Origin of the sequence: Bacillus sp. MYb56 (assembly GCF_002976445.1) — a bacterium.
Taxonomy (GTDB): domain Bacteria; phylum Bacillota; class Bacilli; order Bacillales; family Bacillaceae_G; genus Bacillus_A; species Bacillus_A mycoides.
In genome coordinates, this window is record NZ_PCOH01000003.1 from 288,356 (window position 1) to 385,462 (window position 97,107).

At 35.5% G+C, this 97,107-nt stretch carries 107 protein-coding genes, 2 pseudogenes, 4 riboswitches and 3 other annotated features; of the genes and pseudogenes, 31 read left to right on the forward strand and 78 right to left on the reverse strand.

What is annotated here, in order from left to right; all coding sequences use genetic code 11:
- Nucleotides 1–40: 40 nt before the first annotated feature.
- Nucleotides 41–619, reverse strand: coding sequence for an ECF transporter S component (locus CQ058_RS06290; RefSeq protein WP_002011769.1), 579 nt, complete (start codon nt 617–619; stop codon nt 41–43).
- A 163-nt stretch (nt 620–782) separates the two neighbouring features.
- Nucleotides 783–922: riboswitch (FMN riboswitch) on the reverse strand.
- Between the two features lie 248 nt (nt 923–1,170).
- Between CQ058_RS06290 and CQ058_RS06295 the strand changes: the two genes are divergently transcribed.
- A complete protein-coding gene (locus tag CQ058_RS06295) occupies nt 1,171–1,857 on the forward strand; it encodes a hypothetical protein (protein ID WP_002030740.1) in 687 nt (228 codons plus the stop codon).
- A 224-nt stretch (nt 1,858–2,081) separates the two neighbouring features.
- On the opposite strand, the gene CQ058_RS06300 is transcribed toward CQ058_RS06295, so the two are convergent.
- The 14 genes from CQ058_RS06300 to CQ058_RS06365 form a co-directional block, all read right to left on the reverse strand.
- A complete protein-coding gene (locus CQ058_RS06300) occupies nt 2,082–2,696 on the reverse strand; it encodes a peptidoglycan DD-metalloendopeptidase family protein (protein WP_002193209.1) in 615 nt (204 codons plus the stop codon).
- Between the two features lie 100 nt (nt 2,697–2,796).
- Nucleotides 2,797–3,363 (reverse strand): cob(I)yrinic acid a,c-diamide adenosyltransferase, encoded by a 567-nt coding sequence (locus CQ058_RS06305; RefSeq protein WP_002193210.1) that lies wholly within the window; start codon nt 3,361–3,363, stop codon nt 2,797–2,799.
- A 142-nt stretch (nt 3,364–3,505) separates the two neighbouring features.
- Nucleotides 3,506–5,281: a sensor histidine kinase ResE gene (gene resE / locus CQ058_RS06310; protein WP_002011760.1), complete on the reverse strand. Its 1,776-nt coding sequence runs from the start codon at nt 5,279–5,281 to the stop codon at nt 3,506–3,508.
- Entirely contained in the window at nt 5,281–5,997 is a 717-nt protein-coding gene (resD, locus tag CQ058_RS06315; RefSeq protein ID WP_002011758.1) for a DNA-binding response regulator ResD, read from the reverse strand. The genes resE and resD overlap by 1 nt, the downstream gene beginning before the upstream one ends.
- Nucleotides 5,998–6,298: 301 nt before the next feature.
- Nucleotides 6,299–7,456, reverse strand: coding sequence for a cytochrome c biogenesis protein ResC (resC, locus tag CQ058_RS06320; protein ID WP_002030737.1), 1,158 nt, complete (start codon nt 7,454–7,456; stop codon nt 6,299–6,301).
- A gap of 18 nt (nt 7,457–7,474) precedes the next feature.
- Nucleotides 7,475–9,136 carry a cytochrome c biogenesis protein ResB gene (gene resB, locus CQ058_RS06325; protein WP_050551709.1) on the reverse strand — a complete coding sequence of 554 codons (1,662 nt, stop codon included), beginning with the start codon at nt 9,134–9,136 and terminating at the stop codon, nt 7,475–7,477.
- A 79-nt stretch (nt 9,137–9,215) separates the two neighbouring features.
- Complete coding sequence (resA, locus tag CQ058_RS06330; RefSeq protein ID WP_002064495.1) at nt 9,216–9,737, reverse strand: thiol-disulfide oxidoreductase ResA; 522 nt, start codon at nt 9,735–9,737, stop codon at nt 9,216–9,218.
- Nucleotides 9,738–9,831: 94 nt separating this feature from the next.
- Nucleotides 9,832–10,560 carry a 23S rRNA pseudouridine(2605) synthase RluB gene (gene rluB / locus CQ058_RS06335; RefSeq protein ID WP_002030733.1) on the reverse strand — a complete coding sequence of 243 codons (729 nt, stop codon included), beginning with the start codon at nt 10,558–10,560 and terminating at the stop codon, nt 9,832–9,834.
- Nucleotides 10,561–10,848: 288 nt separating this feature from the next.
- Nucleotides 10,849–11,379 carry a spore maturation protein SpmB gene (gene spmB / locus CQ058_RS06340; RefSeq protein ID WP_002086660.1) on the reverse strand — a complete coding sequence of 177 codons (531 nt, stop codon included), beginning with the start codon at nt 11,377–11,379 and terminating at the stop codon, nt 10,849–10,851.
- On the reverse strand, nt 11,376–11,972 hold the full coding sequence (gene spmA, locus CQ058_RS06345; RefSeq protein WP_002086662.1) for a spore maturation protein SpmA: 597 nt from the start codon (nt 11,970–11,972) through the stop codon (nt 11,376–11,378). Before spmA ends, spmB begins: the two co-directional genes overlap by 4 nt.
- Nucleotides 11,965–13,089, reverse strand: a complete 1,125-nt coding sequence (locus CQ058_RS06350; protein ID WP_002086664.1) for a D-alanyl-D-alanine carboxypeptidase family protein — start codon at nt 13,087–13,089, stop codon at nt 11,965–11,967. Before CQ058_RS06350 ends, spmA begins: the two co-directional genes overlap by 8 nt.
- Before the next feature lie 113 nt (nt 13,090–13,202).
- Complete coding sequence (locus CQ058_RS06355) at nt 13,203–14,117, reverse strand: superoxide dismutase (protein ID WP_002030730.1); 915 nt, start codon at nt 14,115–14,117, stop codon at nt 13,203–13,205.
- Between the two features lie 106 nt (nt 14,118–14,223).
- On the reverse strand, nt 14,224–14,715 hold the full coding sequence (locus tag CQ058_RS06360; RefSeq protein ID WP_002086668.1) for a YpuI family protein: 492 nt from the start codon (nt 14,713–14,715) through the stop codon (nt 14,224–14,226).
- A gap of 22 nt (nt 14,716–14,737) precedes the next feature.
- Nucleotides 14,738–15,127 (reverse strand): hypothetical protein, encoded by a 390-nt coding sequence (locus tag CQ058_RS06365; protein ID WP_078184182.1) that lies wholly within the window; start codon nt 15,125–15,127, stop codon nt 14,738–14,740.
- Nucleotides 15,128–15,313: 186 nt separating this feature from the next.
- On the opposite strand from CQ058_RS06365, the gene mprF reads away from it, so the two are divergent.
- The gene (gene mprF, locus CQ058_RS06370) at nt 15,314–17,896 is read left to right on the forward strand and encodes a bifunctional lysylphosphatidylglycerol flippase/synthetase MprF (protein WP_002193214.1); all 2,583 of its coding nucleotides are present in this window, start codon (nt 15,314–15,316) and stop codon (nt 17,894–17,896) included.
- Between the two features lie 4 nt (nt 17,897–17,900).
- Here the strand turns inward: mprF and CQ058_RS06375 are convergent, their stop codons facing one another.
- Nucleotides 17,901–18,695 carry a hypothetical protein gene (locus CQ058_RS06375; protein WP_002193215.1) on the reverse strand — a complete coding sequence of 265 codons (795 nt, stop codon included), beginning with the start codon at nt 18,693–18,695 and terminating at the stop codon, nt 17,901–17,903.
- A 174-nt stretch (nt 18,696–18,869) separates the two neighbouring features.
- Between CQ058_RS06375 and deoD the strand changes: the two genes are divergently transcribed.
- The 4 genes from deoD to CQ058_RS06395 all read left to right on the forward strand — a co-directional run bounded on the left by deoD (nt 18,870) and on the right by CQ058_RS06395 (nt 22,548).
- Complete coding sequence (gene deoD / locus CQ058_RS06380; RefSeq protein WP_000110704.1) at nt 18,870–19,577, forward strand: purine-nucleoside phosphorylase; 708 nt, start codon at nt 18,870–18,872, stop codon at nt 19,575–19,577.
- Between the two features lie 201 nt (nt 19,578–19,778).
- Nucleotides 19,779–21,590: a sensor histidine kinase gene (locus tag CQ058_RS06385; protein WP_002030723.1), complete on the forward strand. Its 1,812-nt coding sequence runs from the start codon at nt 19,779–19,781 to the stop codon at nt 21,588–21,590.
- A 107-nt stretch (nt 21,591–21,697) separates the two neighbouring features.
- Complete coding sequence (locus CQ058_RS06390) at nt 21,698–22,228, forward strand: tyrosine-type recombinase/integrase (protein ID WP_000806230.1); 531 nt, start codon at nt 21,698–21,700, stop codon at nt 22,226–22,228.
- A 125-nt stretch (nt 22,229–22,353) separates the two neighbouring features.
- Nucleotides 22,354–22,548, forward strand: a complete 195-nt coding sequence (locus CQ058_RS06395) for a DUF3924 family protein (RefSeq protein ID WP_002011737.1) — start codon at nt 22,354–22,356, stop codon at nt 22,546–22,548.
- Between the two features lie 200 nt (nt 22,549–22,748).
- On the opposite strand, the gene CQ058_RS32235 is transcribed toward CQ058_RS06395, so the two are convergent.
- Both CQ058_RS32235 and CQ058_RS06400 read right to left on the reverse strand, forming a co-directional pair.
- Nucleotides 22,749–22,874, reverse strand: a complete 126-nt coding sequence (locus CQ058_RS32235; RefSeq protein WP_001117482.1) for a hypothetical protein — start codon at nt 22,872–22,874, stop codon at nt 22,749–22,751.
- A gap of 42 nt (nt 22,875–22,916) precedes the next feature.
- Nucleotides 22,917–23,762: a DUF72 domain-containing protein gene (locus tag CQ058_RS06400; protein ID WP_002086674.1), complete on the reverse strand. Its 846-nt coding sequence runs from the start codon at nt 23,760–23,762 to the stop codon at nt 22,917–22,919.
- A 160-nt stretch (nt 23,763–23,922) separates the two neighbouring features.
- Between CQ058_RS06400 and CQ058_RS06405 the strand changes: the two genes are divergently transcribed.
- From CQ058_RS06405 to CQ058_RS06410, 3 genes and pseudogenes are all read left to right on the forward strand, one after another.
- Nucleotides 23,923–25,188, forward strand: a complete 1,266-nt coding sequence (locus CQ058_RS06405) for an ATP-binding protein (RefSeq protein WP_002193217.1) — start codon at nt 23,923–23,925, stop codon at nt 25,186–25,188.
- Nucleotides 25,188–25,628, forward strand: a pseudogene (locus CQ058_RS31465) (Gly-Xaa-Xaa repeat protein); the annotation flags it as partial. The gene CQ058_RS06405 and the pseudogene CQ058_RS31465, both read left to right, overlap by 1 nt.
- A 219-nt stretch (nt 25,629–25,847) precedes the next feature.
- Nucleotides 25,848–26,276 (forward strand): hypothetical protein, encoded by a 429-nt coding sequence (locus CQ058_RS06410; RefSeq protein ID WP_002168802.1) that lies wholly within the window; start codon nt 25,848–25,850, stop codon nt 26,274–26,276.
- Between the two features lie 178 nt (nt 26,277–26,454).
- Here the strand turns inward: CQ058_RS06410 and CQ058_RS06415 are convergent, their stop codons facing one another.
- Nucleotides 26,455–28,494 (reverse strand): transglycosylase domain-containing protein, encoded by a 2,040-nt coding sequence (locus CQ058_RS06415; RefSeq protein WP_002193218.1) that lies wholly within the window; start codon nt 28,492–28,494, stop codon nt 26,455–26,457.
- 311 nt (nt 28,495–28,805) lie between these two features.
- Between CQ058_RS06415 and CQ058_RS06420 the strand changes: the two genes are divergently transcribed.
- The 3 genes from CQ058_RS06420 (at nt 28,806) to CQ058_RS06430 (ending at nt 31,354) form a co-directional block, all read left to right on the forward strand.
- Nucleotides 28,806–29,426: a DUF47 domain-containing protein gene (locus CQ058_RS06420; RefSeq protein WP_000231445.1), complete on the forward strand. Its 621-nt coding sequence runs from the start codon at nt 28,806–28,808 to the stop codon at nt 29,424–29,426.
- Between the two features lie 11 nt (nt 29,427–29,437).
- A complete protein-coding gene (locus CQ058_RS06425) occupies nt 29,438–30,436 on the forward strand; it encodes an inorganic phosphate transporter (protein ID WP_002030715.1) in 999 nt (332 codons plus the stop codon).
- 117 nt (nt 30,437–30,553) lie between these two features.
- Nucleotides 30,554–31,354 carry a sulfite exporter TauE/SafE family protein gene (locus CQ058_RS06430; RefSeq protein WP_002086690.1) on the forward strand — a complete coding sequence of 267 codons (801 nt, stop codon included), beginning with the start codon at nt 30,554–30,556 and terminating at the stop codon, nt 31,352–31,354.
- 293 nt (nt 31,355–31,647) lie between these two features.
- Here CQ058_RS06430 and CQ058_RS06435 read toward each other — a convergent pair whose 3' ends face one another.
- Nucleotides 31,648–31,875 (reverse strand): hypothetical protein, encoded by a 228-nt coding sequence (locus CQ058_RS06435; RefSeq protein WP_000883004.1) that lies wholly within the window; start codon nt 31,873–31,875, stop codon nt 31,648–31,650.
- A gap of 170 nt (nt 31,876–32,045) precedes the next feature.
- On the opposite strand from CQ058_RS06435, the gene CQ058_RS06440 reads away from it, so the two are divergent.
- Nucleotides 32,046–32,558 carry a Crp/Fnr family transcriptional regulator gene (locus tag CQ058_RS06440; protein ID WP_002149445.1) on the forward strand — a complete coding sequence of 171 codons (513 nt, stop codon included), beginning with the start codon at nt 32,046–32,048 and terminating at the stop codon, nt 32,556–32,558.
- Between the two features lie 29 nt (nt 32,559–32,587).
- Here the strand turns inward: CQ058_RS06440 and hmpA are convergent, their stop codons facing one another.
- The 3 genes from hmpA to CQ058_RS06455 all read right to left on the reverse strand — a co-directional run bounded on the left by hmpA (nt 32,588) and on the right by CQ058_RS06455 (nt 35,718).
- Nucleotides 32,588–33,796 carry an NO-inducible flavohemoprotein gene (gene hmpA, locus CQ058_RS06445; RefSeq protein ID WP_002193219.1) on the reverse strand — a complete coding sequence of 403 codons (1,209 nt, stop codon included), beginning with the start codon at nt 33,794–33,796 and terminating at the stop codon, nt 32,588–32,590.
- Nucleotides 33,797–33,987: 191 nt separating this feature from the next.
- Nucleotides 33,988–34,506 (reverse strand): hypothetical protein, encoded by a 519-nt coding sequence (locus tag CQ058_RS06450; protein ID WP_002193220.1) that lies wholly within the window; start codon nt 34,504–34,506, stop codon nt 33,988–33,990.
- 114 nt (nt 34,507–34,620) lie between these two features.
- The gene (locus CQ058_RS06455) at nt 34,621–35,718 is read right to left on the reverse strand and encodes a site-2 protease family protein (protein ID WP_002193221.1); all 1,098 of its coding nucleotides are present in this window, start codon (nt 35,716–35,718) and stop codon (nt 34,621–34,623) included.
- 152 nt (nt 35,719–35,870) lie between these two features.
- Here CQ058_RS06455 and CQ058_RS06460 point away from each other — a divergent pair, with 152 nt between their 5' ends.
- A complete protein-coding gene (locus CQ058_RS06460; protein WP_000776287.1) occupies nt 35,871–36,068 on the forward strand; it encodes a hypothetical protein in 198 nt (65 codons plus the stop codon).
- A 183-nt stretch (nt 36,069–36,251) separates the two neighbouring features.
- Here the strand turns inward: CQ058_RS06460 and CQ058_RS06470 are convergent, their stop codons facing one another.
- On the reverse strand, nt 36,252–37,103 hold the full coding sequence (locus tag CQ058_RS06470) for a YhfM domain-containing protein (protein WP_002193222.1): 852 nt from the start codon (nt 37,101–37,103) through the stop codon (nt 36,252–36,254).
- A 108-nt stretch (nt 37,104–37,211) separates the two neighbouring features.
- On the opposite strand from CQ058_RS06470, the gene CQ058_RS06475 reads away from it, so the two are divergent.
- Nucleotides 37,212–37,988: a class I SAM-dependent methyltransferase gene (locus CQ058_RS06475; RefSeq protein ID WP_002193223.1), complete on the forward strand. Its 777-nt coding sequence runs from the start codon at nt 37,212–37,214 to the stop codon at nt 37,986–37,988.
- Nucleotides 37,989–38,027: 39 nt separating this feature from the next.
- Here CQ058_RS06475 and CQ058_RS06480 read toward each other — a convergent pair whose 3' ends face one another.
- Complete coding sequence (locus CQ058_RS06480) at nt 38,028–38,237, reverse strand: hypothetical protein (protein WP_000880630.1); 210 nt, start codon at nt 38,235–38,237, stop codon at nt 38,028–38,030.
- A 262-nt stretch (nt 38,238–38,499) separates the two neighbouring features.
- Nucleotides 38,500–38,758, forward strand: a binding site (T-box leader).
- A gap of 60 nt (nt 38,759–38,818) precedes the next feature.
- Between CQ058_RS06480 and brnQ3 the strand changes: the two genes are divergently transcribed.
- Nucleotides 38,819–40,174, forward strand: coding sequence for a branched-chain amino acid transport system II carrier protein BrnQ3 (gene brnQ3, locus CQ058_RS06485; protein ID WP_002193225.1), 1,356 nt, complete (start codon nt 38,819–38,821; stop codon nt 40,172–40,174).
- A 24-nt stretch (nt 40,175–40,198) separates the two neighbouring features.
- Here the strand turns inward: brnQ3 and CQ058_RS06490 are convergent, their stop codons facing one another.
- The 6 genes from CQ058_RS06490 to CQ058_RS06515 form a co-directional block, all read right to left on the reverse strand.
- Nucleotides 40,199–40,555, reverse strand: a complete 357-nt coding sequence (locus CQ058_RS06490; protein WP_002193226.1) for a DUF3992 domain-containing protein — start codon at nt 40,553–40,555, stop codon at nt 40,199–40,201.
- A 10-nt stretch (nt 40,556–40,565) separates the two neighbouring features.
- Nucleotides 40,566–41,198: a response regulator gene (locus tag CQ058_RS06495; protein WP_000598709.1), complete on the reverse strand. Its 633-nt coding sequence runs from the start codon at nt 41,196–41,198 to the stop codon at nt 40,566–40,568.
- Complete coding sequence (locus CQ058_RS06500; protein ID WP_002011673.1) at nt 41,195–42,250, reverse strand: sensor histidine kinase; 1,056 nt, start codon at nt 42,248–42,250, stop codon at nt 41,195–41,197. Before CQ058_RS06500 ends, CQ058_RS06495 begins: the two co-directional genes overlap by 4 nt.
- Complete coding sequence (liaF, locus tag CQ058_RS06505; protein WP_002126337.1) at nt 42,250–42,990, reverse strand: cell wall-active antibiotics response protein LiaF; 741 nt, start codon at nt 42,988–42,990, stop codon at nt 42,250–42,252. Before liaF ends, CQ058_RS06500 begins: the two co-directional genes overlap by 1 nt.
- Before the next feature lie 106 nt (nt 42,991–43,096).
- The gene (locus CQ058_RS06510; RefSeq protein ID WP_002011675.1) at nt 43,097–43,759 is read right to left on the reverse strand and encodes a PspA/IM30 family protein; all 663 of its coding nucleotides are present in this window, start codon (nt 43,757–43,759) and stop codon (nt 43,097–43,099) included.
- A 44-nt stretch (nt 43,760–43,803) separates the two neighbouring features.
- On the reverse strand, nt 43,804–44,160 hold the full coding sequence (locus tag CQ058_RS06515; RefSeq protein ID WP_002011676.1) for a lmo0954 family membrane protein: 357 nt from the start codon (nt 44,158–44,160) through the stop codon (nt 43,804–43,806).
- Nucleotides 44,161–44,470: 310 nt separating this feature from the next.
- Between CQ058_RS06515 and CQ058_RS06520 the strand changes: the two genes are divergently transcribed.
- Nucleotides 44,471–44,893 carry a GNAT family N-acetyltransferase gene (locus CQ058_RS06520; RefSeq protein ID WP_002011677.1) on the forward strand — a complete coding sequence of 141 codons (423 nt, stop codon included), beginning with the start codon at nt 44,471–44,473 and terminating at the stop codon, nt 44,891–44,893.
- Between the two features lie 68 nt (nt 44,894–44,961).
- On the opposite strand, the gene CQ058_RS06525 is transcribed toward CQ058_RS06520, so the two are convergent.
- The 3 genes from CQ058_RS06525 to gltP form a co-directional block, all read right to left on the reverse strand.
- Nucleotides 44,962–46,278: a Na+/H+ antiporter NhaC family protein gene (locus CQ058_RS06525; protein ID WP_002193227.1), complete on the reverse strand. Its 1,317-nt coding sequence runs from the start codon at nt 46,276–46,278 to the stop codon at nt 44,962–44,964.
- A gap of 94 nt (nt 46,279–46,372) precedes the next feature.
- Nucleotides 46,373–46,478, reverse strand: a riboswitch (SAM riboswitch).
- Between the two features lie 120 nt (nt 46,479–46,598).
- Nucleotides 46,599–47,117 carry a ribonuclease FAU-1 family protein gene (locus CQ058_RS06530; protein ID WP_002193228.1) on the reverse strand — a complete coding sequence of 173 codons (519 nt, stop codon included), beginning with the start codon at nt 47,115–47,117 and terminating at the stop codon, nt 46,599–46,601.
- Nucleotides 47,118–47,185: 68 nt separating this feature from the next.
- Nucleotides 47,186–48,460 carry a glutamate/aspartate:proton symporter GltP gene (gltP, locus tag CQ058_RS06535; RefSeq protein ID WP_002011680.1) on the reverse strand — a complete coding sequence of 425 codons (1,275 nt, stop codon included), beginning with the start codon at nt 48,458–48,460 and terminating at the stop codon, nt 47,186–47,188.
- A 492-nt stretch (nt 48,461–48,952) separates the two neighbouring features.
- Here gltP and CQ058_RS06540 point away from each other — a divergent pair, with 492 nt between their 5' ends.
- A complete protein-coding gene (locus CQ058_RS06540) occupies nt 48,953–50,227 on the forward strand; it encodes a murein hydrolase activator EnvC family protein (RefSeq protein ID WP_002011681.1) in 1,275 nt (424 codons plus the stop codon).
- Nucleotides 50,228–50,324: 97 nt separating this feature from the next.
- A complete protein-coding gene (locus tag CQ058_RS31730; RefSeq protein WP_002011683.1) occupies nt 50,325–50,489 on the forward strand; it encodes a hypothetical protein in 165 nt (54 codons plus the stop codon).
- A gap of 32 nt (nt 50,490–50,521) precedes the next feature.
- Here CQ058_RS31730 and CQ058_RS06545 read toward each other — a convergent pair whose 3' ends face one another.
- The 12 genes from CQ058_RS06545 to CQ058_RS06605 form a co-directional block, all read right to left on the reverse strand.
- Complete coding sequence (locus CQ058_RS06545; RefSeq protein WP_002193229.1) at nt 50,522–51,877, reverse strand: sodium-dependent transporter; 1,356 nt, start codon at nt 51,875–51,877, stop codon at nt 50,522–50,524.
- A 111-nt stretch (nt 51,878–51,988) separates the two neighbouring features.
- Nucleotides 51,989–52,235 (reverse strand) — a binding site (T-box leader).
- Between the two features lie 61 nt (nt 52,236–52,296).
- On the reverse strand, nt 52,297–52,914 hold the full coding sequence (locus CQ058_RS06555; protein WP_002140988.1) for an NAD(P)-binding protein: 618 nt from the start codon (nt 52,912–52,914) through the stop codon (nt 52,297–52,299).
- Nucleotides 52,889–53,641 (reverse strand): sirohydrochlorin chelatase, encoded by a 753-nt coding sequence (locus tag CQ058_RS06560; protein WP_105589531.1) that lies wholly within the window; start codon nt 53,639–53,641, stop codon nt 52,889–52,891. The genes CQ058_RS06555 and CQ058_RS06560 overlap by 26 nt, the downstream gene beginning before the upstream one ends.
- Before the next feature lies 1 nt (nt 53,642).
- Complete coding sequence (gene cobA / locus CQ058_RS06565; RefSeq protein ID WP_002030683.1) at nt 53,643–54,419, reverse strand: uroporphyrinogen-III C-methyltransferase; 777 nt, start codon at nt 54,417–54,419, stop codon at nt 53,643–53,645.
- Nucleotides 54,420–54,503: 84 nt separating this feature from the next.
- Nucleotides 54,504–54,704, reverse strand: coding sequence for a DUF3906 family protein (locus tag CQ058_RS06570; protein WP_000366913.1), 201 nt, complete (start codon nt 54,702–54,704; stop codon nt 54,504–54,506).
- Nucleotides 54,705–54,714: 10 nt separating this feature from the next.
- A complete protein-coding gene (locus tag CQ058_RS06575) occupies nt 54,715–56,337 on the reverse strand; it encodes a nitrite/sulfite reductase (RefSeq protein WP_002193231.1) in 1,623 nt (540 codons plus the stop codon).
- 11 nt (nt 56,338–56,348) lie between these two features.
- Nucleotides 56,349–56,942 carry an adenylyl-sulfate kinase gene (cysC, locus tag CQ058_RS06580; RefSeq protein WP_002188928.1) on the reverse strand — a complete coding sequence of 198 codons (594 nt, stop codon included), beginning with the start codon at nt 56,940–56,942 and terminating at the stop codon, nt 56,349–56,351.
- A gap of 12 nt (nt 56,943–56,954) precedes the next feature.
- A complete protein-coding gene (gene sat, locus CQ058_RS06585) occupies nt 56,955–58,091 on the reverse strand; it encodes a sulfate adenylyltransferase (protein ID WP_002126309.1) in 1,137 nt (378 codons plus the stop codon).
- 39 nt (nt 58,092–58,130) lie between these two features.
- Nucleotides 58,131–58,835, reverse strand: a complete 705-nt coding sequence (locus CQ058_RS06590; protein ID WP_002011694.1) for a phosphoadenylyl-sulfate reductase — start codon at nt 58,833–58,835, stop codon at nt 58,131–58,133.
- 87 nt (nt 58,836–58,922) lie between these two features.
- Entirely contained in the window at nt 58,923–59,066 is a 144-nt protein-coding gene (locus tag CQ058_RS06595; protein ID WP_000116159.1) for a YezD family protein, read from the reverse strand.
- A gap of 72 nt (nt 59,067–59,138) precedes the next feature.
- Nucleotides 59,139–59,247: riboswitch (SAM riboswitch) on the reverse strand.
- Between the two features lie 117 nt (nt 59,248–59,364).
- The gene (gene lysA / locus CQ058_RS06600) at nt 59,365–60,681 is read right to left on the reverse strand and encodes a diaminopimelate decarboxylase (protein ID WP_002193232.1); all 1,317 of its coding nucleotides are present in this window, start codon (nt 60,679–60,681) and stop codon (nt 59,365–59,367) included.
- A 180-nt stretch (nt 60,682–60,861) separates the two neighbouring features.
- A riboswitch (Lysine riboswitch) is annotated at nt 60,862–61,043 on the reverse strand.
- Nucleotides 61,044–61,132: 89 nt separating this feature from the next.
- On the reverse strand, nt 61,133–61,528 hold the full coding sequence (locus tag CQ058_RS06605) for a DUF3888 domain-containing protein (protein WP_181150756.1): 396 nt from the start codon (nt 61,526–61,528) through the stop codon (nt 61,133–61,135).
- Between the two features lie 253 nt (nt 61,529–61,781).
- Between CQ058_RS06605 and CQ058_RS06610 the strand changes: the two genes are divergently transcribed.
- Together CQ058_RS06610 and pssA are read left to right on the forward strand one after the other, a co-directional pair.
- Entirely contained in the window at nt 61,782–63,668 is a 1,887-nt protein-coding gene (locus tag CQ058_RS06610; RefSeq protein ID WP_002193235.1) for an LTA synthase family protein, read from the forward strand.
- 182 nt (nt 63,669–63,850) lie between these two features.
- Entirely contained in the window at nt 63,851–64,552 is a 702-nt protein-coding gene (pssA, locus tag CQ058_RS06615) for a CDP-diacylglycerol--serine O-phosphatidyltransferase (RefSeq protein ID WP_002011698.1), read from the forward strand.
- A gap of 35 nt (nt 64,553–64,587) precedes the next feature.
- Here the strand turns inward: pssA and CQ058_RS06620 are convergent, their stop codons facing one another.
- From CQ058_RS06620 to CQ058_RS32700, 21 genes are all read right to left on the reverse strand, one after another.
- The gene (locus CQ058_RS06620) at nt 64,588–65,568 is read right to left on the reverse strand and encodes a 2-hydroxyacid dehydrogenase family protein (protein WP_002011699.1); all 981 of its coding nucleotides are present in this window, start codon (nt 65,566–65,568) and stop codon (nt 64,588–64,590) included.
- 135 nt (nt 65,569–65,703) lie between these two features.
- The gene (locus tag CQ058_RS06625; protein WP_002193236.1) at nt 65,704–65,868 is read right to left on the reverse strand and encodes a YozQ family protein; all 165 of its coding nucleotides are present in this window, start codon (nt 65,866–65,868) and stop codon (nt 65,704–65,706) included.
- 68 nt (nt 65,869–65,936) lie between these two features.
- A complete protein-coding gene (locus CQ058_RS06630; RefSeq protein ID WP_002030669.1) occupies nt 65,937–66,956 on the reverse strand; it encodes a histidinol phosphate phosphatase domain-containing protein in 1,020 nt (339 codons plus the stop codon).
- Between the two features lie 12 nt (nt 66,957–66,968).
- On the reverse strand, nt 66,969–67,292 hold the full coding sequence (gene hisE, locus CQ058_RS06635; protein WP_002011702.1) for a phosphoribosyl-ATP diphosphatase: 324 nt from the start codon (nt 67,290–67,292) through the stop codon (nt 66,969–66,971).
- 10 nt (nt 67,293–67,302) lie between these two features.
- Nucleotides 67,303–67,608 carry a phosphoribosyl-AMP cyclohydrolase gene (gene hisI / locus CQ058_RS06640; RefSeq protein ID WP_002086731.1) on the reverse strand — a complete coding sequence of 102 codons (306 nt, stop codon included), beginning with the start codon at nt 67,606–67,608 and terminating at the stop codon, nt 67,303–67,305.
- Nucleotides 67,605–68,363, reverse strand: a complete 759-nt coding sequence (gene hisF, locus CQ058_RS06645) for an imidazole glycerol phosphate synthase subunit HisF (protein ID WP_002193237.1) — start codon at nt 68,361–68,363, stop codon at nt 67,605–67,607. The genes hisI and hisF overlap by 4 nt, the downstream gene beginning before the upstream one ends.
- Nucleotides 68,357–69,076 carry a 1-(5-phosphoribosyl)-5-[(5-phosphoribosylamino)methylideneamino]imidazole-4-carboxamide isomerase gene (hisA, locus tag CQ058_RS06650; protein WP_002126291.1) on the reverse strand — a complete coding sequence of 240 codons (720 nt, stop codon included), beginning with the start codon at nt 69,074–69,076 and terminating at the stop codon, nt 68,357–68,359. Before hisA ends, hisF begins: the two co-directional genes overlap by 7 nt.
- On the reverse strand, nt 69,049–69,678 hold the full coding sequence (gene hisH, locus CQ058_RS06655; RefSeq protein ID WP_002168816.1) for an imidazole glycerol phosphate synthase subunit HisH: 630 nt from the start codon (nt 69,676–69,678) through the stop codon (nt 69,049–69,051). The genes hisA and hisH overlap by 28 nt, the downstream gene beginning before the upstream one ends.
- Nucleotides 69,679–70,263, reverse strand: a complete 585-nt coding sequence (gene hisB, locus CQ058_RS06660) for an imidazoleglycerol-phosphate dehydratase HisB (RefSeq protein WP_002030662.1) — start codon at nt 70,261–70,263, stop codon at nt 69,679–69,681.
- On the reverse strand, nt 70,263–71,552 hold the full coding sequence (gene hisD, locus CQ058_RS06665; protein WP_002126285.1) for a histidinol dehydrogenase: 1,290 nt from the start codon (nt 71,550–71,552) through the stop codon (nt 70,263–70,265). Before hisD ends, hisB begins: the two co-directional genes overlap by 1 nt.
- An 11-nt stretch (nt 71,553–71,563) precedes the next feature.
- Nucleotides 71,564–72,199 (reverse strand): ATP phosphoribosyltransferase, encoded by a 636-nt coding sequence (hisG, locus tag CQ058_RS06670; RefSeq protein ID WP_033708301.1) that lies wholly within the window; start codon nt 72,197–72,199, stop codon nt 71,564–71,566.
- Entirely contained in the window at nt 72,175–73,437 is a 1,263-nt protein-coding gene (locus tag CQ058_RS06675) for an ATP phosphoribosyltransferase regulatory subunit (RefSeq protein ID WP_002193238.1), read from the reverse strand. Before CQ058_RS06675 ends, hisG begins: the two co-directional genes overlap by 25 nt.
- 309 nt (nt 73,438–73,746) lie before the next feature.
- A complete protein-coding gene (gene leuD, locus CQ058_RS06680) occupies nt 73,747–74,328 on the reverse strand; it encodes a 3-isopropylmalate dehydratase small subunit (RefSeq protein ID WP_002126281.1) in 582 nt (193 codons plus the stop codon).
- Nucleotides 74,306–75,700 (reverse strand): 3-isopropylmalate dehydratase large subunit, encoded by a 1,395-nt coding sequence (gene leuC, locus CQ058_RS06685; protein WP_105589532.1) that lies wholly within the window; start codon nt 75,698–75,700, stop codon nt 74,306–74,308. Before leuC ends, leuD begins: the two co-directional genes overlap by 23 nt.
- Entirely contained in the window at nt 75,700–76,764 is a 1,065-nt protein-coding gene (leuB, locus tag CQ058_RS06690) for a 3-isopropylmalate dehydrogenase (RefSeq protein ID WP_002011718.1), read from the reverse strand. The genes leuC and leuB overlap by 1 nt, the downstream gene beginning before the upstream one ends.
- Before the next feature lie 78 nt (nt 76,765–76,842).
- On the reverse strand, nt 76,843–78,363 hold the full coding sequence (leuA, locus tag CQ058_RS06695; protein WP_002064438.1) for a 2-isopropylmalate synthase: 1,521 nt from the start codon (nt 78,361–78,363) through the stop codon (nt 76,843–76,845).
- A gap of 1 nt (nt 78,364) precedes the next feature.
- Nucleotides 78,365–79,375 (reverse strand): ketol-acid reductoisomerase, encoded by a 1,011-nt coding sequence (gene ilvC, locus CQ058_RS06700; RefSeq protein WP_002126277.1) that lies wholly within the window; start codon nt 79,373–79,375, stop codon nt 78,365–78,367.
- A 27-nt stretch (nt 79,376–79,402) separates the two neighbouring features.
- The gene (gene ilvN / locus CQ058_RS06705; RefSeq protein ID WP_002193239.1) at nt 79,403–79,912 is read right to left on the reverse strand and encodes an acetolactate synthase small subunit; all 510 of its coding nucleotides are present in this window, start codon (nt 79,910–79,912) and stop codon (nt 79,403–79,405) included.
- Entirely contained in the window at nt 79,909–81,609 is a 1,701-nt protein-coding gene (ilvB, locus tag CQ058_RS06710) for an acetolactate synthase large subunit (protein ID WP_002168823.1), read from the reverse strand. Before ilvB ends, ilvN begins: the two co-directional genes overlap by 4 nt.
- A 72-nt stretch (nt 81,610–81,681) precedes the next feature.
- Nucleotides 81,682–81,910, reverse strand: a binding site (T-box leader).
- Between the two features lie 15 nt (nt 81,911–81,925).
- Nucleotides 81,926–82,822: a branched-chain-amino-acid transaminase gene (gene ilvE, locus CQ058_RS06715; protein WP_002011723.1), complete on the reverse strand. Its 897-nt coding sequence runs from the start codon at nt 82,820–82,822 to the stop codon at nt 81,926–81,928.
- Nucleotides 82,823–82,963: 141 nt separating this feature from the next.
- Nucleotides 82,964–83,179: a hypothetical protein gene (locus CQ058_RS32700; RefSeq protein WP_078184166.1), complete on the reverse strand. Its 216-nt coding sequence runs from the start codon at nt 83,177–83,179 to the stop codon at nt 82,964–82,966.
- 59 nt (nt 83,180–83,238) lie between these two features.
- On the opposite strand from CQ058_RS32700, the gene CQ058_RS06725 reads away from it, so the two are divergent.
- Nucleotides 83,239–83,478 carry a DUF3911 family protein gene (locus CQ058_RS06725; RefSeq protein WP_002011724.1) on the forward strand — a complete coding sequence of 80 codons (240 nt, stop codon included), beginning with the start codon at nt 83,239–83,241 and terminating at the stop codon, nt 83,476–83,478.
- Between the two features lie 86 nt (nt 83,479–83,564).
- Nucleotides 83,565–83,804 carry a YkuS family protein gene (locus CQ058_RS06730; protein ID WP_002011725.1) on the forward strand — a complete coding sequence of 80 codons (240 nt, stop codon included), beginning with the start codon at nt 83,565–83,567 and terminating at the stop codon, nt 83,802–83,804.
- A 428-nt stretch (nt 83,805–84,232) separates the two neighbouring features.
- On the opposite strand, the gene CQ058_RS06740 is transcribed toward CQ058_RS06730, so the two are convergent.
- Both CQ058_RS06740 and ytfJ read right to left on the reverse strand, forming a co-directional pair.
- Nucleotides 84,233–84,322, reverse strand: coding sequence for a hypothetical protein (locus CQ058_RS06740; protein WP_000608225.1), 90 nt, complete (start codon nt 84,320–84,322; stop codon nt 84,233–84,235).
- Nucleotides 84,323–84,430: 108 nt separating this feature from the next.
- A complete protein-coding gene (gene ytfJ, locus CQ058_RS06745) occupies nt 84,431–84,838 on the reverse strand; it encodes a GerW family sporulation protein (protein ID WP_002030645.1) in 408 nt (135 codons plus the stop codon).
- 307 nt (nt 84,839–85,145) lie between these two features.
- On the opposite strand from ytfJ, the gene CQ058_RS06750 reads away from it, so the two are divergent.
- Nucleotides 85,146–85,520: a hypothetical protein gene (locus CQ058_RS06750; RefSeq protein WP_002011728.1), complete on the forward strand. Its 375-nt coding sequence runs from the start codon at nt 85,146–85,148 to the stop codon at nt 85,518–85,520.
- A gap of 34 nt (nt 85,521–85,554) precedes the next feature.
- Here the strand turns inward: CQ058_RS06750 and CQ058_RS06755 are convergent, their stop codons facing one another.
- Entirely contained in the window at nt 85,555–86,898 is a 1,344-nt protein-coding gene (locus CQ058_RS06755) for a TrkH family potassium uptake protein (RefSeq protein WP_002140965.1), read from the reverse strand.
- 766 nt (nt 86,899–87,664) lie between these two features.
- Between CQ058_RS06755 and CQ058_RS06760 the strand changes: the two genes are divergently transcribed.
- A complete protein-coding gene (locus CQ058_RS06760) occupies nt 87,665–88,903 on the forward strand; it encodes a dicarboxylate/amino acid:cation symporter (protein WP_033733090.1) in 1,239 nt (412 codons plus the stop codon).
- 22 nt (nt 88,904–88,925) lie between these two features.
- On the opposite strand, the gene CQ058_RS06765 is transcribed toward CQ058_RS06760, so the two are convergent.
- Together CQ058_RS06765 and CQ058_RS06770 are read right to left on the reverse strand one after the other, a co-directional pair.
- Entirely contained in the window at nt 88,926–89,081 is a 156-nt protein-coding gene (locus CQ058_RS06765) for a hypothetical protein (RefSeq protein ID WP_002011733.1), read from the reverse strand.
- A gap of 153 nt (nt 89,082–89,234) precedes the next feature.
- Complete coding sequence (locus CQ058_RS06770; RefSeq protein ID WP_002064429.1) at nt 89,235–89,654, reverse strand: MarR family winged helix-turn-helix transcriptional regulator; 420 nt, start codon at nt 89,652–89,654, stop codon at nt 89,235–89,237.
- A gap of 162 nt (nt 89,655–89,816) precedes the next feature.
- On the opposite strand from CQ058_RS06770, the gene CQ058_RS06775 reads away from it, so the two are divergent.
- Entirely contained in the window at nt 89,817–90,248 is a 432-nt protein-coding gene (locus CQ058_RS06775) for a regulatory YrvL family protein (RefSeq protein ID WP_002193242.1), read from the forward strand.
- Between the two features lie 33 nt (nt 90,249–90,281).
- A complete protein-coding gene (locus CQ058_RS06780; protein WP_078175613.1) occupies nt 90,282–90,869 on the forward strand; it encodes a thioredoxin family protein in 588 nt (195 codons plus the stop codon).
- Nucleotides 90,870–90,900: 31 nt separating this feature from the next.
- Here the strand turns inward: CQ058_RS06780 and uppP are convergent, their stop codons facing one another.
- On the reverse strand, nt 90,901–91,692 hold the full coding sequence (gene uppP / locus CQ058_RS06785; protein ID WP_002011643.1) for a bacitracin resistance undecaprenyl-diphosphatase: 792 nt from the start codon (nt 91,690–91,692) through the stop codon (nt 90,901–90,903).
- 182 nt (nt 91,693–91,874) lie between these two features.
- Here uppP and CQ058_RS06790 point away from each other — a divergent pair, with 182 nt between their 5' ends.
- The 3 genes from CQ058_RS06790 to CQ058_RS31735 all read left to right on the forward strand — a co-directional run bounded on the left by CQ058_RS06790 (nt 91,875) and on the right by CQ058_RS31735 (nt 93,651).
- Nucleotides 91,875–93,233 carry an MATE family efflux transporter gene (locus CQ058_RS06790; RefSeq protein ID WP_002193243.1) on the forward strand — a complete coding sequence of 453 codons (1,359 nt, stop codon included), beginning with the start codon at nt 91,875–91,877 and terminating at the stop codon, nt 93,231–93,233.
- Between the two features lie 76 nt (nt 93,234–93,309).
- Nucleotides 93,310–93,483 (forward strand): hypothetical protein, encoded by a 174-nt coding sequence (locus CQ058_RS06800; protein ID WP_002193244.1) that lies wholly within the window; start codon nt 93,310–93,312, stop codon nt 93,481–93,483.
- An 18-nt stretch (nt 93,484–93,501) separates the two neighbouring features.
- Entirely contained in the window at nt 93,502–93,651 is a 150-nt protein-coding gene (locus CQ058_RS31735) for a hypothetical protein (RefSeq protein WP_000743737.1), read from the forward strand.
- Nucleotides 93,652–93,676: 25 nt separating this feature from the next.
- Here CQ058_RS31735 and CQ058_RS06810 read toward each other — a convergent pair.
- A pseudogene (locus CQ058_RS06810) lies at nt 93,677–94,181 on the reverse strand (biotin transporter BioY).
- 100 nt (nt 94,182–94,281) lie between these two features.
- Between CQ058_RS06810 and CQ058_RS06815 the strand changes: the two are divergent.
- The gene (locus CQ058_RS06815; RefSeq protein ID WP_002193247.1) at nt 94,282–95,190 is read left to right on the forward strand and encodes an aminoglycoside phosphotransferase family protein; all 909 of its coding nucleotides are present in this window, start codon (nt 94,282–94,284) and stop codon (nt 95,188–95,190) included.
- On the opposite strand, the gene CQ058_RS31740 is transcribed toward CQ058_RS06815, so the two are convergent.
- From CQ058_RS31740 to CQ058_RS31745, 4 genes are all read right to left on the reverse strand, one after another.
- On the reverse strand, nt 95,187–95,348 hold the full coding sequence (locus CQ058_RS31740; RefSeq protein WP_002126244.1) for a hypothetical protein: 162 nt from the start codon (nt 95,346–95,348) through the stop codon (nt 95,187–95,189). The genes CQ058_RS06815 and CQ058_RS31740 overlap by 4 nt on opposite strands.
- Nucleotides 95,349–95,444: 96 nt before the next feature.
- Nucleotides 95,445–96,218, reverse strand: coding sequence for a hypothetical protein (locus CQ058_RS06825; RefSeq protein ID WP_002193249.1), 774 nt, complete (start codon nt 96,216–96,218; stop codon nt 95,445–95,447).
- 24 nt (nt 96,219–96,242) lie between these two features.
- A complete protein-coding gene (locus tag CQ058_RS06830) occupies nt 96,243–96,689 on the reverse strand; it encodes a flavodoxin (protein ID WP_002086759.1) in 447 nt (148 codons plus the stop codon).
- Entirely contained in the window at nt 96,682–96,846 is a 165-nt protein-coding gene (locus CQ058_RS31745) for a hypothetical protein (protein WP_002011628.1), read from the reverse strand. Before CQ058_RS31745 ends, CQ058_RS06830 begins: the two co-directional genes overlap by 8 nt.
- Between the last annotated feature and the right edge of the window lie 261 nt (nt 96,847–97,107).

The window sequence follows — 97,107 nt, forward strand, 5'->3', positions numbered from 1 at the left end:
AAAAACCATTAGCAGTTACGCTGCCAATGGTTTAATATTTTTAAGCATTTTTCATTTTTGCAAATACCCATACTTTCAAGCGTGAAAATAATGCTACAAATACAATTGTTACAACAATTCCTTTAATTACATTAAACGGTAATATCGCCGTTACAATAGTTTGTCGCATAATATCACTAGACATAGCTGGTGAATTTAAAAACCAAGTGTACGCTGGTAAAATAATAAAGTAGTTTAACACACTCATAATAACTGTCATAGTAATTGTACCTAGCATTAATCCTGTCGTTAAACTTTTTACTGTGCGATACTTTCGGAATAAGAATGCTGCTGGACCAATAAATAAACATCCCGCTATAAAGTTTGCTACTTCTCCTACTGGTACTCCCGTTAAACTTCCTTGAATTCCGTAATGCAAAATATTTTTTATCGCTTCTACAATTACACCTGCAATTGGACTAAAAATTATCGCCGCAATTAAAGCTGGCACATCACTAAAATCAATTTTTAAAAATGGCGGAAGCCCTGGGAATGGAAAATCCAACATCATTAGTAAATACGCAATACTACTTAGCATCGCTACACTCACCATCTGCACTACACTGTTTTTTTGTTTCATCTTTCTCTCTCCTTTTCCATCGATCTTCTCATGGAAAGTGGAAAGGTTCTGCTATGCCTATTTTTTCATAGAACGAAAAAACCCTTTGTGATTTACACAAAGGGAGAATTTTAAGGCACATCAAACAGACGTTCAAATACTTATCTTTTTTGAACGCTTGAACCTCCATCTTCTCCCATCCAGACTGTACTGTCGGCTTTGGAATCACACCAAATCCTGCCTTAACGGCTCGCGGGCTTAGAACGAAATTATTAAATGTTCATCACCGCCGGTCGGGATTTTCACCCTGCCCCGAAGATAGACCGATATTCTATTTTCCACTTCATTATACAACAACATGATCGTATTGTGAACAAAAAAAGTGTAACTTACTAAAAATAAGTTATTGATTTTATATAATTAAAGAAACGATTACTATATTTTACAATACAACCCATATTTTTTATAATTCGGTATTTCTCTTATGAATCCCCCTAGTCATATGTCGTCAAAAGTGATAAGATGTTGAATTGTTAAGATAAGAACATTTTCTGAGTTATGGAGGAAATGTCATGAAGAAAGATAAAAGACACTCTATTCGAGAAGCAATGAAAAAGAACTTAAGAAAAGAATACTTTTATTTGAAAAAAGAATTACTTTTCTACTGTCCAATTGATCTAGGCACATTCTCAAGAGAGACATACTACGCTACTTTTGACCAAGATGGCATAAGTATTTATCAGTATGATAAAAAAACAGAAAGTAAATTAAAATTGTGTGAGCGTCATCCATGGAAGAGTTGGAATAAGGTAAAAGTTGATCACTATTTAACAACTTCTCAATTTATTTTCCAAGGTGAGCGAAACTGGATTTTATCCCTTTTCCAAAAAGGAAAAGAAGCTCAAAAAATAATTGAAGAACATACATCTTTACAAACGGAAGTTGTTTCCCGTCCGTTTTCCAAGAAACTTCCTGGTTTCCGTTCTGATACACCATTGAATAAATACATCGGTTGCATTTGTTACACTGCACTTATTGCATTTTTATTAAAATGGATGATTCCATTTCAAGCACCACAAATCGCCCTGTATTCTCTTTCAATTGGCTTTATGCTTCTTGGTTTACTTTGTCTTACAATTGGTCTAATCGAACCAACTATCGTACTATTTCGGACAAAAGAAAAAACAAGAACAAAAGTCTTTTACTTATATAGCTACTTAGCTATTACTGGATTTATATGTGTCTTTATTTTTTGGTAAAAGAAGCCGTCCCAAAAGATCTTTTGGGACGGTTTTTCGTTAGGAATAGGTTGCTCTTACTGTCGTATTTTATTGTTAGTCGATATTTCTTGTCGAAATGTCGATATAATAATAGCTATGTTCGATATATTTCAATTTGCGTCGATATAATTTCATTTACTATCGCAATCTTAAATAAGAAGAAAATAAATTTATTCAAAAGTTATGCTTTTGGGACGTTGCCTTTACTTGACGTATAGTTGTTGGTTCGGATAGATTTTCTCTTGTCGCAATCCATTCCTCACTTTAATTTCCTCAACTGTCATACTAAATTTCCGGGAAATACCAACTAAAGTATCACCTTTTTGTACAATATATAGTGATGATGACACAACTTGATTTTTTTGTTCATTTAAAACAAGCAACGGATTCATCGCATTTCTTTTCTCCATCGTCCATCTCCCTTGATGCACTTCTAAATGTAAATGCGCTCCTCGCGATTCTCCTGTATTCCCTACCTCTCCAATTAGCTCTCCTTTTGAAATGTTATCACCTTGAACTACATATCTCTTATTTAAATGCGCATAAACAGCCTCATATTCTCCATGTTTAATAAATACAACATTTCCATAACTACTTGAAAAATAAGACTTTGTCACCTTACCATTTTGAATAGCTGCAACAGGAGTTCCAATAGGCGCAGCTATATCAATACCATAGTGTTTCCCATGTCTTGTCCCAAAATAATCACTTATCTGCCCATCAACAGGCCATATCCACTGATTCCCTTCAGCGTAAACATGTAATTGAGATAAAAATAATACACTCAATATCACCACGCCACATTTTAACGCTTTCATATACATCCTCCGTTTTCTAATAGCCGTCATACCTTCTCTATTGTGGGATATTACAGAAAAAAGTATACAAAAAAAAGAAAGTGTATTACTCCACTTCCTTCTATTCTTTATTACGAAAAACAAGTGCACTGCGGTTATACTCCACATCTTTCACTTGTAAACGCGCATTTATTACTCTAGCAAGCGCAAATAAATAATCAGATAACCTATTTACATACTTTAGAACAATTTCATTGGTTTCTCCTTCTTTTTGCAATGACACTATACAACGTTCTGCTCTTCTTATAACTGTACGTGCAATGTGTAGTGCAGCCGATATCTCGCTACCGCCTGGTAAAATAAAACGCTCTAAAGGCGGCGCTTCTTCTGTATACGAATCAATTCGTCTCTCTAAATACTCGACCATCTCTATCGTTACTTTATAAGGGATTTTCTTCTCTACTATTGCTAAATCCCCTCCACAATCAAATAGTTCATGTTGAATATTTTCAAGTTCGTTATAAATGTTACGAAAACATTCCTCTTGTAATTTAGACATGGCATATCCGATATGAGAATTCGCCTCATCAATTGTTCCATAAGCTTCTACACGTATATGATCTTTATCCACTCGGCCACCTATGACACTCGTTTCCCCTTTATCACCTGTTTTTGTATAAAGTTTCATTTCATTATGACACCTCTCTTTTTATTTTCATTCTGATTATTAAAGAAAAAAACTCTACCATTCTTTATTTAATTGCACTTACAAAAAAATAAAAAAACAGTAAAGCTTTTATTCATGATCAACTTTTAAAAAACATATATATCTAAATTATACGATTTGGTAAATATACAGAGAATGTAGTTCCTTCTCCAACGACACTTGATACAAAAATCTTCCCGTCATGACCTTGAACAATATTTTTAGCAATCGCAAGCCCGAGTCCTGTTCCAATTTTTTTCCCGCGAGTTCTCGCTTTATCAGCTTTATAGAATCGATCGAACAAGAACGGAATATCTTCTTCTGGAATACCAGCACCTGAATCTTGCACTTCGAAAGTAAGGCCACTATTTTTCGTATTAATTACAAGTGTAACATGTCCACCTGCATTTGTATGACGGATTGCATTATCAATTAAATTCGTCAGTACCTGTTCCATACGGTCTGCATCAAACGGATATTGTTCAATTGGACTTTGGAAATCCACTGTTAATTGGACTTCTTTATCCTTTGCAATCCCCTGGAATTTACGGCCAATTTTTTCGACAAATGGATGAATATCTACTTCCCCTATATGTAACTCTACATGTCCACTTTCCATACGGGCTAAATCTAATAACTCATTTACAAGTTTACCTAAACGAACAGATTCATCATAAATAATTTGAACAAACTCATTAATTTCTTCTTTCGTTTGCACAATATCATCTAAAATTGCTTCACTATATCCTTGAAGCATTACCATCGGTGTACGAAGTTCATGTGATACATTCGCAATAAAGTCTTGACGCATTTTCTCAAGACGACGCTCCTCCGTCATATCTCGCAATACTGCTACAGCTCCACGAATTTTTGTTTGATTGTAAAGCGGTGTCATAAGAACTACGTAGTTACCTTTTTGCAAATTAATTTCAACAACTTGTTGTTGCTCACTTTCTACAACGAGATGGAATAGTTCAACAAGTTCAGAAGGCAGTTTTTTAATTAACTCTACTTCTTTTTCTTCTTGCCAAACTTGTAAGAAGTGTTCTGCCGGTGGGTTGATAACAACGACTTCACCTTCTTGATTTAACGTAACAACACCATCTGCCATACTACTCAAAATGCTAGCTAACTGCTCTTTTTCTTGCTGCAGGGCATTCATATTAAACTTCAACTGTTTTCCCATTTGATTTAAAGCAGTTGCAAGCTCACCAATTTCGTCCTGCGACACCATAGGGGCTTTCGTATCAAATTTCCCGCGCGCTACCTCAAATGCAACCTCACGCATTTTACGAAGTGGTGCCGTAATTCGAGTAGATAAGAAAAATGCAAAGAAAGTCGTTAAAATAATCGCAATCCCGGCTGATAAGAAAATAAAATCAGTCGTTCTCTCCATACCTTGTATTGGAACTTGCAATGATTCATATACAAACACTGCACTTTGATTTTTTGACTGTACTGGCTTCCCGACGATCATAATATCATTTTCAGTATTTTTATTCTTCCTACTATTAGAAGCTTTTCTAATATTATTCTTAATATCCTTTTTATCTGTAAAAACAGCTGCTAATTCTTTATCATTTTTCAAATCATCTATTGTAAGAGTAACTAATCCTTCTTGTTTCGGCGAAGAAGAAATTTCCTTACCGTCTTCTACAATGATAATCCTTGAAAGTGGATCAGAAAATTTGTAAGCAATATCCTCAATCGTTTTTACATCGGCACCTTCTTCAATTAATTCCGTGACACTTGTTGCAACTTTCTGAAGCCTAGCTTCACTCATATCAACATAATACGTTCTAAAAAACTGTGAAAGTAAAATAGCAACAAATCCAAGAACAAACGAAACGAGAAGTAATATGGTCATCCATAACTTCCCTACTACACTTCTCCAAAGCATCAGTCGTTCACAACCTCAAACTTGTAACCTACGCCCCAAACGGTAACAATCATTTTCGCTGCATCTGGTGATTGTTTACTTAACTTTTCACGTAAACGCTTTACATGCGTATCAACTGTACGTAAATCTCCGAAGAACTCATATTGCCATACTTCTTTTAACAATTGCTCACGGTCAAAAACTTTATCCGGGGATTTCGCTAAGAATAATAGTAATTCATATTCTTTCGGTGTTAAGTTTACTTCATTACCATCCGCTGTAACGCGGTGCGCATCATTATCAATTGTTAAATGAGGGAAAACAGTAACATCTTTCGTCGTTGTATCTTGTGTAAAGAATGTCGTTGGTACAGCGCGGCGTAATACCGCTTTCACACGAAGTACTACTTCACGCGGGCTAAACGGCTTTACAATATAATCATCAGTTCCAACTTCAAACCCTTGTACCCTATTTACTTCTTCACCTTTTGCTGTCAGCATAATAATTGGCGTCGCTTTCTTCTCACGAATCCCTTTACACACTTCGATACCATCTTTACCAGGCATCATAATATCCAGTAGGATTAAATCATAATCATTTTGTAACGCCATTTCTAAAGCTGTATCACCATTATCCGCTTCTTCAATTGTGTATTGCTCTCTTTCTAAATACATCTTTAATAAACGACGAATACGATCCTCATCGTCTACAATTAAAATTCTTGATTCATTTTCCATTTCTACCCGCTGCGTACTTTTACCACAACGGTTTACACCTACCCTTCTACAATATAATGTTGCACCTATCCTCGTCTAATTAAGCATTTTTTAACGTTCCACTTCCCATATTATGCTTCACAAGAATAATAAAGTTTGTTCATTTTTTTTCCAAAACTATGTATTTTTTTTGAACAGTATATTTGGTCCTCGACATCATTTTACAGAATCAACCGCTACTTTGTCATGTTTTTCTCAAAAAAGAAGAAAATTTGACAAAAATAAAATAGGAAAGTGACATACACTCTCCTATTTTATTTCTCTATGCATATGAATGTAAACCCGCGATAATTAAGTTTACTACAATAAAGTTAAACATAATGATTGCAAAACCAATCACTGCAAGCCAGGCGGATTTTTCTCCATGCCATCCTTTAGATAAACGTAAATGTAATACCGCAGCATAAAAGAGCCAAGTAATAAGCGCCCAAACTTCTTTTGGATCCCAACCCCAAAAGCGCGTCCAAGCGATTTGAGCCCAGATCATTGCAAAGATTAATGCTCCTAATGTAAACACCGGGAATCCTATCGCAATAGAACGATATCCGATTTCATCTAATAAATCACTATTCGTATTCTTTACTAACGGCTGAAGTGCCGCTGACACTCGCTTACGTAAAACAAGTCTTAATACAATATAAAGTAGCGTTCCGACTAACACTGACCAAATAACAGTATTTAATTTTTTCGCATTTACAATCGCTGGAACTTCAACTGTTGGCTCTAATTTATTTTCTGTCATTAACTTCCCTTCATGCGGTCCAACTAAAGCAGGGAGATTATACTTCATTTCAACTTGTTGTTCATTTTTATCAATCCATTGAAACTTCGCTTCGTATTTCATACTAGAAAATACCGTTGTTATTCCAATAAACCCAACTGTACAAACAAGTGTGAAAACTACTGTCTCTAACCAAAATGTACGCTTACTTCTTGTTGATTGATCTACATTTTTCAGTAAATACATTACGCCTGTAATAAAACTAATTGCTAATATTGCTTGTCCCGCTGCCGCTGTCGTTACATGAATATGTAGCCAATTACTCTTTAAAGATGGGATAAGCGGCGAAATTTCTCTCGGGAACATACTTGCATAAGCGATTAATAAAAGAGCTACCGGTAAAGCAAATAAACCAATAATACTTACACGATATACAAAGTACATAATGATAAAAGCTCCCACAAGCATCATGCCAAAAAATGTACCAAATTCAAAAAAGTTACTAACCGGTGCATGTCCTGATGCGATCCATCTTGTAACAAAATATACTATTTGTGCAATAAATCCTAAAATTGTTATAGTTATACCTATATTTGCCCACTTGTTACCTTTTTCTTTAATTGCTCCTCCAAAAAATAAAGTTGCAATTAAATATAAGATAAACGCCGCGAACAGAAAATTACTACTTATTTGTACCATATCGTTTCCCCACCTTAACTAATTTTTTTCATTCATTTTATCGTGTGGTTGTGGAATCGCTGTTCCTTCTAGTACTCTTTCAATATCTTTCTTTAAGCCGAACCAATTTTTATTCGTATGGCCTGCAACCCACCATTCATCATTAACACGTTGTATCCAAATACGGCGATGGTTCCAATACATACCTTGAATCACACCAACCATAAATATAAATCCTCCAATACCGAGAATCCAAAGCGTCAAATCTTTTCTTACTGTAAGAGCTGTTGCATTTTGCATTTCCACACCTGCAAATGACATTTTATATTTATTATTCCCGTCAGGCTCTATGTTTTGCTGAATACCGACGAAACTAACTTCACCATCTGGTGTTTCCGGGGTAAACATTTTAAAGACGAATGCAGGATTATTCGGTAATTTTGTTTTCGTATTCGGCCTTCCATTCTCATCAAAATAAAAATCAGGAAAATAGCTTAATAGTTCTAGAGAATACCCATTTCCTAAATCATATTTTTCTGTAGGATTCGCTAAATCTACTTTAATCGGTCCCAACTTTTGATTATTTTCTTTGTTTTGCAAATGGAAAGACATGCTTTTAAATTCACTTTCTTTGTAATCCACTTGATAAACAGCAAATTGATCAAATTTCAGTGGCTCATTCACTCGAATTTCAGCTTCTTTTACCTTTTCTAATTTTGGTTTTTGACCCGCTATATTTTCTCCTACCGCTTTATATAATACAGCATTTGTTTGGAAGTTTTTCGCAATCATTTTATCACCAACACGATCAATTGCTTCATCAAAAACTTCTTTATCCTTACTCTTATCATAAACTTCCTTGATAAACTTTTCGTTTTTCAAATAGTATTGACCATCTGTTCCTGGTATTTCTTTCGTTTCACCGTCACGTAACCAAAGTGCTTCATCTACATACATACTCGGTAAAAAACGTAGCATTGCACCGAATAGAAAGATAATAAGACCAATATGGTTTACATATGGACCCCAACGTGAAAAACGTCCCTTTTCCGCTAAAACGTTCCCGTCTTCCACTTTCACATTATAATTACGTTTCTTTAAATTAATTTGAACTCGTTCTAAGTCACCTTCATGCGGCGTACCAGTCCCGTGCACTCTCTGTCTTTTCAAAAAACTTGGGTGTCTTTTCACCCCTTGTTTTTTTAAAGCTTTATAAAGAGGAATGACACGGTCTAAACTACATATAACAAGTGAAATACCAATGGAAGCAATTAAAATCATGTACCACCATGATCCATATAAATTATTAAATCCTAATTGATAGTATAATTGTCCTAAAAATCCATACTCGGTCTTATAATATTCAGCTGGTTCGATTCCTGGAGTTATGTACATTTCTTGGGGAAAGATAGTTCCTATTGCCGATGCAGCTAAAGTTATTACGATTAACCATACACCTACTTTTACAGAAGAGAAAAAACTCCAAATTTTATCGACTATCGTTTTTGTATGTGTGAGAGATCTCCGAGCACTCCCCTCATATCTCATATCCAATAATTTTATATTTTCATTACTTTCAAATGGTTTCCCACATGCTTCACAAAAAATGGTTCCTATCGGATTAACATGTCCACATTCACACTTAATTTCTTTCAAAGCTCTCACCGCCCTTTTATCTATATGTACTATTGTATATTCCATCTTAGAGTTACCGCAATACTCAGAATTTTTAAAGCGAAGGCGCTATACGTAAGCACCTCTTATATAAAGGCTTTCTTAATTATGGAGTGATTTTCTTTAAGTACTCTTCCAATTGTTCCTTCGTTTGCTCACCTATAATTTGCTCTACTACTTTTCCTTCTTTATCAATTAAAAAGGTTGTTGGTAATGGTCCCACTCCATATGTACCTATGATCTTTTGCCCTTTATCAATTGCAACTGGGAATTTCAAATCATATTGTTTCACAAAGTTCTTCACTGCGATATCCGTTTCATCTGCATCTAAGGCAATAATTTCAACGCCTTTTTCTTTATATTTCGGATATAACTCATTCATATAAGGCATTTCTTTTTCACAAGGTTTACACCAAGTTCCCCAAAAATTTAAAAATACACCTTTTCCCTTTAAATCTTTTAATTCAATATTCTTTCCTTCTAAATCAGTTACAACAAAGTTAGGTGCTTCTTTTCCAATTTGCATTTTCTCTTTATCAGTAAAAAACCCTTGATATAGCGTAAACCCTACCGCACCGCTTAAAATGAGCAAAATGATAACACGAAATAATAAGCGATTTTTTTTCATGTTGTCTCCCCTCTCTTCGACGAGTGATAAATATATGTATTTTTTAATAAATCACCAGCGGAGCATTCCACTGGTGAAAGTTTCACAATATAGATTAGCGAGGCTTTGTAGAAGCCAATGCACGTAATTGTTTCACCTCATGTGGTGTCAATTCTCTTGCATCGCCAGGACGCAAACTACCCACTTCTAAAAAGGCATACCGTTCACGTTTTAATTTCATTACTTTACAATCTAACGCTTCAAACATGCGGCGTACTTGACGGTTACGTCCTTCATGAATCGTTAATTGTACAATTGCCATCTCTTTACGCTTGTCCCAAGAAATAATTTTCGCTTGTGCTGGTGCTGTTTTCCCATCTTCTAATGCAACACCTCGTTCTAACATGCGAATTTTCTCACCTGTTAATGGCCCTTTAATTTTCGCAACATACGTTTTTTCAACTTTATATCTCGGATGCATTAATACATTTGCAAATTCACCATCATTTGTCATCAATAATACGCCAGACGTATCATAATCTAAGCGTCCGATTGGGAATAAACGTTGTCTAATTTCAGGGAAAAAGTCTGTTACAACATTTCTTCCTTTATCATCTGATACACTTGAAATTACACCAGTTGGTTTATATAGTAAAAAATAAACAGGTTCTTCTTTTTCAAGAGGGATGTTATTTACTTCCACTTTATCTTGAGGAGTTACTTTTGTTCCTAACTCCTTCACTATTTTCCCATTAACTTTCACTTTCCCTTGCTGAATTAATTCCTCAGCCTTTCTTCTCGATGCAATACCTGCTTGCGCAATCACTTTTTGTAATCGTTCCATTTCTTTTTTTCACCTCAAATTTATCTTACCTTACATTAGAAAGACTTGGCAACCGCCTAAGCTTTATGCCATTTACTTCGCCTATCTTTAACAACATAGCCATGATGATAAACGTCTAAAGGCATATCACGTTTTCACCCTTTATTATTGTTTACACTTTTTCATGTTGTCCACGATAAAAGTTCATCATTTTGTCAAAAACACCGCATAAAAAAACCACTATTAAACTACACGTTAATAGTGGTCGTATACGTATTATAAGCTAAATAGCGCAAAAAATGAATAGCATTACCGAAACAATAGGGAAACAAACACAATTGAACAAATAATTCCGATTAAATCTGCAAAAAGTCCTACCTTTAATGCATCTCCCATTTTTCTAATACCGACAGCCCCAAAGTATACTGTTAATATATAAAAAGTCGTATCTGTGCTACCTTGCATCGTTGAAGCTAACCTACCAATAAACGAGTCTGGCCCATATGTAGCGATTAAGTCGGTCGTAATACTTAAACCAGCAGATCCCGAAATCGGACGTATAAGTGCAAGTGGAACGATTTCGGCTGGTACATGTATAAAGTCTAACATCGGCTTCATTACCGATATCATTGCATCTAAAGCACCTGATGCCCGGAAAATAGAAATAGATACAAGCATTCCAACCATAAACGGCAAAATGGAAACCGCAATTTGAATCCCTTCTTTTCCGCCCTCAACGAACGATTCGTACGTTGGAACTTTCTTTATCGTGCCATACAAAAGGATAAAACCAATTACACAAGGAATTACCCATAATGAAATTGTATTTACAATACTCATTTTTTCCGCCCCTTTCTACTCCTTCTCCGGTAAAAATAGCGGTCAATCCAAATCGCTCCAATCATCGATAACACTTGTGCTATAAATGTTACGCCAACGATTTCAGTAGGGTTTGCTGATTCATAAGTCATTCGAATCGAAATGACAGTAGTCGGAATTAATGTAATCGCTGAAGTATTTAATGCTAGAAACGTCACCATAGAACGACTTGCTGAATCCTTTCCACCATTTAACTCTTTCAGTTGTTCCATTGCTTTAATACCTAAAGGTGTTGCTGCATTACCTAACCCAAAAAAGTTCGCCATCATATTTGATAAAATGAATCCCATTGACGGGTGATCCTTCGGTATTTCTGGAAATAATCTTTTTACTATCGGCATAAAAAGTGATACTAACTTCTTTAACAATCCAGCTTCCTCAGCAATTTTCATTAAACCGAGCCAAAATACTAAAACACTAATAAGTCCAATACAAATCGTTACAGCATCTTTTGACCCTTCAAACACTGCTTTGGTCACTTCTTCCATCGTTCCATTTATCATGGCATACACAATCCCTATAACTGCCATCGCTGCCCATACGAGATTAACCATCTATCCCAACACCTATCATGTAAGAGAAGATTTCTTTTACGTTATTCCAATACATTCCTGTTGTAGCTACTAACTTTCGTTTACTGTAAAACAAATTTCGTTCTCCAACTTTCTCGTTCCCTACATAAATTTCTGTCTTCCCAATCTTTACTCCATCCGTAAGTTTTGCACTTTTATCGAGCTCAACTTTCAATAAAACGCTCTTTCTTTCCTCTTCAGTTAAAGGTACAGAAAAACTATTTTTCGTATAAACATGATTGGCATATTTCTTTTCATTTATTTCAGCGAGTGCGCCTTGTCCTAAAACTTTCGCTTGCTTATAGCGTTCAAAGCCTTTATCAAACAAATTCATATGATCATCCCAGTCACTAGAAGCACTCAAAGTTACGACAATTAAATCTAGTCCATCTTTTGAAGCTGTTGTGACAAGCGTCCGTCCTGCTTTCTTCGTAAAACCTGTCTTTCCCCCTGTTGCAAATTCATAATAAGATGTCACAAGCTTATGTTTATTTTTCCACGGATAATCCCAAGAATCTGATTTATACGTTTTTGTTCCAAAAATTTTCTTAAAGGTCTCGTTCCCCATTGCATATTTCGTTAATAATGCCATGTCATAAGCCGACGAATAATGCGATCCATCCCCATCCAAGCCATGCGGGTTTGAGAAATGCGTATCTTTCATTCCGATTTCTTTCGCCTTTTCATTCATTAAATATACAAATCCTTCTATACTCCCTCCCACATTTTCAGCAATTACTTGTGCTGCATCATTACCAGATCTAAGCATTAATCCGTAAACTAAATCTTCTAACTTAACTTTTTGTCCAGGTTTTAAATAAATTGCCGATCCTTCTACTCGTACCGCTTCATTACTAACCGATACTAATTCTTTCATTTTTCCTGATTCAGCAGCTAACAATGCTGTCATAATTTTTGTTATACTAGCAATTTTTTGTGGCTCATGTTCTAATTTCCCATATAGCACACGACCGGATTGTTGTTCCATTAAGACTGCGTTACGAGCACTGACACCACCGTTCATTTTTGCATATGCAGGAATTGGCATAACGCTTGCGTACATTATAATTAGCGTAATTATTATACAAATTCGTCTCATATTTCCCCCCCACGTCCTTTTGGCACTTTTTGTACAAGTGTATGCTTGGCCTTTTAAAATATGAACGAAATCTTCCTTCCACCTCCACTAAAAAAGACGCATGAGATATGCGTCTAATACGGTGTCCATTCAATTTGCTTCGCACTTTCAAATCTCTTTTCTACATCTGGCCAATTTACAACATTCCACCAATTTTTAATATATTCATCTTTTCGATTTTGATATTGTAAATAATACGCATGTTCCCATACATCCAGTACAAGGAGTGGTATCGTATCCCACTGTGTAAACAATTGATGAAGCGTGCTTTGCAAAATTTCTAACCTTCCTGAACGGGGTACCCATACAAGAATTGCCCATCCTGAACCTTCCACTTTAGAAGCTGCTTCCGTGAAATGCTTTTGAAAACGTAAAAAACTTCCGAAATCTTGCTCAATTTGTTGTGAAAAAGCCCCTCTCGGACTTCCACCACCATCTTTTTTCATGTTATTCCAAAATATCGTGTGTAAGTAATGACCTGATCCATGAAAAGCCGCTTCTCTTTCCCAATGCTTAATTAAATCAAATTGATTTGTTTTTCTCGCTTCTTCCATCATCTTCTCTGCTTTATTTAATCCTTCCACGTAACTACGATGGTGTTTATCATGGTGTAACATCATAATTTCTCGTGAAATGTACGGTTCTAGCGCATTATATGGATAAGGTAATGGTGGAAGGGTATGCCCCCCAATCGGAACAGCTCGTTCGCTATCCCCTCTTTCACATAGTTCATATTCCTCTCCTTCTTGCATAAATACTTCCTGTAAATGGTGTTGAATATGTTCTACATCATCACTTATTTCATACATAAACTCGGCATCTGTGTCGTATTCATGCTCTTTCATACGCTCTAATAACGTTTGAATTTTATAAGCAAGCATATGGACATCATACACTTCCATTGCACGGCTATCTAATACTTGAAGAACACTTTCACACCAGCTTTCTACTTCATGAAAGTAATCTGTAAATACACCTTGCTGACTCATGTCACACCTCCTTGATGCTATCCACTTTAACTATATTCAATTAAAATCCCTTATATAACTGGACAAAAGGAAAAGAAGCTAAGTATCCTTAGCTTCTTTTCCTTAATTAATATTTGTGCAACATTTTTGTTTGGTAATCTGTCTCATAATATTCTAGTTCTTCACGCATCAATTGAAATTTCCCTTCTAAATCCTTCATCATTCGTTCTATAGATCCAGGGGGGATTTGCTGAAAAACAATAGAATTTTTCCCTGTATAAGCAGAACGACTATTTTCATACCAATGATCATTCTTTGGCGAAAAAAACTCTGCAATTACTTGATGGTAAATCTTATATAAAACTGTTTCAGCTGCGGTCTTTCGAAATGGTTGGCTATTCAACAAAACAAAACATGCATCAAGTCCTTCTTCACAAAAAACAAGAAGTCTTCTTATTGATGCTAATATCCCTTTATAGTATTGCTCGTTTCCTGTTGGTGTCTCCTCCAATAAAGAAGGTAACGTATGATAATTCACATAATTAGTTATCAAGGAAATTACATCTTCTAAAAATATAGAAACTTGTTCTGTTTGATTTTCAACCATCAAATTAGACATGGCTTCTCTCTCCTTTGCCGTTTTACGCTATTTCTACTCTTTTATTTTTATGTAATTCAGCTAATATTTCTTGTACTTTCACCACTGTTCCCTCATCAAAGTATCGTTGAAAGTCTGTTACTTCATTGAGATACAAGCGCTTCTGCGCGCGTAGCTCTTTATCTTTCACTAAACAAGCGATCGCTACAATATCTCGTAAATATACGTCTTGTTCTTCTACTTTATAAACTGGATTTCCTTCAAAAGGGATAATTTCTTGTAAAATTTCTTCAAAATATCGAACATATAAGACAGAAAAGGTTTTCTCTTGATTATTTAATATATATGTTACTTCAGATCTATTAAAAAAATCTTCTGATGTATTCGGTTTTTCTTTTTCTAACTCATATCCTGCATAACCTATTATAATCATCTACTTCCCCTCTCTTCCTTCTTTCACCTTATCTTAACTCAATTTTCTAATAAACGAAATATTCTTTTAAATATAACCTATATAAAAAATAGCTTCCCTATACAGGAATTTACCTTTTTATTTTTCTTGAAGTTTGTCATAATAATATTATTGTCTCAGTTTTCTTACACAAGGAGAGTTGTATTTATGTCGTTTTCATGGAAACGTTTCTTACAAATCGGGAAAATAATCTTCCCATTTGTTGTCTTAACAATTGTTTTCTTTCAAGCTAAAAAAGAATTAGCAGGCATTTCTTTTTTAGAAGCAATTGAAACAATTAAAAACATTCCAACTGGTGGGGTATTTTTAGCGATTACACTCGGTGCATTTGCAGTTTCAACAATGTTCTTTTATGACTTTGTTATGCTTCGTTACTTAAAAGCAGATATACCTGTACAAAAGATCTTCCGCATCTCATGGATTGCCAACACTTTAAATGGATTTATCGGTTTTGGTGGTCTTGTTGGTGCCGGTGTACGTACAATGCTATATCGTCCGCATATAAAAGATAATGGAAAACTTATTAAAAGTATTGCTTGGATGACAACCGCTTTTATTAACGGATTAGCCATTCTGTCATTCCTCGGCCTTATTGGAATATTAGACACTAGTTTTATTCTGCACGAAAAACCGTGGTTATGGCCTGTTCTTATCTTCTTTGCTCTTTTCGTTCCTATATATATTGGGTTTTCTAAAATTAAAAATAGAAAAACAAAACAGCTAGACGAACAAGAGGAAGAAGAAGAGAAAAATCCAACTGTTTTATATTCATTAGTTTCATTAGTCGAGTGGGTATCTGCCGGTATCGTTATGTACGTCATTTTAATATTGTTTGGAATTGATATCGAATTTCAAAAGTTTTTAGGTGTTTACGTAATTGCTGCTTTAGCTGGTGTCGTAAGTCTTGTTCCTGGTGGCCTTGGTTCATTTGACCTTGTTTTCTTAACTGGACTAGGACAATACGGCGTTGATACAGGCGTATTACTACCTGCTATGTTATTATACCGACTTGTCTATTACATCTTACCATTCTGCCTAGGTCTCATTTTTGCAGCCTTTGAAATGACAGGAGCTGCCATAAAAAAAATTGAAGATAAACCATTTATTGCACCTGCGTTAGAAACAACTGGTGTAATTTGGACTTTACAACGTGATTTTTTAGGGAAATTAGGTTCATGGGCATCCGCCGCTTTAACAGTATTCGCTGGCTTAATGGTTATTCTATCAACAATTTTACCGACTAGTATAAATCGAGCTCACGCCTTACATATTTTAGCTCCAAAGCACCTTATTCAATTTTCTTTTAGCTTATCATTAACATTCGGTATTCTCCTCCTGATTCTTTCGCGAGGCATATATTATGGAACAAAGCGTTCTTACTATATGACGATTGTTTCTTTAATTGGAGCAGCAATCTTTAATACCCTAAAAGGAATTGACATTGAAGAAACCTTTATTTTATTAATCGTACTTGCTGTGTTGTATATGCTTCGTAAAAGATTTATACGCGAGAAAATGGAAGTCTCACTTTCTGATATCGTAAAAGTATTTATCTTCTTATTACTTACGTTATATTTATATAAAAACTTAGGTATTTTATTTGCGGGTGCAAAAGAAGCGTTCCAACCTGATTTTGTCGTTCGAAATATTACACAAGTTAAACGAAGTGCATTAGCAGCAGCCTTTTTCGTTCCTACTTTTTTACTTATCGGCTCACTAATTGCCAATCGTTACCGTAGTGAATTTCCCGGGCAACCAGCTAATGATAAAAGGTTAGAAAACTTCTTAGATGAACATGGCGGGAATGTACTTAGTCATTTAGGTTTTTTAGGGGATAAACAGTTCTTCTTCAGTAGTGACGGAAAAGCACTTCTTCTCTTTTCAATTACTGGAAAACGTCTTGTTGTACTAGGTGATCCAATTGGTGATCCATCCTCCTACCGCACTGTATTGCAAGAATTTTTGACTGAAGCTGATCGATTTGGGTATATTTGCGTATTCTATCAAATTGAAAGCAAATGGATGAGCTTATACCACGATTTTGGCTACAACTTCTTTAAACTTGGTGAAGAGGCTGTCGTTGATTTAAATACGTTTACAATAACAGGAAAGAAACGTGCTGGTATGCGAGCCACTTTCAACCGTTTTGAACGAGAAGGTTATACATTCTCTATTCATGAGCCACCATTCTCAGACGAATTATACGAGGAATTAAAGAAAGTGTCTGATGCTTGGCTCGGCGGAAAAAAAGAGAAAGGATTTTCACTTGGGTACTTCGATCGTGAGTATATTAGTCGTGCCCCTATCGCTACATTATCTGATGCAGAAGGAAAAATCATTGCATTCACAACCTTTATGCCAGTATATCAAAGTGGCATATTATCTGTTGATTTAATGCGTTATTATCCAGATGCCCCTAGCGGAATTATGGATGCAATTTTTATCCACTTATTCCACTGGGCAAAAGAAAATGAATACCATTCCTTTAATATTGGTATGGCACCACTCTCAAATGTCGGTTTATCAACGCAATCGTTCTGGTCTGAACGAGTTGCTGCTGCAATATTTAATAACGTTCGTTACACATATAGCTTCAGCGGTTTACGACATTTTAAAGAAAAATACAAACCTGCATGGAGTGGAAAATATTTAGCATTTCGAAAGAATCATTCTTTACCAATTACAATGCTCTCTGTAACAAAATTAATAGGAAAACGAAAAAACAGCTAAGTACTTAGCTGTTTTTTCGTTTTTGCACTTGTATACTAAACTCCTTTTCATACTTCTTACCATTTATATAGAAATCCCCCCATATTTTATATGTTCCTTCTTCTGGAAATGTAATACGATATTGTAATTGCTCATCCGTATCAACAGGAATGGCATATAAAAAATGTCCCCTCGTTTCATCAACGATATATAGCGCGTTGACTTCGCTTCTCCCTGAATTTAATTTCAGCTTTTCTCCCTTTTTCGCTTGAAACTGAAATGTTAATGTCGTTGCCTCATTCGGATGTAATGCACCAAATAAAAGAGACACTTGATGCTCTCCTATATTTTTTGTAAGTACAGTATCGACAGGTAGTTTCTTTTTATTCTTGTCCTTGTTTTTCTCCTTTTTTTCTTCACCAAAATCTTGCTTAGAAAATGATTCCATGGACTTGTTTTCATCTTCATACAAAAATATCGTGTACTCTTCACCTTTTGCTACATCTGAAGATAGCTTATACGATCCATTTCCAGCAAATATAGGCTTCGTTTGTTGTATGTTTTTCAAATTCCCATCCACTATCACTGCTCGAATTTGATCGTTCACACCACGAACTTCATTATTCATTTTATTTAGCAATTGAAACGAAATATCGACTTTTTCATTTCCTTCTTTATTCTTCAAATCCCATTTCACTTCTTGAACATCTCCGGTCGTTTCTACAGTTTCTTGATATTTTTTTATGTAAAATCCTCCTGCCACAATAAGGATTAGTGCAATAAGCCCAATGACAAGATTTTTCAAAATATCACCTACCATTTTTATTTTCTTTATCCATGCAAAACCTCTTAAATATATATTCTAGATTATGATTTATGAAATCCTCCTCTTTTGCACATATTACAAATAAAAAAGATTTTAATTGAAAGGAGTCGTAGTGTATAATGCAAATGATATTGATTTCTATCAATACATTAATAAGGAGGATTTTTCATGAGTGTACATATTGAAGCAAAACAAGGCGAAATTGCTGAATCTATTCTATTACCTGGTGATCCATTACGTGCAAAATATATTGCTGAAACATTTTTAGAGGATGTTACTTGTTATAATAACGTGCGTGGCATGTTAGGTTTCACTGGAACTTACAAAGGAAAGCGTGTATCTGTTCAAGGTACAGGCATGGGTGTTCCTTCTATTTCTATTTATGTAAACGAATTAATTCAAAGCTACGGAGTGAAAAATTTAATTCGTGTTGGGACATGTGGTGCAATTCAAAAAGATGTTAAGGTACGTGACGTTATTATTGCGATGACGGCTTGTACAGATTCTAATATGAATCGCTTAACATTCCCGGGTTTTGATTTTGCTCCTGCTGCAAACTTTGATCTTTTAAAGAAAGCCTACGATGCTGGAACAGAAAAAGGATTACACGTTCGTGTTGGTAACGTATTAACAGCAGATGTATTTTATCGTGAGAGCATGGACATGGTTAAAAAACTTGCAGATTACGGTGTATTAGCAGTAGAGATGGAGACGACTGCTCTTTACACATTAGCAGCTAAATATGGTGTAAATGCATTATCTGTATTAACAGTAAGCGACCATATCTTCACTGGTGAAGAAACAACATCTGAAGAGCGTCAAACTACATTTAACGAAATGATTGAAATCGCTTTAGATGCAGCAATTCAGCAATAGTACACTAAAGAACTCGTCATACGTCTGGCGAGTTCTTTTTTATGCTAAAATACTTCTATAGTCACTGTACCGTCTCTTTATGTGACTTTCTATAAAAAACTACTTTAGAGAGAGACAGATTTATCCCCTCTACTTTTTTGTAACCTTTGTTATAATTAAGAAATCATTTATATTACAGTATTTTTCATACGAGGTGAAACAGTGAAGAACAGAAGCATCGTCTTTAAACTATTTTTATTAACATCAACTTTATTTACAATCATATTTCTCCTTTTTTTCCTTGGACAATCTCTATTTTTAGAGAAGTTTTATATTAATAAAAAAATAAAAACCGTTCAAACGGCTTTTGAAAAATTCGTAGATAATTATGAAAAAAGCGACAAAAGTTTTGAGGAAATCAGAAAGCTAAAACAAGAATTTCACGATAAAACGAATGCTGAAATGCAATTTTTAGATTCTAACGGCATTATTAAAAGTGAAAACAATTACTACATTGAGGTAATTAACCCTAATAACAATAAAACCTATTCCATCCCACTTAATAATCTTTTAACACCTGAAGAATATAATAAATTCGAAAATTTAGGCTTAAAAAAAGAGGGCATGATTCACGTAGAGGGATTTTTACAAGATAATATAATAACGCCACTAGAACTGACGACTAATTATAATCGATGGCGAAATGAAAATGGCAATTCGGATTTTCAATCAATTAGTGGTAACCCCTCTAAAAATAGACTCACAAATCGATATAAAACTACGTCTCAGATCAGTTTTACCGGTGTGATATCTAAATTACATATCCCTTCCAAATCTGAGGTTCGCCTTGCAAATGATTTTGAAACATTACAAGCTGTTGAATATTTTGCAAGCACTATTAGACAAGGTACTTCTAATTCAAATCAATTAAACACGTATATTTTAGATAGTGGGGAAAATATAAAAAACAGTGTCTTTGTAAAGCCTATTATGGAAAACGGAAAAATTAAGGATTACGCTTTTGTGATAGCATCTTTACAACCTGTTAATGAAGCGATGCTCGTTTTAAAAGATTATTATGTCTATGCCTTAATTATCGTGTTTCTCGTTATTATTTTGTTATCCTTCTACTACTCAAAAATCATTGTTAAACCATTAATTAAGATAAATCGTGTTACAAAAAAAATGGCCAACTTTGATTTTAGCGAGAAGTTACCTGTTACGGCAGACGATGAAATTGGCGGGTTATCAAGTGGTATTAATACACTCTCTGTAAATTTAAAAGATCGAATCGACCGATTAAATGTTGCCAATACAAAATTACAACAAGATATTGAACGCGAACGTCAATTGGAAAAAACGAGAAAAGAATTCATTTCTGGTGTATCTCATGAATTAAAAACACCACTTAGTGTTATTCGTAGCTTCGCTGAAGGTATTCAAGATGGCGTAAGTAAAGATACGACATATTATACAAATGTTATTTTGGAAGAGACAGATAATATGAACAGGCTCATTGTTGAAATGTTAGAATTAGCAAAACTAGAATCAGGTACGTACAAACTAGAAATGTCGACATTCTCGATCGGTGAATTAATTCAACAAGTCTATACAAAATTATTATTTAGCATGGAGGAAAAACATTTACAAGTGGACATCCATGCTGACTCTTCTCTATTTGTTAAAGCAAATCGTAGCCGTATTGAGCAAGTCGTTGTAAACTTACTTAGCAATGCAATTCGATATACTCCAGATGGTGAAAAAATACACGTCTCTGTTATAGAAACGGAAGATACAGTGAAAATCAAAATTGAAAACACAGGTAATCCTATTCCAGAAGAAAGCCTTGAAAAAATTTGGGATCGCTTCTACCGTTTAGACGCTTCTCGTAGCCGTCATACTGGAGGTACTGGCCTTGGGTTATCCATTGTGAAAAACATTTTAGATCTCCATCACGCTGAATACGGCGTGTATAATACCACTAATAGCGTTGTATTTTATTTTAATTTACAAAAAGTAAAAGAAGTCAAATAATTTGTCTTAATTTCACTAGGAGTTCACATGAAATTCACACTCTCCCTTTATAGTAAGAAACAAGTTAATCCTTTCCTTTACACATATAAAAGAGGAGAGTGCGTGAAATGAAACAAGCAGGACAACCTATTCAAAATGAAAAACAATTAGAAACTATCAAAAATATACTTTTACAATCTTCGAAACGTGATGGCTTATTATTCGTATTAGCTGTAAATTCTGGCTTAAAAGTAAGTGAAATCTTACAATTAAAAGTTAGTGATGTAATCGATGAAGACGAAAATGTTCGCCATTCCATTTTATTTTACAATGAAAAAGTAAAGAAACATAAATGGTTTGCTGTAAATGAAGACTTACAGCACGCAATCGAAGACTACATGAAAGAACGTAAAACTTGGAAACGTAATGAACCATTATTAAAGTCTCAAAAAGGAACAAAGTCTATTACGAGACAACATGCATGGTACATTTTAAACAAAGCTGCAAAAGAAGTTGGATTAGAAGGGATTAGCTCACATACACTTCGAAAAACTTGGGGCTATTGTGCATACAAATCAGGTGTTGATATTGCATTTTTACAACACTTCTTTGATCACAGTACTCCATCCAAAACTTTAAAGTATATCGGTATTGCTTAATAACTCTTATACATAAAAAGGTTACCATTTGTAAATTTGGTAACCTTTTTTATGTTTCATATTCTCTTTTCTTGTCTTGTCTCTCCTATACTGTAGTGGTACTCTAATAGTAAGGGGGAGAAATTATGAACACATTAACAATTGAATTACCGAAAGAAACGGCTGAAAAACTTGATTTATTAAAGAAATCTTATGAAAAGAAAACAGGTGCTACAATTTCTGAAAGCACTCTCGTTCAAACACTTATCTCAAAGGAATTTATCCAAGCGATAACTCCTTTTGATTTACAACAAATCATCAATGGAAAAGAACAGCAGTAATTGCTGTTCTTTTTTTATTACTATTTAAAATATAAAGTGAAACTTTAATCAGTAGGGGTTTTGTTCATCCCCCACTGATTATTAGCCTTCACCAATCGGGCGTTTACGGGCAGCAGGGCTCCCACCTAACTTCTTTGCTCCAGCCGAATTTTGAGGTAGGAGTTTTACTGCCGCAAATAGCGGGATAAAAAGTTTTTTACTTATTTTCCGAAAAACCATTGACAATGATAATGATAACCATTATCATTTATTACGAAGCCAACAATTGATGAATCAACCAAACGCTCAGTAACATTGTTACCCCTCTTTTTCATATAGAAAGGCACTGTACATTCCCCCTGTTTGTACAGTGCCTTTCTTGTTTATCATCATTCAAACAAATTTAATTGCTCAGGCTTCGGCTCACCATATGTAATGTTCATCATTTTCATAAGCTGTTTCGCATTATCCGCTGCATCTCCGCCCGAATTATTATTAAACAATACAAATATATCCTTCGTCTTCTTTTTCAATCGCTCTAATCGTTCTACCCATTCCGCCAATTCTTTACTATTATAACGATACAAACAGCGAACCGCTCTCCAATTTTCTCCTTTATCCAGCCAACCATGAACATTTCGGCCATGAAAACGTATTAACGCCATGTCCGAGTTTGTTGCCTCTAATATAAGCGGTACTGATCCTATTCCAGCCTGAGGCTCATCGCAAATTGTATGAATCCAGTTTTCTTTTTCTAAAAACTGTAACGTCTTATCTCTCATTTCTGGATAAAACCATGTTTGATTTCGAAATTCTATTGCACATGGTAAATCTTCCATTTTTTCTTTCGTGTATCGAAGTAAATCTACATTTTTCACTTTACAATCAAACCATGGTGGATATTGAAATAAAATCATTTTTAATTTATTTGCTTCTATTAAAGGAAGAATGGATTGTTTATACACATCAAACATCTCATCGAACGTAGAAAAAGGGATTTCCCCTTTCATATGTCCTGTCATTCCTTGATAGGCTTTTACTATAAAAGAAAAATCTTTCGGCGTTTCCATCGCCCATTTTGTATAATTCCGCGCAGGTTGTATCGCATAAAATGAACTATCTACTTCCACAATGGGAAAATGTTCACTATAAGTTCGCAATTTATTTCTATTTTCATAGGGATTTATATATAAAGAATCATGATCTCCCCACCCTGTCACTCCAATGAAAAGCAAATATATCCCTCCCTTTTTAACTTCACCTTCTATCCATTCTACTCACTTCCCGGACATTTCAGCTAATCAATTTCATTAAGTAGCCCCTTCTTTAAGAGTATCCGTATAAAAATATGATATACTAAATGGAAGAATTTTTAAATTGAGGGGTTATTTATTTATGCTTCCAAACGATGATATTGTATCTCATGAAAAACGAATAGAAGAACTAGAAAATAAAGTGCGGTTATATGAAGAGCTTGTGAATCAATTACCACATCATTTCACATACAAGAATCCACATATTGGTTTACAAATAAAGAAAACGAGAACGACTCATTCCATTCAAAACATACAAAAAGAGAATAAAAAGGCTGATTTTCAACTTACTTGCGATTCATTATTTTTATTTGAACAACTTGAAACATACTTTGTTCATATTTTTGATGCTTTTTCACATCATGTCACCTTTGTTGATAGTAAAGGAAATATAACTTTATGTAATCAAGCTGCAGCAGATGATTTTGATGTAGTACGAAATGATATAATTGGAAAGCCAATTCAACAATTACTAAACTTGCCAGAAGAACAAATTAAAGCGATTGAAACATTAAGAACAGGAACAGAAATATATAATGAAGAAGTGTTAGACAAAAACTATGGTATTTTAAACAATCGAATTATTCGGGATTATAACGGAGAGATTTTTAGAGTTATTAGTGTCTTCCATTATTTAAACACAGAACGTGATGCAGAAAAATTTTCATTAGCAGGACGAATCGCAGCTGGGATTGCTCATGAAGTACGAAATCCCCTTACAACGGTACGTGGATACTTGCAATTTCTACAAGATAACGTTTCTCCATCCAATAAAGAATTGTTTAAAAGTCTACTCATTCCTGAACTAGATCGTGCAAATAGTATTATCACAAAATTTTTAGCCATTTCAAAAACACGTGAATTTACTAGAGAACCTTTTCCCATCAATACGTTTTTACGCGAATATATTCAACAACTACTTGCTAGTGAAGTTTTTTTACACAACATTTCTATTGACTATGAATTTTCTACGGAATTAGATGGTGTACTTGTCAATATCGATCGTCATGAACTTGTGCAAGTTTTTTTAAATTTATTTCAAAATGCTATCGATGCTCGAGGCGAAAGACCTCTTTCCATTCAAATCTCTAGTTATCGCCTAGATAACTTTGTTCGGATTACTTTCACAGATAACGGAACTGGGGTTCCTCCAGCTATTCAAGAATATATCTTTGATCCATTCTTCTCAACAAAAGATTCAGGAACAGGACTGGGCTTGTCAGTAACGAAGAAAATTATTCAAAATCATAACGGTACATTAAAAATGTCTAGTAATCAAAACGGTACAACTTTCACTATTTCTATTCCAATTTTACCTAAAGCGAACTATGAACGAATTAATCATTAGGTCCGGCTGGTGCTACTGGCGCTACTGGACCGTCGGGCACACCACTCCCTGTAACTATAGCAGCAATAGGAAATTCTAATCCACAAACTATATCACCTGGAACGAATATCCAATTTAATCAAGTTTTCGAACTAAATAATCTCATTTTTAATGACACTTCAGATACTTTAACTATTTTAGAAACAGGAGTATACGATATTAGTTTCTCAGCATCTACAACCTTCCCGGGTTCTTCACCATTTGGATTCGGTATTTCATTCAACGGTCAACCACCTACTCGTAATTTTTCAACTAACGTTATCGGTAGTGCGGTTTCTTTCTCCACAATTGTTACTTTAACAGTTGGTACAACAATCTCTGTACAACCTACAGTAAATACTATTTCCATCCCTAACACTGGTGACACAACAGCTACACTATCAGTCTTCCGAATTTACTAATTTTAGTTTTCATTTTATTTTTGAACGACCAAGAATGTTTGATTTATAGTAATTTGTATTATTTTGATTGTATGTTAAATCTTTCTTTTAATAAAAAGGAGCACTTATTTTGGAGGATAAGTGCTCCTTCTTTACGTTTCTTTACTTCAAATTTACTCTAGCTTAATCCTCTTTTTGTATGATGAATAGTGAAGACAAAGACATGAAAGAGGGATGACAATGCGAATTATATCACTGACACGTTTTTGGTTTGTTCTTATGGTATGCATAATTTTATGTATAGGGTTTCTTTTAACTCTAAACTATTCAAATGTTTCAAAAGCAGAAAGAAAAACAATTCCATACGAACTTCTGTATACAAAACAAAACAACATCCCGTATTCCTCTTCCACACAAAATGAAAAAAAAGTTATAAAAGGAATGCTTATTACAGAAGCTTCTAGTTATGAAAACCTACTTCAAATCGCTGAAACGATTAAAGATCAATATAAAAATAAAGACGTTGATGAAATAACACTCTCTATCCATAATGAAAATACTGGAAATTTTGAAGAGGAATTGCCATATGAACCCATTAGTAAAGGAATAATAACCGTCACGTATGATTCTCAATCCTTCGGTAGGACCAATGTTACGCTAAATAAATAAACTGAAGCTTTAATCCGTGGCGCTTTTCCCATCCCCACGGATTATTAAGTTAAACCCATCAAATTTTTATAGGCAGCTCGATTCTCACCTAACTTCTTTTCTGTTGCCACATTTTGAACCGAGATAAAACCGCTCATTTCTCATAAAAAAGAGGCGAACTCGTTATTCGCCTCTTTTTTTACCAAAATGGAATCCACTCTTTCACTTTATCTATCCATTCACTTTGCTGTTCTTTTCTTTGTTGTTCCTCTTCTTTTCGTTTTTTCTCTTCTTCTTTCCTTCGTTTTTCTTCCTCAATCGTTTTTAATTGTTTTGTATAATCCGCCTCAGGTATTAGTGATAACTGAAATGCCTTTTGAGTTGGATTTCCATTCGCTTTCTTCATAATATCCCGGAACATTGTCGTTGTAATTTGGCTGCCTCCTGGCACATAATGCTCACTATCCGTTTTATCATACCCTACCCAAATCGCACCTACTAAATCCGGTGTGTATCCAACAAACCACGAATCCTTCGCACCAGTGCTTGGTCCATTTACAAGCTGGGTAGTCCCTGTCTTGCCTGCGGTATCGATATTATTAACTTTCGCTTTTTCACCTGTTCCCCTTTCAATAACACCTTTTAATAAGTATGTCATCTTTTGGGCAACTTTCTCGTTCGTCACACGAGTTTCTTTCTTATACCATTTTCCAATTGTTTTCCCTTCCGCATTTTGGATTTCTCTAATGGCATGAGCTTCTACTTGGACACCATCATTTGCAAGTGCGCTATACGCTTGAGCCATTACAAATGGTGAAGTCCCTACATGCATACCTCCTAAAGCAATCGGATACGTATGGTCTTCAGGCTCTAATGGAATACCAAACCGCTCTAAAGATTTCAATCCTTTATCTAATCCAATTTTCTCTAATAGCCAAACTGCTGAAACATTATATGACTTTGCCACCGCTTCATACATCGTCACATTACCATGGAACGTATGATCACTATTTTGTGGTGCATATTCTTTAATATTAAACGGTTCATCTTTTAAGACATCGTATACTTCATATCCTTGTTCTAACGCTGGTACATACACTGCAAGAGGCTTTAACGTTGAACCTGGCTGTCTTTTTAATTGTGTTGCATGATTAAACTGTAAAAATTGATAAGGACCTCTGCCTCCAACTAAAGCCGGAACACCGCCAGTTTTTGGATTCATAAGGACCACTCCAGTTTGCATAAGCTGATCTGAGCCACTATCTTTAAAATAACTATCATTATTCACAGCATCTTCAACCGCTTGTTGTTTTTTCGAGTCAAGTTCCGTATAAATACGATAGCCACCTGCTAAAATTTCATTTTGTGTTAATTCATACTTGTCCATCGCTTCTCTAACAATATAATCTACGTATTGAGAATATTTTCCCTTATATTTATCGTCAACACCACGTCGTAATACAAGACCTGATTCTTTCTCCTGATTATATTGTTCTTCAGAAATATATCCTTGCTCCTTCATTAAACCTAATACGACATTACGTCTTTCAATTGATTTATTAAAGTTTTTATACGGCGAATACGCAGATGGCGCTTTAATTAATCCTGCAATCGTTGCAGCTTCTGAAATCGTTAAGTCTTTTACTTCTTTATCAAAATAAGATTTAGCTGCTCTTTTTATCCCCCAAGCACCTTCACCAAAATAAATTTGATTCATATACATTTCAACAATTTCATCTTTCGTATAAGTACGTTCTATTTTTTTCGTTAGAAAATATTCCTTTATTTTACGCGAGAATGTACGGTCTTGCGTTAAAAATACATTTTTCGCAAGTTGTTGTGTAATTGTACTACCACCTGCCACAACTTCACCGGCTGTAATGTTCTTAAATACAGCACTTATAATTCCACTATAGTAAATACCATGATGACTAAAAAATTCCTTATCTTCTACTGCAACAATTGCTTGAACCATAATATCAGGAATATCTTTCCTTTTGACCCCTTCTGTTTTAGAAGAAGCTAATTTAGTCGCAACTTCATTATTTGCATCATAAATTAAAGTCGGTTGTGGAACAGCTTGTTTTAATTCAGATATATCTTGAATGGAAATTATTATATTTACAACAATAAATAGAGTAGCAAGTAAACTTCCCAATACAATTAATGAATTGCGTAGTTTCTTCCTCTTATTGAACCACTCAAGCGTTTTTTTAAAGTGAGTGTTCTTCAATTTCATTGGTTCACTTCCTTCATTTGTTTACACTCTTTTTTTTAAAAGGAAGAATATACCTCCTTTTAAATTTATTATAATAACGTAGTCGTTCCTATAGTGTAAAGCTTTTCTTTCACATTCATACTTTTTGCAAGAAAAGGACATTCTACAAGTAAGATATTCATTGTTGAGTATTAATATTATTAATACAACAATGAGAGTTTTGTTAAGTTTTTGTAAACTTTTCGATAAAATGTTTTAAAAAACGACAGTTTTTTGTTAGAATTGATTAGCCAATATATTTTACATATATTACTTTTGTGGGGGTAACAATAATGGTCTTTAAATCAAAAAAAGATAAATTTTCTGAAATGCTTATGAACGTTTCCGAAAATTTAAAAGAAGGCGCGCAGTTTTTCGTGGAGTATAAAATTAAAAATGCTAGCGATTTAAAAGAGTTTTCTATGCGCATGAAAGAGTATGAGTCAAAAGGTGACTCATTCATTCACGAAATCATTATGGAGCTAAACAAAGCGTTTATTACTCCTATTGAACGTGAAGACATCCTACAACTTGCAATGAGTATGGATGATGTATTAGACGGATTAGATCACAGTGCTGGTCTATTCGAAATGTATTCTATTACAGAAGCTGATGAATACATGATTAAATTCGTTGAAGCAATTAATCAATGTGCGATTGAGATTGCAAATTCTGTTGAACTACTTTCTAAAAAGAAATTAGTCGATATTCGTACAAATGCGATCAAGATTAAGGATTACGAGTCACAATGTGATGATATTCGCCGTCATGCGATTAAGCACTTATTCTCTCGTGAGAAAGATCCGATTAAGATTATTCAATTTAAAGAGATTTACGAAGAGCTTGAAGAAGTAGCTGATAGCTGTCAAAGCGTTGCAAACGTATTAGAAACAATCATTATGAAGAACGCGTAAGGAGTTTGATCATGGATACACTCTTGATACTGACCGTTTTAGTAGTCATTTGCGCTTTAGCTTTTGACTTTATCAATGGATTTCACGATACAGCAAACGCTATTGCAACGGCTGTTTCAACGAAAGCTCTAAAGCCTAGACATGCAATTGTTATGGCAGCTATTATGAACTTTTTAGGTGCGATGACATTTACAGGTGTAGCAAAAACGATTACAAAAGATATTGTTGACCCGTTTGCTTTGCAAAATGGTTCTCTTGTAATTTTAGCTGCTTTGCTTGCGGCAATAGTCTGGAATTTGATCACTTGGTACTATGGCATTCCAAGTAGTTCTTCGCATGCAATCATTGGCGCAATCGCTGGTGCAGCAATTGCTGCTGCTGGTATTAGCGCATTAAACTATAAAGGGTTTATAAAAATTCTTGAAGCTTTAATCATTTCACCGATCATCGCTTTTGTTATTGGTTACATCGTATATAGTATTTTTAAAGTGGTATTTAAAAACTTTAACTTAACGAAAACGAACAAGAACTTCCGTATATTCCAGATTTTCACCGCTGCATTACAAGCTTATACGCACGGTACGAATGATGCACAAAAAGCAATGGGAATCATTACGATGGCTCTTATGGCCAATAACTATCATACTTCTGGCGATATCCCTTTCTGGGTACAATTATCTTGTGCAATCGCAATGGGTCTTGGTACTTCTGTCGGTGGTTGGAAAATTATTAAAACTGTCGGTGGACAAATTATGAAAATTCGTCCTGTAAATGGTGTAGCTGCCGATTTATCATCATCACTTGTTATTTTCGGCGCAACATTTATTCACTTACCGGTTAGTACGACGCACGTTATCTCTTCTTCTATTTTAGGAGTTGGTGCTTCACATCGCGTGAAAGGTGTAAAATGGGGAACTGCAAAACGCATGTTAATTACATGGGTTATTACACTTCCTATTTCAGCTTCTTTAGCTGCATTATTTTACTACTTATTACACTTAATCTTTTAATCAAAAGTCGTCTTCCTTATTTTTCTAGGAAGACGACTTTTTTGTGAACAAGCCTATTTCTTATTAAAAAGCGTGTATAATGATTGATGGATAAGTTATATAGAGGAGTTGGCAATTTTGGAATACATCATGTTACTTTTCATCGGATTAATCGCCGGGACAGTTGGGAGCCTAGTCGGACTTGGAGGCGGAATTATTATCGTTCCGTTATTAATTGGATTACACAGTTTATCACCACAACTCGCAGTAGGAACTTCTATGGTAACAGTCGTTTTTACAGGGCTGGCTTCTACCCTTACTTATATGAAACATAAACGGGTAGATTATAAAAGTGGACTTATTTTATTTATCGGGAGTGGCCCTGGTGGTATTATCGGATCATGGGCAAACAAATTTTTAAACCAAGATACATTTTCTTTATACTTTGGGATTTTTCTTATATTCGTCTCCATTCTTCTTATACTACGAGACAAATTGAAACCTCTTTCCCTATCAAATATGACTGTAATTAAGCGATCTTTTACAGATAACGAAGGAAATACTGTAGACTATCAATTTCCACCATTTCTCGCTATCTTTATTGCCTTTATAGTTGGATTTATATCCGGATTATTTGGAATCGGTGGTGGTGCCTTACTTGTGCCAGCGATGATGCTCCTTTTTGCGTTCCCAGCACACATTGCTGTAGCAACTTCAATGTTTATCGTATTTCTCTCAGCAATTGTAAGTTCTTTAACTCACATCTCTCTAGGAAATGTCAGCTGGGCTTATGCATTAATTCTTATTCCTGGTGCATGGATTGGCGGAAAAATCGGGGCTTATATTAACACAAAATTAAGCGGTAATGCAGTAATTAATTTATTACGTATCACATTAATTATTCTTGGAACTAGATTAATCATTACTTCATTTTTATAACGCGTTCTTTCTAGAATGCGTTTTTTCTTATACACATGAATATAAAAAGGCTCCTAGGAGAACAAATAAAACTAAACAAACACTTAATAACATAAAATTTGAAATATGTAATTTCTTCAAGTTGATCACTCCTATAGCTATGACTGTTATCTTTATGATAGCGAAAAAACAGTTATCTTACAGTTACAAAGCGCTAACAATGCAAAATCATTTATTACAAATTTTATCCTTATATTTCATTTCTTTGTATAATCTATCGATTCAATAAAAAAAGATGTCATATTGACATCTTTTTAGTGAAGAAGTGACCATCCCATAAAGTCTTCATGTACCTGGCACGCCCTCTTATCGTTTCGATCATATAATTCAGCATAACTATCTGTTTCTTCATCATAAGCCATCGTATAAATAATTTGGCCGTCTATTTCAACGGATAAAACGACTCCACCTTTCATCTCTTCCACATGAATGATAGCATTCGCCGGAATTCTCATATCCGTCATCTTCATCGCATCTAACAATATACTAAACCCCCTACAGCGTATTCATTGCTAGTACTATTACACACTAAATAGTATACTACTGTAATAGCATACATTTCGTCAATGAAATTGCTGTTTAAAAAGCATATTGTCTTTATACATATACGCTAAAATATAAGAAATAGAAATGTTTTAATGGGGGGCTAACATTGATTCTACATAAGGGAGATGTATTATTCCGTCAAGGTGAGGACGGTCCATTATATTTTATAAAAACAGGTTTATTAAAAGTGATTCGGTTAGAAGAAGACGGAACACCATTTTTATTTAATATTATCGTTCCTGGTGAAACGATACCTCACCATTCTTTAATTTCACCGAAGGAATATCACGGTACAGCTATCGCTTTAATGAAAACAGAAGTCGAGCCTATAATTAGCAATGAATGGTACGACAAACTTCAGGCAAATCCTGCATCATATGAAAATATCGCTATACAATTACAATCGAAGTTAAGAATGATGCAACAGCGTATCGATCAATTGACAACTGTCTCTCCTAAAGAGCGCCTTCATCGTTTACAAGAGTGGTTCACCTTATATTTAGGTGACATCCCTATTTATGAAATATTAACACAAACTGAAATTGGTCAGCTCATAGGTGTACGCCGCGAAACAGTTAATCGCTTATTAAGAGAACAAGCAAAAAACGAGGTAAAATAATACCTCGTTTTTTGCTTGGCAACATTAATCTATTGTAAGCTTGCTGCGGGACCGAAAAATTCATAATGAATGTTCTCTTGTTTAACACCCAAATCAATTAATGCAGCATTTATATGCTTCATAAATGGTACTGGACCGCAAAAATAAAATTCTGCTTCAGTTGTTGGAATAATAGTTTGTAACCATTCACGTTCAATGAATCCTTCTTGATCAAAATTCTTCATTTCCACATCTTGCTCTGTCGGTGAAGAATAGCAAGTATATGCTTTAACTTGTTCATACTCTTTTTCTACTGTCTCAACATGCTCTTTCATCGCATGTGTATTACTATTTATCGCCGCATGAACAAAGCATACATTACGCTTTGATTCTTGTTCAATTAACGTATTTAACATACTCATCATCGGTGTAATACCTACTCCACCACTAATTAGTACAACAGGTAATGTTGACTCCATATTTAATACGAAATCTCCCGCTGGTGCACTTACTGGTAAGACATCCCCTTCCCCTACATGATCATGTAAGTAATTAGATACTTTACCATCTGGTGTATCTACACCTTTTTCTTTCTTTACACTAATACGATAATATTCTTTTCCTGGAGCATCAGACAAGCTATATTGACGATTATGTGTATATGTCTCACCTTTAATATTTATTTGAATCGTTACATATTGTCCTGGGATGAATGAAGAAACTTTCCCGCCATCTTCAGGTTTTAAATAAAATGATGTAACAACGTCGCTTTCCTTCACTTTTTTAACAATCACAAAGTTGCGGAAATCTTTCCATCCACCTTCTTTATGTGCAGCTTCTTCATACATACCCGCTTCAATGCTAATGAATGCATCAGCAATGACGCCATACGCTTCTCCCCATGCATTTAAAACTTCATCAGGTGCGCCTGCGACCTCTTTAATCGCTCGTAGTAAGCATGTACCTACTATTGGATAATGCTCTGCTTTAATACCTAAACTTCTATGCTTATGACCAATTTGTTTTACAACTGGAATAATAGCTTCTAAATTATCAATGTACATTGCAGCTGCATAAACAGCATTTGCTAATGCTTGTTGTTGTCTTCCTTTTTTCTGGTTCGTATGGTTGAAAATATTCAATAACTCCGGATGTTCCGAAAATAAAATTTGATAAAATCTCGTTGTAATCTCAACGCCTTTTTCTTGTAATAACGGTACTGTTGACTTTACGATTTCAATTGTTTTTGCACTTAACATTGTATCCCACTCCTCTATTTCCTTAACTGTTTTTAGTTTAACTGAATTGTATAATTCATATTGTGATTTTAATCACTATTAACATGGTGTTTTTGTGAAAAATATATGAACAATGCACATATTAAGTAAATTTTAATTAGCCATCATTAATAGTGCTCAAAAAAAAGCTAACTAGAATTCTAGCTAGCCTACTACTTCGTTTGTATTGCTTGTTCAATTACTTGTATATTCTGCCCATCTCCAAACTCGGTATACCCCCATACATTCGTCTCACCTTTATATTTATTTATAAGTATATCCAAGTCATGATATACGCGATGAGCATAGATTACATACTCCATATTCTGAAGCTCCACACCTTTTTTTACAATTTCATAACTTCTATTCACATCGCGTTTTATTTTTTCATTTTTTATTTCTTTATGTATATTTTTTAAAGAAGCTTCTTGCTCTTGAAACCATTGTTTAAAATGTTTCCAATCCCCATCTGTATATTTCTCTGCCTTGCCATAATTCAAGAAATTATTATAACTTTCATGTGTCGTACGAACAAAATCGAGTGTCTTCTTCTTCTCTTGCACCTCTTCTATTTGTGCTACTGTATTTACTCCAGCAGACTTATTCGCATAATATAATAGTACTTTCATAAGACTATAGCTCGCTATTGCCATCACAGTAATAGTTACCAATACACTTAACAATTTCTTCATATACAGAACCCCTTTTCTACTATGAATATTACAATGTACTGTTACACTTGTAACATTCTCTCGTAGAAATGTAATTCCTGTTTAAATCCTCCTTTTCATTTCGACACTATTTTTCTACAAACTTCTCCTTGGTAAATGCTCTTGTAAAACAACATAACCTTCATAAGCTGTATAACCGAGTATAGCCATTAATCCGATATAACAAGCAAAGACTGTCCATTTTGTTTTCATATCAACTTTATAATAGTTTTCCTGTTGTCTCTTTTCTGTCTCCCATTCCTGTAATTTTCTTTCTGACATTTCAAATGCTTCTCTTATATGAATTGTATGGGTTTCTTTTTCATCTTCATATGGAACGTAATCAAGCGGCTCAAACTTTGGTAAAAGATGCTCTAACACTTCAATCTTTTGAAGTTCTCCTACTTTTAATGCTTTCTCTCTTTCTTTTTGCCTTAATATATTTATTTCATGTTGCATCATATATATATTTCGATGCACCGCACCTGTTTCTTTTAACTCCTCTTCAAGCCTTGCAACATATTCTTTCATTCCATCAATTCTATATCCTAATTCCTTAATTGGCTCATCTCTCTTTATTACTCTATATAATTCCATACAGCCAATAATAAAAATAAATCCTCCCAAAATACTTTTAAAGTAAATGGAATAACCGAGCAATACAATAAGGCCCGCTCCCCAAATCTTTGTACTTACAACTGAGATAATTCGTCCACCATCTAATGGAGAAACCGGAATCAAGTTAAAGAAGTTAATCATACTTCCAAGTAAAATAATTAATGCCCAAAATGGCTCTTTCGTTATTATATAAAGCGGAATCGCAGGTAAAAATGACAACAATCCGAAAAGAGGTCCCATATATGCAATGTAAGCTTCATCTTTTGCATTTTTCGGCATCTCTTTCATCCCAATAAGAGCTCCCATAAATGGTATGAAGATTGCTGGCGATGTTGGTATCCCTTTCTTTCTCGCTGCCCATAAATGCCCCATCTCATGTACAAACAATAAATATACGAGTGCTACCCCAAACTTCCAACCATATATGACTGCGTATGCACCAAGCGATAAAAACATACTAAATACTGTTGAAAATTTTGCTAACTTAAAAATTGCAAATACCCATTTTAACTTAGATAGTAAAAATAACCCTATTGCAACGATAACTCCCCATAATCCTTTTTTATTATTTTTCATATTCCTCTCCTTTATCTCGCTTTATTGAGCCATATACACTCATCAAAACTTATTCTTTTTCTCTATTATGACATATTTTTTTCTATTGTTAGAAATAATGTTTATTTCATCCATTTTTAGCCAAAAATAAAAATAAAAGGAGGTAAATACAAATGAAATTACAATCTCTTATGATAGGCGCTCTATCGTTTTTAGCTTCAACTCTTATTTTTTATACCGTCAGCTACGTATTATTATTAGATTGGTTGCCAAATCACTTATTTATAGCCCTTATTATTCTTTCTGCTCTTATGATTTCCTTTCTAATTACACGAAAATCAATGAATGAGCCATCTGCAAAAGCAAAATAATAGAGGGGATCTTTCCCCTCTATTATCATTTCCTAGGAAAGGCCATATAGACTTTATGATTCTTACTGCCCGCTATTTACGGGCAGTAAGAATCCCACCTCAAAATTCGGCTGGAGCAAAGAATTTAGGTAGGAGTCGTGCTAATAATCAGCGGGGGATGCCCCCACTGATTAAAATTTCACTTTATCTTTGTAAATTCATTTTTTCACCATACTCTTTAACAATTTGAATAATGTTTTGAAATGCTCCTACTTTTTCTTTCTTACTATTTAATATTTGTAAATCGTGATTATCATAATAGGTTTCTAGTGATTTTAATTGTGATTCTGAAGCATCTTTTATCGGAACAGTAACATTCAACTCATACTGTTTATACCCTTCCTTTACTTTTTCAGCTGAAATTATTTCACTCTCTTTTGCGCCAATTAATTTTTGGACCTTTTCCGGGAAAATTAATTGCAAATAATATTCTTGTTCCTTTGCTAACTTATTATATAGTGATTGTGAAATCGTATAACGTACTGTATAATTCATTTTTTGATCACCTGCTTTAATATGAAACGCAGTAATCTGCATGTCTTTTTTTGTTACTTCCGTTAAAGTACCTACCTGCATCTCATCTTCTTTTTGTTCTGGAATCTTTGGAAAGATAGTCAAAAGCTTTTCCGTATCTTTTTCGTTAAGCATATACATATCTTTCTTATATTGAATCCATCCTCGGCGATCTTCTCCTCTTAACCATGCATAATATGTTTCTTTTTTTCCATCACTACTAATTTGTATTTCATATTCCGGTTCACCAAAACTACCCGTTACTTCTTGTTTTTCCGCTTTGTTTATAATATCCACCACCAACTCCGCATCCATTTTCTTTAAATTTTTTTCTTCTTTACCTTTTTGCATAACAGTTACTTGTAATGGTTCTCTCATTTCATTCACTGTCTCCTCTACTTGTTTCGGTTCTTTCTTTTGCTCGGATTGACCACACGACGCGAGTAAAATAACACATAAAAACATTAAATATTTCCCTTTCAAATCGATTCTCCTTTTCCAATAAGAAATTCTTATAATCCTCATGCATAAAACAAAAACGTTACATTATATAGAATGAGCTATACTATAAACTGAAGGGAGGATTTTACAATGTCCATTAATTTTCATGATGCAAATAATAAGTATACGTATGCAAATCGTAACGCACATATTTCATGGCAGGAAACAATAAACAATATTGTAGATGTACAAAACAAACAAATAATTGATATAGGTTGTGGTGGAGGCATTTATACGAAAGAACTTGCTCTTATGGGAGCCAAAAGTGTTGTTGGGCTTGATTTTTCAAAAGAAATATTACAAGCGGCAAAAGAAAATTGTAATGCCTTCCCAAACATTTCATTCATTCACGGTGATGCACATAATATCTCATTCCCTAATGAAACATTCGACCTTGTCATTTCTCGTGCAGTCATTCATCATTTGCATGATATTCCCACATTTATACGAGAGGCTTCTCGTATATTAAAAAAAGACGGTCTACTTATTTTACAAGACCGGACCATTGAAGATTGTATAATCCCAGGAAGTCCTGAACACCTTCGTGGATATTTTTTCTCGGTCTTTCCAAAACTCATTGAAACAGAAGCACAAAGAAGACCAAAAACCACTACTATACAGCAATTATTACAAACATATCCTCTTCAAGCGCTCCCCATTCAAACACAATGGGAAGTACGAAAAGTACATGATTCTGTAGAGGCTTTGCTACAAGATTTATCTCCTCGAACAGGCCGATCCATTCTATATGAACTAACAGATAATGAACTTTCTCAGCTTCTACATCATATCCAAACGGCATTACAAAACGGCTCTCCTATCATCGAAAGAGATCGTTGGACAATTTGGAGCGCGAAAAAATTGTAAGGAAGGAAGCCTCACAAAATAATGTGAGGCTTCCTTCTTTCATAATCTAATTTTGCAACACTCTTGATATCCTCCACTCCTGGCCTGTGCACTTCCACACTTCGGACATACTAAATATCTAGACTGATTTGTCAACAAACTACCTTTTTGAAAGAGTAAAACTTCTGCTTGTTTAAACGAACGCGAATAATATAACCACATAAAACCAATTATAGCAATAATGCCAAATAATACTCCCATCGCAAGCATTTCAGTCACCTCTTTTGGTTTGTTCTTTCCAGCAAGTGGATTGTTGTATTATTCTCTGCAAATTCAAACAATTCCTTCCTTACTCCTATAAATATCGATTTTCTCCATAAACTTTACAATTCTCTATAATGTTTTACAGCATTTTTACAAATAGTATTAACCCTTATATTCTCAGCTATATTTCTACAGGAAAGTGTATTTCCCAAAAAATATGTTGACTTTCTAAAAAAAACATGTAAAAATATTGTCAGAATACTTGAATAAAAATTCATTGACGAGAACGAGTATGTTATAGAGCTGTTCCCCAGAGAGTTGGTATTTTGCTGAAAGCCAACGCTCAGTTCGTAACCGAAAATCATCTCCGAGAAGTAGAACCGAATGCTAAAGTAAGTTCTTACCGGTCGTCCCCCGTTACAAGGAACACGTATCATGTTGTACGTTGTAAAGCCGTATACATATAGATATATTTCTACATGTATAAATTAGGGTGGTATCGCGGGTAAATATAACTCGTCCCTTTCTTAAGGGACGAGTTTTTTGTGTTCTTACAATGAATTTACAAAAAAGGAGAAAAAAAAACAATGAATACTGTATCAAAAAAACATGTTTTTTTCACAGGTCTTATGCTATTTTCTTTATTTTTTGGAGCAGGAAATTTAATTTTCCCTCCAATGCTTGGACAAAATGCTGGTGAAAACTTTTGGCCAGCAATGATTGGTTTTTTACTAACAGGAGTCGGCTTACCACTACTTACTGTTATCGCTATTTCTCTATCAGGAAATGGAATGCAACAACTTGCAAGTCATGTTCACCCATTATTCGGAATATTCTTTACGGTAGTTGTATACATTGCAATCGGTCCATCTATGGGCATCCCACGTGTTGCTAATGTCGCTTATGAAATGGGAATTAGTTCTTTCTTACCAGAAACTATTCGCTCTAGCAGCCTAACGCTATTTTTATACACAGTCATCTTCTTTGCTATCGTATTTTGGCTTAGTTTAAATCCTTCTAAACTCGTCGATCGTATCGGAAGCGTATTAACACCTATTTTATTACTCTCTATTTTCTTATTATTCTTTAAGAGTGTATTTTCACCACTTGGGCAATCAGGACCAGCAATGCAAGAGTATCAAACTTCTCCAGTTTTCAAAGGTTTTATGGAAGGATACTTAACGATGGATACCATTTCAGCGCTTGCATTTGGAATTATCGTTGTAAATGCAATTCGCTCAAAAGGTGTGAATGACCGCAAATCAATTGCCATCGCAACAGCAAAAGCAGGACTTATTGCCGCTACTGGTCTCGTACTTGTATATGGTGCACTTGGCTGGCTCGGTACAACTAGTGTCTCTCTCGGATACGCAACAAACGGCGGACAGCTACTTACCGTTATCGTACAACAATTACTCGGTCCATATGGTCTAATTCTATTATCTCTTATCGTTACACTCGCTTGCTTAACAACATGTATTGGACTTGTATCTGCATGCAGTCAATACTTCTCAACATTATTAACGAAATTTTCATACACAACGTTAGCAAGTGTCATTTGCACATTAGGATTATTAGTTGCCAACTTAGGTTTAACAAAAATTATCGCAATCTCTGTTCCTATTTTACTTGTTGTATATCCAATTGCGATTGTACTCGTATTACTATCATTACTTCATAAATATTTCGGTGGATATCGTTCTGTTTATGTAGGTGCGTTAATTGGTTCTGCAGTTGTGAGCGTATTTGATGGATTAAAACAAGGGAATATTCCTGTTTCATCTATCACATCTTATTTCGAGTTTATTCCATTATATAATGAAGGAATCGGCTGGTTAGTACCAGCATTAGTTGGGGCTATTATCGGTTTTGCTATCGCAAAATTAAGTGGCGCCAAAGCAGTACCATTAACGGATCATTCACCTGAATCGAAAGTATCATAAAAAAACTCCCATTTCGGGAGTTTTTTACATTTGATAAGAAGTATGATTAAAGCTACTTACTTTATAAGCTTTCGTATAGTAATCAATATTCGTATCCACTGTTTCTACTTTTACAACATCATAGCAATCTTCTTGCTTCACTAGAAATAAATAATATTCTTCTGTTGCCTCAATAATTGCAATACGATCTGTTTCAATATCATATTGTTCACAAAGTGCTTGCAACGCATTCACATAGTTGCCTAATTTTTTCGTTTCATCCATTCCAAATATCGTTTGAACTAACATACACTCTCTCCCCTTTGTATGTACTGTTAACACCTTAATGATAACGCTTACATTAATAACCGTCAATAAAAAGCTTTGACCATATATAGTCAAAGCTTCCTTCTTATTTCGTCAATTGGTGTCTAAACGCATAAATAACCGCCTGTGTCCGGTCACTTACATTTAGCTTATTTAATATATTACTCACATGTGTCTTTACTGTTTTAAGGGCAATAAACAACTCATCTGCAATCTCTTGATTACTTTTCCCCTCTGCAATTAATAACAAAATTTCAGACTCTCTTTCTGTTAACTCCTCATGCAAAGGTTGTTCTTTCTTCTGACGCATACGAGACATCATTTTGCCAGTAACTTTCGGCTCTAATACCGTTTCCCCATCATAAGTAGCTCTTACAGCATCTGCAATATCACTCGCTCTTGATGTTTTTAATAAATAACTTGTCGCCCCCGCCTCAATAACAGGATATAACTTTTCATCATCTAAAAAGCTCGTGACAACTACAATTTTCGCTTCTGGCCATTCTTGAATAATAGCACGTGTCGCTTCAACCCCATCCATCTCATCCATAACAAGGTCCATTAAAATAATATCCGGTCTTAATTGCAAAGCTAACTCTGAACCTTTTCTTCCATTTTCAGCTTCTCCAACTACTTCAATATCTGGCTGCGTTGATAAATATGCTGATACACCCATTCGAACCATTTCATGATCATCAACTAGTAATACTTTTATCATGATTCTCCCCCTCTCTCAATCATAATAGGTACTTTCACTTCTATTTGCGTACCTTTATTCGGAAAACTAAGAACTTTTAATGTACCACCAATTTCATGAACTCGCTCTTGCATTGACCTTAAACCATATGAACCAGCCTTATTAACACCAACTTTAAACCCAACACCGTCATCAATAATTTTCAAAATCGCATATTGATCAATTTTCCGAAGGCGTACTTCGGTTTTCTTTGCCTTCGCATGCCGTAAAGTATTAGACAGCGCCTCTTGTACAATACGGAATAAATGATCCTCTACACCTTTTTTTAATTGAATCGGTTCAATTAACCATTCAATTTTCATATGTTGCTTTCTAGACAGTTCTGTTAATAATTCTTCTATACCCTCTGTTAGTTTCTTACCTTCTAACTGCACTGGGCGTAAATGAAGGAGCAATGCTCTCATTTCTGATTGTGCATTTACAACCATATTCTCAACAAGCTGCAACTGTTTTTTCGTCGTATCTGGAATTTCAGCTGCTTGCTCATTAATGGCTGACATCATCATCGACATTGCAAAAAGCTGCTGACTTACAGAATCATGTAGCTCTCTCGCTAATCGATGCCTTTCTTGAGAAATCGCTTCTTGTCTCATCTCTTCATTCCAATGGGCTCGTTCATTCGTTACTTTTTGAAATAGCCCAGCTTGCTCCTCTAAGCGACGAGCAAGACCAATTACTTTTCGTTCCACTTCATGAAATTCATCGTCCGCAGTAAATGAAACATCACTCGGAAAATTCCCTCGCTCTACTTCAAATAGAAAAGTATTTAATCCTTGTATACGCTGTTCTATATAATAACCGATTGCATATCCTACAATTCCTCCGATAAGAAGACTCGTACTCATAATAAACAAGCCAATTGGAACAGAAGCAATGGATTCTTTCCAGAGTAAATCATAAACTTGTTGCTCGCTTTTCCATACATATACAATTGTACAAATAAGTGCGATACTCACAGAGGACAACATAGAATAACGAATATACATCCACGAAATATTCCTTTGTTTTTTCATTATACTTTCCTCACTTCCGTATCGCCTACGACAAGCGAAGAAATAATTTTAATACGACGAGGGGCTTCTTTATACTGTTCTGTTCTAAACGTAACATTACGGTTAAATCCAGTTTCTTCGTGTCCTGGCAGGAGCACTCGCCCAACAATAACAGAATGATTTAAAGACAATTCAATATCATATGGTACATATAAGCGAATATTACCAATGACGCCCCGAATCACAATAACTGTTTCTCCCTCTGGAATCATAGCAGTTGTTAAATCAATCTCGACGTCACAAGCACCATATTGGACGTTAATATCCTCTATTTCATAAATATGATCCATCATTCGTACATTACCTACAAACATATTTTTTATATACGGTTCTGTACGATATATTTGTTTTTCTTCATTTATATATCCCTTTTCTTTAATTTCAACTTTCATTGCTTTTTGCCGATGTCCTTGTTGAATAAGTTGATAACCAATTAAAGCTAAACAAGCAAACACAACAAGTACGAATGCCGCTGATGAAAATAAGAAGAATAAGAAGACAATACCACCGACAAATAAAAATACATTCCCTCTTACATAACGGTTCTTCTTTCGATAATGTCTTCCAAACATAATCATAATAAATGCAAATATTAGACCACCTGGTTCAAAATGTCCAAGTATCATATCAAGAAAAAGACCGAATCCAAATATGATGAGGAGCATCCCCATAAATTGTGTTTTTGAAAATTGCTTCTTCATTTCAGCTCCCCCCTCCTTGTCACATATACATAGAAGAAAAGGCATTGCTTTCCAACACCTTTTCTCCTATCACTATATCATAAGCCTGTTTTATTATATACTACAATTATTTTGTTACTTCTTTCGTTAACGATACTTCATTTTTCTCTTTCATTTCACTCTCTAGTTTTGCAATTTTCATATCAAATGTATCACGCTCATGCTCTTCATTTATACGAAGCTCTATGTCACGAATGTGATCTTCAATTTCTTCGAATCGTAAGAACGGATTATTTTCATCCATTTTATGCATAGCAGTATTCATACGGCGGTTTGCATGCGCCATATTTTCACGTGCCATTAATTCCATACGCTTTGCGTTCATTTCTTTTAATTTATTTTTCATTTCTGAAAGACGACGCTCTAACTCATCAATTTGCTCTACAACACCAGCATACATTTCTTCTAAGCGAGTTACTTGCCCTTCATAATACGCTACTTCTTCTAATGCACGTTCATGCAATTGCAATTCGCCTGCTTCTTGTGCGATGATAGCTTGCTTTGATCTTTTATTAACGAAATAACGTGCTTGCTCAAGCTCACGAGCAAAGTTAGATTTTAATGTTTTATGACGCTGAATTAACTTCTCAATTTTTGTTATTTCACGCTCACTATCTCGTAAATATTGGTTTAACATAGCAATTGGATTTTTTCTTTCTTTCTCATCTAACACATTATGAAAATCAGCTAAAATTGCATCGCGTACACGTCCGAATAAAGATTGTTTCATTATAATCTTCCTCTCTTCTACTTTATAATTTGATTTATTTTATATTAGTTTTTCATTAACTTGTTCCACTCATCTTCAAAGTTGCTATATGGTTTAGCACTTTCTGGAGCAGAATCAACAACTACATTTTTTCCTTTTTTCCACTCACGGTATCCGTAGTATAAAACTACTAATGCTGCGATACCGATTAATGCTGGGGAATGAGAAAGTGCAATGGACAAACCGATTAAACCAACAATACCCCAAGCTAACTTTCCAAAAAATGATTTAGCTCGCACAAATGATTTATAGCTCCAGTACACAACTCCTGCTCCAATGGCGAATCCTACAATACCAGCAAGACTACCAAGAGCAATTAAAGCCAAAATACCGGCTGCGATAAACGCTAGAAATTGTTTCATCTTGTGCTTGCCTCCCTTCGATTTGATACTCTTATCTTAACTATTTTTTCATTTTTTCATAACGAGCTTAAGAACTGTTTTCGACTCAGACTTAAGACCGAGTTGAATTCAGCCTTTTGCAAAACGAACATGTATGCGATGCGTATAGATACAGAAAAATTCTTATTCAATAACGGATGAAAATCTCAACTTGCGCGTCCAAAAAATTAGCAATACATACAAACGTTTATTAAATTACATTAAATATATTATTAAGAAAATTATGTTAAAATAAATCAGAAGGCTACATTTAAATTAAAGGGGATATATCATGAATTTACACATTACGAAAGAAATCAATACCGCCGCTAAAAACTATATAAACAATCAGCTTTATGAATATAATTTAAAGCACTTTCCATCTGATTTAAGAGACAGATACTTAGAGATTCATTTATTTCTTAAAGATGAAAATGGTAAAATATGCGGGGGAATATTAGGTGAAGTCTGTTGGAATTGGTTAGAGATTCACTCTTTTATCATCGATGAAGATATACGTGCATTAGGGTATGGAACTAAACTGTTATTAGAAGTAGAAAAAATCGCTTTAGAAAGAAATTGTGATTTTATAAAAGTTGACACTTTAAGCTTTCAAGCATTAGATTTCTATAAAAAATATGGTTATAAAGAGTATGGTATCCTCGATAACGTAGGAAGAGATTATAAACACTACTATTTGAAAAAGGATTTATAAATAATAAAAAACGCTCAGAGAATGTTCTCCGAGCGTTTTCAACTGCTAATAATAAATGTCTCTTTATATTATGCAGTTTTATGATACTCTTTTTTTTCCGCCACTTTAGAAAATCTCGGGAAACCAATTAATATAGAAATGATTCCACATACTCCAACTAAAATTGGATAAAATGCATATGGTAACAATTCGACCGGAGATAACGCAGCAAATCCTGCCGCTGTTAACATTTGAGCACCATATGGGATTAACCCCTGTACACAGCAAGAGAAAAGATCCAGTACACTCGCTGATTTACGGGGATCAATTTCATACTGATCCGCAATATTTTTCGCAAGCGGACCTGTAAAAATGATAGAGATTGTATTGTTTGCTGTACACACATTCGTCATACTCACTAAGCCAGCAATACCGAACTCTGCTCCTTTTTTCGAACGAATATTACGTGTTAAAAGATTCATTAAATATTGAATGCCACCATTATACTGGATAAGTTCAACCATACCACCGATTAAAATGGCAAGTAACACTAACTCCATCATACCGCCCATTCCAGTCGTTACACTTTTAAAGAAACTCTCTAACGTATAACTTCCATCTATAAGACCGATAACACCAGATAGTACCGTTCCACCGGTTAATACAATAAGTACATTCCAGCCAAGTAGCGCTGTAACAAGTACACCTGCATATGGTAAAATCTTCACCCAATCAAATGTATGAGCTTTAATTTCTGTATCATTACCTAAAGTAATCATTACTAATATTACAATTGTAATGACTGCAGCTGGCAATACAATTAAAAAATTCGTTTTAAACTTATCTTTCATTTCTGTTCCTTGCGAACGAACAGCAGCAATTGTCGTATCAGAAATAAATGATAAATTATCGCCAAACATCGCTCCGCCCACAACAGTAGCCATCGTAAGTGCAATTGAGATATCTGTTTGCCCACTAATACCTACAGCAATCGGTGCTAATGCAGCAATTGTTCCCATTGAAGTTCCCATCGCTAATGAAATAAATGCCCCTATAACAAAAATTCCAGCAACGATAAATCCTTGGGGTAAAATAGATAACGCTAAGTTAACAGTGGAATCAACTCCGCCCATTCCTTTTGCTGTTTCAGAAAACGCCCCTGCAAGTACAAAAATTAATACCATAATCATAATATCAGGGTTTCCTGCACCTTTAGCAAATCGTTCTACTTTCACATTAAAGCTTTCCTTACGATTCATCACTAAAGCAATTCCTACAGCAATTGAAATTGCTACAAGTATCGGCAATTTATAGAAATCACCTGTAATAATTCCAGAACCAATAAATAGCGCCAAAAATATTCCAAGTGGTAATAACGCTAAACCATTTCCTCTCGTTTCTTTCAAAGTATCATCTCTCCCTAGTTTTCAACCTTTTCTAATGAACAACAAAAGACCTCTTCCAATGAGAAGAGGTCTTATACATCTATAAGAAACACTCTTCTCATCTTTCAAGCACATGCTTGCTGGATTTGGCACAGCACTCTGAAATCGAGTCCGCTGCCGAGGCATCGTAGGGCCAGTCCCTCCGCCTCTCTTTATAAGAAGGTTTCATATTTATTTTTTAATAATAATTTCTTCCCTAACTTTACTCGCTTACAAAACAAAAGTCAATTATTTTTTGTATAGATTTTTTTGGTAATTATACAAAAATATGAATAAACCAATCATTTTAACTTTTCAATTTCTTTATCCAATATTGAGATCCAATAAAATTTTCTATTTTTTATCGTCGCGATAATCCATTTTGTTGTATTCCATGCTAACTCATATTCTTCTTTTGTAACATCACCAGTTTTATAAGCATCCTCTAACTCGTCTTCATCCAGTACATAGATCTCACCGTTCGGTAACAATACCACATCTAAATATAAATCATCAAAATAAGGTAAACCACGCTCGTCTATTTTATATTCCTTCGTCACATCGATATAATATTGCACTAATTGTTTTTGATTGTCTAACATAGCTGTAATCGCAAAGTTTTTTCCGTTTATAAAATATTGCATCCATGTATACCCATCACCTGCAATGCAAAGATTTTTACCATTGTATTCTTTATGACTAGGTTCTCTCACTTTTTTTATGTCCAGTATTCCTAACATTCCATCCTCTACTTGCTTAACCCTATAATCCTTCTCTATTAGTCGCTTCCACGAAGAACCGTCACCATATTTACGTTTCATTACGTCCGCTCCTCTTCTATATATAGAAAAGCCCCCACATATTATGTGAGAGCTTGTTCATATTATAATTAAGCTGCTTGACCCTTTTCAGATATCTCTTTTAAATAGGCTTGTCCTTTTTCAGCGTCATATTGACCTTCCCACTTAGACATAACTACAGCCGCTAAAGAGTTACCTACAACGTTAACTGCTGTACGAGCCATATCAAGAATACGGTCAATACCTGCAATAAACGCTAAACCTTCAGCTGGAATACCTACTGTACCAAGTGTTGCTAATAATACAACGAATGATACGCCCGGTACACCCGCGATACCTTTTGATGTAACCATTAATACAAGTAATAACGTAATTTGTTGTGTAATGGATAATTCAATACCGTACATTTGCGCTAAGAAAATTGCCGCAATTGCTTGATATAAAGTTGATCCATCTAAGTTAAATGAATAACCTGTTGGAATAACGAAAGATGTAATTGCTTTCGGACAACCGAATTTCTCCATTTTCTCCATAATTTTCGGTAAAACCGTTTCTGAACTTGCTGTAGAATACGCTAAGATCAGCTCGTCTTTTAAAATCTTAAAGAATTGGAAAATGTTTATTCCAAATATTTTCGCTGTAAGTCCTAATACAACTACAACGAAGAAGATCATTGCTCCGTATACTACAATGAGTAATTTCCCTAATGGAATTAATGAAGCTAATCCGAATGTAGAAACTGTAACACCAATTAATGCGAATACACCAAATGGTGCAAACTTCATAACTTGGTTCGTTACATAAAACATTGCATCTGCTACACCTTGGAAAAATTGTAGAACTGGTTTACCACGCTCACCAATTGCTGCTACACCTAAACCAAATAATACTGAGAAGAAGATAATAGCAAGCATATCACCTTCAGCTAATGATTTCATAATGTTCGTCGGAACAATATTTACAAACGTATCCGCGAACGAATGACTTTGTACTTGCTCTGTCGTATGTGTATATTTAGAAATATCTGTTTTTGTTAACTTATCCATATCAACGCCTTTTCCAGGTTGGAAAATGTTTGCTATTAATAAACCAACAACAATTGCAAGTGTTGTAATAATTTCAAAGTAAATAATTGTTTTTCCGCCTAGTCGACCTAACTTTTTAATATCGCCAACACCAGCAACCCCAACAACAATACTCGCTACAACAATCGGTACAACAATCATCTTAATTAATCGGATGAAAATATCACCAATTGGTTGTAAGTACTTCACCACTTCCTGATTGCCAAAGAAAATCGCCCCAACTGTAATACCAAGCGCAAGTCCTATTAAAATTTGCCATGCAAGTCCTATTCTTTTCATACTTGTGGTAACCCCCTCTTCGATGTGTCACTCTATCTCTCATTCTATCTCTATAAAACTTGAAATTAAGAGTATTACATATTATTCGACAATTCACTACATTTTGTCCCTGTTGAAAATCATAAATCAAAATTTAAAATCTGACAACAAAATAAGTTTGCACGAATGCAAATAATTTTCTTGACAAAAACAAACTCCATGTCAGAAAACCTCACATGAAATCGATTCCTTACTAGTGATTGATAGGTTTTTAAAATACTGTTTCATTATGGAAAACTCCATCATTTCCCATGTTTTTTAAAAAAAATATAGAAATTGATATCTTTTTCTATACATTCAAGAATTTTAAATTTATGACAAACACTACGAAAAGATACTAAATTCCGACAAAACTTAGCAAAATTATAAAATTTTCTTTACATTATGATTACAACGATAGACACTCTTCTTCTTATGATATATAACATTCATAGGGAAAGGAGCAAGACAACCATGAAAAAGAAATTTGCAGCATTTAGTGTTTTAGCAGCTGGAACGATTTTCGTTTCCCCGTTACTTTCACCCGTATACGCTGAAACGAATGAGAATAAATTATCTAATATTCAATCCGAATTAGAAGGCAAACAAAATGACTTACAAAATAAATCAGCTGAGAAAGAACAAATAGAAAAAGAAATCCAGGAATTACAAAAGAAAATCGACGAATTAACTACTTCTATTAATAAAAACGAAGCTGAATTAAACGATACAAAAAAAGAAATTAGCAACACACAGCAAGTTATTACTGAAAAAAAGAAACATATAGAGCAATTACAAACGAACATAGATACACGGCAGGAAGTTATTAAACAACGACTACAATCTATGCAAGAAAAGCCTCGTACGAGTATCATTACAGAAGTAATAACAAGTTCTGCAAATATTGCCGATCTTGTTGATAATATGTATTCTGTAAGTTTAATTTTAAATAACGATACAGATATTGTGAAAAAACAAACAAGCGATCAAAATGCTGTGACGACAGAAAAAGAGGCTGTTGAGAAAAAAGAGCAACAACTGAAAGCATCTGAGCAAAAATTAGAACAAAAACAGCAAGAATTACAAAGTAACCAACAACAGCAACAAACTTTTATTAACGATCTACATACGAAAGTAGCAAAAGTAGATTCAGAGATTGAAGGGTTAGAAGAATCAAAAGGCATTTTAGAAAACCAGCGTCAAGCTGTTCAAAAAGCAATTGAAGAAGAAAAACGTGCAGAAGAAGCGCGTAAAGCTGAAGAGGCACGTAAGGCTGAGGAAGCAAAAAAACAGGTAGCCGCTTCTGCTAAAGAAAGCACACAATCCGCACCAACACCGCAAGATACGAACAAAGGTGGATTTATTAAACCTGCCGCTGGATCGAAAACTTCAGGATTTGGTACACGTTCTTTAGATAACCATAAAGGAATCGATATCGCAGCTTCAGGAACAGTGCCAATCGTAGCTGCTGCAGATGGCGTCGTTATCCGTTCAGAATTATCATCTAGTTACGGAAATGTTGTATACTTATCTCACCGTATAAACGGAAAAACATATACAACTGTATATGCACATATGAGTAGCCGTTCTGTATCTAATGGACAAACTGTAAAACAAGGCACTCAACTTGGATTTATGGGGAACACTGGCCAATCATACGGACAACATTTACACTTCGAACTTCACCTTGGGGAATGGAATGTCGGTAAGACAAACGCAGTTGATCCATCTCCTTATATCGGATTATAAAAAACTCGGTGCATACCGAGTTTTTTTACTACTTCACACTTTTTAGACGTTTTACATAAACTACAACTAAATGCCTATATTTTGCGGGGTGATAAATATGAATACACAATTACAAGAAGAAATAGAAGAAGCTAGAGAAACATACATCGGCCGGTTATTTACATTCGGCGGCTCAGCGTTATTTTTAATTGGATCATTTATCGCAGTTGTCACAGCTTATAAAGCATATAATCGCTTATTAAATACACCTACAACACAATAAAAAGACGGAGAATCCACATCTCCGTCTTTTTATTATGCAAACATTTTAAATACACCTATCGCATTTAAAAATACGATAATTACAGTTACCGGAATAACATAACGAAGCAAGAAGAACCAAATATTAAACAATGTTTTCCCTTTCGTTTCCGTAACTTCTAATTCTTTCATTAATAGCTCTTTACTCATTTTATTTGGTACAAATAACGAAATGGCTAGTACTCCGAGTGGCAGTAATACATTACTTACCGAAAAATCGACGAAATCAAAGAATGTCTTACCAAATATTTTCACATCACTCATAATTCCAAACGATAACGCTGATGGGATTCCAACTGCAAAAATAAGAATACCAATTAATAACGAAGCTGATGGACGCTTCTTCTCATTATCTTTCGCAACAGAAGCTACTACAATTTCAAGCATTGAAATCGCAGATGTTAAAGTCGCAAAGAAGAATAACACTAAAAACATAATGAAGAAAAATTGTCCAAATGGAATTTTTGCAAAGACAGCAGGAAGAACGATAAACAGTAGCCCTGGTCCTTCTGTCGGTTTAACTCCTAATGCGAAAATCGCTGGAAAAATCGCTAACCCTGCAAGTACTGTAATAAATACAGTTAAACTTACAATAGATGTTGCTGATTTAGCTAAATGCTCTTCTTTCTTTAAATACGAACTATACGTTACCATTACCGAGGCACCTACCGTTAGTGAGAAGAAAGATTGCCCCATCGCATATAAAATCGTATCTGCTGTAAGCTTTGAAAAATCTGGTTTTAAGAAGAACTCTACCCCAGCCATAGCACCATCAAGTGTTAACGCACGAATAATGATAGCAATAAATAAAACGAATAATAACGGCATCATGTACTTACTTGCTTTTTCTATGCCTTTTTCCACACCTTTACTAACAACAAAAATGGTACAAAGCATAAAGATGAATTGCGCCCCAATCGCACTTACTGGATTTGAAATTGTTTCAGCAAACAATTGTCCATAATCGACTACTCCGTTCCAGAAACTACCTGTGACACTATAGTATAAATAAAGTAAAATCCATCCACCTACAACACTATAAAAAGATAGTACGCTAAAACAAGTAACAACCCCCATACGACCAATCCAAGGGTATAACTTGCTATTCGGTACTAATACTTTATAAGCTGTAACGGCCTCTTTTTGAGTACTACGGCCAATAACAAATTCAGCTAAAAGAAGAGGCATACCAATAAATAAAGTTAATAGTAAGAATACAAGGAAGAATGCGCCTCCCCCACCATTACCTGCAACATATGGAAACTTCCATATTGCACCAAGACCTACTGCGGCTCCGGCTGCTGCGAGTACAAAGCCAATTTTCGACGTCCATTGCTGTGTTTCTTTCATCATAAATTCTCCTTTTCTGAATATTATAACTTTTATCAATTATACACTTTCATTTCATACTCGCACACCTCCTTTAGAAAATAAAAAAGTCCCCTACACGCAAATATGCATGTAGAGGACGATATATGTAATAGAATACCGTGGTACCACCTCAATTGGATCAATAAATCCCACTTGTTCAGGTACAGGAAAATTCCGATACCCTATCCTTTTAACGGCGGAACCCGGGTTGCCTACTGCAATGTTCAGCATACCTCTCGCAAGCCCATTCTGTATATTTTATCGTACCGGGCTCACACCTTACCCCAGCTCTCTGAACGCATCAAATATACGTACTCTTCTTGCTCATCGATTTCATCTTTTGAAGTTACTTGTGATTATAAATTATATTTTTATATTTGTAAAGCACAATTCGCTCACTATCCTATATAAATTCCCCTCTCTAATTCTTGTAAAAAAAGCTCTCTTTTTTGTTCACTTTGAACATATATCGACTTTAATACTTCTTGTAACAATATATTTTTTTGCCTTTTCTCTACTTGTAATTCTTTCACTTTTAGTCTAACTTCATATAAAAAATCAAGATACGATTCATACTTCTCATCATATTTATTTGCGATATCATCACGAATTTTTTTTGCAAGTTTCGGACTTGCCCCTCCAGTAGAAACAGCTACATTAAGCAATCCACGATGAATTGCCGCCGGAAAATGAACATTTCCACTTTCCGGATTCGTAATAACATTTACCAATTGATTCACTGCGGCATCTTCAGCAATTTGTTCATTTAGTACCGAATTACTAGTCGCTGCAACTACTAAAAAAGCATCTTTAATATCACTTTTCTCATACTCTCTTTGATACCAACGAATTTGCTTTTCTTCTACAAGTTTCACTAAATTTGCATCTAATTCTGTACTTACTACAACAATATCCGCACCTTGTTTTAGTAAAGGAATAATTTTAAACCCCGCTACTTTCCCTCCACCAATGACAACAACACGTTTCTTATCAACTCGCACTGTAAGTGGATACATATTGATCTCCCTTCAATATTTCCTCTGTTTTCTGAATTAACATCTCTCGAAACGCTACATTCTTTCCTAAATAGGGACTTATTTTTATCTCTTCCGACTCATATTGACGCACTTCTTTCTCAACATGTTTCATGAGTAAGCCTGTAAATAATAAGTAAGGTAACACAACAATGTTCCGTTCTTTTTGTTCTACAATTTCTTTCAACCTCTCATCAAACTTCGGCTCCGCGGCTGCTAAATAACAAACTTCCACCTCTTTAATGTTCTCTTCTTTTTGAAATAAAGAAGAAATCCACTTTATGTCTTGTAAAGTTTCCGGATCACTACTCCCTCTTGCAACGAGCAAAAGTGTTACTTTTTCTTTATAGTCTTTAATACCACTTCCGTTATATACCGCTTTTACAAGCACTTCTGATACACCAAATGGATTACCATACACTATTTTGATATCCGGATATTCCTCGTTTAACTTTCGTAATTCAAACGGAATATCTTTCTTTACATGTCCTGCCGCTAATAAAAAAACTGGAATAGCGACAATCTCTGTAGCACCACGCTTCACACATGTACGAAATCCTTCTTCAATAGAAGGATTCGCTAGCTCTAAAAAACAAATTTCTTGAATATTTGCCTCTACACGGTTCATACATGACGTAATAAATGCAACCGCTTCTTCTTTTGCTGCTTTCAAACGGCTTCCATGACATATATATATAACAGCCTTCATTTTACAATACTCCGCTTACTTGATATGCATTTTCCGTTTGTTTCTCAAACCAATGTATCTTTTCTCTAAAACGGACAACTTCTCCAATAACAATCATACTTGGATTTTGAATTCGTTCTTTTTTGGCAACATCTACAATTGTTCCTAACGTCGCTGTAACAGTACGTTGCATAGATGTCGTTCCCCACTCAATGATAGCGGCAGGTGTACTTTGATCTTTTCCATGTTTTATTAGTTGTTCACATATGTAAGGTAAATTACTAACCCCCATATAGACCGCTAATGTATCTACACCTTTCGCTAAACTTTCCCACTTAACTTCCTCTTCAGCCCCTTCTTTCCGGTGCCCTGTCACAACAGCAAAACTTGCACTTGCATCGCGATGCGTTACTGGAATTCCAGCATAAGCAGGAGCAGCTATACCAGCTGAAATACCAGGAATAATTTCAAATGGGATACTTTGCTTCGCTAACGCTTCAGCTTCTTCTCCACCTCTTCCAAATACAAATGGATCTCCGCCCTTAAGTCTCGTTACAACTTTTCCTTTTTTCGCATATTTAATAAGAAATGTGTTAATTGTCTCTTGCTTCATCGTGTGATAATTTGGGAGTTTCCCGCAATAAATTAAATCCGCTTCAGGCTTTGCATGAGAAAGCAATTCTTTATTTACGAGACGGTCGTACAATATAACATCAGCCTTCTCGATGCATCTCAACCCTTTAACAGTAATTAAATCCGGATCACCAGGACCCGCCCCGACGATATAAACCTTCCCCATAATCTCTCCTCATTTCTACTATAAAATGAAACTTCCACTCTTAATCACGAATGGAAGTTACTATTATTTCGTATTACATGTTCTCTACTCATGAATAACAAATGCCGCCCCTTTTCGAATCTTCTTTTTTTCAAACAAAGAAATCTCTTTCACTTCTGGTAACGGTAAAAAATGTTTTTCAAGCTCAATTTCCGCAAGCTTAAATGCCTGTTCTTCACTCTGAGCAACGACAACAATTGGAACAATACTATTTACTAATACAGCTTCAAATCGATATAAGTCCATATTGCCCCTCCTAAGATGCTATTACTTCTTCTAATACACGATTTAGTACAATTTGTAATTCTTCCACTCCAACACGTCCTACGAAATCATAAAACGTTTCGGCTAGTAATTTATTCTTTTGGAAATAACTTAAAAAGGACACGAGAACATCCGGCAAATCTTCTCCATCTATTTTCCCTTTTAACTTTTCGTTATATGCTCCTCCGTCTAATAGTGTTCCGCCCACATATATTTCAAACGCCTCAACGATTCCCTTTTCCTTCGTTTTCAGTTTTATCCCTTGCAAACCAATATCAGCAATTTGACGTTGACCACATGAGTTCGGGCATCCTACCATATGAATTCGAACTGGAACATCGAGTGCAATTTGTGTATCTAAGTACTCTGCGATTTTGCGTAATCTTTCTTTCGTTTCTACTAACGCAAGATTGCAATACTCAATGCCAGTACATGAAACCGCATGACCGATAAACGATTTCGGATTTGCTGAAATTGCTTCAAACAACGGTTCACTTAATAATCCTGCAACATTTTCTGGCGGAACATTCGGAATAATGAAGTTTTGAGAGTTACAAGTTCGAATTTGCCCGTTTCCATATTTCTTTGCAATTCTTGCAATCTCAAACATTTCCTCTGCGTGTAAACGTCCTACTGGTACATTAAAGCCGACATACTTTAATCCTGCTTGTTTTTGATCTTGAACGCCATAAAAGTATCCTGCATTCCAGCCTTTGAGAGCACTTTCCCCTTTACTTTGCAATGGGCCTGTGTATTCTACTAGTTTCTCTTTAAATTTCTCAGCGCCCCAGTCAGCGACAAGAAATTTCAAACGTGCTAAGTGGCGTTTTTCACGATATCCAAAATCACGGAATATAGTAGCAATTGCAATCGACACTGCCTTCACTTCTTCTGGTAAAACGAATACATCTAATTCTTCCGCTAAGTATGGACGAGCTGATAATCCTCCGCCTATTTTTATATGAAACCCAACCTTTTCCTCACCATTTATTTCTTTCGTAGCAGGTGTAAACGCCACACAGTTAATCTCTGCATTTGCTGAATTATAAATGTTAGAACTAATAGACATTTTGAATTTACGTGGTAGATTAGAAAACTCTTCATTATGTTGGAAGTAATCGTATATTTCTTTAACAATCGATGTTGTATCAAATAGTTCATTCGCATCAATTCCAGCAAGTGGATTACCTGTAATATTACGCGTAATATCACCGCATGCCCCTGCTGAAGATAAACCAACTCTAGCTAACCTCTTAAAAATATCCGGGATTTGCCCAATTTCTAACCAATGAAACTGAATCGCCTGTCTTGTCGTAATATCTAACACATCACGCCCATAATCTTCAGCAATGGAAGCCAACACCTCTGCCTGCGCATTTGTAATAATTCCAGAAGGAATGTTGACACGCATCATAAAATAGCCCGCTTCTTTCGGCCTTTGCAAATACAATCCCGCCCATTTAAAAGCGTCCCACTCTTCTTTCGGAATAGATTCAAATCCATTCTCCGCATAGTAAGGAATATCATTAAAGATTTCTAATCCGTCTTTCTCTAATTTCTTTTTCTCTGTTTGATTTAATTTTTCATTATTAGCCCACACTTTTTCATAACTCATCTTTTATCCCCCTATATGAAACTACGCTCTTGCAAGTACTTCACAATTTGCTCTGCACATTCTTCAATAGAATACTTGTGCGTTTCTACAATTAATTCTGCTTGTTTTGGTTCCTCATACGGTGAATCGATACCTGTAAACTCTTTAATATCACCTTTTCTCGCCTTTTTATAAAGTCCTTTCGGATCACGTTTCTCACACTCTTCAATTGGACATTTTACAAACACTTCTATAAACTCATCTGCAGCTAATAGTTCCCTAACTTGTTTTCGGTCTACTCGAAATGGTGAAATAAACGCTGTAAGGACAACAGTTCCTTGATCTACAAATAACTTTGCCACTTCACCAATACGTCTTATATTTTCCATGCGATCACTTTCAGAAAAACCTAAATCTTTATTTAAACCTTGGCGAATATTATCCCCATCTAGCACATAATTTCCGATATTCTTTTCAAACAGTTTGCGAGCAACCGCATTCGCTACTGTAGATTTACCCGAAGCTGATAAACCAGTAAACCAAACTACAAAACTGTGATGCCCATTCTTCACTCTTCTCTCATTTTTTGAAACAGAAGCTGTATGCCAAGTAATATTCGTATCCATCTCATTCTCTCCCTATTCTGTTACTACTTCTTTTTTCAAACCTTTAATTAGCACTTCCACTACTTCTTTACGACTAAATGTACTTGGCGGAATCTCACCATTCCTTAACATTTCTCGTACTTTCGTACCCGATAAAATGACACGGTCTTCTTTTCCATGCGGACATGTTTTCGTTGAAGCCATTGCTTCACATTTCGTGCAGTAAAAACTATGTTCAAAAAATAACGGCGTAATCCCTAACTCTTCTACTGTAAAATTCGTAAAGATTTCCTGCGCTTCATATGTTCCGTAATAGTCCCCTACCCCAGCATGATCACGCCCTACAATAAAGTGGGTACAACCAAAGTTCTTTCTTACTAGTGCATGAAATATCGCTTCCCTTGGTCCTGCATAACGCATTGCTGCAGGAAATACACCTAAAAAGACACGATCTTTCGGATAATAGTTTTGAAGTAATACTTCATAGCTTTCCATCCTTACATCAGCAGGAATATCATCTGACTTCGTTTCCCCAACGAGCGGATTTAAAAAGAGACCATCTACAATTTCAAGGGCAGATTTTTGAATATACTCATGGGCACGATGTACTGGGTTTCTCGTTTGAAATCCAACTACTGTTTTCCAACCGCGTTTTTTAAATTCTTCTCTCGTTTCAATTGGATCTAAATGATAAGAAGGAAATGGATTATTCCCAAAACGTTTTGTAAGAATAATAGCTCCTCCAACGTAAACGTTTGGTCGTTCATATAATTTCTTTACTCCTGGATGAGCTTCATCCGTCGTTTTATATACAAGTAACGCTTCTTTTTCTTTATCAGGTACAAAAATATCTTCTATTTGAATAACACCATATACATTTCCATCGTTAACAAGTTTTACTTCCTCTCCAGCTTTCAGTCCCTCTGCTACTTCCTCTGTTACCGGTAGTGTAATCGGTATACTCCATACGCTACCATTTGCTAAACGAAGCGTTTCTACTACTGAATCATAATCTCTCTTCCCTAAAAATCCTGTAAGAGGGCTATATCCTCCTGTCGCCAAAAGTTCTAAATCACTAAGTGCAATTTTGTCTATCTCGATTTCCTTTACAATGTTCGATATTTCATATGTTTCATCAATGCGGTTTACTAATTCATTTGTTGTACTCATCTTCTTATATCCCTTCTTAGCTTTATTTCAAAATCTATCTCATTGAAAGTGAAGGCCACATTCCGTCTTCATTTTCCCAGCCCATCTTCCATCTCTTGAGTTGCCACCATCACCTACAGGTAATGTACATTTCTCACACCCAATACTCGGATAGCCAACATCATGCAATGGGTTATACGGCAAACTATGTTTATATACATATCGCCAAACTTCTTTCCAAGTCCAATGAATGAGTGGACAAACTTTAATAGATTGAAAACGACGATCTTGATTTATAAACTGTGTATGCTTACGCGTTTCTGATTGTTCCCTTCTTAAGCCTGATATCCACGCTTTTTCCGCTGCTAATGATTTTTCTAACGGTAAAATTTTTCTAATACTACAGCAAAGATTCGGATTACTTTCCCATAACTTCTCTCCATGAAGCTTCGCTTGTTCATCGAGTGTAAGTTCTGGCTGTTTTTCTATAATATTTAATGAAGGAAATCTCTCGCGTACCTTCTTAATTAATTCGTACGTTTCTTGAAAATGAACATTTGTATCCAAAAATACAACTTTAGCAGATGGATTTACTTGGTTTATAAGATGCAATAAAACCATTCCCTCCACCCCAAAGCTACATGCATATACAATTTCATCTTTATATTCGTTATAAGCCCAACTTAATACTGATAGCGCGCCTTTCGTTTCATCTTCTTCAGAAAATGAAACACTATTTTCTTTCCACGTTTCGTACGTCAACATGTTTTTTCCCCCTGTAAAAGCAAAAAGACGGCTTTAACCTATTAAAAATAGATTAAAACCGCCTCTAGTTTTTCTAGTCAGCGCTTTTTACTTTAAACGAACCTTTTCACTTTTTTCTAATTGAATCACTTTTCCATCTTGCACAACAATTGTAATGGAACCATATTTCATATCAGCAAGCATCGCTTGAATTTTCTCAGATACTTCATCAAAATGCTCCCGTACGCTCACGCAAACAGCCCCCCTTTTTATTCATAAAAAAAATCTTTCCCATTTCGAAAAGACTGTTCGGTAATATATTTTACCTTATCTTTCAAAATGGATTCCATTTTGCTGGATTTAGCACCTTGCTTTCTATAAGCAGGTTGCCGAGCTTCGTAGGGCCAGTTCCCTCAGCTTCTCTTGATAAGCTTTGTATTTGTATTTTATCACAATTCTGATTTTTTTCAATCCTAGTTTTCCGATATATTTAATTATTTTTCTTTTTTTAAAAGGAGTTGCCTTTACTAGACAACTCCTTCTTTCTCATTCACACCAGCTCTTTAATACGTATGCGATCGTTCCCAATGATATTTTCATATGTTTCACGTTCTACGACAATTTGTGACGTCCCGCCTTTTGCAAAGACGACAGCTGGTCTACGAATACGATTATAATTATTCGCCATCGAGTACCCATATGCCCCCGTACAAGAAATTGCTAGTAAATCAGAAGAAGCAACTTGCGGTAAGTTAATATCCCAAATCAGCATATCTCCACTTTCACAGCATTTCCCAGCAATCGAAACGAGTTCCTCATTCTCATCATTCCCTCGATTCGCCAACATCGCCTCATAACGGGCCCCGTATAGAGCTGGTCTTAAATTATCTGTCATTCCACCATCGACTGAAACATATTTCCGAATGCCAGGAATCTCTTTCACCGCTCCGACTGTATAAAGTGTTGTTCCAGCATCACCTACGATACTACGACCTGGTTCAATCCATATTTCTGGAAGCGGATATTCACATAATGTAAATTGTTCTCTTATCGTACTTGTTACAGCGTGCACATACGTTTCAAGTGTTAACGGTGTATCTGAATCCGTATAACGTATACCGAAACCTCCGCCCACATTTAATACTTTCATCACATAATGTGTTCGCTCTCTCACTTCTTCTAAAAATTGGCGGAGTACTTCAATTGCTCGAACAAATCCAGCCGTTTCAAATATTTGTGATCCGATGTGCGAGTGAATTCCTAGCACATTATAATTTGATTTTTGCAAGGCAAGCTCAATTGCTTGCATCGCTTGACCATTTGAAACACCAAATCCAAATTTCGAATCCTCTTGACCTGTTGTTATATATTCGTGTGTATGTGCCTCTACTCCAGGCGTTACACGGATTAATATGTTCACAAATTTCCCATGTTGCATTGCTAAATCATGTAAGATTTCTAATTCTAAGAAATTATCTACTACAAAACAACCGATATTCGCCTGAAGAGCCATAATCATTTCTTCTTCTGTTTTATTATTTCCGTGAAAATGAATACGCGATGCCGGAAAACCAGCTTGGAGCGCAGTATATAATTCTCCTCCAGAAACAACATCTAAAGACATATTCTCTTCACGAGCTACTCGGCACATCTCCATGCACAAGAACGCCTTGCTTGCATATGCTACTTGATAAGAGAAACCACTTTCTTTAAAAGCACGATGAAACGCGCGGCACTTTCCTCGAATAGACTCTTCATCGTATACATAAAGTGGTGTTCCGTATTGTTTTGCTAGCTGCGTCGTATCGCACCCACCAATTTCTAAGCGTCCTTGCCCATTGATTCGGCTTGTGCCGTGTAAATACATTTGAATTCCTCCCTTATTTCCTCTAAAACTCATAACCCCAATCTTCTATTCATTGCAGCACGCTTTTAGATAGACAAAAAACGCGCGGAACAATGTTCACACGCGTTTCTTATTAGGAAAAATATATATTGAAAAAATAAACGAGTTGTTATCTCCTCAAAATAAGAAACCGCATCAACATCTCCAAATAGCTCTTCATAAAATAAATCTTATGACAGTACTACATTTATTCAATGCAGTCCCAATATATGAATAAGATGGTTATTCTTATATTTCGGCAATAGTCCCTTTCAACCTATGATCACAGATTCCATTAAATCTCCCATAGCTTACTCTTTCCTATCGCGGCCTCTACCTTTGAGAGTAGATGAGGTAAGTCTATTTAATTTTCAAACATCTAATTGTTGCTATTAACAATACCAAAGGACCATTTTATTTGTCAAACAATTTTTTATATTGTTTTTTTACAGTTTAATTTTGTATCATTTGGTAAGCGCTTTACTGAAACCTTTGTCACTTCCCATTCGCCCTCTTCGTTATTAAATGTAATCGTTACCTTCTCAAATGGTGGAACAATTTTCCCACCAACCTGTTCATACTTCGTTACTTCAATACTCGTTTGAAATAAATATGTACCACTATACACTTTTTTTAAACTAATAATTTTAGGACATTGATAAGGCTTCAAGCTCCCATATTGTTTTTCAATTGCCTTATTTATTTTTGGAAATAAAACAGAATAAAGGGCATCTTCCATAAGGGGTGCATCATATTGTGCTACCGACACACTCGGTGAAGCAAAAAGTATAACACTACTGCATACTATAAAATATAATAATTTTCGCATTATAACCTCCGTTTTATTACTCGATTCTTTTTGCGCACGATAATTATCATACATAGAAACTCCGTTTTATTGTCTCCCACTGCCCTTTTTCTACTCAATTATTATAAAAAAGCCCACAACTCTCTTTTATTTTCGTATAATGATACTCATAGTATAATAAACATAATAACAAAGGACTGTTCGTATATATAAAATGAGGCGCTAATCAAACCGGCTCACAAGAACCGTCATGCTTTTAGGAGAGGAGTATATTATGCTACAAAATCTGTTTCCAAAACTGCGATTTGCACTAGTTGCAGTCGTTTTATTATGGATAAAAACATATATTGTGTACAAGCTAGCATTTGATATTAGAATTGATAACTTCTTTGAAGAGTTTATGCTTTTTATTAACCCACTAGCTTCGTTACTTTTATTTTTTGGTTTCGCTTTACTTGCATCTAAGTACCGAAACCGAATTATTATTGTAATTAGTTTTATACTGTCATTTATTTTATTTGGAAATGCAATGTTTTACGGGTTCTATAACGATTTTGTTACTTTCCCTGTTTTATTCCAAACAAATAATATGGCTGACTTAGGGACGAGTATAAAAGAACTCTTTACGTATAAAACATTACTTTTATTTGCAGACGCAATTATTTTAATGTTTATTTCGCGTAAATTCCCATCATTTGGTGATAAAACACCCCTTTCTCGCTCTGAGAAGCGAACTTTCTTTAGCGGTGTAACAGTATTATTAGCACTACAAATTGTTGTTTCAGTTATATATAAACCACAAATGTTCTCACGCTCGTTTGATCGTCAAACTGTCGTGAAAAATTTAGGGTTATACACATATCATCTATTTGATATTACACTTCAATCTAAGTCTTCAGCTGAGCGTGTATTTGCAAGTGGAGACGGGTTCTCTGAAATTAAAAACTATACAGACTCAAAAGATAAACAAGTTGATAAAAACTTATTTGGAGCTGCAAAGGGTAAAAATGTAATTTTAATTTCAATGGAATCTACACAAAGTTTTGTTATTAATAAAAAAATAAATGGAAAAGAGATTACTCCATTTTTAAATGAGTTTATTAAAGATAGTTTTTATTTCGATAACTTCTATCATCAAACGGGACAAGGTAAAACTTCTGATGCTGAATTTATCGTTGAAAATTCCCTTTATCCGTTAGACCGTGGTTCTGTATTCTTTACTCATGCAACAAATGAATACACTGCCACACCAGAACAATTAAAGAAATACGGATATTCTTCTGCTGTCTTCCATTCAAACGATAAAACGTTTTGGAATCGTGACGTAATGTATCCTGCGCTTGGATATGATCGTTACTTTAATTTAAATGATTACGTAGGAACGGAACAAATGTCTGTCGGTTGGGGATTAAAAGATAAAGAGTTCTTTGAGCAATCTATTCCAAAGTTAAAATCTTTACCACAACCGTTCTATACAAAATTTATTACGTTAACAAACCATTTTCCATTTCTTCTAAATCCAGAAGATCAATATGTTGATGAATTTAATTCCGAAAGTGGTGTTTTAAATCGCTACTTCCCAACCGTTCGTTACACGGATGAAGCTCTTCAATTATTTATTAAACAATTGAAAGACGAAGGACTATATGATAATTCCGTTATTGTCATTTATGGTGATCATTACGGCATTTCTGAAAACCATAATGCAGCTATGGCTCAGTTCCTTGGGAAAGACGCTATTACACCGTTTGATTCTATGCAATTACAACGCGTCCCTCTCATTATTCATGTGCCTGGCCAAGAAGGAAAAGTCATCTCTAAAGTATCTGGTCAAATTGATATTAAACCAACGTTACTTCATTTACTTGGTATTAAAACAAATCAATCCGTAGAATTTGGAACAGACTTATTTACGAAAGAAAAAGACCCTCTTATGGTAATGCGGGACGGCAGTTTTGTTTCGGAAGATTATGTTTATACAAAAAATATGTGCTATAAAAGAAGCACAGGTGAAGAAGCTGATTTAACACTATGTCAGCCTTATATTGAAAAAGCAAAAACAGAATTAAAATTATCCGACAAACTCATTTATGGAGATTTATTACGATTTGATCCTAACAATCGATATAAAACCGGAACGATGACAACGAAATTTGAATAGTGTAGGAAGCAACTTTACAAAAGTTGCTTCCTTTTTTTACTTATTTTTCAAATTTCTCTTCTATACAATCTTTCACAAATTGGGAATTTTTTTCGTATGAGAAAGAAATTTATGGTATGATAAAATAAGTAAACTTTCATACACTAATTAAGAATTTATAACAGAAAGCAAGGGATCAGATTTTGTATAGAGCAGCTATTCCAAACTTATTTACGCTCGGGAATTTATATAGCGGATTTTTGTCAATCGGCTATGCATCTTTAGGATATTATAAATCAGCTGCTATTTTAGTACTGATCGGGATGATGTTAGATAGTCTTGATGGTCGTGTCGCTCGTTTATTACGCGTTGATTCACAAATGGGCAAAGAGCTTGATTCACTCGCGGATGTTGTAACATTTGGCGCAGCACCTGCTGTTTTAATGTATTACACATCTTTCTCCAACTATGGCATCATTGGACTATACATAGCGGGATTATTCCCACTGTTCGGAGCATATCGCTTAGCACGATTTAATGTAACGCCATCATCTACTTCTATGAAATATTTCACTGGAGTTCCGATTACTGCAGCAGGAGGGCTTGTTGCTTTCTTAACATTATTTTCACATACCATTCCAAAAATTGTTCTCATTACCGTATTCGTAACGTTCGCATTTTTAATGGTGAGCCGTGTTCGTATCCCAAGTTTAAAAGATGTACCAATTCCACGATATAGCATAATTATTACACTATTTTTAGTTGGAATTATTATTACAATGTACCAAACAAGTTTTGGCAACATTTCTGTTTTCTTATTCATTGCCATTCCACTATACATTTTGTATATGTTATCTCAATTTATTAGACAAAGACCTTCTAAAAAAGCGAATAAAGAAAAATAAAAAAGAAACCTTCCGTATTTCGGAAGGTTTCTTTTTTATTTTGTAACTAATACTTTTTGATTTACAGGTGTTACAGGTTCTTCACCATTTAATACAGCTAAAATATTTCTTACTGCCATTTCAGCCATTGCATCACGTGTTTCGAATGTTGCATTTCCTACGTGAGGAGCAAGTACTACATTCTTTAATCCTTTTAGCTCTTCTGTAATTTTCGGTTCAAATTCAAATACGTCAAGAGCTGCACCTTCAATTTCATTCGTTTTTAGTGCATGAGCAAGTGCTGATTCATTCATAATTGGTCCACGTGAAGCATTTATAATATATGCTGTTTTCTTCATCATTTTAAACTGTTCTTCATCAATCATATGATGTAATTTCGGATTATAAGCACAGTTAATTGTAATAAAGTCCGCTGTTTGTAATAATTCTTCCAACGTTACGTATGTCGCTTCCAGTTCACTTTCAGCTTCAGGCTTTCGATTTGGTCCTGTATATAAAACATTCATTCCAAATGCTCTCGCACGCTTTGCAACTGCCTTCCCAATTTCTCCGAGGCCAATGATTCCAATTGTCTTACCGTGTACTTCGCGGCCCAAGAAGAATAATGGTGCCCAGCCGTTAAATCCAGTTGTACGACATAAGGTATCCCCTTCAGGAATTCTACGTGCCGCTGCTAAAAGCAGTGCAAACGTTAATTCTGCTGTTGCCTCTGTAGATACTTTCGGCGTATTTGTAACAGCAATACCCTTTTCTCCAGCATATGTGTAATCAATATTATCGTAACCAGCACCATAATTTGCGATAATTTTCAAGTTTGGTGCTGCGTCAATAACCTCTTTCGATACCTTCGTAGAAAGTAAGCTTAAAAGTGCATCTTTATCTTTTACACGTTCTGCTAACTCTTCTACACTAATTAATTCTTCTTTATTGTACATTTCTACATCATGATTTTTCAATAATTCTAATCCGATTTCTGGAATTTTCCCTGCTACTAATATTTTCGCCACTACTAACACCTCTTCTATACAAAATATGATATCTCTTATATTTCATTGTAAGAAATCTACATATAAAAACCAAGGAATTTGATTATAGTTTTGAAAATCGACACTTTTCCATAAAAAAAGAGGAGATGCAACTCTCCCCTCTTTTTACGCTTTTTCTTGCGATTCTTTCCCAAGCTTCGCATCGATTGTTCCTTCTGCAACTGTATCGCTAATTTGTTCCTCAATAACTGAGTTAGCAGTATTATTTGTTTCAGAAGTATAGGCTTGACCTGCCGCTTGTACGTTTTGTTTATTTTGTTGTTTCGCCATTTTTCATCCTCCTTTTCATTCTTTCTTATTTTGAACAAAAAGGGTGATTTTCATCAAAAAATCGTGTTTCATTTTGAAATTATTCCTTCTTCTTCAAGCAATCTCATCGTTCTTACTCGTTTCGTAAATGTAGCTATGTGAGAAATATCATGATTGCGTAATGTCTTTATATTCTCTTCCACATACTTTCCTAAATCATTCGGATAATGGGCATCTGAGGATAGAGTAATCGGAACTCCATGCTTAGCTAATACTTGTAAATAAAGCGGACTTGGGCACATTTCGCGCACAGGATATCGATAGTACAATCCCGCATTTATTTCTGTTGCTGTATTTGTTTCCACTAACGCACGAGCAATTTCCTTATAATAAGAAAGCTGTTCATTCTCATCCAATCGATAATTAAATACTTTTATGTTATCGAGGTGAGCTATAATATCAAAAAGCTCGGAACGAACAGCACTTTCAACTGTAGCGAAAAACGTGTGATATAAAGTATGTAACTCATGCGTACCAAAATACTCTTTCGTATCTGGATTATCAAATCCCCATCCATCTATAAAATGGACCGAACCGATTACATAATCAAAGTCTCCTAATGCTAGTAAACCTTTTAACTCTTGTTCACCCCCGATAAAATAATCCGCTTCAATTCCAAGTTTGAGCGTTATCCCTCGTTTACTCCATCGCTCTTTTGCCTCTTCAATCGCCTTTGTAAAATCATAAATAGACGTTACTCTTACTTGATCTAACCATTCTTTTTGCAGGCGACCAAGCTTAGAATCACTAATATCTACATACTTTTCATAATATCCTTTCGCTTCATGAAAACGATATAAATGATCGACAATACCAACTTCTTTTATACCTTTTCGCACAGCTTCTTCTAAATATAAATCAATCCATTTCGCTGTAAATGGACCTTCCTTCACACGTCTTTGCAGGCGTTCTTGTGTTTTCATAAGCCATTCCATAGAATGTTTTTCTTCTTTAAGCGGTTCAAAATATTGTAGCGCATCATTTATTTTAGCTAGCCACCCTATTGAATATGGCCCTTCTTCTAAATGAATGTGATAGTCCACTTTCATCCAGATTCCCCCTTATAATGTATCTATTTCTCTTCTGTCCCCTACTCGCGAAAGCTTTCCATTTCTTTCTTTCACTTCTTGCATGACATCTTCTAATGGAATATTTTTTTCGGCTAATAGAACAAAACAGTGATAGAACACATCAACCATTTCTTTTACTATCTCTTCTTTATCATTATTTTTAGACGCAATAATTACTTCGGTGCACTCCTCACCAATTTTCTTTAAAATTTTATCTTCACCTTTTGAAAATAAATAATTCGTATATGATTCAGAGAGTGGATTTTTCTTTCGTTCTTCAATTGTTTCAAATAATAACTTAAGGATATCTTCCATATGTATCCCCCTATATAATTTTGTAGTGAAAACACGTTTTTTCTCCCGTATGGCAAGCAGGCCCTACTTGCTTTACGACAACAACGATTGCATCTTGATCACAGTCTAAATAAAGTGATTGCACATATTGGACATTTCCCGATGTACCTCCTTTATTCCATAACGATTGTCTCGAACGGGAATAAAACCATGTTCTTTTCGTTTCCAGCGTCTTGTCATACGCTTCTTCATTCATATAAGCTAACATTAAAACTTCTTTCGTATCTTCCTCGATAACAACAGCTGGTATCAATCCTTTTGCAAAATTAGGTTTCATAACCGCACCTCAACGTTTGCTTCTCTTAATTTTCTCTTTACATCTTGTACAGTCGCTTCACCATAATGAAAGATTGATGCCGCTAATGCTGCATCAACTGTTGTCTTTTGAAATACTTCTATAATGTGATCCACATGACCACATCCACCTGATGCGATTACTGGAACAGAAACGCTGTTTGAAATTGCTCCTGTTAAACGAAGATCATATCCGTTTTTCGTTCCATCTGCATCCATACTCGTCAACAAAATTTCTCCTGCCCCTAGCTGGACAACGCGCTTTGCCCATTCGATTGCATCCATCCCTGTATCGACTCTTCCGCCGTTCACGTATACATTCCATTTATCTTCCTCTACTTTTCTAGCATCAATTGCTACGACAATACATTGTGAGCCAAAATGTTCCGCACCTTCCTGGATTAACTTCGGATTTCTCACTGCCGCTGAGTTTATTGAAACTTTATCTGCTCCAGCTCTTAGTAAATTGTACATATCTTTAACACTTGAAATCCCCCCGCCAACTGTAAGAGGAATAAACACCTTTGAGGCTGTTTGTTCTACAACATCTATAATCGTTTTTCGCCCTTCATGCGTCGCAGTAATGTCTAAAAATACGATTTCATCTGCTCCCGCATCATTATATAATGCGGCTATTTCAACAGGATTACCGACGTCTTGTAACCCTATAAAATTCACACCCTTCACTACCCGCCCTTCTTTCACATCTAGACATGGAATAATTCGTTTTGCTAACATAGTTTTGTTACCTGTAACACTTTTTCTAAATCAATAGTTTTCTCGTAAAGTGCCTTCCCAATAATGACGCCATATATGTTCATATCATTTAATCTTTTCACATCTTGAATAGATGCGACACCTCCAGATGCAATCACACGAATACCCACGCTTTTTTGCAATAACTCTAATTGCTCAAAATTAGGTCCTGCAAGTGTCCCATCTTTTGAAATGTCCGTAAACACAATCGTTTGAACACCTACACTTTCCATTTGCTTCGCTAAATCGATGTACGAAATTTCAGACACATCTAACCAGCCCCTCGTTGCTACGAAACCATTTTTCGCATCAATTCCAACTATGATTTGCTCCTTATATAGACGAACCGCTTCTTCTAAAAATGATTTATCGTAAAGGGCAGCCGTTCCTAATATCACTTTTTCTACACCTACTGACAACAACTTCTCCACTGCCGCGAGTGACCGAACTCCTCCTCCAATTTGCACCGGAATACGTACCGCCTTGCATATTTTTTCAATGACAGGTAAATTTACTGACTCCCCAACAATTGCTCCATCTAAATCAACAACGTGTAGTATTTTCGCTCCAAGTTTTTCAAATATGATTGCTTGTGCGACTGGATCTTCATTCATCACCGTTTCTTTACTAAACTCTCCTTGATAAAGCCTGACGCATCGTCCTTCTTTTACATCGATAGCTGGGAAGATTTCCATGCTTCTACCACCCCTTTGAAATTTTTTAACATTCGCATCCCAATTTCCCCACTTTTTTCAGGATGAAACTGTGCGCCAAATATATTTCCTTTTGCTACAAAACCAGGTACTTTCACACCATATTCACTTGCCCCATACACAATTTCATTCGGACAATCTGCATAATAAGAGTGGACATAATATACGAAAGAACCGTCCTCTACTCCATTCCAAAGCGATATTTCTCCTTCTTTTTTTAATTCATTCCACCCCATATGTGGAATTTTATAAGGAACTTTTAACTTTCGAATAACACCTGGCAATAAATTTAATCCGTTACAATTTTGTAGTTCCTCACTTTTCTCAAATAAAAGCTGCATTCCTAAGCAAATACCCAGAAGCGGTTTTCCTAAGCTCCCAACTTCTTTTAGCACACATACTAAATCTTTTTCTTCTAAAACGCCCATCGCTTTCGGAAATGTGCCTACTCCTGGTAAAATAACTCCATCACTTCTCAATATTTCTTTTTTATCATCCGTTATGATGTACTCTGTTCCAATATATTTTAATGCTTGTTCCACACTACGAATATTTCCCATTCCATAATCTATAATTGCAATCAATTACAACATCCCTTTCGTTGAATTTACACCATTAATATTGGCATTTTTATCGACTGCCTCTCTAAGCGCTCGACCGAACGCTTTAAATAAAGCTTCAATTTTGTGATGTGTATTGCTTCCGTATAAAATGCGAGCATGTAACGTAATATTTGCAGCATGAGCAACTGCTCTAAAAAATTCTTCCGTTAATTCTGTGTCAAAATCCCCTAGCTTCGGATTTGTTAATTCACCTTGAAATACAATATATGAGCGCCCGCTTATATCAATCGCGACAAATCCTAAAGATTCATCCATCGGTACATACGCTGAGCCGTAACGGTTAATCCCCTCTTTATTTTGCAATGATTCTTTCAAGCAAGTTCCGAGTACAATTCCAACATCTTCAACCGTATGATGAGCATCAACGAATACATCACCTTCAGCTTCAATTTGCAAACCAAATCTTCCGTGTCTAGCAAATAAAGTTAGCATATGATCAAAAAATCCAACTCCCGTTTGCACAGAAACATTCGTACTTTCATCAAGTTGCAAACTTAATTTAATTTTTGTTTCCGTCGTCTCACGTACTTGACTAGACTCGCGCATTATTCTTCCTCCTTAAACCTAATTTGGATTGCTCTTGCATGTGCATGTAAACCTTCTTTATTTGCAAGTTCTACAATATGATGCTGTACACTTCTTAACGCTTCTTCCGTATACGAAACGAAGCTTGATTTTTTTACGAAATCATCGACGGATAACGGAGAAAAAAATCTTGCCGTTCCACTTGTCGGTAATACGTGATTCGGCCCCGCCAAATAATCTCCAAGCGGTTCAGGTGCATATGGGCCAAGAAAAATTGATCCAGCATGCTTTACATAAGCTAGAGCATTCATTGGCTCTTTTATGTGTAACTCTAAATGTTCTGGAGCGATTTCATTTGATAAATGAAACGCCTCTTCTAAAGAAGGGACAATAAAAATTGCTCCATTTCTTTTTATGGATTCACGAGCGATTTCACTTCTAGGCAACGTCTCTAGCTGCCTTTCTATTTCTCTTTCTACTTCTTTAGCAAGCTTTATATTTGTTGTAATACAAATAGCTGTTGCCCTCTCGTCATGTTCTGCCTGTGATAATAAATCAGCAGCAATATATTCGGCATTTCCTGTTTCATCTGCGATAACTACAATTTCTGATGGTCCAGCAATCATATCGATATTGACTATCCCATATACTTCTCGCTTCGCTAGCGCGACATATAAATTCCCTGGTCCAACTATTTTATCTACTTTAGGAATCGATTCCGTTCCATATGCTAGAGCAGCAATTACTTGAGCACCACCGGCCATATATATTTCATCTACACCTGCAAGACTTGCAGCAGCTAAAATATGCGGATCAATTCCTCCTTGCTTCGGCGGTGTTACCATTACAATTTTTTTCACTCCTGCGAGTTTTGCTGGCAATACATTCATTAATACTGATGAAGGATACGAAGCAGTCCCGCCCGGCACATATACACCTACATTTTCTAACGGACGAATAAGCTGCCCTCTAATTACCCCTTCACTCACGCAATCAAACATAGATTGTCTTTTTTGCTTTTCGTGATACGAGATAATATTTTTCTTCGCCTCTTTTAACGCTTCTAAAAAAGCTTGTTCTACAAACTTACTTGCTTGTTTTATTTCTTCCTCACTTACACGAAAATCTTTTGTCTCTACACCATCAAACTTTTTTGTATAGAACGATAAAGCCTCATCTTTACTCTCCCTTACGTTTTGAACAATTTCACTTACACTTCTTTGAACAGTTTCTTCTATTATATTAGCGCTTTCTCGTAGCGATTTTATTTTCGATAAAGCCTCTTGGAAATCTTCAAAAACTATCTCCATTTAAAATCCCCCTATTTCCCTGACAAAATTTCTTGTTCCATCATATTTATAATACAGAATATTTCGTCTTTTTTAGTTTTCAATGCAGCCTTATTCACAATCATTCGAGCTGATATAGAGCACATTTCCTCAAATACAATTAACCCGTTTTCTTGTAATGTTTTTCCTGTTTCAACAATATCAACAATTGCATCTGCCAAACCTAGAAGTGGAGCAATCTCTACAGATCCTTCTATTTTAATAATTTCTACATCCTCCCCTTTATCATGAAAATATGTAGAAGTAATGTGCGGATATTTCGTAGCAATTCGTTTTTTTCGATAACTCTTCGGATTATACGTAGGAATAGAAGCGACACAAAATTTACACACGCCCACTCCTAAATCGACCATCTCATATATATCTTTCTCAAATTCCATTAATATATCTTTTCCAACGACTCCAATATCAGCTACGCCATGTTCTACATAAGTAGCAACATCTACCGCTTTCACTAAAATAAATGAAATGTTTGTGTTTTTACTTTTAAACACAAGTTTTCTTCCTTTATCTTTGAGCTCTGAACAATCAATTCCAATTTTTTCAAACAGTGGAATAACATGCTTTTCTAATCTTCCTTTCGTTAACGCAATTTGAATGTTACGCATGAAGCCTCCCCTTCTTTCTGGATGATCCATTTCTCTCTCCATACATATTCCACTAGTGACTCACTCTTCGCCTCAACGACTGTCATTATTTTATTCTTGTTTGCAAATTGAAAAGTATCGTTTAAATTAGAGAATAAAGATAACTGGGCATTCTTCCCGTCCTTTTGAAGTAAATTTCGTAACCTTTCCGCTTCTGCTAATCTATTTAACTCATAATGAATCATAATATCTATTCTCTTTCGTTTATATGGTTCTTGCTGCTCTTGAAGTGCCTTAACTATTTGATTTACTTGCACCGCGAGCCCAACCGCTGGCATCATCTCTCCAAAATTTCCAATTAACTTATCATATCTTCCGCCACTAACAATCTCTTCTCCAATTTCATATATATACCCTTTGAAAATAACACCCGTATAATAATCCAAATGTTGAACCATACCTAAATCAATTGATATGTAAGAGCCATATCCTAACTGTTCAATTGTTTCATATATTTCTTTCACTCTCGCAATGGCCATTTTCATTTCATTACTTGAGGCGAGTTTTTCTGCTTCCTCAACAACATCTAAACTCCCGAATAACCTTGGTAGTTTCTCAAGTAACCTTACTGTTTCATCACACCGATTTAATTTCTTTTCTTCTATAAAGTGTGAGAGTCCGGCATAATTTTTACTTTCAATATACGTTCTAAGTAACTTCTCTTCTTCATCATTAATGGGGAGCTTTTTTACGATACATTTATATAACTGCACTTGCCCAATCTCAATTGTGAAAGATTGCACCTTTAATTTTTGAAGTGCTTGAATTACGCTTATCACACATTCAATTTCAGCCCTTACATTTTCAATCCCGATAATTTCAATACCACTTTGTACTATTTCATTATATTTCCCAGTAAGGGACTCATTCGCCCGAAATACATTCCCGCTATAAGTTACTTTAAGAGGAATATCCCCTCTCTGTGTTCCAATTACTCTTGCTAAAGGAATTGTCATATCTGGGCGTAAAACGATAATCCGTCCTTTTTCATCGAAAAATTTATACATCTTTTCTTCATCTATCGGCCTGTTTTGAAATGCAAAAACATCATAAAATTCAATTGTAGGTGTCCTTATTTCTTCATAACCTCTCTCTAAAAAGGTCCGTCTTAATTTTTGTTCCACTTCTTCAATTAACGTACATTCTTCGAATAAGTAATCTCTCGTTCCATTCGGATTTGCCCGTTTCCACTTTGTCATCTGAATTCACACACCCTTCCCTCTTTAATTTATGCCCATTCCATCCACCCAAACCAAAAATAAAAAGAGCCTTGTAGACAAAATACCTACAAGGCTCTTTAGTAGAGTGTAGGTACAACGGGAATAACCCTTGTGCCTACACGTTTTCACGTTAGGTTCAAGGGTTTCATGTATGATGATGTAATTTTGTAAGCATTTTAATAGATTGCACGATATTCATAATACTTACTCCCTTTCTCCTCTGATTTTTTACATATTATATAACAGTTAATTCTGAATGTAAATACATTTCGAATATTCTACTTTTAGTTAGTGTGAAGCTACTTTTCTTTCATACTCTTCAATTTCTTGTTCATATTGCATTGTAATGCTGATTTCATCTAGACCATTTAATAATTTTTCTTTCCACATTTTCTCGATTGTAAAATGAAACCTGTGCGTATTCGTAATAATTACTTCATTCTCTAAATCAACTTCCATTTGATCTCTCGCATTCGTTTTGGCAAGTTGTTCACGCATCTCTTTATCCATTACAATCGGTAACATACCATTCTTCATACAATTCATATAAAAAATATCTGCAAATCCTCCGGCGATAATAACGCGGAAACCATAATCCGCAAGCGCCCACGGAGCATGTTCTCTTGAAGAACCACATCCAAAATTATCACCTGTAATTAATATACTTGCTCCTTTTCGTTCTTGTGCATTAAGGGGGAAATTAGGATTTTCATGGCGCTCATTATCGTAACGCCACTCATCAAATAAATATTTTCCAAATCCCGTCCTTTCAATTCTCTTCAAATATTGCTTCGGAATAATTTGATCTGTATCAATGTTATCATTCATAAGTACTGCGGCAGTACCTTTATGAATATGAAATGGTTCCATCGTAACTCTCCTTTCTAATATCAACAAAATGACCATATAACGCAGCTGCTGCAGCCATAGCTGGACTTACTAAATGTGTTCGTGCTCCTTTCCCTTGCCTTCCTTCAAAATTACGATTTGAAGTAGAAGCACAATGTTCTCCTTCAGGTACTTGATCTGGATTCATCCCAAGACACATTGAACATCCAGGCTCTCTCCATTCAAATCCCGCTTCTTCAAATATGCGATGTAAGCCTTTTTGCATCGCCCGCTCTCTCACACTTTTTGATCCTGGTACAACGAGTGCTCGCACACCTTCTTTTACCTTTTTCCCTTTTACAACAGATGCAGCAATTTCTAAGTCAGATAAACGTGAATTTGTACAAGAACCAATGAAGACATGCTTAACAGGAATTTCAAACGTACTTTGCCCAGGGCTCAATCCCATATATGAAAATGCTCTTTCATCATTTTCGTTATGCTTCTCTGGTAATTTTTCATCAATAGGAACACCCATACTAGGATTTGTTCCCCAAGTGACATACGGTGCTAAATCCGTAACATCTACCGAAATATGTAAATCATAAATTGCATCTGAATCTGTATAAAGCTCCGACCATTTTCCCTTAAACGTTTCATAGTCTTTCGGTGCATATTCACGCCCTTTTACATAAGAAAATGTTTTCTCATCTGGTGCAATGATGCCAGCTTTCGCTCCCCCTTCAATTGCCATATTGCAAAGTGTCATTCTCTCTTCCATACCCATATCACGAATCGTCTCTCCGTAGAATTCCATTACATGCCCCGTTCCAACCGCTACGCCGTACTTTGAGAGAAGATGCAAAATAATATCCTTTGCATAAACGCCTTTCGGTAACTTTCCTTTTAATTCAATCCCCATCGCTTTCGGTTTTCGTTGCCACAGCGTTTGAGTTGCTAATACATGTTCTACTTCACTCGTACCAATACCAAACGCTAAAGCACCGAAAGCACCGTGGGTCGCTGTATGGCTATCACCGCATACAATCGTTTTCCCCGGTTGTGTGAGCCCAAGTTCTGGTCCTATAACGTGAACGATTCCTTGCTCTTCATCACCAATATCAGCTAATCGCACCTTAAATTGTTTACAATTGTCACGAAGTGTATCCAATTGCTGCTTCGCAATGCGATCGGTAATATTCCAAACATCTTTCGTTGGAATATTATGATCCATCGTTGCAAACGTTAATTCCGGTCTCCGAACAGTTCGATTTGCAAGCCGCAAGCCTTCAAAGGCTTGCGGTGACGTTACTTCATGAACGAGATGAAGATCGATATATAATAAATCCAATCCATTTTCATTCGTTACAACTACATGTCTTTCCCAAAGCTTATCTAGTAACCTTTTCCCCATTATCTTCCTCTCCCTACTAGTGCCTGCTCTTCCATTTCTTGAATAACTGCCCTCGTAAATGAAGTTGTCGTCTCATTTCCCCCAATATCAGCTGTACATTTCCCAGATTGAAGAACTGCAGAAATTGCCTCTTCAATCGCATACCCTTCTCTCGTTAATCCAAATGATTGCCCAAGCATCATCGCTACTGAACGCATCATCGCAATTGGATTCGCTTTATTTTTACCTGCAATATCTGGCGCTGATCCGTGAATAGGCTCATATAAAGACGGCCCGTTTTCCGCATGGCTCGCTGATGGAAGCATTCCTAATGACCCTGCTAATACAGAAGCCTCGTCGCTCAAAATATCACCAAATAAATTTTCTGTTACGATAACGTCAAATCTCCTTGGGTTTCGAATTAACTCCATAGCAGCTGCATCTACTAAAATGTGCTCTAATTCAACATTAGGATAACGAAGAGCTACTTCTTCCGTAACAGCTCTCCACAATTTACTAGATTCTAAAACATTCGCTTTATCAATAGAGGTTACTTTTTTCTCTCTCTTACTCGCTAATTGAAAAGCATACGACACGATACGTTCAATTTCATGACGATGGTACGTAAGTGTATCAGTTGCCGATTCTTCCGTTCTTTCTTTCGGATAAGAGAAATAAATACCGCCTGTTAGTTCACGAACGACAACGAAGTCAATTTCATCTGCGTTTTTTAATGGCGATAAATGTGCAGTTGCGCTTTCTACTGTTACAGGACGAACGTTCGCAAATACACCAAGTCCTTTTCTTAAAGCTAATAATCCTTTCTCTGGCCTTTCTTTCGCATCATCCCACCGCGGTCCACCAACCGCTCCAAGTAAAACCGCATCACTCGCTAAACAAGCGGCAAGTGTTCGCTGTGGTAATGGTTGCCCATTTAAATCGATAGCCGCTCCGCCAAAGTACTCATCTTGTAAATGAAAGTGATGTCCATATAGCCTCTCTACCATATGCAATACTTCCTTCGCGCTTTCCATAATTTCCGGACCAACACCATCACCCGCTAAACAAACGATACGTTTTTCCAATTAAAACACTCCTTTTTGTCTGAATCTTCAGAAATATACTTTGATAAGTAAGGGACGATCCCCTCACTTATCAAACAGTTACTTCACAAGAGTAATAAAAGATTTTAATTTTCCGGCCGCATGAACATACGCTCTCGCCGATGCTTCTAATACGTCTTGCGCAACACCAAAACCTGATACTTGATGAGTTCCTTCTTTTAATTCAACATGAACATGTGCAAGTGCATCTTGACCTTGCGTTATAGATTGTATGCGATAATCCGCTAAGTCACATTCTAATCCTAAAATTCTTTGAATTGCATTATAGATCGCTTCAATACTTCCAGAACCAGTTGCTGCATCTTCGTACATATTTCCTTCCTCATCTTTTAGTACAACCGTTGCACACTGTGTACTATTTGATACGAAATGTACTTGCAATTGAGTAATGCTATATTGCTGGGCCGCAAATGCTGCTTCACCAAGCATAAGCGCACGTAAATCTTCTTCTGTAATTTCTTTTTTACGGTCAGCCAAGTTTTTAAATGCTTCAAACACCACATCTCGTTCTTCTTTTGTAAACTCATAACCAAGTTCTTTCATTTTTTCAGTAAACGCATGGCGCCCGGAATGCTTTCCTAATACAAATAGATTTTGTGACTCTCCAATCAGTGATGGTTCAATAATTTCATACGTCGTTACTTCTTTTAATACACCGTCTTGATGAATACCTGATTCGTGAGCAAAAGCATTTGCTCCAACAATCGCCTTATTTTTCGGTACAACCATACCCGTTAACCGACTTACTAACGTACTCGTCGCTTTAATTTCTTTTAATGTCATAGAGGATTCTGCTTCATAGAAATCTTTTCTAATATGGAGAGCAACCGCTACTTCTTCTAGCGCCGCATTCCCCGCTCTTTCTCCAATTCCATTAATCGTTCCTTCTACTTGTAACGCTCCGCCTTCAACCGCAGCTAACGAATTCGCTACTGCCATCCCAAGATCATCGTGACAATGACAAGAGAAAATTGCTTTTTCATACGACGGAACGGATTCTTGTAAGTATTTAAAAAGAGAATAATATTCTTCTGGATTCGTATATCCAACTGTATCAGGAATATTGATTACATTCGCTCCTGCGCGAATCGCGACTTCTACTGCTTCAGCTAAAAATGCTCTCGATGTTCTTGTTGCATCTTCTGCTGAAAATTGAACTGTTGGAAATAGTGATTTCCCAAGCGTAACCGAGCGATGTATGCTATCTAATACATCTTCTTTTGACATACAAAGCTTATATTTCATATGAATGTCACTCGTAGCTAAAAATACGTGTAAACGAGGAGAGACAGCGCCTTTCACAGCTTCATAGGCTCTTCGAATATCACTTTCTTTCGCTCTAGCTAAACTCATAACCGTAGCATTTTGAATGGTATTTGCGATACGTTTTACCGATTGAAAATCACCTTCAGAAGCTGCTGCGAATCCAGCTTCCATTACATTAATACCAAGTCTCTCTAGTTGCCTCGCAATCTGTAATTTCTCTTGTTCATTTAAATTAACTCCTGGTGATTGTTCGCCATCACGAAGCGTCGTATCCATGAACAAAATTTGCTTCATATTATTTAATCCCTACCTTTACTCGGGGCTGTACGAAAGGCATCATTTCACGTAATTTACGTCCAACTACTTCGATTTCATGTTCATTTTCTTTTTCATTTGTCGCCTGGAAATTTGGTCTTCCTGCTTTATGCTCTGCAATCCAGCCTCTTGCAAATGTACCATCTTGAATTTCTGCTAGTACTGCACCCATCGCTTTCTTCGTATCTTCAGTAACAACGCGTGGCCCTGATACGAAGTCCCCCCACTGCGCTGTATCTGAAACTGAATATCTCATATTTTCAAGTCCACCTTCATACATAAGGTCAACAATTAGTTTCAGTTCATGTAAACATTCAAAATATGCAAGTTCAGGTTGATAACCAGCTTCAACTAACGTTTCAAACCCAGCTTTTACTAGTGCAGTTACTCCGCCGCAAAGTACAGCTTGCTCTCCAAATAAATCTGTTTCTGTTTCTTCTTTAAACGTTGTTTCTAATACACCTGCTCTCGTCGCCCCAATTCCATCTGCATATGAAAGTGCCTTTTCAGTCGCAACTCCTGTTGCATCTTGATATACTGCAAATAATGCAGGAACAGCTCCCCCTTCCGCAAACGTACGACGTACTAGATGCCCTGGACCTTTCGGTGCTACTAGAAATACATCTACATTAGCTGGCGGTTTTACTTGATCAAAGTGAACATTAAATCCATGCGCGAAAACGAGAGAATTGCCGCCTTGTAAGTTTGGTGCAATTTCAGCTTCATATACTTCCGGCTGTAATTCATCAGGTAGTAGAATCATTACTACATCTGCTTTTTCTGCTGCTTCCGCTACTGTATATACAGAAAAACCGTCTTCTTTCGCCTTATCCCATGACTTCCCTTTCCTCAGTCCTACTACCACATCAAATCCGTTATCACGTAAGTTTTGCGCATGCGCATGGCCTTGCGATCCATATCCGATGATTGCTACTTTCTTTTCCTTTAATACATTTACCGTTACGTCTTTTTCATAATAAACTTTCGCCATTTTCATTTCCCCCTATTTTTTAAATAATTATTGAATTAACATAACTTGTTTATCTTGTTTTTTCATACTACGTGTAAATGCTGTTACACCTGTTCTAGCAATTTCTTTCAAACCATATGGACGAAGTAATTCAATTAACGCTTCTACTTTCTCCTGGGTACCTGTTACTTGCACCACTATGGAATCCTTCCCAACGTCTATTACAGCGGCTCGGAACGGTTCAATTAAACTATATAATTCTGCTCTTGCTACAGACGTTGCTACTTTAATAAGTGCAAGTTCTCTAGCGATCATCGCTTCTTCTGTAATATCTGATACTTTCAGTACATCAATTTGCTTATGAAGTTGTTTAATTAACTGCTCAACTTGCTGTTCATTTTCAACGTGTACAACAATCGTCATTCTCGAAATATCCGATGATTCCGTATGACCTACTGAAATACTTTCAATATTAAAATGTCTACGTGTCATAACACCTGTAATTCGAGTTAACACACCGCTTTGATTTCGAACTGTCGCTGTTACAATTCTCTTCACCTTTTCTCCACTCCCTCCATTTGATGAACGCCTTTTCCTGGGGCAACCATCGGCATTACCTTTTCGGATTGAAGTACGCGGCAATCAATTACAACAGGCTCTCTTAACTCAATTGCATACTGTAATTGTTGCTTTGCAAGAAGTGGGTCTTCAATACGAACACCTTTTATGCCATAAGCATTGGCAAGCGCAACAAAATCTGGTTGGCATGAAAGTAAGGAGTGCGAATATCGCCCATTATAAAATTCCTCTTGCCATTGTCTTACCATTCCTAAAGCTTCATTATTTAAAATAAACACTTTAACTGGTAAAGAATGCTCTTTTAATACACTTAGTTCTTGCAGGGTCATTTGAAATCCCGCATCACCAACAATTGCAATAACTAGTTCTTCAGGCTTTGCGATTTGTGCACCTATTGCTGCTGGAAATCCGAAGCCCATTGTTCCTAAGCCTCCAGAAGTTACCCATTTATCTGGATTTTTCAGCGGATAATATTGAGCTGCCCACATTTGATGTTGCCCAACATCTGTCGTTACAATCGCTTCCCCTTTCGTAATTTCGTATAGCATATCAATTGCATATTGAGGCTTAATACATTCCGAATGCTCTTTGTAAGAAAGAGGGTATTTTTCTTTTCTACTATTCAATAATGAGAGCCAATCATTGTGATTTACTTCCCCTTCCTTAAAGTTGAGTAGAGCTTCTAATGCTTGCTTCGCACTCGCAACAATTGGAATTTCAGTCGGCACATTTTTTCCGATTTCTGCTGGATCAATATCTATATGTGCGACAATCGCTTCTTTAGCAAAATAAGCTAAATTTCCAGTAAGACGATCGTCAAATCTTGCTCCTATATTTATAAGTAGATCACATTCATATAACGCCATATTAGCCGTGTAAGAACCGTGCATTCCTCCCATCCCAAGAAATAATTTATCATCTGGCGGAAAACCACCAAGACCAAGTAAAGTATGAACAACAGGAATTTCATATTTACGAGCAAAGCTTGTTAATTCTTTCGATGCCTTCGCATGCAATACACCTGCTCCAGCTAAAATTAACGGTTTTTTTGAAGTCGCAATCGCTTGTAATAATTTGTTTATTTGTAGTAGATTCGGTTCGTAATTAGGCTGGTATCCTGGTAAATCCATTTGAACATCACTACATCGCTCACCTTTCTCTACTACCATATCTTTCGGAAGGTCAATTACGACTGGGCCTGGTCTTCCTGTTCTAGCGATATGAAATGCTTCTTTAATAATTCGGGGTAAATCCGATGCTTTTCGTACTTGATAATTATGTTTTGTCACCGGCATCGTAAGCCCCATAATATCAGCTTCTTGGAAAGCATCACTCCCGATTAACGTTGTTGCTACTTGCCCTGTAAATACAACAAGTGGCAATGAATCAATCATCGCGTCAGCTAGACCAGTAATAACATTTGTAGCACCCGGTCCACTTGTTGCAATTACCACTCCTGGATTTCCTGTAATTCTTGCATATCCTTCAGCAGCATGAATTGCACCTTGCTCATGCCTCGTTAAAATATGCGGAATTTCACAATCATAAAGCGCATCATATAGAGGTAAAACCGCACCACCTGGATAACCAAAAATCACCTCTACTCCTTCCTTTTCTAGCGCTTCTAACAATAGCTGTGCACCAGTTGCCAGTTTCTCTTCCGTTTTTGAAGACATTTTTCTTATAAGCCCCCTTTTTTAAACATTTATAAAATAAAAAAATCCTACGTCCACACTCCAGCTATGTGCTGAAGGGACGAAAGATTTCGCGGTACCACCCTTCTTCGCAAGATTACTCTTGCCTCAGTGACTCGGGATATGAGTCTAGCTAATAACGGAGCTACCGTCTAAGCCTAAACAAACGTTTCAGCTTAGCACTCAAGGGTGATGTTCGTCGACGTGAACCATCGGTTTCCAGCAACCACCGACTCTCTGTGAGGCTTCACAGTCAACTACTCCTCCCTATCAACGCTTTATCATGTCATAAGAGCTATTATCCAACTTTATTTTCTTCGTAAATTTTCTCTCCATCTTCTACAACTAATTTACGGAATTCTTCTAATAAACGATTCGTATGTGGCCCTGTTCTACCTAAACCAATCGTTCTTCCATCTACTGTCGTAACAGCAATTACTTCAGCAGCTGTTCCTGTTAAAAACACTTCATCAGCTACATATACATCATGCCTTGTAAATAATTCTTCTCTTACGTCATATCCAAGTTTTTCGCCGATTTCTAAAATCGCGTTTCGTGTAATACCTTCTAACGCTCCAGCAGAACTTGGTGGTGTAATTAATTTATTTCCCTTCACAATAAATACATTATCTCCAGAGCCTTCAGCTACATATCCTTGGTCATTTAACATAAGTGCTTCTTGTACTCCAGCTAATTTCGCCTCAATGCGAACTAAAATATTATTTAAGTAATTTAAAGATTTTACTTGAGGCGATAAAACATCCGGGCGATTGCGACGCGTTGCAACTGTTATAATCGGAATCCCTTTTTCATAATATTCTTGTGGAAATAAAGATAATTGCTCTGCAATTACTACTACATTTGGTTTCGTACAAGAATCGGGATCTAATCCCAAGTTCCCAGGTCCTCTTGATACAACGAGGCGGATATATCCATTAGATAGTTTGTTTTGTCGAATCGTTTCAACAACGATTTTCGTTGCTTCTTCTAACGTATATGGAATTTCTAACATGATGGATTTCGCTGATTCATATAACCGGACAAGATGCTCTCTCAAACGGAAAACATTACCGCTATATACCCTAATTCCTTCGAACACTCCATCGCCATATAAATAGCCATGATCATATACTGAAACCTTTGCTTCGTCTTTTGGAACAAATTCTCCATTTAAGAAAATCCACTGCTCGTTCACTTGAAAGCGCCCCCTATGTTCTATGAGTTTTTTATTGTTTCCTAGTCTACTCTCCTTTTCAAATAAATCAAGTGAATTTTTAGAAAATTTTTAATTTTTAATCGTACGTACATCTTTGTTCATATTGATTTAATAACATTGTTAACGTTTACAAAAAGTCAAAAAATTTTTTTCGTCAAATTCTACTAAAAAAAATATTTGTTTAAAAGAAGGGTTTTCGCCAATTGATACGAATCTATTGTATTCAATAAACGGACGTCCGATTTTATAAATCCGGGAATATACAACGACTTTTGGTGAAAAAGGGGGAAAATAACAAAAATAACGCTGTCTAAAAATAACATTCATATTTTTCATTTAGTAATCATAATCCTATTTTTAAAAAACAATTTGTCAAATTGAAGGAGGAAATAACAATGGCGTGTGTACAAATTAAAGGAACGAGACAAGAGGTAGTAGAAATGCTACAACTATTTGATCTAATGGATACGAAAGGATTTTGTAAATTCGATAATTACGTTGAAGTAGAACCAAATAGTAGGAAACATAACAACTACACAGCTTCAATCGATATTCAGTCTAATAACAGTTCAGCACAAGATACATTAAATGATCAATTCGTTAGTCAAATGCTTACTGGTGTATATAACGACTAAACAAATATTCTCTTCCTACCATCTTTTCATAAATATATGCTATGGACTTGAGCATACTAGCAACTAGATGGTAGGAGGTGAAAATTATGGCTAGAATTGGTGTTGAGAACTCTTTAACAGATGTTCAACAAGCTCTTCAGCAACAAGGACATGAAGTCGTTTCACTTAACTCTGAAAATGATGCACATGGGTGTGATTGTTGCGTTGTAACCGGGCAAGATTCTAATATGATGGGCATTGCAGATACATCGATAAAAGGATCTGTAATTAAAGCACATGGTTTAACAACAGATGAAATTTGTCAGCAAGTTGAAAACCGCACTTAATCATTTTTATCACATTATTTGTGAGCTAACATGTAAAGGGAATGGAATGGTCCCACTGATTATAGTTTCAATTTATTTATAGAAAGAGGGCTCCTTTTCAAAAGGAGCCCTCTTTTTTATATTCACCTAACGGGAAAGTAACATATACTGGATGAAAGCCCTACCTCTCTCTCATCATTACGGTTCCACTGACCGCTCCTTGATTCACTAGTATACATATAAAGCTTACATATACAATTTATAGGGTTTGTTCACAAAAGTTGTTGGTAAGACTACCCGATCTTTCGCAAACTTTTCGTATTATATTCATAAGATTTATTTACTTTACACTAGCTTTAACCGAGACACGAATTAAAATTTTAACACCAATACAATAACTTGTCAACATTTTTTACAAATTAAAAACAGACATTAACGGTTTGTCTGTTTTAGAATGGAGCTTTTTCTTTTATTACATATACAACAAAACCGCTTACTAACATACATAAGCCAACTACTAAGTTTTTGATATTAATCATAAATTCCTCTCCCTTATTCCACACATCATATATATTTACAGTTCAATTATTCCGATCGTCATAAAGCGCACTTTTTCTAATATATCATAATTCCTAAAAAATGCAAGTTCACTTTTGGCGACCATTCACAAATTTATCCACAGTGCTTGGCACAGTATTTAACGCTTTTTCAATTAAATGTGTACTACTATTGAGATGCAACACTTGCACACCGTTAGAACCAACTACTAAAAAAGCAACTGGGCTAATAGAAACCCCAGCCCCGCTTCCGCCTCCGAATGGATGACTTTGCTTGTTCTCTTTATGCTGCCCTTGTCCGCCGTTATGTTTTTCGGAAATAAAATCACCTTTAAAGTCACTTCCACCAGCTCCAAAACCAAAAGCCACTTGAGATACTGTTAATACTACATTTCCGTCAGCTGTTGAAACCGGACTTCCAACAATCGTATTTACATCTACCATCTCTTTTAAATTTGTCATTGCTGTTTTCATTAAATTTTCAATTGGATGTTCCATTATGTACTACACCCTTTCCTCATTATTCTTTTTTATACTTTCCAAAATAGAGGAAGTCATACTAAGTTTTCCTATTTTGAAAAAACATTTTCCACTTTCCAATTGGATATTACTCCCTGTACAAGTTCGGATAAAGTGAAACTTTAATCAGTGGAGGTTTTGTTCATCCCCCACTGATTATTAGCCCACACCAATCGGGCGTTTACGAGCCGCAGGGCTCCAGCCAAATTTTGAGGTGGGAGTCTCACTGCTCGCAAATAGCGGGATAAAAACAGTAAAGAGAAACATACTACTATTGAACCTTGTTATGAAAGGAGTCCTTACTTTGACTGAGAAATTTGATGAATATAAAAAAAGAGATCGAATAGATAGTGATTATAAAGAAGAATACGCAGCTGAAGTTGCACCACAGCGTATCGATTATGATGATAAAGATAACGATGATGTAAGATCGTCTGCAGCTGGATCGACTGCTGGTTTCATTGCTCTTGCCTTAGCAATATTATCATTATTCACATTCCCAACACTATTTGGTCTTGTGTCTGTTCTACTTGGTATTTACGCTTATAATCGCGGGGCTACTGTAACTGGCGGTACCGCTGCCATTGTGGGTGGTATCGCTGCACTCATTGCGATTTTATTCCGAGTGGCGCTTATTGGTTTATTGTTCTCTCTTTTTTAAAAAGAAAAAGGTATCTCGCTTTATGCGGGATACCTTATCCTGTAAATACATCTTCTGATGGATATTTAATTTTTTGTTTTGCTGGTCGTGCCAAAGAGAACACAAGTGTTAACGGTCCGATTAATCCACAAAACATAACAAACATAATAATACATTTTCCAAACGCCGATAGCTTCGCAGTAATCCCCATTGTTAACCCTACTGTACCAAACGCTGAAATTGTCTCAAATAATAACTGAATAAAACTGAAGTCTTCTGTAAGCATTAATACAAATACCGCTGTAAAAATAAGTATTTGACTAGCAACGACAATTGCTAACGCTCTCGTTACTGTCGACATTTTAATCGTACGCTGAAATAAAACAAAATCCTCTTTCTTTCTAAAGAAAGAAAGAACTGATGTAATTAAAATAACGAATGTCGTTAACTTAATTCCACCGCCTGTCGATACACTTCCCGCACCAATAAACATTAATACCATTGTAAATAGTATCGATGACTCTTCCATCCCCCCATAATCTACCGTGTTAAAACCAGCTGTACGAGGTGTAATTCCTTGGAAGAACGAAGCCCATAATTTTTCATTTAAAGATAAGTGCCCCAAAGTCTTCACATTATTATATTCCAATACAAAAATCACAATCATCGCAATAACATTAAGTGCTATCGTTCCAACAATCATGATTTTGGAGTGCAGTGATAATTTTCGGAAACTACGGCTATACCATATATCAATTAATACCGTAAACCCTAACCCTCCTATTACAATTAAAGAACAAATCCCAATATTAATAATAGGATCTCCTACATATCTTGTTAAATTATCTGGCCAAAGCGCAAAGCCGGCATTATTATATGACGCAATAACGTGAAAAATACTATAGTATAAACCTTTTCCAAAACCAAACTCTGGAATAAAGCGAATCGATAAAAAGATAACTCCAATTAGCTCAATACAAATAGAAAAAATAAAAACACGTTTTACTAATTTCACAAGACCACCAATATTTGTTTGATTAAATGCTTCTCCAATTAATAATCGGTGGCGTAAACCAATTTTTTTCCCTAATACCCAAACAATTAAAATGGCTATCGTCATAAGACCGAGACCACCCGTTTGAATTAAAAACATAATAACAATTTCACCAAACATCGTAAACGTACTCGCAGTATCTACAACACCTAAACCGGTTACAGTCGCTGCCGACGTAGCTGTAAAGAAAGCATCTACCCAACTAATATGTACTTTCGTTGCAAACGGTAACTTTAATAACAACCCTCCGACCACAATTAAACAAAAAAAGCCTAATGCTAAAATTTGTGGTGGATTCAATCGTATAAAACGATTATACAACCCTTGTTTTTTTGCTACTTCCATATCACTAACTCCCTTTATCAAGTGAAGCTTTTATCCCCTCATAAATAAAGACTTTTTAAGAGCCTACAAGTAGCGGGATAAACCTTATATTCTCATAATATAGTTGAGCATAATCCTTTTTTTCATAGATTTCAACTTTTATTTATATTCAGACTCCTATCGTTTTACAAAAGAATATTTTCTATTATATCTCCACTTATAACTCTTACAATAACTATTTTATCCCTTTTCAAATTCCCATATCTTTCACTCCAAGTTCACACGAGGGTCACATCTACCTTTTATAGTATATGTATCGGAGCTGTTCCTCCCTAATTTATAAGACATTCCCCAGTGTCTTGAACAGCTTTCCATCCCTAATTAAATTGACATAAATTGTCCCCTTCCTTTGACCATCCTATATGTGATGGTCTTATTTTTTTATTCTTTCTATCTTTTATTTGAAACTCCCTCTCTCTTTCACTCCATGTTCACACGAGGATCACATCCACCTTTTATAGTATATGTATCGAAGCTGTTCCTCCCTAATTTATAAGACATTCCCCAGTGTCTTTGAATAGCTTCCATCCCTAATTAAATTGATATAAATTGTCCCCTTCCCTAGGCCATCATGTGATGGTCTATTTTTTTCCAAATACATAAATGTATTCTTTCCACATATTTCAGCAAAACTGGACTATATACATTGAAACAGACAGTTTTATACTAAATATTCAGAAGATATTGTCAAAATAGGTATTTTTTCGGTATAATTAATTTAGAAAGCATTTTTACAAAAACAAAGGCAATCTTAATTGCATTATTTCTCGGTCTAGTTGTCGGACTCACTTTAAATTTAGCTGCTCCATCTATTTTTGAGCCATTGAATCAATATGCGTTCAATCCACTTGGTCAACTGTTTATTCGACTTATTAAAATGCTAGTTGTTCCTGTTGTGTTCATTTCTATCGTACTTGGGGCTGCTGGTCTTGGAGATCCGAAACAACTTGGAAGAATTGGTTTAAAATCAATTTCATTCTTTCTCGTAACAACAGCTGTCGCTATCTCTATTGCAGTTACATTTGCACTTATCATAAAACCAGGAGCTGGCGGTAACTTTAAAACAGACGGGCTTACGTATGAAGGTGCAAAAACTGAAACATCTTTCGTTGATACATTGCTGAATATTGTGCCAGATAATCCAGCAAAAGCGATGGCTGATGGGAACATGCTACAAATTATTGCCTTTGCCGCATTGATCGGACTCGGTTTAGCTGTTTTAGGAAAACGAGTTCAAGGTGTCCATTCATTACTTGAACAGGGCAACGAATTAATAATGTATCTTGTTAATCTCGTCATGAAATTAGCTCCAATCGGAACATTCGGGTTGCTCGCTTCGTCCGTTGGTAAAATGGGTCTTGCAGGCGTCGCTGCGATGTTCAAGTATATGATTGTCGTTATGTTGGTACTCATTATTCACGGTGTCTTCGTATACGTCGGCTTATTAAAGGTACTAGCCAAAGAAAGTATTATTCGTTCCTTTAAACATTTCGGTCCGGTAATGGCAATTGGGTTTAGTACATCTAGCTCTAATGCGTCCCTTCCATTTGCCATGAAAACCGCCCAAGAAAAACTTGGAGTTCCAAAAGCGATAAGCTCTTTTGTACAACCACTAGGTGCAACGATTAATATGGATGGTACTGCTATTATGCAAGGGGTAGCAACTGTATTTATCGCTCAAGTATACGGCGTTGAACTTACATTACCACAATTAGCTATGGTCGTATTAACTGCTGTACTAGCTAGTATCGGTACTGCAGGTGTACCAGGTGTTGGACTAGTAATGCTTACGATGGTTTTAAATCAAGTAAATCTACCAGTAGAAGGCATTGCTTTAATTATCGGTATTGACCGCATTCTAGATATGTCTAGAACTGCTGTCAATATTTCCGGTGATGCAATTTGTGCAATGATTGTTGCAAAATCAGAAGAAAAATATAATACGGATCAATCTGCAGCATCTTAAATCAAAAAAGGAGTGAAATCGTTCACTCCTTTTTTGATTTACTTCCTTTTTTCGAACGATATTCTTTTCCTTTATTATCATTTCCCGTTTCAAATTCAGTACTAAACTCCTGCTGGAATTGCCCTGATTTTGGTGAACCTTGATTTCCACTTCCTTGACTACCATTACGATTCGTCATATTTCTCCCTCCTTCCTTTATTAGTAGTATGGCGCTCTATCTTTTTTCATACACATTTTATTTTTTATCATCTATTACACACAGAAGAAGACCTTCCATATATGAGGAAGGTCTTCTTTTTAATTAGGTAAGCGTTTTCTTATTTGTAATTATTTAAATAAGTTTTTTAGAAATAGATATCATTATATCCATTTCATCTTCTGAAAGTGCGGAAAATCTTTCTTGTAAATATTTCTTTTTCTCACCTTCCATTTTCGCAACTAACTCTTTCCCTTGTTCTGTAATCTCTAAATATACAACTCGGCGATCTGATGTAGAACGTGAACGAGTTACAAAGCCTTTATTAATTAATTTTTCTGTAACAGCTGTAATATGACTATTCGACACATTTAACTCATTAGCTACACGTGAGACCATTTCTTTATTCGTACGGTTCAATATTCTAAGGACAATGAACTCATTCCACGGTATGTAACCACCAAATATTTTTCCAATATCATTACGCAACGTGCGAAACATTGCAAAAACATTTGTCGATAGTTCTTCCATTAATTGTTCTCGATTTTGAGACAACTTTGACAGCCCCTTTTATTTAATTTAGTTAAATAAAAACCTTATTAATAATTTTACACGAAATCTTACTTTTTGTCACCTTATTTCCCTATAATTCGTAGTTTTTCAATAGATATTTCATGGTACAATGAAATTGATTTTCCAGAAAAAGGAGTTGGGGCAATGAGTGAAGAAGACAAACTTTCTAATCTCAGTCTAAAAGATAAGACTATTATTATTAGTGTTGTTATTCTTATTCTCATTATATTCTTTGCATTTATATTTTTTGTATATGTAGGAATCTTTCATATTACAGGTATAGAATATTCATCAAGAACAGCTCTACTACTCTTTTTTTTACTCATTCTTTTATTAGACGGTATTACATATTTTATATTCATTTTCTTTAAAGTGCTCCTACATCCAATGATGACAAGTATGCCCAATTGGCTCTCAATTGCTCTGCTCTCTATAATTGAAATTACGTTAGATTGGTTTGTCATACATACCGCCGATGACTGGATAGAGAGTGTACAAATGCCCAACATAGCTGAATTATGTGTCGCACTATTCCTTTACACACTAAATAAATTATTTAGTGATAAGAAAGAGTAAGAATACAAGCTTTTCTATATAAAAATTGGTACAATAAAAATAAATCATACTAAAGAGGTGTTACTTATGAACTTACTACAATGGGCTGATAAAGGCATGTCCTTTGATACATATGTGAATGAAATGAAAGTAAACCAATACGAGCTATTACACATTTACAATAACTTTTTAATTCCAAATGAATTACTTCCAGTTTTAGAAGAACGTCAAAATGATGGCTGGCGCGTTATCGTATTAACAGCTGACTGGTGCGGCGACGCTCTTTTATGTGTACCTGTTATGAAACGAATTTCTGAAGTTGCAAATATTGATATGCGTTTATTAATTCGCGATGAAAACTTAGAGTTAATGGATCAATACTTAACAAACGGAACAGCACGTGCGATTCCAATCTTTATTTTCATTGATAAAGACGGAAATGAACAAGCCGTCTTTGGACCACGCGCTCCAAAAGTACAAGAATTAGTAACTTCAATGCGCGCTACATTACCTGAAAAAGAGGATCCAACATTCGAAGAGAAACAAAAAGAAATGTATGCTAATTTCCGTGCTACATTAGCTGATGATACTTCTCTTTGGGAACATGTAATGGAAAGCATGATTGAGAAAGTAGTAAAATAAAAAAACCTGCCGATTTCGGCAGGTTTTTTTATTACATAATGAAGAAATAGAATACCGCAGCTAAAATGAAACGATAGTAAGCGAACGGTGTTAGTTTTACACGAGCTAATAATTTTAAGAATGAAACGATTGCAAGCAACGCAACAACGAATGCTGTAATAAATCCAGTTGCAAATAACGTTATATCAGCCGAGCTTAATATATCCCAGCTTTTAATTAAATCTAAGCCACTTGCAGCTACCATCATTGGTACCGCTAAAATGAACGTATATTCAGCTGCCGCTGTATGCGAAACGCGAGCTAATAAACCACCACTTATTGTTGATCCAGAACGAGAAAATCCTGGCCAAAGTGCTAAACATTGGAACATTCCAATTGTAAATGCTTGCTTATATGTAATTTCATCTAACGTTCTTGCTGTACTTGGTTTTGAAAACTTCTCAGCAACAATCATTAAAATACCACCAACTACTAAGCTAATAACAACCGGTCCTGGACCGAATAAAACTTCTTTAATTGTACTATGGAATAATACACCAAGAATTCCGGCAGGGATCATCCCGATAATAATATGTAATAAATTTAACGATGGCCCATCTGTTACTTTCCCTATTCCAACCAATGACCATAAACGCTTCCAAAATATAACAACAACTGCTAAAATCGATCCCAACTGAATAACAACTTCGAAAACTTTCGCTCTATCGTCTTCAAATCCAATTAAGTGTCCTGTTAAAATCATATGTCCTGTTGATGATACTGGTAGAAACTCTGTTAAACCTTCAACAGCACCCATGATTAATCCAATTAACCAATCAGCCACAATTAGTGCCTCCTTAATAACGCATATGTAATTTTTTCACACCTTATCATAATACCTTATCCCTTTTCAAAGTGCATCCTTTTTTTATTGATTTCATTTGTTGTATACGCTTATTTCTTTTCTATTTTTTGATTAAATTGTATGATAATAAGAGTTTGTTTTTTACGTTGAAAGGGGATTTTATGAAAGAAACTAATTCATTCTCACAAAAGTTAAAGCAATTTTTATTACTCTTTTTCCCGATTTTTGTAACGCAAATGTCATTATTTGCGATGAGCTTTTTTGATACGACAATGTCAGGACATGCGAGTCCTATTGATTTAGCGGGTGTTGCTATCGGAACAAGTATATGGCTTCCCGTTAGTACCGGCTTAACAGGAATTTTAATGGCTACTACTCCTATTGTTGCACAGCTCGTTGGATCAAAGAAAAAGGAGGACGTTCCCCACATTGTCATACAAGCAGTATATTTAGCAATTTGTGCTAGTTTCGTTGTTATCCTTATCGGATTCTTCGCTGTTTCACCTATTTTAAATGGCATGCAATTAGAAGAACCCGTGGAACGTATTGCAGCACAATTTTTAATTATTATCGCGATTGGAATTATCCCTTTATTTACTTACACCGTTTTACGTGGATTTATTGATGCATTAGGAAAAACTCGAACAACGATGATTATTACATTACTATCATTACCAATTAATGTAGTATTAAATTACTTATTAATTTTTGGTCACTTTGGCTTTCCAAAACTCGGTGGTGTCGGTGCGGCAATCGCTTCTGCAGCAACCTATTGGTGTATTTTAATTATTACGGTTATTATTATTCGTACGAAAGAGCCTTTCGCTTCTTTCAATATCTTTAAACAGTTATACCGCCCTTCCTTTACAATCTGGAAGGAATTCCTGAAACTTGGCGTCCCTATCGGATTTGCTATCTTTTTTGAGACGAGTATTTTCGCTGCGGTAACACTTATGATGAGTAATTTTAGTACGACAACAATAGCAGCACATCAAGCAGCTATGAACTTTGCTTCCTTGTTATATATGACTCCTTTAAGTTTAGCAATGGCAATGACGATAGCCGTTGGATTTGAAGTTGGAGCAAAACGATACAATAATGCGAAACAATATGGATTTATCGGAATCGGATTAGCCCTTGCTTTCGCTCTTTTATATTCAATCCTTCTCTATTTCTTTGATGATGAAATTGCTTCTATTTATACGACAAATGCAAATGTCCATCATTTAGCAAAAGAATTTCTTGTATTCGCGATTTTATTTCAAATTTCAGATGCGATTGCAACTCCAGTACAAGGAGCTCTTCGTGGTTATAAAGACGTAAATGTTGCCTTAATTATGACATTAATCGCTTATTGGGTAATAGGTCTACCTCTTGGCTACATATTAGCAACTTATACTGACTGGGCAGCGAAAGGGTATTGGATTGGTCTTATTATCGGTCTAGCATTTGGAGCAATCTTCCTGCTTATCCGTCTCTTTCAAGTACAAAGAAAATATACAACGCAAAGCAGCCGCTAATGATATAGCGGCTGTTTTCTTCATGCATATTTTTTCTTGTAACGTGTAACATAATGAAAAAGAAAGGTGGATACATATGGACGAAAAACAAAAGAAACAATCATTCGATGAAGAATTCGCCCCTGAAATTTCACCTGGATATCGGCAAGATGTACATAAGCCACCTAAATATAAAAACACTTCTTTTTTAATGGGCATTACCATTTTCGCAGCTGTATTACTCGCGCTCATCATTTTCGTCTATTTTTAAGGAAGGGTGGTCTATTATATGAAGAAACAAGATTCAAATCGTTCAAAAAGAACTGTTAAAACAGAAAAAGGATATGCAGGAGATTCTGTTCATACACTGAAACAAGTTGAGCAAGGAAATTTATACATTGCTCAAAAAGAACTTGGTCAACAAAATGAAAATCTTTAAAGTCCCTCTGCTTCTAGAGGGTTTTTTATTGTACATATTGTTTTTGTTCTAACACCATGAATAAATTATTAACCTTTACAATTTTCATGTCATAATTTAATTTCACTTCTCTTGCCATTTTCAATACCAGTAACGTACGCTACAGCATGATAGCGAAAACTCTCATCTGTCTCTTCACGTATCTCTTCGTTTGTAAATTTATACTCTAAATCCCGAAAACGGTTTGGGTAATAATTTTCTATTAACTGTTCATACCCTCTATTTACAAATATTTCTTCACCTTTTCGTTTCACATCTTCTTTATTATTAAACTCAAACACTGATAGTTGCGCTGTCACAAAGTGTTCTCCTATCATTTTCATTTCTTTATCAGTTAAAGTTTCTATACTTTTGTTCTTTAATTCCTTATTTAACTCGTAGCGATCTATCGGTTTAAAGGTGGCAAAAACCTCCTCTTTATATGGCCAAAACAATCCAAAAGCGATACATAGAGAAATGATTAATATTCTTTTCTTCGTAATGCACCCCACCCTCCTCCATTAATGATAGTGATATTTTAACATATAGAAAGAAAATTCTGATATTATAAAGTAGAATAACCTACCTTTAACTTAGAAACGAGGAACAATTATGGACTCTTACAAACAATATATAAAAGAAGCTCTACCAGATCTTTCTATACATTCATATATACAAAATGAAGAAGGGTGGGATAATATAACGGTTATTATAAATGACGAACTACTATTTCGTTTCCCACGAAAACTTGAATATGCAAACCGAATTCCGTTAGAAAAAGAACTGTGCACAATTCTTTCTCATTTATTACAAGAAATCGAGATTCCTAAGTATCATTTATTGTATAAGAATAATTGTAATACCGTTCCATTTTGCAGCTATTATCCTCTCATTCTTGGTGAACCGTTAACAACCGAAATAGTTGCAAAGCTAGAGAAAAAAGAACTTGAAGTAATTATTACACAATTAGCCACTTTCCTTGCGACTTTACATAGTATTCCTTTAAAACGTGTTGAAACGCTAGGATTCCCTATCGAAAAAACACTTATCTACTGGAAAGAGCTACAAACAAAATTAAATCAATATCTTACTAACAATCTTACTTCATTACAGAAATCAGCCTTAAATCGTTTATTCGAAAATTTCTTTACCAATATAGCTAAATCTACCTTTCAAAATACAATCATTCATGCTGACTTTACACATCATCACATTTTATTTAATACGCAGAACAAAACCATTTCAGGTGTTATCGATTTTGGAGATGCTCAAATTGGCGATCCCGCTTTTGATTTTGCTGGGCTATATTATGATTTCGGTCATGAGTTTACTACATCTGTATATGAACAATACAGTGCACTTATTTCTCACCGCGATCCATTACTCATTCACCGCATCACTACCTTTTATCAATACAGCCCTTTACTACATAACCTTATTTATAACATTGAAACAAACAACGAAATAACATTAAAGAAGAATGAAGAACAGCTTAAAGCAATACTACAGGGACGAGATTAAATTCTCTCCCTATACTCTCTCTCCTCATACATCATTAACTTTTTATCCATTTCAACAATAACTTTATACAATTGAAATGCCTGTAAAATTTGCAGTTGAATTCCAAAAGGAGCATTCTGTTCTTTTAACCATTGAAATACTGCCGTTTCATCTTTCATTGATTATTCCTCCCTTTATTAATCTGCTACAAATATACCGTAAATGATGAAAAGCTTTTCATGTCAATAACAAAAAAGGATGCAAATTTGCATCCTTTAATGTACTATATTTTTCTTCTGCTTCGCTTCTCTCTTTACTTCTTCCCTTTGGCATTCACTACGAAACGCACAACTCATACACTCAGAACGAAAATGACGCTCTGTATAGTGCTCAGGTTGCTGCAACATTTCTTTCATTCTAAATAAATCATCCATTCCAGTTATAATATCTTCCTGCTTTGGAATGTACTCATACTTAGTTCCTTCTATTAAATTAATAACTTCAATTTTCCCTGGAAGAATACCGAAAGCTTTATAACTGAATACTGTCATTAGCTTCTGACAAAGAGCAAGCATTTCCTCATCCGCATCAACAACATACTTTTTAATTACAAACGATTCAGCACTCCACTCACCAACTTCAAATGTCAATGACATGTGGACACCTAACTCTTCCATATATGTTTGAAACTTCTCATATAAAAATAACGGCGGTGCCTGACTATCATCCCTTTCAACAAACTGTAATAAGTGATCAGTTAGCTTCGCTAAAACAATATAGTACTCCGCCTTTGAAGCAAACATATTAATCCTTACTTTTTTCCAATACTTTTCTATTAATATTAAAAGTACAATTTTCGTTTGTTGGCCCGCAGGTAGCGTGTAATATTCATTAATAATTTGATTCACAATCATTTGCGCTATTTGTTGCCATTCAAATGAAGAAGGTTCTCTTCTTTTTATATGACGGAAATAAAATTTATGCGGACAACGCATAAAATCATACAAATGGTAATCTGTCATCGTTTTGATTGAGATTTTCTCATGCAATTGCTCTTCATCTCCCTTCTGCCATTAAGAAAGGTGTTTTACGAATTCAGCTCCAAACTGTAAACATTTTTCTACATCTTCATCTTCTGGCGTTAATTCTACTTTCAATCCTTCTAACACAACTGCTGCCCCGCGCTCCTGCAGCTTTTCTATTAAAATATCAACCGCTACCCCGTATTTCGGATAAGCCGAATCACAAGAACCGAATGCCGCTGCTTTTTTACCAGTTAAGTTAATAGAATCCATTGCATCATAAAAATCTAAAAAATCATCAGGAAGATCACCATCTCCCCAAGTATAAGCACCTAAAATAATCCCGTCATATTGCTCTAATATAGAAGCTTCTGGTGTATCCATAATATCAATTACTTCAATCTCATTTTCTGTTTCACGAATCGCACCCGCAATATGGTCAGCCATTTCCTCTGTATTTCCACTCATACTTGCAAAAATCATTACTAACTTACTCAACTGAACCTCTCCTTTTACCTTGTATCTCTTTTTCTGTTTGAAGTGTACTCTTCTCATCTACATATTCAGAACGAATTACATTTCGTTGCCATTCAATATGCTTATCAACATCTTTATTTTTTAATCCCCTTCGTAAAAGGTGAAATGTTTTTCTCATTAAGGTTCCTCATCTGTTTAATTGATAATAATTATCATTTTCAATTATACCATTAGATTAATTGAAATTGATTATCAAAGTCAATAACTATTTTTTAAAAAATAGTTAAAATGTACAAGCTTGTCCGTTAGCTATTCATATACTATAAATGAGCATAGTTCTTTCTCAGCCCTCTCTGACGGAAGAAATAAAAGCAACTGCAATAGTGAACTGTACCCCGAATCATGGACACTTAAAAAAAGCCCCATGATTCGGGGTTTT

Coding starts and splice junctions, on each gene's coding strand:
- CQ058_RS06290 (WP_002011769.1), bottom strand. CDS start 619: ATGAAACAAAAAAACAGTGTAGTGCAGATGGTGAGTGTAGCGATGCTA.
- CQ058_RS06295 (WP_002030740.1), top strand. CDS start 1,171: ATGAAGAAAGATAAAAGACACTCTATTCGAGAAGCAATGAAAAAGAAC.
- CQ058_RS06300 (WP_002193209.1), bottom strand. CDS start 2,696: ATGAAAGCGTTAAAATGTGGCGTGGTGATATTGAGTGTATTATTTTTA.
- CQ058_RS06305 (WP_002193210.1), bottom strand. CDS start 3,363: ATGAAACTTTATACAAAAACAGGTGATAAAGGGGAAACGAGTGTCATA.
- resE (WP_002011760.1), bottom strand. CDS start 5,281: ATGCTTTGGAGAAGTGTAGTAGGGAAGTTATGGATGACCATATTACTT.
- resD (WP_002011758.1), bottom strand. CDS start 5,997: ATGGAAAATGAATCAAGAATTTTAATTGTAGACGATGAGGATCGTATT.
- resC (WP_002030737.1), bottom strand. CDS start 7,456: ATGGTACAAATAAGTAGTAATTTTCTGTTCGCGGCGTTTATCTTATAT.
- resB (WP_050551709.1), bottom strand. CDS start 9,136: ATGGAATATACAATAGTACATATAGATAAAAGGGCGGTGAGAGCTTTG.
- resA (WP_002064495.1), bottom strand. CDS start 9,737: ATGAAAAAAAATCGCTTATTATTTCGTGTTATCATTTTGCTCATTTTA.
- rluB (WP_002030733.1), bottom strand. CDS start 10,560: ATGGAACGATTACAAAAAGTGATTGCGCAAGCAGGTATTGCATCGAGA.
- spmB (WP_002086660.1), bottom strand. CDS start 11,379: ATGAGTATTGTAAATACAATTTCATTATGGGTAATTCCTTGTGTAATT.
- spmA (WP_002086662.1), bottom strand. CDS start 11,972: ATGGTTAATCTCGTATGGGCAGCGATGGCAGTTATAGGGATTGTGTAT.
- CQ058_RS06350 (WP_002086664.1), bottom strand. CDS start 13,089: ATGAGACGAATTTGTATAATAATTACGCTAATTATAATGTACGCAAGC.
- CQ058_RS06355 (WP_002030730.1), bottom strand. CDS start 14,117: ATGAGTCAGCAAGGTGTATTTACAGATTACTTTCATGAAGTAGAAAGC.
- CQ058_RS06360 (WP_002086668.1), bottom strand. CDS start 14,715: ATGTCTAATTTGATGGTTGAAAATCAAACAGAACAAGTTTCTATATTT.
- CQ058_RS06365 (WP_078184182.1), bottom strand. CDS start 15,127: ATGATTATAATAGGTTATGCAGGATATGAGTTAGAAAAAGAAAAACCG.
- mprF (WP_002193214.1), top strand. CDS start 15,314: ATGTCGTTTTCATGGAAACGTTTCTTACAAATCGGGAAAATAATCTTC.
- CQ058_RS06375 (WP_002193215.1), bottom strand. CDS start 18,695: ATGGTAGGTGATATTTTGAAAAATCTTGTCATTGGGCTTATTGCACTA.
- deoD (WP_000110704.1), top strand. CDS start 18,870: ATGAGTGTACATATTGAAGCAAAACAAGGCGAAATTGCTGAATCTATT.
- CQ058_RS06390 (WP_000806230.1), top strand. CDS start 21,698: ATGAAACAAGCAGGACAACCTATTCAAAATGAAAAACAATTAGAAACT.
- CQ058_RS06395 (WP_002011737.1), top strand. CDS start 22,354: ATGAACACATTAACAATTGAATTACCGAAAGAAACGGCTGAAAAACTT.
- CQ058_RS06405 (WP_002193217.1), top strand. CDS start 23,923: ATGCTTCCAAACGATGATATTGTATCTCATGAAAAACGAATAGAAGAA.
- CQ058_RS06410 (WP_002168802.1), top strand. CDS start 25,848: ATGCGAATTATATCACTGACACGTTTTTGGTTTGTTCTTATGGTATGC.
- CQ058_RS06415 (WP_002193218.1), bottom strand. CDS start 28,494: ATGAAATTGAAGAACACTCACTTTAAAAAAACGCTTGAGTGGTTCAAT.
- CQ058_RS06420 (WP_000231445.1), top strand. CDS start 28,806: ATGGTCTTTAAATCAAAAAAAGATAAATTTTCTGAAATGCTTATGAAC.
- CQ058_RS06425 (WP_002030715.1), top strand. CDS start 29,438: ATGGATACACTCTTGATACTGACCGTTTTAGTAGTCATTTGCGCTTTA.
- hmpA (WP_002193219.1), bottom strand. CDS start 33,796: ATGTTAAGTGCAAAAACAATTGAAATCGTAAAGTCAACAGTACCGTTA.
- CQ058_RS06450 (WP_002193220.1), bottom strand. CDS start 34,506: ATGAAGAAATTGTTAAGTGTATTGGTAACTATTACTGTGATGGCAATA.
- CQ058_RS06455 (WP_002193221.1), bottom strand. CDS start 35,718: ATGAAAAATAATAAAAAAGGATTATGGGGAGTTATCGTTGCAATAGGG.
- CQ058_RS06460 (WP_000776287.1), top strand. CDS start 35,871: ATGAAATTACAATCTCTTATGATAGGCGCTCTATCGTTTTTAGCTTCA.
- CQ058_RS06475 (WP_002193223.1), top strand. CDS start 37,212: ATGTCCATTAATTTTCATGATGCAAATAATAAGTATACGTATGCAAAT.
- CQ058_RS06480 (WP_000880630.1), bottom strand. CDS start 38,237: ATGCTTGCGATGGGAGTATTATTTGGCATTATTGCTATAATTGGTTTT.
- brnQ3 (WP_002193225.1), top strand. CDS start 38,819: ATGAATACTGTATCAAAAAAACATGTTTTTTTCACAGGTCTTATGCTA.
- CQ058_RS06495 (WP_000598709.1), bottom strand. CDS start 41,198: ATGATAAAAGTATTACTAGTTGATGATCATGAAATGGTTCGAATGGGT.
- CQ058_RS06500 (WP_002011673.1), bottom strand. CDS start 42,250: ATGAAAAAACAAAGGAATATTTCGTGGATGTATATTCGTTATTCTATG.
- liaF (WP_002126337.1), bottom strand. CDS start 42,990: ATGAAGAAGCAATTTTCAAAAACACAATTTATGGGGATGCTCCTCATC.
- CQ058_RS06510 (WP_002011675.1), bottom strand. CDS start 43,759: ATGAAACAATCTTTATTCGGACGTGTACGCGATGCAATTTTAGCTGAT.
- CQ058_RS06515 (WP_002011676.1), bottom strand. CDS start 44,160: ATGAAACAATTTCTAGCGTTTATCGCAGCCGGTATTTTGGCTTTAATT.
- CQ058_RS06520 (WP_002011677.1), top strand. CDS start 44,471: ATGAATTTACACATTACGAAAGAAATCAATACCGCCGCTAAAAACTAT.
- CQ058_RS06530 (WP_002193228.1), bottom strand. CDS start 47,117: ATGAAACGTAAATATGGTGACGGTTCTTCGTGGAAGCGACTAATAGAG.
- gltP (WP_002011680.1), bottom strand. CDS start 48,460: ATGAAAAGAATAGGACTTGCATGGCAAATTTTAATAGGACTTGCGCTT.
- CQ058_RS06540 (WP_002011681.1), top strand. CDS start 48,953: ATGAAAAAGAAATTTGCAGCATTTAGTGTTTTAGCAGCTGGAACGATT.
- CQ058_RS31730 (WP_002011683.1), top strand. CDS start 50,325: ATGAATACACAATTACAAGAAGAAATAGAAGAAGCTAGAGAAACATAC.
- CQ058_RS06545 (WP_002193229.1), bottom strand. CDS start 51,877: ATGAAAGAAACACAGCAATGGACGTCGAAAATTGGCTTTGTACTCGCA.
- CQ058_RS06555 (WP_002140988.1), bottom strand. CDS start 52,914: ATGTATCCACTTACAGTGCGAGTTGATAAGAAACGTGTTGTTGTCATT.
- CQ058_RS06560 (WP_105589531.1), bottom strand. CDS start 53,641: ATGAAGGCTGTTATATATATATGTCATGGAAGCCGTTTGAAAGCAGCA.
- cobA (WP_002030683.1), bottom strand. CDS start 54,419: ATGGGGAAGGTTTATATCGTCGGGGCGGGTCCTGGTGATCCGGATTTA.
- CQ058_RS06570 (WP_000366913.1), bottom strand. CDS start 54,704: ATGGACTTATATCGATTTGAAGCTGTATTAGTAAATAGTATTGTTCCA.
- CQ058_RS06575 (WP_002193231.1), bottom strand. CDS start 56,337: ATGAGTTATGAAAAAGTGTGGGCTAATAATGAAAAATTAAATCAAACA.
- cysC (WP_002188928.1), bottom strand. CDS start 56,942: ATGGATACGAATATTACTTGGCATACAGCTTCTGTTTCAAAAAATGAG.
- sat (WP_002126309.1), bottom strand. CDS start 58,091: ATGAGTACAACAAATGAATTAGTAAACCGCATTGATGAAACATATGAA.
- CQ058_RS06590 (WP_002011694.1), bottom strand. CDS start 58,835: ATGTTGACGTACGAAACGTGGAAAGAAAATAGTGTTTCATTTTCTGAA.
- lysA (WP_002193232.1), bottom strand. CDS start 60,681: ATGTATTTACACGGCACAAGCCGAATCAATGGGCAAGGACGCTTAGAA.
- CQ058_RS06605 (WP_181150756.1), bottom strand. CDS start 61,528: ATGCGAAAATTATTATATTTTATAGTATGCAGTAGTGTTATACTTTTT.
- CQ058_RS06610 (WP_002193235.1), top strand. CDS start 61,782: ATGCTACAAAATCTGTTTCCAAAACTGCGATTTGCACTAGTTGCAGTC.
- CQ058_RS06625 (WP_002193236.1), bottom strand. CDS start 65,868: ATGGCGAAACAACAAAATAAACAAAACGTACAAGCGGCAGGTCAAGCC.
- CQ058_RS06630 (WP_002030669.1), bottom strand. CDS start 66,956: ATGAAAGTGGACTATCACATTCATTTAGAAGAAGGGCCATATTCAATA.
- hisE (WP_002011702.1), bottom strand. CDS start 67,292: ATGGAAGATATCCTTAAGTTATTATTTGAAACAATTGAAGAACGAAAG.
- hisI (WP_002086731.1), bottom strand. CDS start 67,608: ATGAAACCTAATTTTGCAAAAGGATTGATACCAGCTGTTGTTATCGAG.
- hisF (WP_002193237.1), bottom strand. CDS start 68,363: ATGTTAGCAAAACGAATTATTCCATGTCTAGATGTGAAAGAAGGGCGG.
- hisA (WP_002126291.1), bottom strand. CDS start 69,076: ATGGAAATCTTCCCAGCTATCGATGTAAAAGAAGGACGATGCGTCAGG.
- hisB (WP_002030662.1), bottom strand. CDS start 70,263: ATGCGCGAGTCTAGTCAAGTACGTGAGACGACGGAAACAAAAATTAAA.
- hisD (WP_002126285.1), bottom strand. CDS start 71,552: ATGGAGATAGTTTTTGAAGATTTCCAAGAGGCTTTATCGAAAATAAAA.
- hisG (WP_033708301.1), bottom strand. CDS start 72,199: ATGCGTAACATTCAAATTGCGTTAACGAAAGGAAGATTAGAAAAGCAT.
- CQ058_RS06675 (WP_002193238.1), bottom strand. CDS start 73,437: ATGACAAAGTGGAAACGGGCAAATCCGAATGGAACGAGAGATTACTTA.
- leuD (WP_002126281.1), bottom strand. CDS start 74,328: ATGGAACCATTTCATATTCATAAAGGTACTGCCGCAGTACTTATGAAT.
- leuC (WP_105589532.1), bottom strand. CDS start 75,700: ATGGGGAAAAGGTTACTAGATAAGCTTTGGGAAAGACATGTAGTTGTA.
- leuA (WP_002064438.1), bottom strand. CDS start 78,363: ATGAAGCAAATTTTGTTCATGGATACGACGCTTCGTGATGGCGAACAA.
- ilvC (WP_002126277.1), bottom strand. CDS start 79,375: ATGGCGAAAGTTTATTATGAAAAAGACGTAACGGTAAATGTATTAAAG.
- ilvB (WP_002168823.1), bottom strand. CDS start 81,609: ATGTCTTCAAAAACGGAAGAGAAACTGGCAACTGGTGCACAGCTATTG.
- CQ058_RS32700 (WP_078184166.1), bottom strand. CDS start 83,179: ATGAAAAATATGAATGTTATTTTTAGACAGCGTTATTTTTGTTATTTT.
- CQ058_RS06725 (WP_002011724.1), top strand. CDS start 83,239: ATGGCGTGTGTACAAATTAAAGGAACGAGACAAGAGGTAGTAGAAATG.
- CQ058_RS06730 (WP_002011725.1), top strand. CDS start 83,565: ATGGCTAGAATTGGTGTTGAGAACTCTTTAACAGATGTTCAACAAGCT.
- CQ058_RS06740 (WP_000608225.1), bottom strand. CDS start 84,322: ATGATTAATATCAAAAACTTAGTAGTTGGCTTATGTATGTTAGTAAGC.
- ytfJ (WP_002030645.1), bottom strand. CDS start 84,838: ATGGAACATCCAATTGAAAATTTAATGAAAACAGCAATGACAAATTTA.
- CQ058_RS06750 (WP_002011728.1), top strand. CDS start 85,146: ATGAAAGGAGTCCTTACTTTGACTGAGAAATTTGATGAATATAAAAAA.
- CQ058_RS06755 (WP_002140965.1), bottom strand. CDS start 86,898: ATGGAAGTAGCAAAAAAACAAGGGTTGTATAATCGTTTTATACGATTG.
- CQ058_RS06765 (WP_002011733.1), bottom strand. CDS start 89,081: ATGACGAATCGTAATGGTAGTCAAGGAAGTGGAAATCAAGGTTCACCA.
- CQ058_RS06775 (WP_002193242.1), top strand. CDS start 89,817: ATGAGTGAAGAAGACAAACTTTCTAATCTCAGTCTAAAAGATAAGACT.
- CQ058_RS06790 (WP_002193243.1), top strand. CDS start 91,875: ATGAAAGAAACTAATTCATTCTCACAAAAGTTAAAGCAATTTTTATTA.
- CQ058_RS06800 (WP_002193244.1), top strand. CDS start 93,310: ATGGACGAAAAACAAAAGAAACAATCATTCGATGAAGAATTCGCCCCT.
- CQ058_RS31735 (WP_000743737.1), top strand. CDS start 93,502: ATGAAGAAACAAGATTCAAATCGTTCAAAAAGAACTGTTAAAACAGAA.
- CQ058_RS06815 (WP_002193247.1), top strand. CDS start 94,282: ATGGACTCTTACAAACAATATATAAAAGAAGCTCTACCAGATCTTTCT.
- CQ058_RS31740 (WP_002126244.1), bottom strand. CDS start 95,348: ATGAAAGATGAAACGGCAGTATTTCAATGGTTAAAAGAACAGAATGCT.
- CQ058_RS31745 (WP_002011628.1), bottom strand. CDS start 96,846: ATGAGAAAAACATTTCACCTTTTACGAAGGGGATTAAAAAATAAAGAT.